This window comes from Acinetobacter boissieri (assembly GCF_900096955.1).
GTDB classification, from domain to species: Bacteria; Pseudomonadota; Gammaproteobacteria; order Pseudomonadales; family Moraxellaceae; genus Acinetobacter; species Acinetobacter boissieri.
In genome coordinates this window covers 1-115343 of sequence record NZ_FMYL01000005.1, presented here as the reverse complement: position 1 = coordinate 115343, position 115343 = coordinate 1, and the positions used below count along the sequence as shown (strand labels likewise).

Genomic DNA, 115343 nt, shown 5'->3' with positions numbered 1-115343 from the left:
CTTTCAATAACAGGCAATAATGCAAGTTCTGTTGGCATACCACGGCGTTCAGCCTCTTTGACAGTATGATATAGATAGCGACTTGCACGAGCACTTAAACGATCTAAATAAGGTTGGCGAGAAATAAACCAATTTCGTTGAGCTTCTATGCGTGGATCCCATTTTGTTTCATCCATTTTAAAGCCAACGGTCATACGCTTCCACACATCACCATGTTTTAAAATAAGTAGTCGATCGCCTTCTACAGCTCTCATATCTGTTGCAGATAGTAAGTCTTCTAAAGAATCTAAAGAACTGGCATCTAAATAATTGGCACCTGTATTATTAGTAGAATTTTTAGCAGGTATATTCACTTTATGTACGGTGGAGGTTGTTGCTGTAGACGCACATCCTGTTGTAAGTAATAGCCCTAAAACAGTTGAGCCAAGTAATGACATTTTAAATTTTTTAGATACAGAAGAGTGCCACAGTACTGTGGTAGATTTAAACATATACAATCCCAAATGCGTCGTGAGCTACTAATTTTTCAGCTATTTTATGCGAGCCTATGATTCAAGCAAGTAAATAATACTCGCAAACTTAGCTTAAATGTTACAATAAATAAAAAAAGCAACCTGCTATACTAAAACAGGTCTATCCCTAGGTTAGAATACGTCTTTATTACTCTATTTTTAGTTTTGGTTTTGTATCATGTCACAAACAATTACACTCTACGTTGATGGTGCTTGCAAAGGGAATCCCGGTTTAGGTGGCTGGGGGGCTTACATTGTGACAGAAAAAGAGGAATACCAACGCTATGGCGGTACAGAACTAACAACCAACAATCGTATGGAGCTGACTGCAGCGATTGAGGGTATTCAGTTTTGCCCAATGGATGCGACTTTAATCATTTGGACAGATTCCAATTACGTCAAACGTGGGATTACCGAATGGATTACAGGTTGGAAAAAGAAAAACTGGAAAGATGTTAAAAACCCAGATTTATGGCAACAACTAGATCAAGTCTGCCAAGGGCGTAATATTACATGGCACTGGATTAAAGGCCATGCGGGGCATGCAGGCAATGAAATGGCAGATCAATTGGCAAATCTAGGAGTCAATCAAGTGATGAACGAAAAAAAAAATCCTAAACTAGACGCAGAACAAGACTGGCTACTCAACGATCCTTTTGGATTAGATGAAGCCGAAGCCGAAGCCGAAGCCGAAGCCGAAGCCGAAGCCGAAGCCGAAGCCGAAGAATATACCGACGTGGCCAGCACACAACACCCACAAATTAAAATCACACCAGCCCAACAACAGCTACAGGGTCAACGACAGCTTATTTTAGATACAGAAACGACAGGTTTTTACTTTCAAGACGGCGACCGAATTATTGAGGTGGGTGCAGTTGAAATGATTAACCGCAAACTTACAGGTAGTTCTATCCATATTTATATTAACCCCAAGAAACCAGTGGGTGATTCTGTAAATGTACATGGTATTACTGACGAGTTTTTGCAAGATAAACCTATTTATCAAGAGATTGCGCAACCCCTGTTTGATTACCTGCAAGGTGCTGAAATTATTGCCCATAATGCAACATTCGATATGAACTTCTTAAATATGGAGTTTGAAAAAGCGGGGCTGCCTAAACTCTCTACGGTTTGCACAGTCACAGATACTTTGGCTATGGCAAAGAGTAAACATCCTGGGCAAAAAAACTCACTCGATGCTTTAGTTAGACGTTACGAAATTCCTGCACGAGACAGAACCTACCACGGCGCTTTACTTGATGCTGAAATTTTAGCAGACGTATACTTGACCATGACAGGTGGCCAAGTATTACTAGATATCGATCAATCTCAGCAAAACCAAAATGAACGTACTCAACAAGCAAATCCGATCACGGCACATTTAAAACTTGTAGTGATTACACCAAGTGATGCTGAACTCGAGCAACACGAACAATGGGTAAAAAACATAGAAAAGAAAAATGGCGAGCCTTGCTTTTTCTCACAATCAAAAGCAACAATAAGTGTATAAAGAAAATGTTTTATTTACCACACGAACAATTTATGCTGACTAAACAATCATTCTACTGAAAAGATGCTACAGCGATGACCAAACTTGCCAAAGCCTATATACATCAACAACAACAACTTTTAGTTGATGATGCGCTCAACATACCCTCTTTAAGCATACAAACAGATGATGTGCTCGTACAAAAACACCCTCACATTGTGGCAAGAGAATGGCCAAGCCAGCAAAGTGTACCTCAAACATTTCAATTTGTTACACTCAGACAACTCATTCCACACTGGTCAAGCATTCAAGCTGAAGAGGCCAGCCGTGCAATTCAGCTCCTTGAATGGAAAAAAAATCATCAATTTTGTGGTCGCTGTGGCGAAAAAACCACACAGCACCACAGTGAATACTGCATGTGTTGCCCAAGCTGTGCTTTACGCCAATACCCTCGCATTAATCCATGTGTCATTACAATTATTACTAAAGGTGACCAAGTTTTACTGGCAAAATCTATTCACCGCAAAGACAATATGTATGGCCTAATCGCAGGGTTTGTAGAAGTTGGTGAAACGCTTGAACAAGCTGTTGCTAGAGAAACACTCGAAGAAGTTGGTATTCGAATTAAAAATATCAAATACCTTGCCAGCCAGCCTTGGCCATTTCCAAGCAATTTAATGCTTGGATTTCATGCCGAGTACGACAGTGGTGACATTACTGTACAAGAAGATGAAATTGCCGATGCGCAGTTTTTTGACCGCAATACTTTACCAGATATTCCTTTTGCAGGCAGTATTGCACATACGCTGATTAAAGCTTGGATCAATAAAACGTTAGTTTAAAACCTTCGCCAAATAACTTAGAATTAATCGCTTGGTTGCAAAATAGTCGGAGAAACGACTCGATAAACTACCAACCAAGCTAATATGCCCTGCATAAGGCACACGTTCAAATGTACTCTCATTACCGGCTCTACACAGTGCGTAATGCATGTCTTTACTATTATGCGAAGCAACAATAAGGTCTAACTCAGCAATCAATAAAAGATGCTGGATATTATTTTTTTTCACATAATAATATGGCATGACCTGTTTATAATGTTGCTCTAGCGGAAAAGCCTGCTGTAAATTTGCATCATTGGCATAATTAAAATGATAAGGCCCTGCTAAGCCAATCACAGCCTTAATCTGACTCATGCAATTAAAAGTATAATCTGGCGCTTGAGCATATAATGCAGACATAATATTAAATGCACCTGCTGAATGCCCCATTAATATCAAATTTTCTGTAGAAATGGAAAGCGCTTGTTGCTGTGAATGCACGTAATTTACAGCATGTATAAGGTCATCGACATACTCTGGAAATTTATGCTGTGGTGCTAAACGATAATTCAACACCACCACATCAAAACCTTCTTTTGCGAAACTCTCTGCAACAAAGGCATAATCAGACTTATCACCTCTAGCCCACGTACCACCATGTACAAAAACCATTAATGCACGATCTTTTCTAGGCGAAACAGCACGGTATAAATCAAAATTTTGTCGCTCATGTTGACCATAAGCAACATTTGCCGTTAAAGCAAAATGAGATGTTCCAATAGACTGATTTAAACGATGACTCACCACTTCATAAACTCTAAAATTTTTCCATGCCTGACGTGCATGTTTTATGCGTGTAGTGATGCGCTGTCGTTTTATCATCTGTATCTATTCGCTATGAACGTTAATTAATTTGTATAAGGTGTTGTATTTGCACCACGCGTATTAGACTCTACAGCAACAGGGGTTTGTACTGTAGGTTGTAACGTGCCTGTCGCATCAATAGGATCAATTAACGTCACAATTTTTGTAACATTACCCACTTGCTCCAATACTTGTTTTAAATCATCAATTTCCGCCTGATTTAAACGACCCATCACATATAAAACAGCATCTTCGGTATGTACAGACACTTTACTATCCGAAATCACAGATGCTTTTGCAATTAAGCCACGTGTGTTCGCTGTTACAGCAGTGTCTTGCATAATCGTGCCATAACTAATTTGTGGCCCTACAGTAATATAATTATGTACAGATTTAACATCACTCATGGCTTTCAGATTATCTTCAGCTAATTTTTTCAAATTAGCGTCTGGTACTTGACCTGTAATAAGCACACTACCAAAAAAGCTACTAATATTGACACGCGATTGCTTAAAACGGTAATCCAATTTAAACAAATTAATATACGCTGTTCTTTCTATAGATTTATCAATAATCGCTTGGCCAAGTGAACGAACACCATTTTGTGTACCGACTGGTGCAGACCCTGTACCACCAGCAATAAAACTTGCACACCCTGACAAACTCGCCACACATAGTAGTGACACTACAATACGCTTAGACACCTTAAAACTCCTTCTGTGCCATTTAGTGTAGTTCCTTACTGGACTCAACACTAAAGTAACCCCTAACTCAAAGTAAATGCATTTTCAATCCAAGTTAAATCATACGCTACTTTAGAAAAATCTGGCTGTGTGTTTTTTGCAATAACATGTTTTAAATCAATACAAATCGCATCAAAACGAAAATCATAGTCTGCATAATGCATATGTTGCATAATAAAGTACTCTGCTGTTTTTATAATCTTCGCTTGTTTACGTTCACCCAATGCATCCACACTTTTCCCATATGCAGTATTCGATCTTGCCTTAACTTCAGTAAAAACAATTAAATCATCTTTTAGAGCCACTATATCTATTTCACCGTAACGTGAAAAATAATTTTGATATAAAATAGAAAAGCCTGTTTGCTGTAGTTGCTCGATTGCAACAACTTCTGCCCATTGCCCTAATCTATTTTGATGTGCCATTGATTACTCACCTCACGACATATATCACCATGTGGTGAAAAAATCAGTTAAACTATCTATTTAATGTAATATAAAGACGAGATCATACTTATGACTGCTCAATTATTTGTTGTTGCAACGCCAATTGGGCACTTAGATGATATCACTTACCGTGCAATAGAAACTTTACGAAATGTTGACCTGATTGCAGCCGAAGATACTCGCCAATCTGCGATGTTACTTAAACATTTTAACATTAACACCCCACTTACGGCGTGCCATGATCACAACGAATCGCATAAAATCGAACAACTGATACAACAACTTCTTGCTGGACAGTCTATTGCTCTGATTAGTGATGCAGGCACACCTTTAATTAGTGACCCTGGCTTCAAACTAGTACGTGCTGTGCAAGCACACAATATTAAAGTGACGCCTATTCCTGGTGCATGTGCTGCTATTGCAGGCCTGAGTGCTGTTGGTTTACCTAGCGACCGCTTTAGTTTTGAAGGATTTTTACCCTCAAAATCATCACAACGTTTGGCGACTTTAGAGCAACTTAAAAATGAAAACCAAACTTTAATTTTTTATGAAGCACCCCACCGTATTTTAGCGTCTATTCAAGATATGATTACGGTTTTTGGGCCAGATCGTCATGTTGGTTTTGCAAGAGAAATTACCAAAACATTTGAAACAATAAAAAAAACCACTTTAGCAGAACTTGCCCAATGGGTTGAAAGCGATAGGAACCAACAAAAAGGGGAAATTGTCGTGATTGTTGCCGGTGCTACTGAAAAAGTAGACTTGCAGGCCGAAAAACTTGATCATATTTTACAGCGTTTATTACAAGACGTTTCAGTAAAAACTGCAGCACAAATTGCAGCAGATTTATTTGATATTAAAAAGAAAGTGGCTTACCAACGTGCATTAGAACTCAGTCAATAATGTAACGCATAACTTGTGGCATATATTATTTATATCGCCACTACAGCGTTATATGTGCAAACTCATAAAATAGGCCTAAATATCTAGCGTTATTTTCATTGAAACAATACATGACTCAAATAAAAATACATCAACAGTACGGATTTACGCTCTTTGAACTGACCATCACATTCACAATTTTAGCAATAGTCACGACATTGGCCTTACCAAAATTCGACCATTTACAAGCTCGCTCAGAAAGTAAAAATATTTATCCTTACTTAAAAACCATTATTCAACAACATAAAGAAAATGCTGTGCTGAAAAGACAAATTATTATTCTATGTCCAAGCAATGACAGTAAAACCTGTAGCGATAGCACGATTTGGAATCATGGCATTTTAGCCGTTCACGATCGCAACAATAACAAAAAATATGACGCTACAGATTCCATGATCACATTTCATCCCAATAAAATTAATCATGGTACGCTGACTTGGAAAGGTGGTATTACATCACCCAAAACAATTATTTTACAAAGTGATACGGGCCTTCCTAGAGGCTCTATTGGTAGCTTCACCTACTGTAGCCATAAATATTCTGCTGATTTATCGCATAAAAGTAGTTTAGGGCTCATGGGACACTTACGCTATGAGAAACTTAATGCCTGTTAACCTAAAGATCATGCTGATTTTTTTAAAAAATACGGCTTTTATCTCGTACACGCTGTGGCACTTTATTTAATTCAACTAACATGTTTTTTGCAATATTGACATAATGCGGTGCAGCATCGTCTTGCGCCAATACACTTGGGTAACCTGTATCTACATTTTTTTGAATACTTTGTAATAAAGGCAATTGCCCCAACAATGGCACAGCGTACTCTTCAGCCAAATGCTGCCCTCCGCCCATACCAAAGATATGATCTTCATGGCCACAATGCGAACAAATATGTATTGCCATATTTTCAACAACACCTAATACAGGAATTGACACCCGCTTAAATAACTCTACCCCTTTTACGGCATCAAGTAATGCGACATTTTGTGGCGTTGTAACCACAACTGCACCCGTTACGGGAATACGCTGTGCTAAAGTTAATTGAATATCGCCTGTACCCGGTGGTAAATCAATCAACAAAAAATCTAGCTGTGGCCATAACGTCTGATTAAATAATTGCATGAGTGCGCCAGTCGCTTTAGGCCCTCGCCATGCCACAGGTGTATTGCCTTTACCTAATAAATGACCAATCGATAACACAGCCATACCATGTGCATTAATTGGAATAAAACGCTCATTTTCAATAATAGGACTTTGCCCTTCACTTCCCAACATCATTGGAATACTTGGACCATAAATGTCTGCATCTAAAATACCGACTTTATGGCCGAGCGACTGGAGTGCTAAAGCTAAATTTACAGTTGTGGTCGATTTACCTACACCACCTTTACCTGATGCCACAACAATCACATGTTGAATCATTGGGTGTGCTGCTAAAGCCTGTTGCTGCGATGGTTTATTCGGTTGAGGACTAACCGTTTCTACGCCTGCTGTTTTTTGTTGAACAATATGTAAATTTAAATGCTTAATGGCATATGGTGCTAACGCTAGAGCAAGTGCGTCACGAAAGACCTGTAACTGTGCCACATCTGCTTTAGATATATCTAACATCAATTGCAAACACTCATCAACATATTGTATCTGTTGAATACTCTCACACAGGAGCTGTCCAGAAGGTAACTGAAATGTCTGTAAAATGCGCTCAATATCTTCTTGATGCTTATTATTGTGTTTCAATAAAGTAGATTTTAATAACGCACGCCACGACATATCAATTCCCCAAAAATTAACAGTAACTTGTTACATATGCTTCATGAAAGCATAAAAAACCGCCTATAAATCTGTAGTCAATTTAGCTACGTTTTATAGGCGGTTGCTAGTAGTAAAAACAGCTTAGAATTTATTTTTCAACTCGTCAAACTTATTTTTTACTGTGTTCTTTAACTCTTCAACTTTGTCTTCTACAGCGTCCTTAAAGTCTCCTGCTTTTTCTTTCGCTTCGTCCATTTTTTCACTCACTGCTGAGTGTGCTGAATCTTTCTTTTCTTCAGCATTTTGCTTCAGTTCGTCAAACTTGTCTTCTGCACCTTGTTTGAATTCGTCAAACTTTTCTTGGCCTTGATCTTTTTTATCTTCGGCATTTTTCTTGAATTCATCAAAAGCATTCTCACCCTGTGCTTGAACCCCTTGAGCTTTTTCTTTAGCAGCATCAGAAAGGTCAGATGCTTTGTTTTTCAATTCGTCAAATTTGCTGTCAGTCATGTTATTTTCCTTTTGAACTCAATAAAATTATTTAAGTACACAGCTATTAAAGTAATCTAACTCTAAGTATTTTGTTAGCTTTTTTACTAAACACTGCACTTTGATACAAAGAAAATACATAAATAGATAAAGCACCTTTTTTAATCTAAACCGAATAACACAACTTAGACTGATACATCGCAATCACTTTGGCTACATTTTTCGCAATTCAATCATGCAAGAAATTTTTAAGTCAGGTAAAATCATCTGCTTGTAAACACCGTGAGAGAACTATGTCAGTGCGCAAAATACTCGTTACCAATGCCTTACCTTATGCAAATGGCCCAATTCACATGGGGCATCTGCTCGGCTACATACAAGCTGACATTTGGGTTCGGGCAATGCGCTCTCTCGGACATGATGTAACTTATGTATGTGCAGATGATGCACACGGTACAGCCATTATGCTCAGCGCAAAAAATGGGGGGGTTACACCAGAGTCCTATATTGCGTCTATACAAAAAGAGCATGAAAGCGATTTTGCTGCCTTTAATATTAGCTTTGATCATTATGATTCAACGCATAGCAGTGAAAACAAAATACGTGCCGAAGAAATCTACTTAAAAAACTATCAGGCAGGTCATATTGCTGTTCGCCCTGTAACACAACTATTTGACCCTGAAAAACAAATGTTTCTTTCAGATCGCTTTATTAAAGGCACTTGCCCAAAATGTAATACTGAAGATCAGTATGGCGATGCATGCGAATCATGTGGCACAACCTATAACGCGATAGAACTACTTAACCCACGTTCAACCTTAAGTGGCTCAACGCCTGTTGAAAAATCATCAGATCACTACTTTTTTAAACTCCCAGATTTCAATCACTACTTACAACAATGGACACGTGACCAAGGTCGGTTGCCTGTATCCATTGCCAACAAACTAGATGAATGGTTTGAAGCCGGCTTATCTGATTGGGATATTTCACGAGATGCACCATACTTTGGGTTTGAAATTCCAAATGCACCCAACAAATACTTTTATGTATGGGTAGATGCTCCTATTGGCTATATGGCCAGTTTTGAAAACTATATTAAAACTAAACGCCCTGAGTTAAGTTTTGAAGAATACTGGGGCAAAGACAGTAAAAATGAAGTTTACCACTTCATTGGTAAAGACATTGTTTACTTCCATGCCTTGTTTTGGCCTGCAATGCTTGAAGGTGCCGGTTACCGTACCCCGACAGCACTCTTTGTAAATGGTTTCTTGACTGTGAACGGGCAAAAAATGTCTAAGTCACGTGGTACATTCATTAAAGCGGCCACATATAAAGAATATCTTAACCCTGAACAACTACGTTACTACTTTGCATCAAAAATATCAGACAAAGTCGAAGACTCTGACCTAAATCTTGATGACTTTATACAAAAAGTAAATTCAGATCTTGTTGGTAAAGTGATTAATATTGCCAGTCGTTGTGCGAAGTTTATTAATAAAGACTTTAACAACACACTATCAAAACAATGTGCTGAACTTGAACTCGTGCAACAATTCATTGATGCAGGACAACACATCATGCAATCGTATGAAGCCCGTGAGTTTAGTACCGCTATTCGTCAAATCATGGCATTGGCAGATAAAGCCAACCAATACATTGATGAGAAAAAACCGTGGTCACTGGCAAAGCAAGAAGGCCAAGAACAACAGGTACATGACATTTGTTCAGTGGGTATCAATCTGTTCCGTCAGCTTATGGTTTACTTACAACCGGTATTGCCAGCACTTGCAGATGAAGTACAACAGTTTTTAAAACTGGAGCACTTTAACTTTGCATCAAGAGAAAGCATACTGACAGATTGGGAAATCAATACATTTACACCGCTTATGCAACGTGTAGATAAAAAAGCAGTAGATGCAATGGTTGATGCCTCAAAATCTTCGCTCACTGCGATTGAACCCGCAGTAAAAGCTGTGAAAAAAACTGCTAAAACGACTGTAACAACTGCCCAAAATACGACCAGTGAATCGATTCAGATTGATGACTTTTTAAAAGTGGATTTACGTGTGGCAAAAGTCTTACAAGCCACAACTGTAGATGGCTCAGACAAACTCCTACAACTCACCCTAGATGTGGGGGAAACTGAACCACGCAATGTATTTAGTGGTATTCGAGCACAATATGTACCCGAAGACTTACAAGATAAATTAGTGGTCATGGTGGCTAACCTTGCACCAAGAAAAATGCGTTTTGGCATTTCAAACGGTATGGTGCTGTGCTCAGGTGACGGTTTTATTATTTCACCAGCAAGTAATGCCAAACCTGGCGATAAAGTATCTTAAATTTCATAGAGCCCCTTTAAAGGGGCTCTATTTTATAATGTGTGTGAAAATGTGAAACCTTTTATCGTATTAAGCAACTTAAAAATACGCTCTACTATTTCTTCTTTAAGCCACAAGATCAGAAGCGTTTAAAATGAACTCAATCTAAATAACCAACCAAACTGTTCAACCTAACGTTGATATTTTATAGCCAAACAAGCACGCCAGTTTTAAGAATATAAATACAATTTATTTATTTTTTGTTATCCTACAACCATCATATTTTACAAACAACAACCACTTACAACACCTTGCCTCTTACAACAAAATAAATAACAAAATGTCAATATTGATAATTTAAAAAAATTACCGTATCTTGTGCCCATACTTAATATAAACCACCAAATATTGTGTTTTCATCTTTGCTATATATGTTGCAAAAACGTATCTCAATGGGTCAAAACATTATAAACAATACAATGGAGCGAAGCTGATATGAGCATCATCTCATCAACCCCAGGGCAACTTCAAGTCATCAAACGTACTGGTGATGTTGCACCTTTTGATGCCCAGAAAATCTCTGTAGCGATTGGTAAAGCCTTTTTAGCTGTAGAAGGGCAACAAAGCGTTGACTCAAGCCGTATCCATGACCGTATTACTGAATTAACCGACATGGTGAGTAATACGTTTAAACGTCGACTCCCATCTGGTGGCACGATTCATATTGAAGAAATTCAAGACCAAGTTGAACTTGCACTCATGCGTGAAGGTGAACAGAAAGTTGCACGTAGCTACGTGATTTATCGTGAACAACGCACCAATGCTCGTCACAACCTGTCAGAAAACCATCACCCAACGCTACAAGTAACAGCGGCAGATGGTAGCCTACAACCACTGGACTTAGCTGCACTCAATACAGAGATTAGCAAAGCCGCTGAAGGCCTTGAAGGTATTGATGTTCAAACCATCGTTGATGAAACGGTTAAAAACTTATATAACGGCGTTAAGACCAGTGATATTGCAACCACAATGATCATGGCAACACGTACACGTATCGAACACGAGCCAAATTACACGTATGTGACTGCACGTTTATTACGCAACGAATTGGTACAAACCGGACTACAATTTTTAGGCTTAGATACTGAAACATCAGAAGCCAATGCACTTGAAGCTTACCTTAAAAAAGGCGTAGAGCTTGAGTTGCTATCACCTGTACTGCTTGATTTTGACCTAGAAAAACTATCGAATGCGATTCAACCAGAACGTTCAAACCAATTTACTTATTTAGGTTTACAAACACTGTTTGACCGTTACTTCATCCATTCAAAAGGTGTTCGCTTTGAACTGCCACAGCTGTTCTTCATGCGTGTATCTATGGGGCTGTGCTTAAACGAAGAAAATCGTGAAGATCGTACCATTGAGTTCTACAACCTATTATCTAGCTTTGACTACATGGCATCAACGCCAACACTGTTTAACTCAGGTACATTACGCCCACAACTTTCAAGCTGTTATCTCACCACCATTGATGATGACCTATACGACATCTACGGCGCAATGCGTGACAATGCCATGCTTTCAAAGTGGGCTGGCGGTTTAGGTAACGACTGGACACCTGTACGTGCATTAAACTCATACATCAAAGGCACAAACGGTAAATCACAAGGTGTTGTACCTTTCTTAAAAGTAGCAAACGATACTGCAGTTGCTGTCAACCAAGGTGGTAAGCGTAAAGGTGCTGTATGTGCATACTTAGAAACATGGCACTTAGACATCGAAGAGTTTTTAGAACTACGTAAAAACACAGGCGATGACCGTCGCCGTACCCACGACATGAATACAGCGAACTGGATTCCAGATTTGTTTATGCAACGTGTGATTGAAGATGGCGAATGGACGTTATTTACACCATCAGAAACACCAGATTTACATGACCTAACAGGTAGCGCTTTTGTAGAACGCTACAGTTATTATGAACGTGTTGCCAAAGAAAAAAACATGTTGCATAAAAAACTACATGCAAAAGACTTGTGGCGTAAAATGCTGTCTATGGTATTTGAAACAGGTCATCCATGGATTACGTTTAAAGATGTATGTAACTTACGCTCACCACAACAACACGTTGGTGTCGTTCACTCATCAAACTTGTGTACTGAAATTACGTTAAATACCAGCAAAGATGAAATTGCAGTATGTAACTTAGGCTCAATCAACCTTGTTCGCCATATCGAACAAGGTAAGCTAAACGAAGAAAAGCTCAAACGTACGATTAAAACTGCTGTGCGCATGCTCGATAATGTCATTGATATTAATTACTACGCTGTACCACAAGCTAAAAATTCAAACATGAAACACCGCCCTGTGGGTATGGGAATTATGGGCTTCCAAGATGCCCTGTATGAAATGAATGTTGCTTACGGTTCAAATGCAGCTGTAGAGTTTGCAGATGAATCAATGGAAGTCATTAGTTACCATGCGATTCAGGCTTCAAGTGACTTAGCGCTTGAACGTGGTACATATTCAACATTTAAAGGTTCACTGTGGGATCAAGGTATTTTACCAATTGATTCACTTGACCTTGTGGCAAAAACACGCCCTGAAAAAATGTTTGAAGTTGACCGTACACAACGTTTAGATTGGGATACCTTACGTGCCACTGTGCAAAAAAATGGAATGCGCAACTCAAATGTCATGGCGATTGCACCAACAGCGACCATTTCAAACATTTGTGGCGTGGCACAATCTATTGAGCCAACTTTCCAAAACTTATACGTAAAATCTAACCTTTCTGGTGAATTTACCATCATCAACCCATACCTTGTTCGTACTCTTAAAGAGCGTGGTTTGTGGGATGTTGTCATGGTTAATGACCTCAAACATTACGAAGGTTCGGTAGAGAAAATTGCACGTATTCCTGAAGATATTAAAGCACTCTTTGCAACTGCATTTGAAGTTGAACCACGTTGGATTGTTGATGCTGCATCACGCCGTCAAAAATGGATAGACCAAGCACAATCGCTCAATCTATATATTGCAGGGGCAAATGGTAAGAAACTTGACCTCACCTATAAAATGGCGTGGTTACGTGGCTTAAAAACTACCTACTATTTACGAGCACTCGGTGCAACATCGACTGAAAAATCGACCATTAATACAGGTACACTCAATGCTGTGAAAACAACTACAGTGAATAATGCACCTGTTACAGCAAAAGGTTCAGAAGACGGCTTTACTCAAGCAGCACCTGTACCGTTAGCATGCTCTATCGACAATCCAGATTGCGAAGCATGCCAATAACAGTCAAGTGACATAGTCTTAAAATATGTCACTTAAATGTCCTGATTTAGGACAACCCGTATAATCTGTGGGAAAACTGCCCGTGTTTTAAGTCAAATTTCTGTCTGACTTTTCCACGGGTATTTATTCCAGCTATATTGCATCAAGACATCAACGCATAAAAAAGATGATTTATGCTAAAATAAACACCACGCAGAGAGATTAACTATGTCTATCCTAAGTTGGGACGATTTTGAAGATGATTCGAAAAAACAAACTCCAGAGTCCAAATCTACGCCCATCCAACCGCAAGAAGCGTCTGAACAAAAGATGGTACCTGATTCACAGCAATCGAAGAAAAGCACTGACGATTCTGAAAATTCTGGAACAACCACAAACAACAGAACAACTCATCAAACCGATACCATGGCTCGGGCAGCTGAGTCACTTAGAAATTTAGATGTTGCACCGGGTCTAGAAGAGCTAGAAATGGGTGCAGGTCGTGTTGAAGTTGATGATAAATCAATGATCAACTGCCGTGCAGACTTAAACCAACTTGTACCCTTCAAATACGAATGGGCATGGCAAAAATATCTTGATGGTTGTGCGAACCATTGGATGCCACAAGAAGTAAACATGACGAATGATATTGCGTTATGGAAGTCAGAAGATGGTTTGACTGAAGATGAAAGAATGATTGTAAAACGCAATCTTGGCTTTTTCTCAACAGCAGATTCATTGGTTGCAAATAACTTAGTACTTGCACTATATCGTTTGATCACTAACCCTGAATGTCGTCAATACATTTTACGTCAAGCCTTTGAAGAAGCAATTCACACCCATGCTTATCAGTATTGTGTTGAATCACTTAGCATGGATGAAGGTGAGATCTTTAATATGTATCGTGAGATTCCAAGTGTTGCTAAAAAAGCAGCTTGGGGCCTCAAATATACACAAGAGTTGGGAGATCCGACATTTGTGACAGGTACAACAGAAACAGATCAAACCTTGTTACGTAATATGATTGCATTCTATTGTGTACTTGAAGGGATTTTCTTTTACTGTGGATTTAGCCAGATTTTAAGCATGGGACGCCGTAATAAAATGGGTGGCGTTGCAGAGCAATTCCAATATATTTTACGTGACGAATCTATGCACGTGAACTTTGGTATTGATATGATTAACCAAATTAAAATTGAAAATCCAAAGCTTTGGACAACCGAATTCCAAGAAGAAGTCATTCAAATGATTCTTGAAGGGACAATGCTAGAAATTGAATATGCACGTGATACGATGCCACGTGGTGTTTTAGGCATGAATGCTGCAATGATGGAAGAATATTTACAATTTATTTGTAACCGTCGACTTGCACAGCTTGGTTTACCTGAACAATATAAAGGCGTAAATAACCCATTCCAGTGGATGTCGGAAATGATGGATTTACGTAAAGAGAAAAACTTCTTTGAAACACGTGTGACTGACTATCAAACTGGTGGTGCTTTAAGCTGGTAAGTTTTATCGTGTGCGTTGAACGACACATCAGTTGTCATAAACGACACAACACGTGTCATGGAACGACATGACACGTGTCAATATTGATACTTAAAGAGCTCAGCTAGATTGACCTGAAACACGACATGAGTTGATATTTGCAACACATACAATGCTACTAAATTAAAAAGGAGATCTATTAGATCTCCTTTTTATTGCTCAATTATCATATCCCTACAAAAAATGCCTTAAAATTTTCAGGCTGAAAAAGATCTGTCCATTTTACAATACACATAGCTATTTTATTAATTAAGGAACTTCTCTATCTCTATACTAATCACCTAATCTTTATCTAGGACTGTATTTTCAACCACGCTCTCTGGAAATTTCATTTTCTGCATATGCAGCATCATATTTGCCTGTAATCGAGCACTTTCATTTACACTGAGAAAATCAAATCTGCCATTTGGAAGAAATCTGACTTTGCATAGTCCATCGATAGAAACACCACTCAATTTACCTTCATTTATCATGTTAAATAAAAAATGGAACCGATGTTCAAATTCTGATCTAGTATTCGGGGTATCATAAAAATCCATAAATTCTCCATTACTTACTTATAAGGTATGAACCCTGCAACGTCAGAATCAATTTCATATATCCAGAATAGATTCATATTCCTAGGTAACTTTTGTAGCTCATCCTTATCAATAGAAAGATAGCAGCCTGCCGATTCTGGTGCTCCAGTTGTTACTACATTAGTGCGAGAAGAACGCCACCAAGCTCGTTTAATGCATTTAGCTTCTGTACTCAGAATTTGCATAAAATGTTGTGTTGGGATTGCTGGAGTAAAAATACCAAAATAAGCCAAAGCTGGATCTACATTAGCACATACATCCACAGGAAATGTTCTATTTAATGTAGGATTCTCAGTTGATAGAAAGCGCCCTGATGGTACAGTTACTTGTGATAGATCACCTAAATAAGCTGTCAGCCTTATTTCTCTTAAACGACCTTCATACCAGAAATTCTCATAATAATCGAGATAAATATTTCCACCACTTATAGGTTCAGGTTGGGCGATTAGCCATGCTAGTCCATGAGAGTTAAAATTCTTAATTCTTAAATTATTGAGGCTAGTGGGATTGTATGATCGAAATATCGCATTAATCTTTTCATGCAAATTAGAAGGTGCTGTAGATTGAAGTGCAACCTGTAAAGCATACTGTGCTTTTGCTCGCCATCTAATGGGATTATTCTTATTTGCATAATATCCTTGAGCCAATAGTTCTTCAATTCCCAAGCAAGTCTTTAATGTCAATGGAGAACATATATCTTGCATTATTGATGTTGCACACTCTACTAGAGATGAATTCGTAACACCTAATACATTTAATTTAGACCACTTAGATTTAAGTCCTATTGCCCATTCTGGACATGCTACATTTCTAGTATCAGTAGGATTAATCACTTGTGTAAGATTTTCTTGTAATTGCGCTAAAACATTAGCAGCATGTTGATCTCCATTTTTTATTGCTTGATTTAAGATTTTCTTTAAAACAGAAAGCCTTCCAATGTGTTTGCATTTGTGTTTAATAGTCTCAAAATCCAAGGAAGTAGATAATATCCCCCAAAGTTTAGCTTCTGAGTATGACAGCTGATCTAATACTCCACAAATAATGTCAGGATGGTTACCAAAATTATTAGAAAAGGCTTGATTCCCAAATAAAGGAATATATTTTGGGTAACTTCTCAATAGCCACAGTAACATATCTGCAGCCTTCTCACTTCTTAACCATGTAGGGTGATCAATAACATGTAAAATAAGCTTGGTGAAGTCATCATATATATTACTTTTATTAGATTCTTCCAGAAACTCGTAATCATTGATTTCAGTTTCAACCATCCCCACCATGAGTTGAATATGCTCAATAGATAACTCAATCAATCTATTTTGATCTTCCCATGATGACTCTGAAGCTAACCAGCTTATTAAATTCTCAGCGATAAACCATGGATTGGAATATCGTTCGCTTAGAATTAACTGACTAAATAATTTAATCAACTCTGAATTTGAACTAGTTATTTGCTTTAAGATATTTTGTCCTTCTTTTACCTCTGGTAAACCACCACTCCATATTGACCATTGACCATCTTGGATCGTTTTTATTGCAGATAATATTTCTTGCTGTGCTTGTAAATAATTTTTGCGGCGAATAAATCTTTTAGCATTAGACAAAAATTCTTTAGCTTGGCTTATAGAGTTCCTCGTTCCAAACATTCCCGGTGTAAAAAGAGAATCTATATTATTTTCTTTAATATCATTATCTTCATTATTTTTTTCTACTAAGTCAGTAGCTTTTTTTTCAATTTCATCTACTGTTGGATTTAATGAATCAGAATATGAAACAAATTGACTTTTAAATGACTCCTTAAGACTCTCTGGAATATGTTTTTTTAGAGCCAATAAAAAAGCTGAGCGATCATCTTTACACATTTCAGATTCACAGATAATTTCCAACCTACTAAACATCATTTTGATAGCATTTTCATCTTCTTGATTTATTTGTATTAATATTCCATATACTTCAGCATAATTATGTAGATATCTAGAATCTCCAAATTGGAAAGTTTCTAAAAGTACCCAACAGAATTGCCAATCTAGATGAGGAATAGCAGAGCGTACAATACACAGTATTGAATCCTGTTCATCCAAAGCCCCACCAGGAAAACGAGTTCCAGCTAATTCAGATACTCGATCAATCTCACCTTTAGTGATATCCCCATACATTTGCCCTAATGAACCATAAGTTTGTCGGATATAGTAGCGGATAGCTTTATCAAACTCGCCTCTTAAACACAAAGCATTTATGAAGTCTCGCTTCGCATATCGAACAAAACGTTCAAAGGTCATCTCTCCACTAGACACCTCCAACAATCCCGCAATTTTACTTAAAAATCCATTCTTTAAAGGCATTTGTATATCAATAGCTTCCAAAGTGCTAACAGCTAATCCCAATTGATCCTCTTTATACCAGTTAGGGCCCATAGAAAATGCCAAGACATGTCTGTAGGTGTCCTTTGCTTTCTCTAAAGCATTTAAACGTTTGTATAAAGGAATTATAGTTAAGAGTTCAGGGATAAGTTCATGCCTATTTTTTAGATTTAATAATATAAAATTTTCCCAACGTTCAAGTAACGAAAAAGCTAGATCCTCTACATCATCTTCTAACTCATATTTAGAAATTTGTTCTAGAACATTTTTTAGTACATCTCTAAAACCTTCTGAATAGATGCCACACTGATATGAAAATATATCTTGAATGAAGCTAATTAATTCTCCAATATGAGTTAGGAAAATATCTAAAATCAATGAGGTTAGATTCTTATAAATACGTGGAAAAACAGCTTCAGGTAAAGCGTAGGCATCCTTCCAATTTACTCGTTCAAATAGGCTGAACTTTAGATTTTGAAAGATATCTTGATGAATCACCTTCCAGATTGAATCCAATTGTTCTAAATCATTTTCCTCCTTGAATCGTCTAGCTAAGCCATCACACCATGCTAAAATTTTAGTAAGGGAGAAAAGCCAATCCATCCAATCTGATTCGAGTAAGACTAGAATAGTTGGTTTGGGTACATCAGGGCTAAGATAAGCCTGTGTTCTCCATTGAGACATAGCCTCATTAAATGCAGTCTCATTTAAAGAAACATTATCATCAGCAATAAAGGCAATTTTCTGGAATTCTACAACCGTGTTTTCAACTTCTATTGAAGTCATAATATTAGATGGGCTACCAAGAGAAATTAAACAATTAATTATCCCTAAATCAAATTTTCCTAGAGTTCCTTCATTTTCTGTAACTAATGTGTTGATGTCTTCGAAAAGTTTATTAAGTAAATTCTGATCATAGGGAATATCAAAAAAATTACATCTAGTATTGTATTCAACTGCAGCCCAAATATACTGCTCAATATAATCTGTGATTGGACCAGAATAAATTTCCCTCAAAACCTCTAAAGGAAAAGGGCGTTGCATTAAGCACATAAAGTTTGATTGTAAATAGATGGCCATTAATTGACGAACCTGCTTACTTTCTTCTTCATCTTGAATACAAGATTTCATCAACTTTAGCCAGTAATGTTGGAATTTAAGTAATTCTGTATCCGAACCTTCTACTAATGCTTGGCTTTTTAGCATGTACTGCTGCAACTGCAAATCAAATAAAGTCAAGAAGTCTGGAATTGAGAGCCCCTCAGTAGCAATAAGCTCAAGCACTTTCGCAATTTTCGTTTCAATAGTCTTTAGTAGAATACGAGCTTCCTTATAGCTTTCTACTTCTATTAGTTGTAAAGAGATTTTAAGCGCCAACTCAATGGGTATGATTAATTGCTTATAACGAATAATGTGTTGTAATACTTCTGTAGTTTTATCTAAAGATATTAAAGCGCTAGCTGTAAGATCAGCAGATTGAGCAAATAATGTATCATATCTAAATTTCATTCTTTGAGATAACAACAAGATACGATTAGTTTCTGTAAAATCTCCAAGATCTGTAATGGCTTTAAGGACATCCTCAATATCGCCTAATAACGTATCAGGCTTTATCCCTCTTAAAACACATTTGTCAGCCCAATCTTGATTGCAATAGCTAATAACAAGAGATTTATCACTATTTAGAGTTTTAAGACCGTGGTAGATGATATTAAACATACCATACTCAACGTCAGGACTATTCTCACAAAAGTTAAAAAGTCTTAATTGAATATCATTTTCACGTAAATGAGTCTTTCCTTTTAGGAATTCCGAAAAAGAAGAATGATAAACATTGGTATTGTCCGAGCTTAAAAGTAAGTGTTTGATACGCTCAATCGTACTTATTAATACAGCTTGTTCATTTGCATTCAATGTTGTTACTAGGAGTGAAATAGGTATTCCCCATCTCAAGCGAACCATAATAGCTAAAAGATTAACTCCATCTGTGTCTGATGAAAGTTGATGCCATAAAGATTCATAGTAATTGAGAATGCTGCCTTCTAGTAAAGGTAGCTTAGAAATATCATCATAGCTTTTACCATCATTGACTAGATCAACTAAATATCGAAGATATAGAGGATGGCCTTCAGCCTTATCACAGATTAATTTAACTATGACGGGATCACACAGCTCTTTAGGTAATGCTACTATGCAAAATTGTTGAGTTATTTCATAGGACAAAGAAGGTAAAGTAATACAGGTTTCTTGTCTTAATTTATTTCCTAAAAGTGCAGAATATTGCGTATAACTTGGTGCAGAAAGTACTATAACTAGACTCGAGGGAATCACTTGAGGTAATAACCCAAGAAATTTTTTAAATAGCTCTCTATCATATTTATCAATTTCATCTATTCCATCAATAAAAAGCACACCAATTTTATTAATAGAACTGTAATATTGTCCTAAAGCTTGTATTACATTCTGAGTTTCTTTAATTAGTTGAGCATATTCATCTTTTAATGCAACTCCAGAGCTTCCATTAACTAACATTGAAACTTGCATGTTAAGCCAATTAACGAATTCAACTGGTTGTGCTAAATGAGCAACGTTTATGAGATCTCTATTATGCGTAAAACTATACGTATTAAAATTCTCAATTGAAGGATTTTGGGCTCTGTAATTCCCACAAAATGTAGACTTTCCAATACCATGGGCACCTTCTAGAAAGATGTATTTACCCGTATTACTAATTAAAAATTCATCAAAAATCGTATTAAATTCAGTTCTCGGAGCTAATTTAGGTATTTCTACACCTTTATCAATTAACTCTTCCTCGAGAATATTATTTTTAATTAAAAATTCTCTAATTCTAAAAACTGATATCGCACCAATCGTCTTTTCTATCGAGTATCGAATTATCCCGAAACACGTACCATCACATATGAGAGGTGCTCCAGAATGCCCACTATAGTCATCAAGCGAATTAGGAGCTTCTATTTGGATTTCAATATCATTACCTAACTTCAATGTATTTAGAACTTGTACTATTGATCCTTTTAATTGATGACCCATTTCTAATTTTGTGACTGGCCAGCCATGGGAATAAAAATCTTTACCTACTACAGGCAGAGAATCACTGAAAGAGACTGGTAAATAAGTGCTACTAATATTTTTTAATGAGAGCAATGCAATATCTAAGTCCTCATCATAGTCTATAATTTCAGCAGTCAATTCATCTGAATTTTCAGAAAAATTAAATCCTAATTTTATAGGATCACTATCCTTAATTGCATTTTCTACGCAGTGCTATGCTGTTATGACAATATTCTGTTTGATCAGCCAACCTGATCCGGAATCTGTTCCACATCTAATTTTGCATACTGCGATCTTGATTGTACTTTCTAACATCATTTATTCCCCGTAAATGCAATCCAGTCGCAGGCATTTTCAATAACCGAAAATTTGGCTTCTGATTTAGTTTGATAGTTTTTAAGTTCTGTTGAAGCAACAGTGGCATAGTTGCAATAAAGTGTTCTAGGAAATGTAGAAGGCCTATCTACTATAGCTATAAGAGTTTCAATATCTGGGTGATAATGTCTATTCCCATTGGATGAAATAAAATAAACAGGTGAATCAATAAGATCCAATAGTTCTGGACTAGTATTATGATAGCTTCCATGATGTGAAATCTTAATAGCATCGAAAATCATAGAATGTCCTTCGTCCTTTAACTTTTGAAGGCTAAATATTATATCTTCAGCCCATGCATCAGCTAACATTAGAATTCGAATACCATTGAGTTCGATAATTGTCGCTATAGAGCTTTTGTTGGTAGGAGAATCATCTGGTTTATAAATTTCATGAAGGGATTTACGAGTTGTTGCAGAAATTGGTTTTGGAGTTTTTCTTTGATAATCATTCATATGCTCTAGCATAAATTCAAACGCATCATCAATAAGCTCTCCTGAAGATATTGAACCTTTGAAACCATATTTTTTTAGTTGCTTTTCCCACTCACTTAATAATGATTTTAAAGAATCTTGAGATGGAGATAAAACTCGAATCATACCTCCAGTTATAGCAAATGATTCTAGACCTTCTTTAGTTATACTTGTCGTTCCATCACCATTATTCCAACGATACCCCCCATTATGAATCAATGTAGCTAGCGTACTACCTTGTTGAGCACCTATTTTTTCAGCATTGGAATCTGTATCAGATTGTATTTTAGGATGACCTCTATCATGGATGGATTGAAGCAAACTTCGATTTTTTTCTAACTCTAAAGGCTCTGCAATAGGCATGGTTATGCTACGTAAACTATTGTGCCAAATATTACTAACAGAAATAATTGATGGTTGTGTCGAAGTTCCATTTAAACTGAGGAACTTAAGTATTCCACCTATATGATCAGAATCAATATGTGTTGTAATAACAAGTTCTAGAAATTTATTTGCTGAATTTAGCTCTATTAAATCATCTTTAATGTATTGGATAAAAGAGCTAGCATAACCACCATCGATTAGGATATTTGTAGTATCTGTACATATTAAGAAAGCATCACCATTACCTGCTTGATACATTTTGATTCGTAACATTTTTTCTCTTTTAAGCTATGCAAGTTATTTTATGATTAAGCAATAAAAATAAGTGGTTGACTTATTAGTGCTCCCCCTATCCAAGATGTTAAAAATCAATATGTATATAATCAAATGATTTTTAAGGTTTTATAAAAAATTTCCAGTGAAAAATTTTCTATATAATACACATTATATTAAAAATAATCTTAGAAAACATGATCTTACCTAAATTAAAAAGTTGACCTTCCACGAGGTTTGACTTATTTTTAAACTATTCCAAATTTTTTCGGGCAATGTGACTATGGTAGATAAAAATGAGATTCGACGAAAATTCGAACTTAGTGGACTCTCAATAGCTGATTGGGCTCGTCAAAATAATTTTTCACCAGATCTTGTGTATAGCGTACTTAAAAGTAAGCACATTCCCATTCGTGGAGAAAGCCATAAGATAGCAGTCAAATTAGGTTTAAAAGAAGAAGTTAATGTTCCTATATTTAACTTTGATACAAATAAGGAGACAAATTAACGAAAAATTAGTCACGCATAAATAAAAAACGGATCTTTTTAAAGATCCGTTAGTTCTACATTACACGAAGATAATATAGAGATTGAGACCCTTAGTATCTTCTGTGTAGAACCATACGTCAAGTCTTTCACACCTATCTTTTTTAGCTGTGATGGGCTTATTTATCCCTAGAAAACAACATTCTATGGATACATATGCTTCAAAAACATGGAGATATAATATGTCTTATCCTATAAGCCACATACAACAACATATACAGCAACTCATTCATGAACAGATCCATTCAGCGTTTAATCAAAAACCAAATATTGCTGGAACACTACATGGCCAGCGTCGTATTTATCAAGGCTGCTTAGAACGTCGAACTTCTCTTTTTCCCAGCCGTAAAGCTGGTGGTTCAGTTGCTTTAGAAAGCTTTCTGGAATTGGCTTATGCTGTACAACTAGAAAGTCATCCTGCCGTACAATCTTATCGAACACAGGCCTTAAAAATTCCGATTGGGCAAAATTTGGAACTTTATCCTGACTTTCTGATTCGTACTCACAAAGGTGATTTTGAAGTCCACGAAGTTAAGCCATCCATTCAACATCTGTCCCTAGAAAGCCTGCAACGCTTTGAGAGACTAGCTTCCATTTTGGCGTCTATAAATATCCCTTTTAAGTTAGTTGATGCAAATACATTACCCCAACGCCAATCCCTAACACAATTATTGCATCTTTATTCTCGTGGCCATCTTCAGGACTGGACATCACTTGAAATTGAATTGGCACGAGACCTCTTGATTCGCTATGAATTGGATGATCTAGAACAAGCGTATAGCATTTTAGAAAAAGACCAATTGTCTCCACAACTTGCAGACTATTTGCTTTTCCATCAAATCATTCAAATCAAAAATTCCAAAAATAATCATCTTATGCTGGGAGTAGATCTATGAATACTTCCATTCCTATTCCCAGTATTGGTACTCGTTTTTTATTTCACGGTTCACAGTTTGAAATTAGCTTTATCGGTCATGGTATATGCCGATATTCTGCGATCGCTGGTGGTCGTATATTTCAAATTCCATATCATCAGTTTGAAGAATGGTATAAGTCTGGTCAGATTGAATATGATTTTAATACATCAAATTTGTTAGTTAATCCTGAGATGACAGCAAAAAGAATACGTAAACTTAGGTATATACAAGCAGCTCTATCTAAGCTGCCACGCCCAACTGCAGTTCAACCATTAACGATATTAATTCAGCAGATTGCCAAAGAGATTCAAGACCAGATACCACCAAACCCTAGATCTGTTGCACGATGGATTCGAGTATATCTACTAAGTAATCAGTGCACAGAATCTCTTGAAAAGAAAAAATCCGGTAATCATTATGTCCGATTTTCTTTAGAAATCGAACGTCTAATCCATCAAGCCATCCAAGAAATTTACCTCCGTTCTGAGCGACGAGATGGTAAAGATGTACTGGCATTTATTGTTGGAAAAGCCATGGAACATGGCTGGACATCACATAAAATCCCTTGTTTACGAACGATTGAGCGTCGTATCAATCGTTTAGATCCTTATGTAGTAATTAACGCCAAAAAAGGATCTCGTACTGCAAGAAAATTACTCAAAGCTGCTGGACAATCCATCATCAGCCCAACCGTAATGGCTTTGGTGGAAATTGATACCCATTACCTGGATATCATTATCATTGATGATATAACAGGAGCCATTTTAGGCCGTCCATTCCTATCATGTGCTATTGATGTTTATACCCGAGCCATCGTTGGAATTTACATTAGTTTATATCCACCAAGTGCTCTAACGACGTTATGTGTAATTAGGAATATGATCACTCGATCTTATCAGGGCTTATCTGGGGGAATTCCTAGTCAAATTGTCCCCGATAATGGCGTGGAATTCAAAAATAATTCTTTTGCACGACTATGTGAAACTTTAAAGATTACCATTACACCTTCTCAAGTCGGTACACCAAATAATAAACCGCATATTGAAAGCTTCTTTAGAACACTAACTGAAGATTTAACTCAAAAACTATCTGGTACAACTTTCTCGAATTCCACAGCAAGAGGAGATTATAACGCCAGTAAAACTGCCAAAATGACACTTGCAGATGTTCAGAAATATGCAGAGCAATGGATCAATGAGATTTACCACACACGTATTCATTCTGAAACCAATCGTATACCTATACTTGCTTGGGAAGACGCCACAAAAATCGTCAAACCAACTTCGCTTTCAGATGATGAGGCATCTGTACTATGCCGAAAACCTTACGAGCGTAGCATTAACAAGGGACGTGTCTTAATCGACTACTTGTATTATTTTTCCCCTGCTCTAGCAACCTTTGAACAACAGAAGCTCACCAAAGTGATTGTACTTGTTGATGAAATAGATTTAGGGCATGTATTTATCGTTGATCCGAATGATCCAACTAATCTCATCAAAGCTGAATGCACCAATCCTAGTTATGCACAGGGTTTGACTATATATGCTCATCAAGAAGCACAAAAAATCAAAAAACAGATGGCTCAAGCTGATGTTACACGTTTAGGTGAAAAGGCTAATCTACTTGCCCGTTGGCATTTACTGAAAAAAATCCAAGAAGATTTACAGAGGAAAAAGCCTAAATTACGCCAACTAGTAATAGATTTTCCTGAAGAAATTAAAAATCTTTCAATGCCAATTAAGCCACCCCCAATCGTTGCGGAAGAACAGCAAGCCACCGATGGCTATACAGCATTCTCTTCAATGGAGATCTAAGATGAATCATTCAATATCTATTCTTGAACGAGTTGCTCAAATCAATCGCTTCATTGTAAGCCATCCAGAATTTAATCATGCATTTCATGGTATTACTGAATGCATGGAAAAAAGTCAACTCTACCAAGAGCCTATCGGCAGTATTTTACATGCCGACGGCGGTCATGGTAAAACTTTACTTTGTAGAGCCATTATCAAAAAAATGCCGTCTTATACAACTCTCATTGAGGGCTATGAAAAAACTATTATTCCAGCATTTTATGCTCAAATTCCATCTCCAGCATCAGTTAAATCAGTGGCAAGTATGCTACTCAAAGAACTAGGAGATCCTAACCCAGCATCTGGAAATACCACTCAAATCTCGTTGCGCCTGTGTCATTTACTTCGCCAATGTGAAACCAGACTGGTTTTTCTAGATGAATTTCATCATCTATTTCGTTTTCAAAAAACCATGACTAAATTAAATATTGTGGTTTGTGATTGGATTAAATCAATCGTTAATGAAACACAAATTAGCTTCTGCTTGGTTGGTCTATCACAGTTTGTTCCCTTATTAGAAATGGATTCACAGCTAACCCGTCGATTTCAATATCATTATCCATTGCATGCTATGACACTAGGTTCATCTACATCATACGGCTCAATGTTTCCATTTCTTGCTGAAGTAGAAAATCAAATCAAAATCAGATGTGAAATCTCTTTTTATCAGAGTTTAAGCTCTCCTCTAATAACTACACAGCTTTATGCTGCTACTGCTGGCAATCCAGCCTTTATCATGTCACTCATCAAAGATAGTGTACTATTTGCCCTTAAAGATAATAGAGAAATTATTACAAGTGATGATTTTAGCAACGCATGGTTACAAGGAACTACAGCTAAAGTCAGTTTGACCAAAAATGATCCTTTCAAAATGTCACGTAATATTTTGGCCAGTCAGATGAGGATTGCTCTATGAATTCTTATTCTTTATTAATCAAACCTATACCCTATCCAGATGAAAGTGCAGCCAGTCTTTTAATTAGAGCTGCGGAAGCCAATGGATTCTCTAGCGTTTATTCTCTTTGTAAAATTCAGTCAAGCAGTCCTTCCACAACACTCAGTAGTCATGTAACTCATCAAAAGAGATTTAGAAAACTACTTCAGTTACTAGGCTTATCTGATGAATATACATCATTAGCATTTGCACTAAGTGGCTCTACTCAAGCTATGCCAAGAAAATATTCTAAAATTATTTTAAAGCACAGTTTATTTCGAAAAGATGTTCAGGCTTTTTGCCCTAAATGTTTAAGTGAACAATCTTATTGGAGACGTCATTGGTTACTCCGCCCTTACACTGTGTGTTTGAAACATGGCACACAGTTATATGATTGCTGTCCAACATGTAAAAAATCTCTCAATATTAGTAGGAATAAAATTGTTTTTTGTCATAGTTGTGGACAAGACTTACGAATCCTACCAACCAATTTAAAGAATTCTGAAGCAATACAATGGTTCATAGATACCATATACCATGGCGATCAAAACGTTATTAATCAATTATCAGATTATTGGCTAGCTTTAGAAAAGTTTGACTGGAAATCTAATGATATTGATGCCGATCATCAACGTATTCAAATGGCATATGAATATTTCACAAATCCTGAACAATCTAAGAAAACACTTATTCATATCATTAATTCAAGAGTTTCTGAAGCACATCCTCAAATTCAGGCTGTCTATTTAAAGAAACAAAGTTCAATACTACGTGAATATGCAAACTCTATATTGGCCAATTGCATTCATGTTGCTCAACCTGCAACAAATCATCTAAAACAGTTTTTTTCTTTGGATCAAACAAGGACTATTCTAGATATTTCCTATACTAGATTGAAAACCTTAATTCAAAAAGAAAAATTAGACACCATAAAAAATGCTAGAGGGCTTATAAATATTAGTAGTATTGATATTGAACGGCTCCTGCTAGACGAATCGCATAAAGTACCTTTACTATCTTCATGTGTACAAGATATTCCAAAAGGCGATCTTCTCACACTTCCAGAAATTGCAGGTCAATTGCAAATTCATAAGGAAATAGTTCGAGACCTTGGTGTCAAAGGTTGGTTAAAACTTGATAAAAAGAAAGTGGATGGACATGTAAAAAATGTAGGACTGCCAGAAATCATAGAAGAATTTAGCAAAAAATATATTTCTGTTGGAACCTTAGCTTGCCAGCTGAATGTTAATTCTACAAATCTAGCCGATAAGCTAAAGCATTTTGGCATTGAGCCTGTAGGAGGCCCTCACATTGATGGATTGAGAACAAACCTTTATCAACAAACTGATATTGAATGCATTACCACCGAAATGATCAATGACCTCAAAATTTATGAAACATATACAGGTCGTCCCTCAAAAAAAAGATTAAAATTGGTTCATTATGAATCAGATCCAACTTTATATTTTTCATTAAGACATACAAGTTCGAAATTACATATCAGCCCATCAAAAGTAGCTGTACTTGTTCAAAAGGGGATCTTAAAAAAAGATAAACACTGCCACTTAGTTATTAGGGTAGAAAAAGCCTCTGTATCTACTTTGATAACTGAGCTTAATCGTCAAGACTTTATTTCTCTAGAGGATGCTGCAAAAGAATTAGGATGTGCAATCAATTGGTTACATATTAATTGGATTAAAACAGGCTATCTAAAACTGTATGATTTTGTGTACTGGAAGTTTGTAAAGACGGACGATATAAATCAAGTAAAAACTCTTCAAAAAGAATATATGACAGCAATCGAAGCTAGTAAGGTTTTAGGTATGCACCGCACTCACATCATTAATCTCAAAGCTCAAGGAAAAATTGATTCCATATCTTTTGGCGAATCAAATTCATTAAATTTATATCGAAGAGAAGATGTATTAAAATTACTTAAAAAGCAAAATGATGGCTACAGCTTTACCTAGTATATTTTTAAATCAATTGTTTAGGCAGATACTAAGGTTTTCCTTATCTCATACATCATAAGATAGTACCACTAGCTGAAATCCAACTTTTTATATAAGTTAAGATGGCTTCGCACCCAAGTAATTATTTGGGTGCGAATTTAATCTAAACATCTATTAAATGAGACAGTATTAAGTATGAACTCAACGATTAGTATTTGCTTCTCGTTCCTCACGACGCTTTTTTAGGTGTGCAACGACTTGATCATGTGGCACAGCTGGGCGTGAGTCAGTAGATGCCTTTTCTATTTTAGCTCTAAACCATGCGTTATATTCTGCTTCGTGGTCGAAACTATCAAATTCAGACACAATAGGGTCAAAAACGGTGCTCATGTGCTTATCTCATATAAGATTAAAAAACTCTTCCTCTAGCTCAAGAACTGACTGATTAAATCTCATTCTTTTATTTTCACAAGTATTTTGTCTTTCAATAATAGCATCAGATGTAAAAAATGCCTCTTGAATTTGCATTTTATGTTTATCACTTAGCTCTACCATATCATCCATACCAAAAGCATAAAATGGATAAATATCAGAGTCTTCCTTATTATAAACCAACCCACTAAGTTTATAAAAATCAATTAATTTAACAAACTCGTCATCAAAGCTACATAATGCAGGAAAGAAATAATCCGCATTTTTACTAAGAGAAAATGTAGATGCTTTCTCTAAATATCTAAAATGAAAAATATCCCATGCCATAGCTTTCATCTTTCTAACCAATTCGTCAGAATTCTTTTGAATTTTTCCAAAGAAATTAGATTTATTTGAAAAAATAGCATATGCAAGATTTGCATCACGGACAGACATCAAACCAAGATACTTTTGATTCATCTCAAAGTAGGTGTAGATCTTTGTATAAATTGATTTTTTACTATATTTCCATCGAATAATAGCAATTATTAAAATAATTATATATTGCTCATGAAACATTCTTTCATACTCAATATTAAACTGTTCATTAGTTAACCTAAATATTTCTTGAGACATTTGCTGCTGAGCTATTTGCTGAATCTCAAAATCAGTTTTATTGAATTTTAGTTTATTCTCATTCTTAAATGCCTCAACATCCAAATTTCTAAACATCTCATAAGCAAGCTTAACATCGTAAATTTCATCTAAATTACACCAGATTTTAAGTTATATGTATTCTCAGTCAAGTGAGGGATAGGATCAACATTTACATCTGGCTCTATAATAAACCTAAAAAATTCATCCAGGTCTCCTGGCAATCTATTATTATTTCTATCAAAAAAATATGAATATAAATAACTTACAGCTTGTGTATCCAAAGATATAGAATAGTCAATTGGAATCTCCTCCTTCTTCCCAGATAATAAGGAATCAACAGTTTTCCCACTTAAAACGAATACATTATTATATTTATATAAACCTCTTATGGCACCTGTCTTTGAAAAATTTTTATCTACTGCAAGACCTGGAATAGCAGCTGAAGATTTGTCAAAACTTAAGATAAAAACATAGTCTTTTAATATACCCTCAAATATTTTGTATAATTCTGCTGCTTCTTTTATTGATGAGGAAAGAGCAATTTCAGCTATAAGTTCTTTTAAGCCTAAATTCATATTAAATTATCTCTAACAAAGATTTTAATAATAAAGCGCATGCGTAATAAAACAAGGCATGGAAGACACAAACTGTCGCAAAACCTCAATCCCATTTAAAAAACAGTAGTAACGAAAACGCATTCGTCACTCAGCGACATCACATGACATATCGGTTTTATTTTTTACTGTTTTCAAGGCAATGATAGCGAGCACTCAAAAGAAAACTATGTCATTGAGGTGTATTCCTCATACCTCCTCCTTCATTTCTTATCCATTTATTTTGATTCAATTAAATTTTACTGCTGACATAAATGTATATTTGACTTATCTTTTTTTGTAAGTTACAACAAGATACATCTTTACACTTGAACCAACCAAAAAATACTAACTCAATAATATTAAAGGATAATATCTTGTCTAATATTAATTATGAAAAACAGGCTCAGGATTATTATGGTAAGGCTCCTATCATAATTTTGGGTAGTGGGGCCTCGGCAGCACATGGAATGTCGGGAATGGGAGCACTTGCACAACATTTGACTGAAAAAACTGATGTTTCAGGATTATCTGATGCAGATATGGGAGCTTGGGACAATTTCTGCCAAACACTTAAAAATGGCGTAGATCTTGAAACAGCACTCCATCAAGTAGATGTATCTAAAGACTTAACTTGCAAGATCATAAATTCCACCTGGTCACTCATTAACTCTGAAGATTGCAATATTTTCAAAAATGGTTTGCAAAATATTTCAATGTTTCCGTTGAGTCGCTTACTTCAACATATGTTCAAAACAAGTCTAAAAAAAATAAATATTGTCACTACAAATTATGATCGACTGGCAGAATATGCATGTGAGCAAAGTAAAATTCATCACTACACAGGATTCACACATGGCTTTTTCCGCCAACTCACCACGCCTGATGAGTTAACCTGCTCTCGTAGAGTGAATATTTGGAAAGTACATGGTTCTCTAGACTGGTTTCAATCTTCATTAGAAGACACTATTGCAATTTCAGGAGCACAAGAAATTCCTGAAAATTATAGCCCACAGATTGTGACTCCTGGCACTCAAAAGTATCAAAAAACACATCTTGAACCATTCCGATCAATCATTAATAACGCCGATATAGCTATCAATGAGGCAGGATCATACTTGTGTATTGGATATGGATTCAATGATGAGCATATTCAACCAAAACTTATGGCCAAATGTCACCGACTGGGAGCGCCAGTCACAATCATCACGTATGCACTTTCCGATTCGGCCAAGAATCTTATTATTGATGGCAAAGCAAAAAATTACTTAGCTATAGAACGTGGAACAACAGATGACGAGTCTGTAGTCTACTCTTCATTAAGTAACTCTTCATTCACAGTAAATAAAAACATCTGGAGCCTTGAAGGCTACTTATCACTCATTATGTAAAGAGGACATATGCCAATATTTAACTTTAAGGATGAAGAAGCACTCGGAAAGGTTGCCTCTGTTGACACCACGAATGTCATTGTGGATGTGGAGAACGTTACTCACCTAAAAAGACTACAAGTTAATCATCTTGCAGTACTCCAAAGCAGCAGACCAGGACAGCATCTCATTGGTCTTATTACGCAAGTGACTAGAAAGCGAAGCGTAGAGAGTCTTTCCAATGATGGGATTATCGACCAAAATTCAGAATTAAATCTGTGTCGTATTGCATTAATTGGAACCATGTTAGATCGTGATAGTTCCAAAGAGAATGTCTTCCGTCGAACACTCGAAAGTGTTCCAGAAATAGATGCAAACTGCTTTTCGCTCGAAGGTGAGAACCTCACTGGATTTATGCGTACACTTTCAAGTGTTTCAGCAGATGGAAATGCCTTGACGCTAGGTAAGTACACGTTGGATGAGAACGCAGTAGCCTATCTCAATGGCAACAAATTTTTCCAACGCCATGCTTTTATTGGAGGAAGTACAGGTTCTGGAAAGTCTTGGACAACTGCCAAAATTATTGAACAGATGTCAGGGCTTGCTACTGCCAATGCTATTGTCTTTGATCTTCACGGTGAATACGCTCCATTAACTGGGATAGGCATTCAACACTTCAAGGTTGCAGGACCAACAGATGTGGAAGCTAAAAGTACCATTTCTGATGATGTACTTTATCTTCCTTATTGGCTCCTTTCTTATGAGGCGCTGGTTTCCATGTTTGTCGATCGTAGCGATCAAAATGCCCCCAATCAAGCCATGATCATGGCTCGTGAGATTAACCAAGCAAAAAGAAAGTACCTAGAAGACAATAGGCAGCATGATTTACTAAAACATTTTACTGTTGATAGCCCCGTTCCATTTGATCTGGATTTCCTTTTGGAGCGACTGAATTCTATTAACGTCGAAATGGTTCCTGGCGCTAAAATAGGAACTGAAAAACAGGGCGATTTCTTCGGAAAACTCGCGCGCATGATTTCCAGACTTGAAAACAAAATCTCTGATAGACGCCTCGGCTTCATGTTTAATGGTGGTGAGGATATTCTTGATTTTGCTTGGCTTGAGAAATTTGCTAGTGCTGCACTCGGCAGCACAGATGAAAATGGTAAGGCAGGCATCAAGATCATCAACTTCTCTGAAGTTCCCTCAGATATTCTTCCCCTGATCGTTTCCCTTGTTGCACGAGTCACATTTTCCGTACAACAATGGACCCCATCTGAACTTCGCCATCCTATTGCCCTTCTTTGTGATGAAGCCCATCTATATATGCCACAGCGCAATATGGCAGATTCTGCTGATGATATTTCACTGGATATCTTCGAGCGCATCGCTAAAGAAGGACGCAAATATGGTGTCAGCTTAGTTGTAATCAGCCAACGTCCATCTGAAGTAAATAAAACACTGTTAAGCCAATGTAGCAACTTCGTTTCCATGCGACTGACTAATGCTGAAGATCAAGGAGTTATCAAACGCCTTCTTCCTGATAGCCTCGGTGGTTTTAGTGATATTCTTCCGACTCTCGACACTGGAGAAGCATTAGTTGTCGGTGATGCCAGTTTGCTGCCAAGTCGAATCAGGATTGATGAACCTCTCAATAAACCAAACAGTGGAACTGTAAATTTCTGGGATGAATGGCAAAATCCCGTCAAAGATAATCGTCTACTGGCTGCTGTCGATAACTGGCGCAAGCAAAGCATACAATAATGAAGGAAAATTCGAGAGAACAAACGTTCCCCTCACATTAACTTAAGAAAATGACAGCTGTTGTGTCGTTATTAGCGAAAAATGACAGCTGTTGTGTCGTTGAGAGATGTCATCCAATGTCGTTAAAATACTAAAGTCTTGATTAGTTATATTGAAAAATGACAACTGATGTGTCGTTCAGCGGTGTGCCACACGAGTTGTTACCCCAATAAAAAGGACTGTTCCAATTGAGCAGTTCTTTTTATTTTAAAGGGCATTAATAGTAAGTTCGAATTGAAAAATGCATGACTTATTTATAAGGCTCTAGCCTAGTAGAATAGATCTATTGGGCTAGAGCCTTATTATTATATGAGGGCTGAATCCCTCTAGTGTCTATCTAAATCAAACCTTCTTTTTTCATTGTAACTTGTACAGATTGTCTCTGTTCAATATTTTTTCTTAAAGCTAAAATATGCTTGTAAGGCGTTAAATCATGTTTAATGTAACTAGACCAGTTTGTAAGGACAAAAAAGTATGCATCTGCGGGACCAAAACTATCATTAACTAAATAAAGATGATCAGAATGTTCTAAAAAATTATCGATAAAAACTAAATATTTATTAATTTTTTCAAAGCCTTTTAATTTCTGATCGTCGGTCAACTCATTATGAAAAAAATAAAGATATGCATTATGTAGTTGTGAGTTTAAATAACCCAGCCACTCTAAAAGTCTTATATTATCGAGACCTAAACTAGGAATCATTTTTTGATGTGGATCTTTTTGCGCTAAAAATGTAAGAATAGCTACATTTTCTGTTAGAATTGAGCCTTGATTTATTTCTAAAGCTGGCACAAATCCTTTTGGATTGATTTTATAAAAATCTTGATCTTTTTCAGTGCGATGGGTATCTAAATTTACTTTTTCTATTTCAAAATCCACATTAATTTCATTCAAAATAATATGTGCAGCGAGCGAACATGCACCTGGAGTGTAATATAGCTTCATAAGTATTTTATTTTCTGAGTATTTAATCTTTAATTTAGGAAATAAATGTCTAACTTTCAAGCGTATTATCGTACAAAAATAAGAGCATTTATTTCAACCCAAATTTAGTACGTGATACTAAACCCCTTCCAATAAACAGATATCCATTAACATAATGGCATTTATATTAAATACCAAAATGGAGTATTAGCTTTCACTTCGTGTAACGTTTATTATGTTAGTTCGGCTTGCCATATAAATTTATATTTTTATCTCCCCATTCTTTCAAAGCAACTAACACAGGTTCAAGTGAAAATCCTAAATCAGAAAGTCTATATTCAACTTTAGGAGGAATTTGAGCATAAACTTTTCTTATAATAATGCCATCTTCTTCAAGTTCACGTAATTGTCGAGTTAATACCTTTTGAGTAATTGCAGGTATCTTATTTTTTAACTCACCAAATCTTAAAACTTTTTCACATAATAAATGCCATAAAATAATACTTTTCCACTTTCCATCAAGTAGCCCAATTGTAGCTTCAACAGAGCAACCAGGTGTACAGTTAAATCTAGAATGCTTAACTTTGCCCATCAGTATCCTTTTGTCACCATATGTCAAATTTGTCAGTATAAACAATATGGGAATATTAGTTAAACTAAAGCTCTATTACAAGAGGACAGATTTATGAAAGCTATATCATATGTTGTAGATAGCAATATTGATTTTAAAAATGCACTAAGAGATATTGAAAAAGATAAGCCTACACTCAAGGAGCGTGATGTTCTTGTAAAAGTTCGAGCGATATCTGTTAATCCTGTCGATACTAAAATTAGAAAAAGTGCAAATCAGGTGAACAATCATATTTTAGGTTGGGATGCAGTAGGTGAAATTGTAGAAATTGGTTCAAAGGTTACATCTTTTAAAGTCGGCGATTCTGTTTGGTATGCTGGTGATTTAACAAGAGATGGTAGCAATGCTGAATTTCAAGCAGTTGATGAAAGAATCATTAGTCTTAAACCTATTACAATATCCAATGCAGAAGCAGCAGCTTTACCATTAACAGCAATTACTGCATGGGAAATGCTATTTGATCGATTTAAAATTTCAGAAACAGAGTCTGGTAGTATTCTAATTATTGGTGGCGCTGGGGGTGTAGGATCAATCGCTATTCAACTGCTAAAAGCAAAGACAAACCTTACAGTTATTGCAACAGCCTCACGAGAAGAAACAAAATCTTGGGTAAAATCACTAGGAGCCAATCATGTGATTGATCATAGCCAAGATTTAAGTGCACAAATTGAAGAACTAAAGATCGACCAACCAAAATATGTATTCTCTACAAATCATACAGAAACATATACCAATCAAATAGTTTCTCTTATCGCACCACAAGCCAAGCTTGGATTAATCGATGATCCACAAGCTTTCGATATTATGCCGTTTAAGCGTAAATCTATATCCATACATTGGGAATTAATGTTCACCCGTTCAATGTATGAAACCAATGATATTCAACAGCAGAGCTATATTTTACAACAAGTTTCTTATTTAATTGATCAGCAAAAGCTTAGAAGTACAGTAAGTCAAAACTTAGGAAAAATTAATGCTGCAAATTTAGAACAGGCACATAAGTTAATTGAATCAGGAAAGGCAAAAGGAAAAATTGTACTAGAAAATTTTTAAGATGAATTTAAGGTGAGATAATGACTATTTCAGTAATTGCGATATTTGATGCTCAGACAGATCAAAAAGAGAAGAACTAAACCTAAGGGATAGTTCTTCTTATAATCTCTTTTATGCTTTAGGTAGAGACTTCATATCAATTACAAAGCGATATTTCACATCACTTTTTAGCATGCGTTCAAAAGCTTCATTTATGTGTTCAATTTTGATCATTTCTACTTCAGAAACAATATTATTATTACCACAAAAATCAAGTAGCTCTTGTGTTTCTTTAATACCACCGATTAAAGATCCAGCAATAGACTTTCTTCCCATGATCATAGGAATAGAGTTTGGTTTAATCTCACCTAGATAACCAACCAAAACGAGTGTACCGTTTAATGCTAATGTAGGAATATAGGGTTTTAAATCATGCTCATAAGGTACAGTATCTATAATTAAATCAAATTGATTTGATACAGCATTCATTTTATCTTCATCTGTCGATAACACAACATGATGTGCACCTAGGTTTTTCGCATCTTGCTCTTTATCCAGTGAACGGGTAAAAAGCGTAACTTCTGCGCCTAAAGTATGAGCAAGTTTAAGCGCCATATGTCCTAAACCACCTAAACCAACAACAGCTACCTTACTGCCTTCACCAATATTCCAGTGACGCAGAGGTGACCATGTTGTAATACCTGCACATAAAAGAGGTAGCACGGCCTTAATGTCTAGATTTTTAGGGATCTTCAGTACAAAATCCTGATTGCACACCATAGTTTCTGAAAAACCGCCATAAGTTGGACGTTGATCATAACGATCTTTACTGCCGTAAGTCTGAGTATTACCATTTTCGCAATACTGCTCTTGTTCTGATTCACATGCAGAACACGTACGACATGAATCAACCATACACCCTATACCAACCAGGTCACCTTCATTAAATTTGGTAACTTGTGAACCTATTGATATTACACGTCCAACAATTTCGTGGCCGGGTACGAGCGGGTAAATACTAAATCCCCAATCATTTTTTGCTTGATGAAGATCTGAATGGCAGACACCACAATATAAAATTTGAATAACCACGTCATTATCACGAGGATTACGACGTTCAAACTGAAATGGTGCCAAAGGATTTTGAGCAGACTGTGCTGCATAACCTAATACTTTAATTGTCATATTTTTTCCAATTATTTGTTAACTAAATCGCCATACCAGTAGGAAGCTGTTACGCCCCCATCAATTAGGAAATCACTTCCTGTGATGAAACCTGCATTTGTACCCATGAGTAGTTCTCCCACTGTCCCTATTTCATCTGGTGTTCCAGCACGTCCAGATGGAGAAAGCTTAAGCATATTACGATAACGCTCTCCGCGGGGTCCTGTAAGTTCATCTTTTGCTAATGGTGTAATGACAATACCCGGACTAATTGCATTTACTCGGGCACCTCTTCTCCCCCATTTTACTGCTTCAGCCATGACACGTAGCACATTTCCGCGTTTTGATATTTGATACGCATGTAAAGTATCTTTAATTTCAGAAAGTTGAAGCATTGGTAGTGCTAACAATTCATCTGCTGGCGTTGTTGCGAGCAATTTATTTTGTTCTTCGGTTAAACTAGGTAAACGGTGCCCCGACTGAGAGGAAATTACAACACAGGAGCCACCGTCACTAATTACTTTACCGAATTCCTCTAAAATGACAGCTGTTCCATATAAGTCAACATGCAAAATCATTTCTGCTGTTGCTTGAGAGGGTGAAACACCTGCTGCATGAATAACACCTGTAACACTTCCTACAGATGTCGCTATATCCACTAATTTTTTTATAGAATCTTTAGAGGCAATATCAACACTTGCAGTACTGACATCAAAGCCAGCTTCACTTAGTACTTTTGCAGTTGCATCAGCATTTTCTTTTTTGAGATCTGCCAATAAAATATGTTTTCCTGCACTTACACGACGTGCAATCGCTTGACCTATTGATCCTGCTCCAATAAGAACAATAACATTTTTCATATTTATACTCTCCTCATTTATATTTAAGTAAGCGCTTCTCTAAATCGTTTTTCTATCTCGGAGTCTACTTCTAATGATAAAACTTGATCAATTTCATTAATTTGTTCACGTATTACACCTTGTACTGTAGCAATTTTAATATGCGATTGGAGTGGACTTCTTACCCCCTCTAGTACCAATAATATAATGACTGTTGCAATTTCTCTGTTCTGCCAACTTAGTAAATCTCTAGAAAAAATATCGCAAAATAAGTGTGTTAAATACTCGTCTATTGCAGGAGCAAATTCAAAAATTTTACCTTTTACAGTAGAGTCAATTAGGTTTTTTGGTGTTGTGTCCCATCTTTCAAAGATTGATCGTTTTTAGGAAAAGGACTACTTTCTTTTCCTTTAATATCTACAACTCCATCCGCTTTTCTTTCTTTTAATAAAGATAAAAATTTTCCTAGTGCATTTAGACTACGAGGGAAACGAGCATAGGCATAAACTTGAATTAATATTTCCTTAATTTCATTCACTGTTTATTTTACTATTCAATGCATTTTCAAGTTGAGCTTAATCACCAATAGTTGCATAAGCTGAAATAGGAATAATCCATTTTTGCTTTAGAGATAAAGAACTTTTCACCGTATTATCTTTTTATCTGTGCGTTTATAAATTTGCTTCTGCATATTGTTCGTCAGTTACAGGTTCTAACCAATCAACATTTTTACCATTTTCATCACTTCCAGCAATTGAAAGGTGGGTCATCACCACTTTACCATTTGCTCCATGCCAATGTTTAATTCCTGGGGGGCAATGAATAACATCACCAACACCAATACGTTGAGCAGGTCTCCCCCATTCTTGGACAATTCCCTCACCTTCTGTTACAACAAGGTATTGTCCTTTAGGATGGGTATGCCAAAATGAACGTGCACTTGGAGTAAAACTTACATAAGCACTAGAAGCATTAATTCCATCAGTTACACCTGTAAGTGGTTTAATTTCCACACTACCTGTAAAAATACTATCTGGGCCTTTAATTACCTGTTGTTCACTTGCTTTTTTAATTGTTTGTTTAGACATTACGTCTACTCCTGTTGCAAATAATAAGGTAAATATAAGCGTAAGTTTTTGAAATTACGTTATGGCTATTAATATAAAACTTTTCAAATAATCACACTGTTCTATTCCTCCTTTATATTTGCCTAAAACTATAAGTTTACGGATTTTTAATTATTTATTTTTTACAATAAACACATCAAAAAGTATGGAAAAATACTGTGAATCATAATGAAACACTTTTACAAATTATGAATCGATTAACCGTTGGACGGTCTAGATTTGAGACAGATATTGATGGCTTAACGCTGTATCGTCGTGAGAGCACAACACCACCTACAAGTAACTTTCTAGATGCTAGCTTGTGTTTAAGTGCTCAAGGAGAAAAGCAGGTTATTTTAGGTAAAGAAACATACTTTTACGATGAGAAGCATTTTCTTTTTACGGCAGTTGACCTACCCGTCATTACACAAATTACAAAAGCATCAATAGAAAAACCTTATTTAGGAATAATCTTGAGATTAGATCCCCACGTCATTGCTCAATTAATACTTGAAGCACACATTACATTTAAACAAAATTATTATGGAAAAAAAGGGGTAGCTGTTGGATCTATTAATAATGAAATAGAGGATGCTTTTATAAGGTTATTAAAATTATTAGAGCAACCTCAAGATATCCCTATTGTTGCTCCTTTAATAGTAAAAGAAATTTTTTACCGACTTTTAATGAGTCCGCAAGGAGAACGTTTAAAAACAATTGCAGCAGCAGGAACAGCAGGCCACAGAATTATAAAGGCAATAGAGTGGCTTAAAACTAATTTTTCAAAACCATTTACCGTTGATGAATTAGCACATATGGTTGGGATGAGTTCTTCTAGTTTTTATCAACATTTTCGAGAGATTGCACTCATTAGTCCTTTACAGTATCAAAAAAGAATTAGACTCAATGAAGCTCGTCGATTACTTCTTACAGAAGGATTAGACATTTCATCTATTGGCATACAAGTAGGTTATGAAAGTTTGTCACAATTTTCTCGAGAATATAAACGTTTTTTTGGTTTATCTCCATCTGAAAACTTAAAAGAACATGGCTACCAAAAGATCTAATATATTCAAATAAGCAGTTAGATGACTGGTTACTTTTCTTGGAAATATAATGAGTAATCTACACTTTATATTAAATGATATTTGGTTTTGGAAACTTAGTTACTCCAGCTTGCATATACATTTGTTGGCATTATCAAATAGAAAATTTAATAATATAAGATAAATATTTTACCAACAATAAACCAATTATAATTTGAGGCAGCGACAATCTAACTCATCTCAAAAATTTCATTAAATCTGCTCTTTAAAAACTTAAACTCTAGATTTCTAATATCATTTACTTCATCATATTTCAAACAACTATTTATTAATTATTAAAAATGTTTAAAACTGAGAACTATTACCACATAGATTACTTAGCTCAAGCTGGAGTAACAGAAACATGTCTCTATAGCCTTTGCAATTTAATCCAGACAAATGCAGATCTCACTGATGCACGTTTGCTCACAAGTGAGCAGTCTCATGCATTTATATTTAAAGATCAATTTGACAACTACTACATTATTAGATCAGGTTTTTCATCGGGTTATCCAGGTGAAGGCCCGAAAGGGCTTGCAAAAGCACTAGCAATCTTAAAAAAACATCAAATCAATATAGAGGAAGTACCCATCCCATCAAAGCTACTCAATAAGCTAAATAAGTCATTATTGACTGATCAAGACATCGATTTCATTTTCCAACAAAAAATCATCCGTCCGATCCGTTTACATGACTATATCTACCCTTTCGGAGGCGAAGTTAATCAAGCATTAAAGCAAAAACGTTACTACCTATTAGAGCTACCGTATTCAATCATTGATGACAGAATTTTTGATCTTGCTCTACTCTTTAAACAAGATCCAGATTCAGCATTAAGCAAAGCATATAAACGCTTAGAAGACATCATTAGACAACGTACAAATTTAAATGAAGCTAGTACCAGACTATTTTCTCAAGTCTTTCAAGGTAAAAATGCCTTATTAACTTGGGACGTACCTGATCATTCTGAAATACAAGGTAGGATAGATTTATTTAAAGGCACATATATGGCATTCCGTAATGCCCGAGCTCACCGTGAAAAAGAGGAAAACTTAGTTCATCAGTATCGTGAGTTTTTATTGATTAATGAGCTATATTTAATCGAGAAAGAAGCTATCTTGATTATCCATGACGAATAAATCTAAAGTTTGAGTTAAGCTTCAACAACTTTATACTTATACTTCTTTTAAATATAAATGTTCATAAAGCCAATCATATCTACAAAAGATAAAACTAGATTTCTTATTAAGAAGAAATCTAGTTTTATACTAGTTAAATAAAAAATATCAAATACAAGTACGACGATGTAATCCTATTAATATTCAACTAAATATTATTAATGAGTCTATACTTCTGCTTTGGACTTTTCGGTTTATCGGGTACTGTTCTTTCTATTAAGTGACTTTCAATAGCAGGATTCAAATAGTTCTTTTGAAATGTTGCTCTATGTGAAAGATTAACCAATGCCATAAGCTCGACCAGACTATATCCTTTTCCTTTATGTATCTTATTAATCAGTTGACTTACATACTCATTAGCTTGAGCGGTCATGTTTGAGTTCAAAATAGCATCTAAAATCATTTGCAAGCTAAATTCAATAAAAGGCGCTGAATCAGTCTGATTTGTACTTACTTGTAAAGCATCGTAATAAGCTCTCTGATTTTGATAAATTAAGCTTTCAACAGGAATATTGATAAAAATTGGATGCCATTGACTTGGTATTAAAGTTTGCCAAAGTCTTCCCATTCGTCCCTTACCATCTACAAAAGGATGTATAAACTCAAACCCGTAATGAAATTTTGAATGAGTAGATATTCTTGACTCGCGCCAAGCCACTGTAAGAAAACACTTATTAAACGAGGAGCTTGATTTACTGGTGGTACCATATGTATTACTTGACCACCAGACATTACACCGACTCCACCTTGACGATACTATCCAACCTCATCAGTTAATCCTACCATTAGAATATGGCCTTTATTTGGGTTTAGTGCAGAATAAACCATTAAAATCTAGTGCAAAATGAAATGTAAAACAGTTCAAAATAAATCGGCAACTTATACTAAGCAATACTATATAACACTATATAAAGCCATATAACACTATGTATAGACGTAAAAAAAGCCTCAATCCATTAAGAATCAAGGCTTTATAACTTACATTTTTCATATTAGAGCAATGATGGCGACAATTGAACTCAACTCATAAGATACTGTTTTATATAAATATAGTTAACAGTCAACTTTCAAGGGATACACATAGGGATACAAAAAAGTCGTTGCTGTAAATTTGTACAGCACTAATTACCCCCTAATATTTGAGTTTAACTTCCATATTCTCCCCACAACTCAGTAAGCCTACCTGTAGCCCTTATATATGAGATTGGATCAATAGCACCCCAAAAGTACAATAAAAAAACCACACCAATAATTCTACTGGTGTGGCTCTTTTATTTTAAAACAATATAGACTATTTACATGCAAAGCATAAAGCGAGGTTATTATATCGTACTTACATCTAATGCATTTATTGTATTACCAAACAAGATATTTAGCTGTATTGACTTAGCAGTTTGATAAATTGTATCAATTCTATCCTGCTGTTCTTTTGCTTGTTGCTCAAGCTGTTGGATTTCTGCGTCAATCCCTTTTTCATCTAGTGGCGTTTGTAATGCGGTTACTGCATTAATCTGGTCTTGGCTCAGTCCTGAATTCTTCAACGTATTTAATTGCTCATGCTGTTTTAGCTTATAAGCCTTGATATACCCCTGTTTACTCAATGCCAGACTTACGCTCTGATTTAAGGCTCGTTTTAACTGACTAATCTCGTTTTGATGCTGTGCAATGCAGTCATCATATGCCTGTACCGCTTTATCATGCTTTTCCTGATACTGCACATATGCCTTATCGTATTGGCCTTTAAGTATGATGGAGGCATCATCTACACTCATATTTTGTGTTTCTGCAATTGCGAGTATTTGATCGGCTATGCTTGTTCTTACACCTTTCTTGCATAAATCAAGCTGAAATACTGCCAAAGTTTCTGACAACTGAATAGCTTTTAAAATTTGCTCAGGGTTCATATTAATTAACTCTACTTATATAAGTGATGTGAGTATTATTCTTTAGTTTGATTCCTCTAATTCCATATGTTCCATTGTCATGACTGGTGGTGTACTAATAGAGCTAATTTGTATTTTTTTAAAATCCATCATTAATATTTCTTGCCATTCTTTTGTGTCACGCTCAGCCATATGATCGAGTTGCTTGTAGTACCCCTGTTGTTCTCTAGCAAGTAAAACCTCACACTCACGCACACATGCCATAAGGTGCGCCATATCATCGGTAATTTCGCCTTGATGATGAGATATTAGTATTTTTGCTCGATCCAATAATTCTAAATAACATGACTTAGGTAATTGCCCGATATAATTTGCACCGACCTCCGCAACACTTTGGCTAATTTCTTTAATCATTCGTGTTGTGACATCATGTACGCCGTTTAGTAAAATACCCACTCTTGAGGCGTTGTGGTCAAATTCAGGGTCTATAGTAAACCCAAGCACCCAATCTGCTGAAACGCCGTATAGCAAGCATAGCTTTTGTAAAACCTCAGCATCAGGAATTTTATGACCATTCTCAATTTCTGAAATTCGATTCGCTCTTTTTGCACTGATCGGAACAGAAAAGATACGGCTCATCACTTCTGATTGTGACAATTTAACCAAGATACGTGCTTTAGCCAATTTACGACCGATGAGTATTTCACGGCGTTTAAATGACGATACTTTTTCATTCACTACTTAATCCCCAGCTTGATTTATTTTTGTTTTACATGCGTTACGACTGACTATGTTTTTACCCTCTATCGTCTTTGCACCTGTGGATTTTTCCCATATTTTTGCCTTTAGAATACGTTGCCTTTGCTGTTCTCTGCGATTAAGTGTCCAAGCGAGTGTATGTTTTTCTGATTTACCCCCCATACTGTGCCTCCAGTGCTTTCATTTTTTCTGATATACACATATAGGCTTCTTTAGTTAGCACCAATGTACCCATAACTAATGGGTCTTTTTTCATTGTTTTAATACTTGCCCTTACATCAGTAAAACCACCGCTAACCATAGCTAAGTCGATAATATCTACTGGAGCAGAATTGACGACCATATGGCTACTTGAAGCATTAAAAGACCGAGTGTAACCAATCAACACATAAGGTCTGTCTATTGAGGTACTCATATAAAATCCGATAAAAAAACAAACTCAAGGATATGTAATAGATTCAGCTCAAAAATAGCGTATTCCAAGTTTTAGATATTTATGTAAGGACGGGTTTGGCATTTTTTTTATGAGTGGAGGAATTTTGTGTCAAATTCCCACCTTTTTGACAGTATTTTTGACACGCTGAGTATCTGATTTAAATAAACTTTATGCTTATTTTTGACACAAATTATTTTTTATAGATGGGGCTTATTTTTGACACGCTCACCCCCCATTTTTGACATAGATTTGACATGAACAAAGTATATCTAAACTTGGATATATTACCGCTTTGTCTACTATATTTTGACCACTTATAAAGTTATCAGGGACGACTTTTTGGATTTTTCTCTTTCGTGCTCCTTTTGACTGTCAAATTTCACTAATTTGACATCATTTTTGACACTCTGAGTATCTGATTTATCAGGGTTTTCTATATGATTTTCAACATTTCTATTTTTCCCGTTATTGGCGTCATTTTTGACACGACTACCCCCCATTTTTGACATAGATTTGACACGATCTTTGACACGGATATTTTATATAAATCGAACTTGCTTTTACTTCACGGCGTTACATTAATGATCATTAAAAAAGGGGCATATCCAAACTTGGATACCCCTCTATAAAACTGACAAATAAGCAAAGCGCAAAAGTGCGTTTTGTACCTACTATATTGGATTACTCATAAGGCATGAAGCCATGGCTATCGTCTTGCAATAAAGCCAATAGTTTAGGGTGGATAAATAACTTTTCTTTGCCTACTGTCATTTCCTCCAGTACGCCTATTTCTGTGAGCTTCTTGAGATAGTTTGATGCTGATTGACGTTTAGCTATGCCTTTCTCTACCACATTGCTAATACGGCTATAGGGTTGCTCGAATATGAGGTCTACAAGCTCTCTTGTATATATTTTCTCAGCATTGGCTTTCACATACTCCACTGTATGCTCATGTAGCTGTTTAATACCGTTAATCTTGGCAAGTGTCCACTCACTGGTGACTTTAATGGCTTGTAATATGAATAATATCCATGATTGCCAATCGCCATCTTTAGTCACATTTAGCAATAGCTCGTAATACTTTGCCTTGTTCTGAATAATAAAACGGCTCAGGTAAAGTATAGGTAAGCTCAAAAGGTTCTCACCCATCAAATACAATACATTGAGTACACGCCCTGTACGTCCGTTACCGTCTATAAAAGGGTGTATTGCTTCAAACTGATAATGTGATACTGCCAATTTCACTAAAGGGTCTAGGTCATCATTGTAGTGAATAAACTTCTCCCAATTAGACAATAGCCCTCTTATGTTGTCCTCACCGACTGGTGGTGTATAAATCACCTCACCAGTGTAGCTATTCTTTAATGCTGTACCTGTTGTCGATCTAATACCTAAATCCACACCTTTAAGCGTTTGGCATATCTCTATGGCTGTACCTGTAGACAATGGACGTTCTTTAATTGACTGTACGCCTTTATACAATGCAGTACGGTAGCGTAGGGCTTCTTTGGTTGAATGGTCGGCAGTATCATCATTGCCTTGTGCATGTTGGAATAGCTTGTCTGTAGTGGTGACAATGTTTTCAATCTCTGAGCTGTCTTTAGCCTCAAGCAATGGAATGATATTAATGAGCATGTTTTGATTAGGGATTAACTCGCCTGCCTGTTTTAACTCGGCAAGGGCTTTGTTCGCCGTGATACATGCTTTTAAAACCACCTTTGTTTCGACATCTTGCTCAGGTGGTAGCTGTGGCAGTTGGTTATATGGTTGCTCGGCTTGCCATTGATTCATCTCAAACACCTAAATATGGTCATGTCGATAAAAGGGCAAAACTTCGACATGAGTATAACTATATGTCGATACTATAAACATATTGGCAATGTCATGTCGATAAAAAGGCAAAATATCGACATGAGGGGCTTTATATGTCGATGGTGTAAACATGAAAGACATAACGTGTCGATAAAACCATGAAATATAAACATGAGTAGGGCTTATATACTCCAGTAGAACCCTAACATTTACCTTTGACGATCTAACGAAACATGACAAAACCTGACTTTTAAAAGCCCCATACATGATAGGGCTATTTTTTGAACCTCTTTTATATACTTTTCTTTAGAAATCTTGGCTTAATGGCTTAATCAGGCTGTAAGCCTTATGTACCAATACTTTTCATTAAGCAACCACTAAAAAGCCACTTGGCTTAGTGGCTTAATAAAGACTAAAAATATCAATGTTAAGCCACTCATTACGCCATTACGCCACGGCTTAAAATATCATAGGCTTAATATAATCCCTTGCTGTGTAAGGGTTTCAAGCCAATTAAGCCATTACGCCACTTTTTCTAACAAAAGAGGGTTAATAGCAACATAACGAGTTCTGCCACTTTCATCAACTCGAAAGTATTGAGAGTCAATTAACTCATTCAATGCCAACTCAAGTAGCTGTTTATTTCCTCTCATTGGTCTAGGGCTGTTATTCATAAAGCTAGAATATGCCAATTTACTGATTTTCTTATTCAAGCAATACTTAGTAAACCAGTTAATTAGTTTAATGGTATTACTCTCCTCTTTAGATTCAATCTCAGCGTATCTCGCCCATTCACCCAATGAATGACGTACTACATCACACGCCCCTTGTAATGTTTTGCCGTCAATCTGGTCTAATCCCTCAAAGTAAGCAAATACTGTAGCTAATCGTCTAGCAAGTTGACTGGCACGACTTGCAAATGCTTGTAGGTATTCATAACGCTCACCCTTAGCTTGTAATCGCTCTATTTCGTTGTAGAACGCAAGGTCTATCTGTGTGGCATCATTATCCATCTGCACCACATACCGCCCATCTTCGCCCTTTTCTGTGCCTTGTGGCATAGGTGTGTCATCGAGTAGATACTGGCAACGATTCCAGTAGGCAATTAACCGATGATCTAAGTTAGCATTGGTAGCCTGTTTATCTGCACTTTGTAGCCTTGTGCCTGCTAAGTTCTCAGGTATGGTTAATATAAAACGTGGTAGGAAGCCTTGACCTCGTAACACTGGGTCTTTGAGTGCATCGGATAAAACTTCATGTTGCCCCTGTAGGTTAAATGTCAAACGCACATCATAAGCCCGACCACTACCGTTAAGGTTTGACTTAGATCGTGTACGTTCTACCGAACCATCATCAAATAGTTTGGCATAACTTCCTAGTGCATGATTACGTGTATCTGACTTCATGGTATTACCGCCAAAGAACTGCCCTGCTTCATCGCTCGAAATGGAAGCATCACAGATAGCACCATCAACATACAAGCCTGCAATCGCTTCAAGGGTAATGTCGCTATAGCGTGTAATTGGGTCTATTGGTGGTGGACTTTCTCTTAAAAAAACGTCCTTTTCTTTTTTCTCAAGCCCTGCTAATTGGGTTTTCCATTGCTCCAATTCCTTACGGTACTCGTCATATTGTTGTCGCTCATGCTGAATAATGGCTCTATCTGCCATATCACGGCTTGTACTCTTACGGCTTCCGCTTTGCCCCTCTGTAAGTAAGAATAATCCGCATGGCTCACCTTGTACTTTAAATGGGTGGGGTGCGTTTACCTTTGCTTGTGCAATATGTGACATTGCCCCAATAACACATTGTGCAGTCATGGCAATAGGGGCTTGCACATGCTCGGCTATGGCTTGCATTGCCTGTCTTGCTAGCGGTGGGATTGAGTTAATCGGATAAGGGCCATTATCCATTGTATTTGATGTATTAAGAGGTATTAACTCACCCCATTCACCAGTAGGCAACATGCCTATTTTATGCAAAGCTTCATCAAGAAAAGCCTTTACTTCCTGCGTATCATCTTCTTGGCATAAGTTAATTAAAAACTCGCTTTCACCCACTTGGATATGCTGATTTACCAATTTTACAGCCGTGTTTTGTTCTAACTGAATATATCCGTCAGCTTTGATATGTTCGGGGCGTGTAGGCATGTATAACGCCGTGTAGCCTGCTTTGCTCAGTTGATTAACAACATATTCAATCTGCTTAAAGTCATAGCTACTCAGTGCCTCATAAGTGCAAGGTTTGACGATACTTGGAAGCAATACCAAAACCACAGCATAGCCAGTGCTAGCCACTTTAAAAAATGCCTCGAGGTGGTGAGTAATAATAATCGGTTGATCTTTTACCATCTCACCAAAATAGCTAAAACCCTTAGCTATACCGCCGTCAGGATAGATGCATACACTTTGATCAAAACTCAAAACTGAGGTTTGTATATGCTGTAATGAGCCATCAAAAATAGGCAATAACAAAGGGTCTATGTACTGTTGATTGCCTATAGTGACGTTACCTATATCAACATGAATAGGTTGGTTAGGACTGCCAAAACGTGCGATTAAATCATGTGTTAAATATTGGTTATTTTGTGGCTTTAATAGCGTAGATTGAGCTATAATATCGCTATGGCTAGTTGGCACTGGCATGTGATTGCTCACTTTTTTAAGTGGGCTTTCTTTTGTCTGTACATTGCGTAATTGTGAGGTGCTATTCATGCTTCACCTCCAGTTAATAACTCAATACGTTGTTTATGTAGTAACGCCCAACGGCTAAAGTCACCCACCAACCCATCCACATGAGTTAATCCACTAGCCATAACATAATCATTATTAGGGTGTTGTTGTTCTAACTCTGCTTTGTGCTGTTTAGCTTCACCTACCGTGTAAAAATATTTGCTAGTTTGTGATGGGCGATTGCCAATAGATGGGGTCTTGTCTGCAATGCTGACAGTAAAAAAGTGACAATAGCGAGTGTCTTTCAAGACAGTATTAAGCCATTCTTCCTGTACGTTTTTAGGTGTGGGAATATTTTGTTTAGACATGCGTATGCACTCCTGTTGATATAGGAGCTTCGCTAATCACTGTCATTTGATTGGTGCGAAGCTGTAAAGGGTTGACAGACAGGCTCAACAGGTGACCTGCACACTCGAAAGTGTCCCTCCACAGCTCCACATAGATATGCGAACGCATAGAGATATTACGTACAAAAAAAGCCCTTGCGGACTGTACGCCTGTTGAGAATTTATAGTCTGTCAAAACTAGCTTTAAGATTTTGCTTAAAGCATGGTTAGCATAATGGCTATGGTTTTTATTTGCAATCACCTTTTTGGCTTTTACTTGAGGTTTGCAACCAGTACGTTGTGTTATATCTACACAGAACGAAAAATTTCGTTCTACTTCAAAATGGCTAATAAATGCTAAAGTTTTATTCTCTTTTGAAATATCCACCAATGGTGTAAAAGCATTTAGGGTTATCCAAATTTGGATATGCCCCTGCTCAATTTTGAGCATACCCTCCATTGGAGGTTGTACCTTTACGTTATTTTTAACGATAACCTCACCCATTAATCGGTGGATCAGGTTTCTGGTAATATTCTTCATGATTGCACCTCTACCAATTCATAACGTGCATGTGTACCTTTGTTATTAATATTGCTTTCGTAATGAGTCACGATGTCATAACCATTTTTACGTAGGCGACTAATCACACCAGTGAGGGAATAACATTTAAATTTATACCCAGCTTCAATCACTGTGATTGTTTTACCTGCTTTGAGGTGATTAAGTATTTGTTGTTGAGCATTCATGCTTGAACCTCCACGCCGTTTACTTTTTCTTTTTGTGCGTTATGCCATGCCAATAAATCTGCATAATCAAAATAAACTGGTGATTGTCGTGTAGTGCCAAACTTGTAGGCTTTAGGAAAGGTAGGGTCTTTTTTAGGTAGGCTTCTTAGCGTGTCACGAGTAACGCTGAGTAATTCACATGCTTGATTATATGTAATGCGTAAAGGTTGCATTTATATAGCTCCATACGTTGGTGTATGGAGCTAGTATGATTTTGTTTTTTATCTTATAAAATCAGTTTGCTAGCAGACGGTACAGCCTAGTAGCAAACGGTACAGTTTGCTAGCAGACGGTATTCTTCTTTTCTTTTTCATACGTTGATAACCATAGACAAATTGTCCTATGAGATATGCCATTTATTGACTTAAACTCTAAAAGAAGCACATCAGCACATGCCGTATATGTGTGATATATATTTTTATCCCACTCTGCATACACAGCTTTTTTTATAGACTCATATTTTAATGCCTTTTTTTTCCCACCTAGTTCATGTAGGTTTACTTCATTATGTAAGGAGTTCTTCCAGAATGAATTTATACCTAATAACGCCATACTATGACCAAGTAAAAAATTAGCCCTATTTAGGTAGTAAATATCATCTATAGCACTTGTAGAATTTTTATATACAGCACAATGCTTTAATGCAAAATATAGACCTAGTTCACCATCTTGGTTTTTAGTTAGTTTTTTGTTTTTAGCATTATATCCTTCGGGAAATTCATTTAACTTTCTAAAAATATCGCCATTTTTTAATATGAAGTGTTTAAACCGATCTCTAAACTCAAAAATAGACTTTGGTTCATCTTCAAGTAGACTTATAGAAAATAGAGTAGTGCCATCTACATCATATTCAAATTTAGAGTCTTTTGTATAAAATGAAATAATCACATCAACTGCTAGACATAAAAAAAACCAAATATCATCATCTAAACCCTGTAAATAAGCATGTGCTTCTATTGGTGTTATTATTCTAAGAGGCTTTTTTTCATTACTCATAAATATGCTTCCCACTGCACCCAAAAAGATACTAGATCAGCATATTGGGTATATGTTTTCGGTAGCGAACCTAGACCTAGTGGGTTAATAATAACTCATATTTAGCTATCATTCTGCATATAAATCCAATTATGCACATTAAATATCTAAGCAATTTTTTGATCTATTTCTGAATCATCAGTCATTGAATCAAAGTAAACTTTCAACAATGTAGACTGCTCGGTACTTAAATCTAAACGTTTTATTAAATCGCCAATCATGTCTATATTGCTTGGAATATCGTGTTCTTTATCCTCAGCAAGTGCGTCTAAATAATTAGCCCATATTTGCATCATTTGTGTTCTTTGATTTAAATAAACTGCCTTGTTATACACACCCTCTACACCACCCACTTTATGAGCTAAGGCAGATTCTACCCACTCACGTTGAAAACCATGCTCACGTAACGCCGTGCTTAGAATATGTCTAAAACCATGTGGCGTTTGTTTTCCCTGGTAACCCATTTCCTTAAGAGCTTTACCAAAGGTATTATTAGAAATTGGTATATTTGAACGAGATCGACCACGAAATAAATAAGGACTGTTACCACTAAACTGTTTTAATTCTTCCAACAGTGCTATTGCCTGTTTAGGTAAAGGAATAACGTGTTCAATCCTTTTTTTCATACGATGGGCTGGAATCGTCCATAATTTCTTATCAAAATTAAATTCTTCCCATACAGCCTTTCTCATTTCACTGGGGCGACAACCAAATAGAATAGATAACTCTAAACCTATAGAAGTTTGGCGACTAGGAAAACGCCGTATAGCCTGTAACAATGCTGGTAATTCATCTATAGCCACATGGGCCATATTTTTCTTTTCATGCTTTTCTAAAAACTTATGAATACCAGATATTGGGTTGTAATCAATTAATCCTGTTACTTCTGCTAAATCGTAAATGTCTTTACATAAGCCCCTTACACGATTCCCCATTTCAATAATGGGTTTACCTGTTTTAGGGTGTGGCTTTTTTTGAATCTCTTGGAATAACTCCAGCCACTCTTTTTTAGTAATTTTTCGGTAATCACGCTTACCCATTAATGGATAAACATGGTTTTTTAGTGAGCCCTCATTTCTTTTTCTTGTGTCATCAGTCCACTTTTTACCTAAACAATAGTTATCGGCAAGATATTTAAAAGTACATAGAACATTATTTTCAGCTTCTTTGGCTTTTTCTTCTTTGTAATCTTTCGGGCTTATACCTTGAGATATGAGTGTTTTCCATTCATCAGCTTTTTTTCTTGCAAGTTTCCCACTTACTTCATTAAATGAACCTAAGCCTAGCCAAGCCCATTTTTGTGTAATAGGGTCTTTATAACGAAAATCCCATCTTTTATTCCCTTTATGACTTACAGAAAAGTAAAGATTTTCACTATCTTTAACTCGATAGTCTTTATCCTCAGGCTCAAGGGCAATTAAAACCGTATCACTCATTGGAAAGCGTTTAATAGCATTTCTTTTCATGGATTCTTGTATAGTGAAAACATATCGAACTCACACTATACACACCACTATACAAGCTAATCAATACTATACACGTTTATATAAAGTTATATACAGGCATAAAAAAAGCCTCAATCCATTATAGATCAAGGCTTTATAATTTATATCACTCATATTTCGTCATATAAATTTAAGGATTTGGTGGAGATGGCGGGAGTCGAACCCGCGTCCGCCAGCACTACACTCCAGAATACTACATGCTTAGATATCGTCTATTATTTTAATGCTTAAAGACCCGACGAACAGGATTAAAAGCACGATCCTCTTAATTTAGTATAAAACCCCAAGGCTTGATTTTATACGGACTTGTGTGCGTGCGCTTCAGTCGGACTGTTAGACCACAAGTAAACTAACGGTCGGACAAGCTGCCCTTAGGCAGCTTGAGCGTATGATTCGTCGTTTGCGACTAAAAAATGCAAATTTGATTTACGAGAGAAAATGCGCTCTCGGCATGCATCTATGAGCTTCATCACCAGCGTCGAAGCCAGAAACATCCCCATTGATGTTCAGCTACTATAACAGAAATTCAAACAGATCACACCAATTTATCAAAAATTTTCTATATGAAACGACGTTATATATCTAATGTGGCGCAGCACCCTCAACTTTCCTTGGTTTTGGACACAACCAAATAATCATTGCACCTGCCATAAAAATGACCGAAAACACTAAAAAAACATGGTCTGCTGCCAGTGTTAACGCCTCTTTATTCACTAGATTAGAAATTGTTGCTAATGCTGTTTCTTGACTAAATCCTCGTGCAGTCAGTTCAGACAAAGTGGGCTCTACATTCAACTTAGATACCATTTCACTTCGTGCAATACTCGAATGGTCATCCCATATTGTGACGGATAGTGATGCTCCAATTGCCCCACCCATTGTTCTCACAAAATTCATAAGACCCGCTGCCGCAGCAACTTCATTCGGTTGTACAGATCCAAGTGCGATATTTGTCAAAGGAATAAAAAAGAATGGTACAGCAAAACCCTGTAAAATTTGAGGCAATGCCAGTGCCATAAAGTCAGCATCGTTGCTCCAAAATGCCCTCATTAAAGTCACACCACCAAGCATAAACAAACCAAAACTCGCCAATGCCCTTTGATCCATTTTAGTCGAAAGTTTTGCCACTACAGGCGACATGGTTACACTACCTAAACCCATTGTCGCTGTTACATAGCCTGCCCACGTTGCGGTATAGCCCATATTGGTTTGTAGCCATTGTGGAATAAGCACAATACTGCCAAAAAATGCACCAAAGCCAAACCCCATGGTCAATACTGCAATTGAAAAACCACGATGTCTAAATACATTAATATTTACAATTGGATTTTTCTCTGTTGCTTCCCATACAATAAAAATGGCAAAAGCAAATGTAGAAATGACTGCTAGTGACAAAATAAGTTGGCTTGAAAACCAGTCATGGTCATGCCCTAAATCCAACATGAGCTGTAAAGCACCCACAGCAATCACCAACAGTGATAAGCCCATCACATCAACTCGAACATGCTCAGTTGGTGTTTCAGCAGGTTTTAACATTTTAAGAACACCCAAAACACAAATAATGCCTATGGGTAAATTAATAAAGAAAATCCAATGCCATGAAAAGTTATCACAGATCCACCCGCCCATAATTGGGCCAACAATTGGCCCGACCACTGTAGTCATGGCCCAAAGTCCCATGGCTTGCGCATGCTTTTCAGGTGGATGTATTCGCATAAGCAATGTTTGGCTCAGCGGCATGAGTGGACCACCAAACAAACCTTGACCAATACGACAAAAAACTAACATTTCTAATGAGTTAGACAAACCACACAAAAGTGAAAATGTTGTAAAACCAATCAAACAACTGGCAAACACTTTCACTGCACCAAAGCGCCCTGCAAGCCAACCTGTTAATGGAACACAAATCGCTTCAGCCACTGCATATGAAGTAATCACCCATGTACCTTGAGTTGTTGAAACTGCAAGGCTACCCGTAATATGCGCAACAGCAACATTGGCAATGGTGGTATCTACCACGACCATAAAGTTTGCTAATGCTAAGAAAAACGTGGCTAAGAGTAATTTTTGCCCCGTTAGATCACCAAATGGTACAAATTTACTCATATGTCATCACTTTTATTTATTGTAGTTCAACAGTCGCATTCATAGATAACCCAACGCGAAGCGGATGCTGTGTCAATTCTTTAGGATCTAGTGCAATTCGCACGGGCAAACGTTGTACGACTTTAATCCAGTTTCCTGTTGCATTTTGTGCAGGAATTAAGGCAAATGCAGCGCCTGTACCCCCTGAAAACCCAATCACTTTGCCATGATAAACCACATCACTGCCATATAAATCTGAGGTAAGTTTTACATTTTGCCCTACTTTTACGCGTGTTAATTGGCTTTCTTTAAAGTTTGCATCTACATACATTTGGTGAATCGGTACAACAATCATTAATGACTGCCCTACAGCAATCACCTGTCCAATTTGTACATTACGATTAGTCACAATACCATCAACAGGCGCGCGCACAATGGTACGTTCAAGATTCAATTTTGCTTGATCTAATTTGGCTTGGGCGACCAATACATCTGGTGTACTGTCTTGAGTTGTCCCTTTAATCAATGCATTATTGGCTTCTAAATTACTTTGTGCAACTTTTTGATTGGAAAGCGCTTGTTGAAAACCGGCTTCTGCAACGCCTAAATTGGCTTTCGCTGTATTAAATGCATTGAGTGATGTTGCATATTCTTCTTTAGAAATTGCACCTGATGCATTCAGTGCTTCACGGCGTTTAAAATCTGATTGTGCTTTTGCCACATCAGCACGTGCTCTCTCAAGCTGTGCTTTTTGACTTTGAATCGCATCATCTGTGGCTTGAATTTGTGAGTTTAATGCACCACTATTGGCCTGTGTTTGACCAAATTGACGTTTTACTTTCGTTAAATCCGCTTGAGCCTGTGTTACTGCAATTTGCGCATCTCGGTCATCCACTTTGACCAAAATATCACCTGCACGCACATATGCAGTATCTTGAGTCAATACTTGTGCAACTTGTCCACCAACCATTGCACTAATTTGTGCTGTGTCTGCGCCTACATACGCATTGTCTGTATCTTCTGTACGGTTAAAAAATACAATCCATGCTGCATACACCGCAATGGCCAAAATAAAAATAATGGCAACGATTAAAAGCAACTTCTTCCGCTTTTGTGGATTAGATACAGATGGTGTTGAAACGTTTTGTGAATGTGATGGTTGTTCACTCATACTTAACCCTACGGTTTTATCATGTTATTTTTAAAAACCATATCGCCGGATTCTTTTGGCTTATGTTTACAATTTGACATGGCTTTGTCATATTACATCAAAATATCATTATCTGAGAATGATGCGCGCTATCTTGTTTTCAAGGCAAGTATGTTACATCAGATATCTTAAATGATGTATGTTGAAACCCATAGTAAATAAAAAACTGTTTTATGAGTTGAAAACACATATTCAAAAAACTGATGAATCACATCATTTTTATCGTTTTAGTACGATGATAAATCTCATTTATGATCTACACAGACCCAATAATGACACCTATCTAAAGAGAAAATAGCATGAGTTACGCTTTCAACCGCCCTGCCTTCCCTGCAACACGCATGCGCCGTATTCGTAAAAATGATCAACTTCGTGCAATGGTTAGAGAAACACACTTATCAACAGACCATTTAATTTACCCTGTATTTGTCTTACCAGGTCAAAATCAAAGTCAAGATATTCCAAGCATGCCGAACGTACAACGCTTATCTGCTGACTTATTACTTAAAAAAGCAGAAACACTCCTTGAACTTGGGGTTTCAAAGCTTGCTATTTTTCCTGTCACACCACAAAAAGACAAAAGCTTAAATGCAAACGCAGCTTGGCGTGATGATGGTTTAGTGCAAAGTACTTGTCGTTTACTTAAAAAAGAACTACCCGAAATGGTGCTCATTACAGATGGCGCACTTGATCCATATACGACTCACGGACAAGATGGCATTATTGATGACACAGGCTATGTACTCAACGATGAGACTGTTGAATGCCTGATTAAACAAGCATTAAGTCACGCAGAAGCAGGGGCTGATATTATTGCTCCAAGTGACATGATGGATGGACGTGTTGGCGCCATTCGTCAAGCATTAGAAGCACAAGGCCATATTTATACCAGTATTATGGCCTATTCTGCGAAATATGCATCAAGCTTTTACGGACCATTTAGAGATGCTGTAGGTTCGGCAAGTAACCTTAAAGGTGGCAATAAATATAATTACCAAATGGATTTTGGTAACCGTGCTGAAGCACTTCACGAAATTGCCTTAGATATACAAGAAGGCGCTGACATGGTGATTGTCAAACCCGGTATGCCTTATTTAGATATTGTACGTGAAGTCAAAGACACGTTTGGTATTCCCACATTTATTTACCAAGTGAGTGGTGAATATGCCATGCTCAGTGCTGCAATCCAAAATGGTTGGTTATCTGAACAAGTTATTTTAGAATCGCTCATGAGCTGTCGCCGTGCAGGTGCAGACGGTATTTGGACCTATTTTGCTGAAGATGCTGCTCGTAAACTCAAAGCCATGGCTTAAATACACATATGCGCATAACGACAAGCATCGTTATGCGTGTTTATTATTTAAGTACCAAACATGTGCTTAGCCATACGACGGGCTTGCGGACCAAAAAACCACAGCGTTACTAAATAAAACGGCAAGCCAATCAGAACAACAATAAACGAAGCCACAAAAAGTACTTGTGGCTGTAACATATAAAGCTGTACAAACTGCCATACATCAATTTCTGGATGTGTCCAAGATTGCCACACACAGCTCAAAACAAACCCAGTTAAATTAAATAGCCAAAATAATAAATTAAATACCCATGCAAAATGAAACATCTCTTGGCGTGTTGGGGCACGTTGTTGTTGTTTTAAAAATAGATATAGTACTGAAATCATACTGGCCAAATAAGGTAACACCATAAAAATCATGGCTAAATTTTTTGGTAGTAATGCCATCAAGATTCCACATATGCAGGTAAAAACAAAACAGCATAATAAAAACCATGCATAATACTTTTTCAGTGACAAACCCAAACCACACCTCATCAAAATTTATTTAAAAGATTTAAAATATTGTGTCAACCTTTTAGTCATCGCCATCGTTATAGTCAGCATAAGGCCTGCTCATATAGATAAACGTACTGAATCTATGCAGCGCAACAATACTGTACTTTATGTCTACTACTGTAAAGTTCATGACATTTAAGCCAATGATTTCTCATCACTCGAATCATTGGCTTTTCTTTTGGCGTTAGCAAAATTCCTGTAACAGATCTATCTTGCACTGTAACGTACTTACATAGATCATAGTCTATAGAAAAATAAAGCCTTCATCGAAAATTCATAATATCTGTGCATCATGAATCTATCAAATGATAAACCAAGGCTGTAAGTTAATGAAAAAAATATTCACAACGCTTTCAACTGCTGTACTTGCATCAGGTATTGCAATGACTACATTTGCTGCCGCACCTGAAGCAAACGTACCACCAAAACCTGAACCTGTAAAACCTGCAGTTGAAAAAGCGCATAAACACCACGAAGGCGCAACGAAAAAAGCGCATGAGCATAAAAAAGGTGCTGAACATAAAGGACATCATCATGAGAAAAAACATCATGATGCAAGTAAACCAAAACCGGCACCAAAAGATGCTCCAAAACCTGAAATGAAAATGTAACGCCCCACCCAATCATTTAAGCGATCTAACAAGGAAAGTAGACCGCTTTTTTGTTGTTTTATTCTGACTGCAAAACAATTTCAGCATGACAGTAGATTGGGAAGTTCACTGAATTTGCAATCATACACTCATGGTGTGCTTGTATATGTAACTGCTGTGCCAAATCTAAATTCGTTCCTTCTACAACTGTTACTCTAGGTTTTAGCGTCATTTCAGTCAGATGACCTCTACGCTTTTCATCTTGGTCTTGCATAGACGCTATGGCATGGTCAGTATATGCCGTTACAACAACACCATTCACTGCACATAAATGTAAATACCACAATTGATGACATGCAGAAGCTGAAGCTAGTATTAAATCCTCAGGATTCCAACGCCCTATATCCCCCAAATACGCAGGGTCAGCAGAACCCAAAATACTTGATTTTAATGGATGGTGAACGTTAAAATTACGTGCATACCCCCGATAACTCGCCGTACCCTGACCCAAGTTACCGCACCACTGTAAATCGACTTGATACTGATGTAATGCCATTTTTATGTTCTCTTATGCTCTAATTAAAACGGACTGTACTTCACAGAAGCATGTATACACTGTTAAATTAGCACATATGTAAATTCAACACCTCAACATGAGTATTTTATGGCTGTGCATTTTTTTCATACGTCAGATTGGCACTTAGGGCAACTGTTTTACAACTATTCTCGCCAATTCGAACATGAACAGTTTTTAATATGGCTCATTGAGCAAATCAAACAAAAACAACCGCATGCTTTACTCATCTCTGGTGATATTTACGATGTCATCAATCCATCCTCTACAGCACAAAAACAACTTTATCAATTTTTAGCCGAAGCTCACGCTGTTGCGCCACACATGCAAACCCTCATGATTGCAGGGAACCATGACTCGGGCTATCGAATTGAACAAATTGAACCACTCCTTGAAAAGTACAATGCCAAAACAGTGGGACTTGTGCGGTGGCGTGCAGATCGTAGTTTAGACATGGATCGCCTCATTTTACCGATTTATAACCCTCAACAGCAGATTGTGGCATGGTGTATTGCATTGCCTTTTTTACGCAATGCAGAAATTATAGGCTTTAATGAACATACACAAGACAGCCAATCAGCCATTGAATACTTACATGAAACACTCATTGAAGAAGCCAAAAAGCGTAAAACTGACGATCAAGCACTGATTATTATGTCGCATGCCCACATGCAAGGTGGACAAGAGTCAGACTCAGAACGCTGTATTATTGGCAACCAAGAAGCGCTTTCAACAACCCTCTTCGACCACGGCGTAGACTATGTTGCACTCGGGCACTTACACAAACCACAAAAAGTATCACAACCCTTTATTCGCTACAGTGGCTCGCCTATTCCACTGTCTTTTAGTGAAAAAAACTATAAACATCAAATTGTAGAGGTCTATATAGACCCAATACATGAACAACCCGAACAACGTTTTCAGTTTTCAGCATTACACATTCCACGTACTGTAGCCATGCATCGTTTAACAGGTGACCTTGAACAAGTGATGCAACAGCTTAAAGCACTTCCTGCTGATAAAGTCATCACAAACATAGAACAACGTGAATATGTTGATATTGAATACCACAGCAACACGGCTCCACCATTAAACTTAAGACAACAAATTGAAGATATTTTGCCGAGCGAACAATATAGATTGGTCCGTTTAAGTCGTAAACGTTTGGCTCTTCAGCTTGATGACTCATCTCACTCAAAAATAGACCTTGAGCCACCTACCCCCACACAGTTATTTAGCCAAATTTGGCAAAACATGGGCTATGACAGCAACAGCGAAGTCAGTTCCGACTTCCTCACATTACTTGAAGAAGCACAAGAAAAACAACGCCAAAACAATACTGGGCAGTAAGGTCATGTTATGAAAATTTTATCACTACGTTTAAGTAATCTTGCATCAATTTCAGGTGAGCAATATATTGATTTTGAGTCAGAACCCCTTGCCAATGCGGGCTTAATTGCCATTACAGGCAAAACAGGTGCAGGAAAATCAACGCTGCTCGATGCGATGTGTTTGGCATTATTTGACCAAATTCCACGTTTACAAGGTGCAACAGGCCAACTGACCGATGCCAATGGGCAAAATATTTCGCTTAAAGATGCAAAACACATTTTACGCCGTGGTTGTGTGATGGGATTTGCGGAAGTCGAATTTTTAGCATTAGATCAAAAACGCTATAAAGCACGTTGGGAACTCAGTCGAGCACGTAAAAAAGTAGATGGTAAATTTAAGCTAGATCGTTCAGTGATCTGTCTTGAAGATGGTCGAGCCATGACTCAAAAACTGTCTGATTGTACCCCTTGCGTACAGCAACTCATTGGGCTGAGTTTTGAGCAATTTACTCGTGCTATTTTATTGGCACAATCTGAAGTGGGTGCATTCTTAAAGGCCAAAGACCAAGATCGTGCAGACTTGCTAGAGTATCTCACCAACTCGAGTATTTTTAGCCTCGTCAGCCAATGTGCTTTTGAAAAAACTAAAGTTTTTAAGCAAGAATTAGAGAAATTTCAAGACTATATCGGTCATATTGAACTCCTTAGCCCTGAAGAAAGCAGTCATTTAAAAAACAAACAAGCCGAGCTAGAACACCGCATAAAAGAGCAACAACAACACATAAAACAGCTTGATCATGCCACACAATGGTATGCATATCACAATCAACTCAATACTCAAAAAAACATCTATATACAAGAGCAAGCAACGCTTGAATTACAACAAATATCCATTAACAATAAAAAGCAGTACTTACTCGATCTAGAGCAATTTGCAAGTGTAAGACACCATATTGAAGGCATTCAAACGGCTCAAGAGAAGCAAAAACAATTACAACAGCAGTTAAAACAGCAATCTGAAACATTTCAACAGGCTGAACATCACTTTCAACAACAACAGCAACATTATGCAGCAATTGAAAAAAAGTACATCCAGCAAGAGCAAATGCTTACTCAGCTCCAACCCGTGTTAGAACAAGGCTTTGTACTTGATGCCACCCGTGAACAACTTCTTAATCACTACCAAAATAAATATATCGAGCAACAGCAACTAGAACAACAAAAACAACGGGAACAACAACAACTCATCCAACAACAGCAAAAAATGAGTGAACTTACACAACAGTTTGATATAATTCAGCATGCACAGCAACACCTGAAAGACTTTATCTTACTTGCTGAAGAACCACGTGCCAATCTAGAAAAAATTAAACAACTCCAACATTTATGGCAAATATTAGAAGATGCCAACTGTACTGATTTCACAACTTTTGAACAGCAAACACAAACGTTGGTACAACAAGTTGAACAACTAACCAGTCAATACGGCTCACTTGATGCACTTACACAAAAAAATCAATCACAACAGCAAGCGCAATACCAGACTCAAAAGAATTTACAACAGCTTGAATACACTCTAAAAAACCTCGATACGAAAATACAGCTTGAGGAAAAACAACAAGAAACAATCACCACATTACAGCAACACCAACATCAGCTTAAACAACAAGAGCAAGCGATACAGCAACATGAAATAGACTTTAAACATGCCGAACAAGCACTTTTAAAGACGCAACACCTGTTGGCTGAGCAACAACTATTACATGCAGACCACATTCAACAGCTCAGATCGCAACTTAAACCCGATCAAGCGTGCATGGTATGTGGCAGTATACAGCATCCTTTTATTACGCATGCACAGTTGCTCGAAGATGCACTTTCAGTCTTACATACACAACAAGAACAACCTTATATCGCAGCTAAAGAAAAGGCTTTTCAACAATGGCAACATAGCCAAATACAGCATGCAAAAACGCACAGTGAAATAACGCATTTAGCTGCACAAAATACACAATTGCAAAGCAGCATTGAAACGCTAAAGCAAGACATACAACAGGACTTAATTAAGTTAAACCTTACTCATCTCACACTAACTACAGCACAACTTAAACAAAAGTGCCAACAACACTACGATGAGCTTGCCTTAGAACAAAAAAACCTTGAGCAAAGTCAGGCGCATTTACAACAACAACAGGAGTTATTCAAAACACGGCAACAGCAATTGGTACAGCAACAACACCTTGCTGTCACCATGAGTCAATTTAAACAATTACAAGCAGATCTATTTAAGCTACTTGAAATATCCCAACAACATGTTTGGTTAGAAAAACCACATCAAGCCATGCAACAGGCTTGTCACGCCATTGAATCACTCAGTCAATCTAAACAACAGCTACAACAACTTAAAGCGCAGATTGAACAACAGCAACAACAAGTGCAACTAAAACAGCAACAGTACCAGTCATTACAACAACAACTCACGTATGTAAGTCATGACACCGAACAAATCAAAAATCAGGGACTAGAAATAGCAGAAAAACTTAAACAACTGATTGGCCAACATAGTGATGAAACATTTAAAACCACAGCACAATGGCATCAATACCTACAAAATCAACTAAAACAATCTAAACAGCAACTCAAAGATGAACAGCAACAACTCGTTGAATCTCAAAAAAACTATCAGGAACAAAAAAATGCCGTAGACAGCACGCATCAACATATAAAAATGTGGCAAGAGCAAGAAAAAAACCACCTTGATGCTCTAGCCATATGGCAACAGCAACACCCTCACTTTCATGCAGAACATATCAAAAGATGCCTTGCTCATAGCATAGAAGACACCCCAAAATTACGCCAAGACATTCAACAGTTCGAACAGCAACAGATCACATTAAATACACATATTAAACAGATAAGTGTACAAATACAGCAACATCTCAAAGAACAGCCTGAGTACTTAGAAGCAAACATCAGCGTACAGACAAAGCAACACCTCAGTACGCTGGCCTCGCTACAAGAACACAATAACAGCATTCGCTCGCGCCTCATTGCCAACACGCAAGCACAAGAACAACAACAGCAATATTTGACACAGATAAACGACCTACAACAACAAGTGAATCGTTGGGGTAAAATCTCCGAACTCATTGGTAGCAAAGAAGGTACAAAATTTCAGCGAATCGCTCAAGAACATCATTTAGACATTTTAGTCGAATATGCCAACCAACAACTCGCACCGTTGTCTCAACGCTATGAATTAAAACGTATTGATCATAGCTTAGGATTAGCCATTATTGACCATGATATGAACAGTGAAGTCCGCCCTGTATTATCATTATCTGGGGGTGAAACCTTTTTAGTTTCCTTGGCTCTTGCCCTTGCAATTGCCAATATGGCTTCTGGTGCAATGAAGTTAGAATCTTTATTTATTGATGAAGGCTTCGGTACTTTAGACCCAACGTCATTACATATTGTCATGGATGCCCTTGACCGCTTACAAAGCCAAGGGCGTAAAGTCATTTTAATTTCACATGTACAAGAAATGCATGAAAGAATTCCTGTACAAATTCAAGTCAGAGCCATTGGCTCAGGTGCAAGCCAAATACATATTGTCGGTTAGTTTTTGGCTGATTGAGCACCATAACCACTCACCTCATCACCTGCGTCTGGGCTTAAACGCCACGTATCAATTAAAGACAGCAATGAAAAGAGTGCAATGGCAATAAATGTCCAGTGAAAATCAGAAAGTGTTGGAGTTTGATGTTCAAAAACAAACATAAAACCACGTAAAATTAAGGCAGCAAAGGCAATACCCATGGCTAAACTAATCTGAAAAAACAAACTAAACTGTGTTGTAGCATGGCGCTTATCTTGTGGTAAAACATCTGCAAAACTGAGCGAGTTATAACACGTAAATTGTAAAGAGCGACTTAAACCACTCAAGAACATACATACCATCATAAACCAATGTGGCGTATCTAGCGTAAACCATGCGCATGCTGCAATACTACACGCACCAATAATCGCATTAACCCATAAAATTTTACGAAACCCAAACCTCTGCATCAGCGTGGTGGTAAAGGGTTTCATGAGTAAATTACCTAAAAAAATGGCCAAGATAAGTAAGCCTGCTTGTAAAGCAGATAGACCAAAGGCCTCTTGAAACATTAAAGGTAATAAAAATGGTAATGCACTCATGGCAATTCGTGCTACTGAACCACCAAAAATACTAGCAGAAAAAGTTTTTTGTTTAAATGCATCAAATTTCAATAGCGGGGCATCTGAACGGCGCATATATAACACCGCTATTGTAAATAACATAATGCCAAAAATGACTAAACCTAAGTAACTGACTGCATTGCCAATCTCTTGCCCAATACGCTCCATACCATAGACAACACTGGCACAGGCAAAGGCCAACAAAGTAAACCCAATCCAGTCAAATGGTGCTAAATCTTCTGTTTTTTCATTATCTAACAGCTTTAAACTGGCCCAAATTGCAAACAATCCCAGAGGCACATTAATATAAAAAATCCACTGCCAAGACAACTGAGTCACAATCAAACCACCTAAAGCGGGTGCAATTACAGGAGCAATTAGCCCTGGCCAAGTAATATAAGCAATTACTTTGACTAAGTGTTCTTTAGGTGCTAAACGCATTGCCACTAAACGCCCAACAGGCACCATCATGGCACCACCAATGCCTTGTAATGCTCGAGCAAAAGTGAACACCGTTTTAGTTTGGCTTAGTGCACACAAAATAGATGCTAAAACAAATAAAATAATTGCTGTTACAAAAATACGCCGTGCACCATGACGCTCTGCAAGCCAACCACTCACAGGAATAAACACAGCAACAGCCACCAAATATACCGTTAAGCCTATATTTAGATTAATTGGGTCAACACGAAATGTATCTGCCATTGCAGGCAATGCAGTCACAATAATTGTGGCATCCAAATTTTCCATAAAAAAAGTGAGTGCCACAAGCAGTGCTGTATATTTTATTTTTTGTTCTTGCACAAAAAATCACCTATTTTGACTATAATCACGACCACCAAATAAAGCTGTGCCTACACGCACTAGCGTTGAGCCTGCTTCTACCGCAGGCTGTAAATCACCAGACATCCCCATACTTAAAGTATCCCATGAAGTCAGTGTAGGATACGCCTCTGCCACATCACGAAATAACTTTTGTGTATCGAAAAAAGCCTGTGTATTGTTTGGTGCAGGGATGACCATTAAACCTCTTAAAGCAATGTGTGGTAAATCTTGTATTTTTTCAACCATCGCAATGACATCTTCGGGGTCACACCCATCTTTACTGTCCTGCCCATCAATATTGACTTGTATACATATATTTAAAGGAGCCATTCCCTCAGGGCGTTGGTCAGAGAGTCTTTGCGCAATAATTAAACGATCTATACCATGTACCCAAGAAAAGTGCGTAGCAATTTGTTTCGTTTTATTACGCTGTACATGACCAATAAAGTGCCAATCTATATCTAAACCTTGTAAAGTATCTATTTTGGCACAGGCTTCTTGTAAATAGTTTTCACCAAATGCACGCTGACCCAAATCATACATCGCTTGTATTGCTTGACTACTATGGGTTTTTGATACTGCAAGCAGTTTCACCTGATCTGTCCGATGTGCGATGTCACAGGCCTGTTGAATCTGCTCTAAGACGTGGTTTCTGGCTTGAGAAAAATCTTGCATGATAAAAACTCTGAGTATTTTTAAGCTTTTTTAATAAAGCATTGGTCTGTGGTCAATAAAGTGGTTATTATTCTATAAAAATTATGTTCCAAAAGACATGGCCTTGGGGGAAATATGGACATTACTGAGCTACTCGCTTTTTCAGTAAAAAACAAAGCATCTGATTTACACTTATCATCTGGCCTACCACCCATGATTCGAGTCGATGGTGATGTAAGACGCATTAATCTACCTGCCTTAAGTCATAAAGAAGTCTACCAATTGGTGTATGACATTATGACAGATAAACAACGCCAAGACTTTGAAGAAAATCTAGAAACAGATTTTTCTTTTGAGATTCCTAACTTAGCACGTTTTCGTGTCAATGCCTTTAATCAAAACCGCGGTGCAGGTGCTGTATTCCGAACCATTCCATCCAAAATTTTGTCATTAGACGATCTTGGCCTAGGTGCAATTTTCCAAAAAATTTGTGACTTTCCCCGTGGTCTAGTCTTGGTTACAGGGCCAACAGGCTCAGGGAAATCAACCACCTTAGCCGCAATGCTTGATTATATTAATCAAACCAGATATGACCACATTTTAACAGTGGAAGACCCTATTGAGTTTGTACATCAATCACAAAAATGTTTGATTAATCAACGTGAAGTGCATAGAGACACCTTTAGCTTTAGTAATGCACTCCGTTCAGCATTACGTGAAGATCCAGATATTATTTTGGTCGGTGAAATGCGTGACTTAGAAACCATTCGTTTAGCTTTAAGTGCTGCTGAAACAGGTCATTTAGTTTTTGGTACGCTACACACGACCTCTGCAGCTAAAACCGTTGACCGTATTGTTGATGTATTTCCTGCTGAAGAAAAAGATATGGTTCGTTCTATGCTTTCAGAATCTTTACAGGCTGTCATTTCTCAAGCACTCCTCAAAAAAAATGGCGGTGGCCGTGTTGCTGCACATGAAATTATGTTAGGTATTCCATCTATTCGAAACTTAATTCGTGAAAACAAAGTCGCCCAAATGTACTCTGCAATTCAAACCAATGCAGGGCTTGGTATGACCACGTTAGACCAAAGCTTAAAAGGTTTGGTACAAAAAAATGTTATCAGTAAAGAAGCTGCACGCAGTGCTGCCAAAACTCCCGACTCATTTGTTTAAAGGTAGATGATCATTTTATGAATTTTAATGATTTGCTCCAAGTCATGAGTGATAAAAAAGGCTCAGACCTCTTTATTACTGCCGACCTTGAACCACTCATGAAAGTAAATGGGCAACTGACGCCACTTGCTCGAACTAAAATGAGTGCTGACCTGATTCGCCAGCTCATTCATTCAATCATGAATGAACAGCAAAGAACTGAGTTTAAAAATACCAAAGAATGTAATTTTGCCATTACCAGTGGAGCAGATGGTCGCAGGTTTCGTGTAAGTGCATTTTATCAACGTGATATGCCTGGTATGGTCATCCGCCGTATTGAAAACGTGATTCCATTAACAGACGAACTCAAACTGCCTCCAGTACTCAAAAAACTGATTATGGAAAAACGAGGCATTATTTTATTTGTCGGTGGTACAGGTACAGGGAAATCAACCTCGTTAGCCTCATTAATTGGTCATCGCAATCGCACGAGTCATGGTCACATTATTACTATTGAAGACCCTGTCGAATTTATTCACCAACATGCAGGTTGTATTATTACACAACGTGAAGTCGGGATAGATACACAGTCTTTTGAAGTCGCACTTAAAAATACGTTAAGACAAGCACCCGATGTCATTCTGATTGGTGAAATTCGTACCACAGAGGTGATGAATTATGCATTAAATTTTGCCGAAACAGGTCACTTGGTTTTAGCAACAATGCATGCAAACAATGCTAACCAAGCGATTGATCGTATTGTTAACTTCTTTGACAGCGAGCGCCATCATCAAATTCAAATGGACTTGTCTTTAAATTTAAAAGCCATTGTTGCACAACAACTCATTCAGACGATCGATAAGAAATCTCGCCGTGCAGCGATTGAAATTTTGATTAATAGCCCACTGATTTCAGAATATATTCGTAAGGGACAAATTAATCAAATTAAAGAAATTATGACAAAGTCTAAGGAACTTGGCATGCAAACATTTGATATGTCTTTGCTTGATTTATATCAAGAGGGCGTTATTTCTTATGAAGATGCACTTAAACATGCAGATGCACCAAATGATTTAAGACTTAAAATTAAACTGTCAACTGACGACGAACCGTCAGAAAAGGTGACACGTCATTTGTCTTTAGACGATTAAAATTGAATTTAGATGAAAGAGGCTATGCTCTCTTTCATTTAAATTTGTTGCTTTTATGTATAAATTACTTCTTACGTGAAGCATCTTGACACTCTTGGTCACTACAAAAGCCATATAAATTTAAAGAATGGCCTGTTAGTGTGAAACCAAATTTTTTCGCCACTTCATGTTGCTCGTTTTCAATTAAGTCATTACTAAACTCGAGCACTTTATTACAGTTTTGGCAAACTAAATGGTCATGATGACTGTCTTGCATAATTTCAAAAACAGAGTGATTGTTTTCAAAATTAAGACGTTGCACAATACCAACTGCTTCAAATTGAGTAAGTACACGGTATACAGTAGCAAGGCCCACATCTTCGCCTTGATCTAATAACGTTTTATAAATATCTTCAGCACTTAAATGATGTGGCTTAGATGTCTCAAGTAATTCCAAGATTTTAATTCTAGGCAAAGTGACTTTTAGTCCTGCTTTACGTAGATCTTGATTTGAAATGGCCATACAGAGTCTCTCAACTATTTTGAAGTAGTAATATGCAATAGGGTTTAGATGCAGTATGATCTATGATTGAATGAAATGCATCAAAATTGATTTGGATAGTGTAGCAAAATGCAAAAAATTATTTTGACGACTTTACTCGTCAGTTCAATGCTCGGTGGTTGTGTTTATAAAATAGATATTCCTCAAGGAACTCCTTTGATTAAAACACAGGCATCTCAAGTGCAACCTGGTATGACCTACCAACAGGTACGTTTTTTACTGGGTAGCCCTACAATTGCCGATCCACTTAACCCGCTACGTTGGGATTATATTTACAATTATATTCCTGGCACATATGCGAAAAAGGCAAAAATTGCTGAAGCAAAAGGCCAACACCTTAAAATTTACTTCGACAACTCAGGTGTTGTTAGCCGTATAGAAGGATTAGATACTATTCCTAATACGCAGCCCGGACTTCCTGCTGCAAAAGAAACATTGTAAACATATTTTTATTTTAATAACTTTCAGCCGAATTAGTCAAAGGAAACCCCCAAATATGGGGGTTTTTCTTTCTGTTAAAACTATCGTTTTAAACGATTGCTTTGTTTTTGTGCATTGGTTTTAAGTAGGTTTTGTATTGCACGATTTCGGCGAATATCTTTGGGATTAATGATCAGTGGTCGATAAATTTCAACTCGATCACCCACATTTAATAGATCCGTTAAATCTGATACTTTTTCGCCAAAAACCCCTACACTCAGCGGTGGCTTAATGTCTGCATCTACTAAAATATGACTGGCATCAATCGCATCTTGAATACTCATTCCCTGCTGAAAATTCACTTTCACATAGTACTGCTGCGACTGGCTTGCGTAAGCCACCCAAACAAAACTCATTTAAAAACGTCCTAACAATAAGGAAAATATAGCCACAATAATACTTACAGGAGCAACAATGCGTACAGCAATGCGCCAAGCGTTGTAATATATTTCATTACTAAAGTTAAGTACTTTACGCAAATGGCTAATTTTCATCATCCAACCTGCAAACAAGCTATACAGTAAGCAACTCACAAGCCCCCACAGCATCAGTACGAGGTTAAACACACCATGCACATGCGGTATAACCCAAACCAACAAAGGGCCTAACAACATCATATACACAGCAATCAGATGAAGTTTTCGCTCAATCAGCTGTTGTTTCGCAAGTTGTAAAAGCCATGCTGCTGCAAAGACGACTGCAACTAACAATGTCAGCGCAGGTATTTGAGCACGTATCGTGAAAAACCCAAACACTACCACGGCAAGTACTTGTGCTAACCATACAGGAATAACCAACTGACTTGAACGCTCAGTCGTAATCACTTGCTGTATACTGGTTTGTGCATAAATTCCCAAACCTAAACCACTGGCGACCAAAGCCAGTACGGTTGCACTACCCCACTCGGAAAATACAATCGGAGTATTATGCCAAGCCAACGGCTCATGCCCAAACATATAACTGCTGACCAGTGAGATCAGCACAGCCACCATACTGATGCCAGCAAGCCATACTCTAGGCACAAATGAAAGTACGACAGCAACAATCGCTAATACTAAAAATACGAACTCTGTACGTATGGACAAAGGTACAAATTGACTGACTAAACTATAGCTATTGCTTAGCATTGCACCTGCAAGACATGGAATAAATAGTACGGATAACCAACCAATAATTCGCCATTGTAACGATGCATCAGCCTCTCTAGTTAAAGCCATGAGCGCATTTAATATGCTCGTTTTAGCACGTTTAACTAAAGCATACTCTAAGTAAGTTAGCGGTAATGAAACCACTACCACAACCAACAACCACAACAACCAAAAATCAAACTGGCGATCTATTTGAAACCCGAACACTGGTGCTAAGCTGGTAATAAGCATCAATGACATACAAAATGCAAGTAACGGCGACAACCATCGAGACATGAGTCTGTCCTGTATCTAAATGATATAAAAATGATACGCTATTTTGCCTTTCTCATCGTAGAAAATCAAAAGTTGTTGGTGAGTCATAACAGTATTACGACTATTTAGGACATGATTATGCAAAAAAGCGAGCCAGCCAACCTTTCTTTTTTTGTTTTTCTTGAATAAGTTGATTCATATTGTCTTTGACAGCCCCGACGTAGTCTGCATCATCGTGTTTAATGTGGTTAATTAACCATTTAGTTAATACTTGATATAAATCTTCTTCAATGGTTTCACCTTTTAAAAAACGTAACCGATAATCCTCAATTTTTTTAATAAATAAATCATGTACTTTCTTATGAGGCACACTAAATTGATAACCCGCTTCTTGTTGTAGGCTCTCCTCAAAAGTAAAATGTGACTGAGTATAATCAATAATATTATCTAAAATATCTTTTATTTTTTCACGGTCATGTGTAAAACAAACTTCATCAATATCATTAATATAATACAAAATTCTTTTATGTTGCTCATCAATAACATCTATACCCGTTTCAAAATTTGAACTCCAAGAAATTTTCATGATCCCCTCTATTTTTAAAATATATAATTATGAACGATGTATCATATAGAATTATAGAGCATTGAAAAATAACAAAAAAATCCGACCGTTTTAGGTGGTTTAATAAATGATTGAATTTGCTATTATTACTTAAAAAAGTAGAGTAAAAGAATCAAGTATTATTTAACCAAGGTTTCATATGTTTTACATAAAAATGATGCTAAGTTTCCTTTAAATCTAATCTTTTTATCTCAAAATCGTATTAAAAAATCCACCTACTGTTAATTTCTTAAACAGAACAATCATCATCATTTTAAATTACAATGATACGAAGATAAGAAGAGATCTTTATCGTTCAAAATAAAATTAAAAATACATCATCATTTTAAAATACAAAAAAGGGGCTTTTAAAAGCCCCTTTTTATTTCAACATACCATGACTAATCATCTAATAAATATCGGCTTGAGTAATACGGCGTAAAGATGGATCTTTTGCTTCTCTAACCAATCGATCAATATAGGTTTGTGCAGTTTTCACTAAATAACCATTTTGAAACAAAATAAGCTCACCAGGTTTAAATGCTGTCCATACTTCATCTGTTAAAGGCTCTGTTGTAACAACCGCCACTCTGTCTTCAGGGGTAGTCACTGTACTAAAGTCAATTTCTACATCTAAGTCGACCAATCTAGCCAAACCAAATGGATAACCACGTACAGTCCAGCTCAGTTTAGTCACAGCATAAGCAAATAAAGCTTCGCCATTTGACAAGCAAAAATTAAATGTACCAAACTCAGAAATTTCTGGTGCAATTTCTTCAAGCACTGCAAATACTTCTTCTACCTTAGGCTCTTTATAACCAAAGTGTTCCACCAAACGGTCAAGCAAATAACAAAATGCATGCTCGCTGTCTGTATTACCAATTGGGGTAAAACGACCGCTGAGTTCAGGCTCAAATTCATGTAAATCGCCATTATGCGCAAACAACCAATGTCTACCCCATAATTCACGTACAAATGGGTGTGAATTTTGAAAAGTCACTTGGCCTTGAGTCGCTTTACGAATATGCGCAATCACATTTTTTGACTTAATCGGATAGTTACGAATCAAGTCACCAATTGGCGATTGCATTGCAGATTTATTATCTACAAACAAACGACATGCTCGGTCTTCAAAAAAACCGATTCCAAAACCATCACAGTGATCTGAAGTGATCCCTGCACGCTGTGAAAAGCCTTTAAACGAAAAGGTCACATCTGTGGGTTCAGCACAATTAATTCCGAGGAGTTGGCACATGGCGTTTACTGACATCGTTTATTTATTAACACTGTTATAATTTATCGCAGAGCCTTAATCTTGTAAATGGATTTTTATGTTGTTCTTTATTCTTTTTTTGAATAAAGAAATGCAAGATAAAAATAATATTTATTTATCATATATTTATATAAATCCCAATTTTAATATTTAAGCCAACAAAGAAATCAAATATTACATATTTTTTAAAAAATGAGATCTAATCCAATATTACAAAGGCGCTATAAAGTGGAAAATCATATATCCACTTTATATTTTTAATGTCAAAAGCTTATTTATGTCCCAAGCGATTAGAAATCAGTGTGCCTACACCATGGTCGGTAAATACCTCAAGCAAGGTAGCATGCGGTACACGGCCATCTACAATATGCGCACTCACTACCCCTCCTTTTACTGCATCTAATGCACAACCAACTTTAGGAATCATGCCGCCATAAATTACACCTGTTTCAATTAAGCGATCAACTTCTTGTGTAGTCAAACCTGTCAATAACTGCTTATTTTCATCTAAAACACCGGTAATATTGGTGAGTAAAATGAGTTTTTCAGCCCCTAAGGCTTCAGCGACTTTACCTGCAACTAAATCTGCATTAATGTTGTACGTATCACCATGCTCATCTACCCCTAAAGGTGCGATTACAGGAATAAAGTCACCTTGAGTAAACATTTCGAGTACATCTGTTTTTACACCGACCACTTCACCCACCATACCTAAATCAATTTTTTCTATTGATCCGTCAGCATTTTTCTTTTCCATCAGCAATTTTTGAGCATGGAGTAAATTGCCATCTTTCCCTGTTAAACCAATGGCGCGGCCACCGTGTTGGTTAATCAAATTCACAATTGACTTATTTACACTGCCGCCAAGTACCATTTCAACCACTTCCATGGTGGCTTTATCTGTTACACGCATACCATCTATACGGTCAGATTCTTGTCCTAATCTTTTAAGGAGTGCATCGACTTGCGGACCACCACCATGTACAACAATTGGGTTAAGTCCTACAGTTTTCAGTAAAACAATGTCTCGTGCAAATGAGCTTTCCAGTGCTGGATCGGTCATGGCATTGCCACCGTATTTCACCACCAAAGTTTTACCTGCAAATCGTTGAATATAAGGCAAAGCTTCTGTTAGAACATGTGCTTTATCTAAACCCGTATGTTGGTGTTCCATGATATATCCTTTCATTTAATACTATTTTTATATCAAGCCGTCATGCATGCGCTTGTAAAATATCTGCTGCAATCGTTGGGTAATCCGGTAAAAACACCTCTGAAAAAGTGGTTTTAATCTGTTGTAATATCACGTCATTCACTGCATCGAAACGCACCGTTAAATACTCCCCTGTATTTGATGCCCGTATAATGCCAAAGCCTTCTGCAAAGTCTAATCGAATACCATCAATTTCTGTCAATTTTTCTTGTGTATTATGGCCATAAGATTGCTTAAAATGTTGGAGCAAAGTTTGTGCAGACACGCCTGTCGTTGCAATATAAGTATCCTCAGTAAAACAACGCTCTGGATAGTCTAAAAACAGATCAGAAAGCCCCATAGATGCTTTTTGTGAGAAGTATTCCATTAAACGTAAGCCTGCATACAAGCCATCATCATATCCCAAACCACGGCCATCATTAAAGACATAATGCCCTGCGTATTCACCACCAAAGACCGCTCGTGGATTTTCTGCCAAATAACGGCGCAAAAATGTACTGCCTGTACGAAGCATCGTGGCAGTACCACCATAACGCTGTGCCACATGTTCAATCATATTCGCACACTTCACATCAAATACAATTTCTTGCTGTGGGTACTGTTTCAAACACATTTCAGCAAATATACACATAAGCTGGTCTGGACTAATAATATTGCTGTTTTCATCGACCACCACCAAACGATCACCATCGCCGTCTAAAGCCAAACCAAGGTCTGCATGATGTTGTTTAACGGCGTCACACAATAAATTAAGATGCTGTCTTTTTGACGGGTCAGGGGCATGATCTGGAAAGTCACCATTGGCATAACAGCGTAGTGCAATCACTTTACAGCCAAGGGTATTCAAAATTACTTCGGCATACTGACCCGCTGCCCCGTGCATACCATCAACCACAACCGTCAGTGGTTTTTTTAACTGAATATCATGTTCTAACTGCGCAAGATATGCTTGTGCTGAAGGTATTTCAATAACCTCAGATACCTCAACAATTGGTAGAGTCAGATCAGCCAGATACTGCTGTTTCGCTAAGTGTGCAATATTTTGTATGTCTTCTGGCGTAGGCGGTGATTTGTGACTGAGCCACTTGATACCATGATCTGTTTTGGGATTATGACTTGCAGTAAGCATAATGCCTGAACCTGTTTTGGTCAGTTGTTGTGCCATAAAGTACATATATGGCGTGGAACAACACCCTAATGCTGTGACGTGTATATGTTGCTGAATCAAAATGTGCTGTATATAACTCGCATACATTTTGCCATCAAGTCGGGCGTCAAAACCCAACACAACATGGTCAATCTGTTGCTGTTTAAGCTGTATAGCAAAAGCGCGTGCAATCGCTACAAGTACATTTAAACGCAAATCTGACAAACGCCCACGTATGTCGTAGGCTCTAAAAATATGTGCAGGAAAGTCTTGTTGTGTTAACTGCATGTTTTGGCTTAACTATTTTAATATCATGCTAAATTGTCATCATTTATAGGACTATTGTAAATATTTTTCTACATAAAATTAAAAATGCTTAAAGTACCCCATAGATTTGTAACAACAATAGCACACCTATGGGGCTTAAATTATTGTTGGCCTGTATGACCAAAACCACCTGTACCACGTGAAGTTGCAACAAATTCAGTAACTTGTTCGAACTCTGCTTGCACTACAGGGACAAGTACATATTGTGCTAAACGTTCACCAGGTTCTAACGTAAATGCGCTTTGACCACGATTCCATACCGAAATCATTAACTCTCCTTGATAATCTGAGTCAATTAAGCCGACTAAATTACCCAAAACAATCCCGTGCTTATGACCTAAACCCGAACGTGGCAAAATCAAACCTGCAAACTGTGGGTCTGCAATGTAAATAGATAAACCCGTTTTAATCAGTACTGTTTGCCCGGCTTCAATCGTCATGGCTTCATCTATACAAGCACGTAAATCTAAACCTGCCGAACCTTGCGTCGCATAGTTAGGCAGTGGCCACGTTTCACCCAAACGAGCGTCTAAAATTTTTACTTGAACTTTCATTGATGTTTCCTTGTACTGATTAATGTTTATGTTTCAACATACTGCGTAAGTTTTCCAAATAGGTTTTGGCTTGCTCTTTGGGATCTACATGCTGATTTATTTTCTTTTTTCGACCAAGCCAATGAATATCGTCTTGTGGCAACTCATCTAAAAAGCGACTCGCAGTCATTTGTTTCATTTGACCACCTGCTTTGCGTTGCTCGGCTAAAGTTAAGGTTAGCCCTTGTCTTGCACGAGTAATTCCCACATACATTAAACGACGCTCTTCCTCTATGGTTTCAGCTGCAATCGAGTTTTTATGTGGTAAAAGCTCTTCCTCTAAACCAATCATATATACATACGGAAATTCAAGACCTTTTGCCGCGTGCAAGGTGAGTAAATTTACTTTATCGGTGTCTTCTTCCTCTTGTTGTTGCTCGAGTAAATCCAGTAACACCATTTTACGAATCACACTTTCAATGTTTTTGTCATCGACATTTTCAGCACGGTTAATCAAGCTTTGAATACTGGTATACAGTGTTTCAATGTTATCTAATTTGGTTTTTTCTTGTGCAGGTGTAGCCGCTTGCTCTCGCACGTAGTCAATGTAACCTGTTTCAGTAATCATCTGCCGTATAATTGGCACAGGATTGTCATCTTCTAGTAACTCACGGGTATACTTTTGCATAAAATCAGAAAATTCGAACAAATGTGAGCAAATTTTCTTAGATAAAACCATCGCTAAGCGTTGATCGCCTGCGGCCATAAGTAATGACAAATGATTTTCTTGAGCAAACAAACCAATTTTTTCTAAAGTGACAGGCCCTATAGAACGCTTAGGTGTATTAATAATACGTAAAAATGCACTGTCATCTTCAGGATTAATAATCAGGCGCAGATAGCTCATAATGTCTTTAATTTCACTACGTGCAAAAAAAGACGTACCACCAGAAAGTTTATACGGAATTTGGAGTTGGCGTAGATAGGTTTCTAAAATACGTGCCTGAAAGTTTCCTCTATACAGCACGGCGTAATCTTTCCAACTTTTACCATTCATTAGTTTATGGGTAATAATATCTTGTGATACACGCTCAGCCTCATCGTCATCATTACGACAGGTAATAATACGGATTTCTTCACCGTGACCTTTATCACTCCATAACTTTTTATCAAAAATATGGGGATTATTTCCAATCACATGATTGGCTGCCTTTAAAATACGACTGGTTGAACGATAGTTTTGTTCAAGTTTAATCACGTTTAAGTTGGGAAAATCTTCTTTCAGTAGTCCCATATTTTCAGGCTTTGCACCACGCCATGCATAAATCGACTGGTCATCATCGCCTACCGCAGTAAACTGCCCCATTACACCAACCAAAAGTTTGACTAAAATATACTGTGCTGTGTTGGTGTCTTGATATTCATCGACCAATAAATAACGCACACGGTTTTGCCATTTGTCTCGTACTTCAGCATTTTCTTGTAGCAACCGTGTTGGTAATACAATCAAATCATCAAAATCGACTGCATTATAGGCACGTAAGTTACGCTCATACAGTTGATACAAATAGGCAAAGCGAACATCTTCTTCTGTTTCACAGGTTTGATGGGCTTGCTCTGGGATAATTAAGTCATTTTTCCAATCAGATATTTTTTTCATGACTTTAGCAATTAGTTCTTTGCTTTCCGCCCCTGACAAATTATCTTGATGCATCAAGTCCATTAAAATGCGTTTGCAATCATCTGCATCTAAAATAGAAAAGTTATTTTTAAGGGGTAAATGTTTAAGTTCTAAGCGTAATAAATTCAAGCCGAAGGTATGAAAGGTCGATACCGACAAGCCCTTTGCTTCTTCTTTTGATAATAACTTGCTCACCCGCTCTTTCATTTCCCGGGCAGCTTTATTGGTAAAAGTCATTGCGGTAATGCGATAGGCAGGAATACGACAGTTCTGTACCAAATGCGCAATTTTGCGGGTAATCACCGAAGTCTTGCCTGAGCCTGCACCTGCAAGAACCAATAATGGACCTTGCGTATATTTCATTGCTTCAAGCTGCTTGTCGTTAAGTTGACTTGCTGATGACATCTGCATTCTCTTCGCCAATTGGAGCATGATTATAGTCATGTCATGGCGATATTTCTAATACTTCTCAAATAGAGTGTTTAAAATATGGCTTGGTCGCACTACTTGGCTAAAAAAATTTAAATCAATACTGTCGCTTTTAAACCTAACATGTATGTTCATTTGTCCAAATTACAGACAAACCATCTCGCTCAAACCTTTCTTTATACTCGTCAAAACAACATTAGATCTACCCCAAAAGAAGCTACTTTCACATGGCAATAGCACTTGGGTTTAATCTGATTTTTTAAGGCTTTAAAGACCAACGTAAAAAATTACTTTACACTACAGATAAACCCACCCATAAAGTAACCGATACTATAATGAAACTCGCAGAAGCATTACTCATTCGCAGTGACCAACAGAAGAAAATCTTGTCTTTAAAACAGCGTATTAACAACAACGTGTTGGTACAAGAAGGGAGTGAACCGTCAGAAGACCCCAATACCTTATTCACTGAACTGTTTAATCTTATTTCAGAGCAACAAAAACTGATTTATCGCATTAACCTCACCAATGCCAATACGCTCTTAGAACAGAATCAATCACTGCTTGAGTTAATTATGCAAAGAGATGCTGCCGTTGAGCGACATAAAATTTTAGTGTCTACCATCGAGCAAGCGCATAAAGAACCTGATCGTTATAGCTCAAGAGAAATTAAATGGAATAAAACCATTACAGTCTCAAGTTTTCAAAAACAGGCAGACGACACCGCTGCAAAAATTAGAGATCTAAATATACGCATTCAAGCCACAAATTGGCAAATTGATCTCATTAATGATATAAAACACACTTAAGCATCTGCTTAAAATAATTGAATATACTGTGCGAGTACAAGATCCCTACAACACAATACAGGATTGAAAATTGTATAGTGTCTATGGGGGCAAGGGGGCGTGCCCATTTTTTACAATGTAGCCCATCACCCCTCACAACTTAAACCTTTGTATTTACAAAGTTATATCTGACCCATTATCACCATGTGCTGGCAGTATATTCAATCTATTATCAAAACTGCTTTAAAATGTAATTAAATTAAAGACGAGCGATTTCTTTTGAGTAAATGTAAATACTGCTATATTTCAAAATATTCAAACTTGATACAAACCATCAAAAATATCATTGATAAGACTTAAAGATAAATAGGTTCGTATTCAAAGTACAGTCCCCTATCTAAAGGTGCGACTAATGTCAACTGAGGCCAGCGATGCATAAATCTTTTCTCAGTTATTCTACGATTAAACACAGCTTCGCTAACAAGATTTTTATTCCAACGTAATCTTAATTCAAATAAGTCAGTTAAACCAAAAGGTGCAATTAACTCAAACTCACCCTGTTTTGTAAGCCGTATAGCAACTGCTGTTGCTGTTTCTGGCCATAAAGACAATGCATGCCAAACAGACTGCAAGGGTAAAATAGATTGATTTTGGTCTATTTTATACCATGTATGTACTTCGGCTTGGTTGGTAACATCCCACTCATAATTTGGAAATTGTTTAGACAGTTCATGTTCTATATGTTGCTTTTTTTGTTTGTTTTGCTCATATTTATCATAATAAATCACGTCAATTTCAGTAATCGTTTCCTCATAACCATGTAAGCCAGACCAAATACCATTTCGTAAGATACCCGCACTAATATACCAGTCATCACTCAATTGAGAGAGTACATATAAAACATTGTATATATTTTTATTTTCTAGCAAAAAATGCTTCAACTGCACCCGATAAAAGGCTTCTGGCATATTACTCAATCATTACACCTTGCGATCTTCAATACAAAAATTAAGGCAACGACATCAATGTCGTTGCCTTAATCATTACACAGAAATGTATTTAAAATCGATTACCAAATATCTGTTTTAATTTTTTTCTTTAACTCAGGGTGATCATCTAACTTAAATATTGGATTTTCAATCCCTGCTTTTTGCTGTTTACGATAATCTTTTAAAATAATCAGTAAAAATGGCATCAGCAGTAAAATTGCAGCAAGGTTTAATGTGGCCATAATGCCCATAGATAAATCTGCCATATTCCACACCAATGGCACGCTCGTTACAGTTCCAAAATAGACCATGAACAAGACCAACAATCTAAATACAAACATGACTTTTGGGCTGTTTTTAATAAACTGTACATTACTTTCAGCATAGGCATAATTACCTAGTATAGATGAATAACAGAATAAAAAGAGTAAAATGGCCAATAAATCACCACCCCAAGGGCCAAGCTGACGCTCTAATGCACGTTGTGTCAACTCTACACCCACATAACCCGTTTCAGTGTATGCACCTGAAATTAAAATAATCATGGCCGTACACGTACAAATCACAAAGGTATCTACAAATACACCAAGCATTTGCACTAAACCTTGGTTTACAGGGTGGCTGACATCCGAAGCAGCGGCGGCATTTGGTGCAGAACCCATACCCGCTTCATTTGAAAATAGACCACGCTTTACACCTTGCATTAAGGCCATCGATACCATTGAACCGAAGAAGCCCCCGGCAGCTGCATCAAACTGAAATGCTTTGGTAAAAATCAAACCAAAAATATGAGGAACTTGGTCATAATTAATGGCAATAATATACAGGGTAACAGCCAAATATAGCCCTGCTTTCACAGGAACAAAGACTTCTGCCAATTTTGCAATACGGTGAATACCACCAAAAATTGCAATTCCTGTAAGTACGACCAATGCCAATCCGACCCAAGAAAGACTCATACCTACAAATGGTAAATGCAGTTGGTATTGATCCCAACTCCATGCATGTGAGGATGCGCTGGCCATTGCATTGGCTTGTACAGAGTTAAATACAAAGCCATACGCTAAAATTAATGACAATGCAAAGACAATACCAAACGTCTTACTTTTTAAACCAAGGGTAATATAGTACGCAGGTCCACCACGAAAGCGTTGATTATGAGGATCACGAATTTTAAACAATTGTGCTAAAGACGACTCAACAAATGCCGAGCTCATACCTACAATTGCAGTCACCCACATCCAAAACACTGCACCGGGGCCACCTATTGCAATTGCGATTGCAACACCACCAATATTACCTACACCTACACGACTTGCTAAACCAGTCACAAATGCTTGAAATGCTGTAAGGCCTTGCTCTTGTTGCGGTTGACGAGAGCTTTTCATCACTCGAATGCTTTCAAAAAACATACGTAATTGTACGCCACCCGTTACCAGCGTATAAATAATACCCACAGCCAACAAGAAAATGACTAAGAAATCCCACAAAGGGTCATTTAAATGGTTGATCCACCCCATGAGCAAGTTATTAAGTTCCTGATTCATTCAGACATTTATCCTTGTATAAAAGTGATGCTAAAACGCGAAGGCAATATCAACTGTGATCTACTTTCACAACAACCCACATTGCGCCACAATGAAACATTGTACACATCAAAAATAATCCATTGCACTACAGCATATCAATAAAAACTCAACATGCCCCATTTTAAAACCACACTATTCTACATCACGCACTGAAAAATAGCTTAAATTTCAAAACAGGCAATTATACGCATTCGAACCTTTAAACCAAGTTTTATTTAAGCTGTCTTTTAAAAATAAAAAGTACATTAAATGCACCTTATTTTAGATACTGATCTATAAATATATTTACTCATCTAGAAAAAAATCAGTATGCTAATCACTCTTGACTGACCACAATGAGTGATATATGACGACCCTACCCGACCATATCAACACTAATATGTTAACCAAAGCGGTTGATCAAACCATCAACTCAAGATATTCCGTTCGTGCATTTTTAAAAGATCGGGAAGTTTCTCGCTCAGTGATTGAAGATATTTTACAGGTGGCATGTCGTGCACCGTCTGGTACAAATACACAGCCGTGGAAAGTCTATATCGTCTCAGGAAAATCACGTGAGCGGATTGTAGAGCGTGTTTGCCAAGCTCAACTTGACATCAATAACGGTAAAATTGATGCATCACAGTACCAAGAAAGTTTTAAATACTACCCAGAACAGTGGGTTTCCCCATATATAGACCGTCGCAGACAAAATGGTTGGGCATTGTATGGCGTACTCAATATTCAACGTGGTGAAAAAGAAAAAATGGCTGCACAGCAACTCCGAAATTTTAAGTTTTTCGATGCACCTGTTGGCTTATTTTTTACTGTAGATCGAGTGATGGGTATCGGTGCAAAAATGGATATTGCCATGATGATGCAAAACGTTATGTTAGCCAGTAAAGCACGTGGCTTAGACACCTGCCCACAAGCAGCATGGAATCACTTTCATCAAATTGTATTACAAGAATTAAATGCACCTACGACTGAAACATTAGTCTGTGGTATGGCTTTGGGTTATGCAGACCCTGATGCTGTTGTCAATCAACTGCAAACTCCTCGTGAAAGTATCGTAACATTTAGCCAATTTTTAGATTAAACTCGAAAAAACACACTTTCATATTTTCGTTAAAGCATAGGAATAATGCATTGAACTTTGGATTTCGCCGTATTCATCAAATCACTTACAATTCGTCATTAATTTATAATTTTCGAATGGCGATTGCTTTTTTAGGTACGGCGTTTATTCCATATTTTCTAAACTTTCAATTGGCAACCATTCCACTGACTCTAGGGGTTGTTGCCGCGGGTTTAAGCGACATTGATGATCGCTTTACAGTACGGCTAATGAATCAGCTATATACTTATCTCGGATTTTTTGTCGCAGCCAGTGCAATACAACTGCTTTTCCCCTATCCTGTCGTTTTTGCCATTAGTTTACTATTTGCCTGTATTGCTTGGATTTTACTTGGCTCATTAGGCCGTAGGTATGCCACAATTTCCTATGGCTGTTTGGTCGTATCTGTGTACAGTATGTTAGGAGTACATCTATTCGACTCATGGTACATACAACCTCTTTTATTGGTTACAGGGGCTGCGTGGTATGGCCTGATTTCAACGATTGTCTATTTGTTATTTCCCATTCGCCCTGTACAAGACACTTTGGCCAAATGCTATACCGCATTAGGTCATTTTTTATCTGCAAAGGCCAATTTATTTGATGTAGACATGACGACCCAGAGCTATAAACAAAGTTGGATTACGCTCTCTAAAGAAAATGGCACACTCATTAAACTATTTAATGAAATGAAAGTGGCTTTACTCACCCGTTTAAAAGGCGACCGTGGACGTAAAAGTACCAGACGTAGCTTACAGTATTACTTTGTAGCACAAGATATTCATGAACGTGCTGACTCCGCCCATATTGATTACCAACGGTTGGCTGAACATTTTAAACACAGCGATATTGTCTTTCGTTTCCAACGCTTGTTGTCTTTACAAGCCAATGCTTGCCGTGATTTAAGTCAAAATCTGCATAAAAATACACGCTATAAACATGACAGCCGTTTTAAAGTCATTTTTGAAAATTTATATACGTCACTTAACCGGTTACATTTGGACTACCCCAATGACCCTATCTGGATTAATGCATTCAAGTCACTGTATAAAAACTTAAAATCTATTGATAGCCAACTGTATAACTTAGAAACAGAACAAGCCATAACTACACAAGAAATGCATAAAGAAGGCCTGTTAAAAGATGATGATTTAAAAGGTTGGGCAGATATCGTTTCTAGAGTGAAACAAAATTTCACGCCAGAGTCTGTATTATTTCGCCATGCTATACGAGTATCTTTAGTCCTTTTTTGTTCTTATCTATTTATTCAGATCACCAATATTCATTACGGCTTTTGGGTACTACTCACAGCACTCTTTGTGAGTCAGCCTAACTTTAATGCGACAAAAAGACGGCTTAGGCTACGCATTATTGGCACTATTTTTGGTGTTATCGTTGGGTCAGCCATTTTGTACTTTGTACCAAGTACTGAAGGCCAACTACTTATTTTGGTCATTAGCGGTATTTTATTTTTTGAACTACGCAGTCAACAATATGCACAAGCTACTGCATTTGTGACCATTTTAGCCCTCATCAATTTCAACCTCGATGGTGGTTTAGGCTATGAAGCGGCTTGGCCACGAATACTCGATACACTTATTGGCTGTTTCTTTGCATGGCTTGGGGTTTCTTTTATTTTTCCAGACTGGAAGTTTCGATCTCTTGGCACCAATATTCAAAAGGCCTTTAATACACAATGCCAATACTTAGCAGAAATTATTGAACAATATCATCATGGTAAAAATGACAACTTAGATTATAGAGTCATTCGCCGCGCAGCACATAATAGTGATGCCGAGCTTGCATCTGTTATTTCTACACTGGCCACAGAACCTGATTATGACCCGCAAAAAAAAGAACTGGCATTTGATTTATTGTGTTTGAACCATACTTTCTTAAGTTATATTGCAGCACTTGGCGCACACCGTGCTCAAATTACAGACACAGATATATTAAAAATATTAAATCAATCACTTGATGACATACAAGGTGCATTAATACGTGATGAATTCCCAGACTTAAATGCCAATAATATGCTACAAAACATTCGTGACCGCTTAGTGAAACAAACTACAGAAGATGATTTAACCATTATTATCTTACAGCAACTGTCTTTGATGTTTGGCATTTTAGATCAGCTTCGGAGCTTAAAACAAAACTTGAGCTATGAACAAGATGAAAGCAATCATTTTGCTCCAGTCTAAACGCCAATAAATTGCTGTAATATACTCACCACAACATCGTTTAATGATACACTTTTTACAGATTAACTCTTTATAACTATTTAACTATGAACACGAAAAACGTATATGCATATACCTTACAGCCTGTAAGCTATGAAGTATCTGAAGCAGAACAACGTCAGGCACAGCTCACGATTTGGCGCAGTACCAATAAAATTGGCACCAAAGCATGGGCAATTATGGGTGCAGTCGTACTTTTAGCCATTTTAGGAATTGTTTTCATTAAAAACTATTCAACAATATTTTGTTGGGTTGCGATTGCCTGTGTTGCCATTTACGTACTCATTCGCAAATTTGCTCTAGAGTGGTATGTTAAACGTAAAATGAACGAAACTCCTGCAGAAAAAATTCAAGGTATCCGTTTAGGCGTACAACCCACAGGTATTGTCATGCGTCAAAAAATGGGTGTACAAGAAGGTGTTGCTTCTATTGCATGGAAAGATATTTATGAGTGGTATGATACTGCTGAATTTTTATTGCTTAGTTTTAAAGTCAAAGGACAACAAGGTGCCTACATTTTACCAAAACGTATGGACAGCAAAAATTTTCCATTCTCAACCATTCGCAAACATTTAAAACAATCTGTTGGTGACGCAAAAAAAATCTAAAGCGTTGAGTGAACCCCTGATATATAGGGGTTCCACTAAATCCAAATGATAATAAATATTATCTGTAAAACAATAGCATTTAAAAACAATTATTAGCTATAATTATCCTAACTTTTTTGGTCACTTGTTAGTTCTATTCCCATGCTTAAAAAGACCCTATTTCAAATCCACTGGTTTCTCGGAATTACAGCAGGACTTATTTTATCGTTAATGGGCGTTACAGGTGCCATTTACTCTTATGATCAACAAATTTTAAAATGGATCAATGAAGACAGCTACACTGTACAAATACCTGCGCAACAATCGAAACTAACACCAAGTGAGTTATATCAAAAACTGATTGAAAAAGATGCCAAACTTCAAATCAATAGCATTACTATTGTAAATGAGGCAGATGCATCTTCAATAGTGAATATTAAAAAAGAAGGCGAGCGTCGTGGTTTCAACCTCATGGTCAACCCATATGATGCGACAACTTTGCCTGAAATTAAAGGCAGAGAGCTTTTGCAATTTATACAACAACTACATAGAAATTTAACATTTGGCCCTGTAGGTAAACAAATTACAGGTGCATGTGCGCTGATGTTAATTTACTTTGTACTCAGTGGTTTATATTTAAGATGGCCTAAAAAACACTCCATTAAACAGTGGCTCGCCATTAAACCTAAATTGAAAGGCAGAAACTTCATTTGGGATTTACATGCTGTTATTGGTACTTGGGTGGTTGTGTTCTATCTACTCTTTGCAGTCACTGGTCTATACTGGTCGTATGACTGGTGGCGTGATGGAATGTTTAAAGTCCTTGGTGTAGAAAAACCACAGCAAATGCAAGCACCAGAAGCCGGGCAAAAACCAGAAGGCATGCAAGGACAAGGTCGTCCTCAAAATACTGGAAAGCCTGATGGCATGCAAGCTCAAGGTCGCCCCCAAAATAGCGAAAAACCTGAAGGTATACAGGGCCAAGATCGTCCTCAAAATGGTGGAAAACCTGAGGGTATGCAAGGAAATGGTTTTGATAAAGGTCCAAACAAAACCAGTATTTCAACAGCACAAATCGAGTCTGCATTATCTCAAACATGGCAAGGCTTTAATCAACAATATAAAAATGGTTACTCAAGCATCACACTCAATATACCTCAAGCGACGAATGGAAAAATAGACCTCAGCTTTGTTGATGCTGATATACAACACGAAAGAGCGCGCAATAGTGCAAGTTATAACTATACAACACAAAGTATAGATAACTTAAAGCTCTATAGTGACAAAAAGTTAAACGATAAAATTATGTCTAGCATGCTGCCTGTACATAGAGGTAGTTTCTTTGGCCCTATTTGGCAGTTTGTAGCGATGCTTGCATCCTTGGCTATGCCATTATTTTTTGTTACAGGTATTATGTTATACCTCAAACGTAGAAAACAAAAAAAGTTAACCAAACTGGCCAAGACGCAAATTGCACCCGTAGTTGCAGACAATAGCGCCCCAACATGGCTTATCGTATATGCATCACAAACAGGCATGTCTGAACAATTGGCTTGGCGTACAGCATCAAGTTTGCAAGAAGCAAAACAGACAGCACATATTAAATCTATTCAACACATCACACTCGATGATCTAAAAAATCATACACAAATTTTATGGGTTGTGAGTACCTATGGCACAGGTGATGCACCTGACCTTGCCATCTCATTTAGTAAAAAAATCATGAGTCAAACGCTCGACTTATCACATGTAAAATATGCTGTATTGGCTTTGGGTTCAAAAGAATACTTTGAAACCTATTGTAGCTTCGGTCACCAAGTCGATAATTGGCTCAACAATACCGGTGCAACTTGCCTATTTTCAACCATTGAAGTTGATGACGGCCACGTTGAAGATATACAGAAATGGAATCAGCAATTAGTAAACGTCACTCAGCTGGAATTAAAAGATATTGATGTTGCGAAAAAAACATTTGATACGTGGACACTACAGCAAAGAAAACTTCTTAATGCAGATAGCCTTGGTCAACCTGCTTACCATATTGAACTGACTACACAAGCTGATATTACATGGAAAGCAGGTGATATTGCTGTGATTCAACCCATGAATAGCGAGCATCGTATTGCACAGTTCATACAACAACACAGCCTGACTACATTAAATACAGCTCAGGTCGCAGTTTTAAAGAATAAAGACCTTACGCATACAACAATTGAGGCGACTGATTTCGAGAGCATGCTTCATACACTTAAGCATTTACCATCAAGAGAATACTCTATTGCCAGTATTCCAGAGCAACAGCAACTCCAACTGGTTGTCAGACTTGCTCAAGATCAGCATGGTGAATACGGCTTAGGTTCAGGTTGGTTATGTCAACATACCCAACTCAATGAACAGATTGAACTACGTATACGTACCAATGAAGCATTTCATTTAATTGATGATAACCGCCCTATTCTACTGATCGGAAATGGAACAGGTATTGCAGGGCTTATGAGCCTATTGCAACAGCGCCAACGATTAAACTATACGGAAAATTGGTTAATTTGGGGCGAACGTCAGCGTTCTAAAGACCATTTCTACCAACAACAGCTCGAGCATTGGCAAGACTCAGGTCTACTATCTCGCCTAGATTTAGTATTTTCACGAGATCAAGATGCATGTAAATATGTACAAGATCAACTTTTACACATGGCTGATGATGTGAAAGCATGGATTGAACGTGGTGCAGTCATTTATGTATGTGGTAGTGTACAAGGTATGGCAACAGGTGTAGACCAAGCACTCAAAAATATTTTAGGCGAAAAAATGCTTGATGAACTCAGAGAGCATGACCGATATCGTAGAGATGTGTACTAAGCCAAAATAAAATAAAGCCGAGTAAATACTCGGCTTTATTGCAACAGCTAAATCAAATATAAATCACTTAGTGACTCATACTAAAGGCGCTGCTTCAAGCGTCCAATAATCAACATCTAATGCTGCACTACCACTAAATTTCAATACTGGTTCTTCATCTTGTGAGAAGTAGCGAGATGTCAAAGTACCTAAACCATCATTTACAAATATTTCAACACTTGAACGATCAAGTAGTATTTGCAATTTATTAACCGTTTGATCCCAATAACGCACCTCATTCACGTCACTGCTCAGTGATTTACGCGTCAATGTAATTCCCGTTGAATCACAAATCAGCCACAGCGTGTTTGAAATGTTTATTTCAAAACTACCTGTGTTCGATATTATCAGTTCTGCGCTTGATGCTTTGAAAGTTGGTAGTGTATCTGCTGTACCTGTAACATGTTGGTGCTCACGTCGCAGTGATTGCAACTCTTTTACAGGCAGTTGATACAGTAGACCATCTTTTATGCGGAGCTCACGTGGACAGCTCATCATATGAATCCAACCAAACTCTAAAGTCGGTTGTGAAAATTCATCTTGATCTGGAACGCCCATCCATCCAACAAGCAATCTTCTTCCATCTTCTGCTAATGTCGTTTGTGGTGCATAAAACTCATGCCCATGATCTAGCTCTAAAAAAGCACTGTGTGGATAATCAGCAGTACTGTAATCCAACTGCCCCAATAAGTATCCACATTGGTACATACTTAGATAACGTCTTTCTTCTGGTGCCACACCTTGAGGGCAACTAATTAATACGTCATGACCATCTAATCTAAATAAGTCAGGACATTCCCACATGTAACCAAATGGGCCTGTTTTTTTAAAATCACTACCAGCAATTTCACCCTTTAAAGTCCAGTTTTCAAGGTCTGGAGATTCTAATAGCAATACTTTACCTTGAAGCTTTAAGTCTTGTGCTGCAAGAACCATATACCATAGGCCATTTTCTTTCCATACTTTAGGGTCACGAATATGCCCAGTATAGCCTTCCAACTGACCAATCACAGCTTGCTTTTTAAACTCACCATCCTCACCTTGGCGTGCAATACACTGCCAAGCTGTTCTGTCTGCTTCAGTCTCACCAAGCATCACGTTGCCGGTATAGATGAGTACTAGTTGACCATCATCATTGACTGCAGATCCAGAAAAACAACCATCTATATCAAAATTTTCAGTAGGTAGTAATGCAACGGGTTCATGCTTCCAATGAACTAAGTCACTTGAGCTCCAATGTCCCCAAAACTTATTGCTATGGTCACAAGCCAATGGATTCCACTGGTAAAATAAATGATACTGACCATTAAATTGAATAAATCCATTTGGATCATTCAGTAAACCTGCAACAGGAGATAAATGCCATGTTGGGCGATATCTATCATTTGAATCTGTTGAATAGTTATTCATCACTGCATGCAGTGTTTGTTTAAGAAGTTGTATTTCTTTCATCATTAACTCTCTTTATCGTACTTAAATATTAAAGAAATAGAAAATGCAATTCCAAAAGAAATCGCGAGGCCAATAATTTGATTAATCAAAGATGATGCTTGAATAATTGCGAGTCCAGGTAACCCTGTCAAACCAACCCCTGTGGCATAAACCTTATTAAATACAACCCATGCACCACCGGCTGCTCCGCCGAGCATTCCTGCAACAAATGGTTTCACGTAACGTAAATTCACACCAAAAACAGCTGCTTCAACAGAACCAATCATGGCTGAGAAGGTTGCAGGAATCGCAATTTTGCGTACTTTTTCATTACGAGTTCTAAACCATACTGCTAAACATGCACCGCCTTGGGCAACGTTAGCCATTGACCAAATTGGGAGTAAATAGTTCACGCCAATTTTTGGGTTACTCAATAGTCCAGCTTCTATCGCATGGAAACTGTTTTGAATACCCGTCATTGCAATCACTGAGTACAAACCACCAAATAACATCCCTGCAAACCAACCTGTATGGTCAATTAAGGTTGTAAGTGAGAATGCAATGCCATCACCTAGCATTCGCCCTGCTGGCCCAATCAAAAGTATAGATACAAAGCCAGATATAATTAAAGTAATGACGGGTACAAAAATAACTTCAACGGCTTCAGGTACAAGACGTTTTAAAAACTTTTCAAGGTAACTCATAAACCATACGGTTAACAGTATTGGGAATACTGTACCTTGATACCCAATCATGGCCACTTGAAAACCATATAAGTCTAAAGTCTGGTAATGTCCCAGCCCTCCCCAAATATTGGCTAAGCTCGGATGAACCAACACCCCACCTAGCGTTGCACCAATATATGGATTTCCTCCAAAAACTTTTGCAGCATTAAAGCCAATCAGCACAGGCAAAATAATAAATGCTGCCGAGCTAAACACCCCTAATAAAATATAAATAGGATGATGTATATCCAACCAACCATAATTTTTAATTAAGCTTAATAGGCCCATGAGTAGGCCTGAAGCGATAATTGCAGGAATAAGTGGAATGAAAATTTTGGAGAGGGTATTTGCTATACGTTTAAAATAGCCTAGATTTTTTTTAGACTCTCTAGAGGCAGACTCTTTATTCGATACTTCATTAATTTGTGTGTAGTTAATAAACTCATCATACACATCATTAATTACACTACTACTAAAAGCAACTTGTACTTGCCCTGATTTACGAAAACTGGCTTTAACCCCTTTAATTTCATCAATCGCATTTAAATCTAATAAAGTATCATCTTCAAGTACGACTCTTAGTCGGGTTGCACAATGGATTGCTGAGTGAATATTATCCTTGCCACCCAAAAGTGGGACTAATTGTCGTACGATTGTCTTCACATCCATCATCTTGCACCAAAGGTTATTAATTTATTAATACTATTACAAGTAACACTTCATCAAAATATTCTTGAATAGCGATGAATTTCTTAGGATTACTTAATCACGCTCCGATGATGTTTATAATCTAGTTAGTGCTATTAAATATCGTGCTACTTGTATGTTAATTTATACAGCATTTCAATAGCATAACGGTAGTATAAAGTTATTGAAAATAAGTATTTAATGATCAAATACTAAGTTCCTTTAACAATAACATGAAGCTTAAAAAACCAAAAATAAACAGCATCACACTGAGTAAATTATAACTTAAATTTAGACTAAAATTAGAGTAATAAGAATTTGACACCTCTTTTCCTTTTAGCTTATAAAAAATATAAGATACTGTTTTATAAAAATTTTATAAAATTTAACACAATTTTAAATGTTTCTTTTAAGTCTTTCGTTAACAATATGTACTATTATTAATTTTAATGTAACATTATCTTATTTTGTACTATTTTTTTATCAAATTTAGCTGTATTCCATCTCTTTCATCTACTCATAATTAAAAAAATAGCTCAAAACTCTCATACCGCCGCATTATAGTAAAATACGATTTTTTGTAGTGTACTAAGAGATTTTCTTAGCAATATGACTAGAAATATCAATATTATCTTAACTAACAATCGGATGACCAATTTAGTAAATACGCATTAAGGCTGGATTTTAGACGTTTTTTGCATCATATTTTCACTTATAGCCCTATAAAAATAAATCAATTATATGTTTACGATAAAATGATAAGAAAACCAATCGAGTCAGATCAGTAGGTAAAATAATGTTTATAGCCCAAGCATCATATAAGTATTGCTGATGATTAAAATAAGAACTTATCACTTTTTCTAATATAAAAATCAAATTATAATATAAGCATTACTTAAAAAGTGACGTACCAATGAAAAAACCATTTTACATGCTCGATCATAAAATTAATCTTGTTCGACATTTCACCCCAAATTGGTTCACTGCAACTATGGGTACAGGTGTCGTTTCACTTGTTATTTCAGAGTTACCTCTATTTCAGCAGCAAATGTTTGTACTCGGCTATTTATTGTGGCTTTTTAACATTCTCCTATTTGTTACTTTTTCAGTGCTTTATACGCTTAGATGGTTTTTTTTCTACCATGAAGCCAAACTTATTTTAAAACATTCAAGTATGCTATTTTTTCTAGGTGCCATTCCAATGGGGCTCGCAACCATTATTAACGGTACTTTAAAATACGGGATTATACTATTTGGCGATCAAGTCATTGTATTTGCACATACTCTTTGGTATATAGATGCCGTTATTGCTGTATTTGTAGCAATATTTGTACCCGCCATGATGTTTACTCAACAAAAACACGAGCTTCATGGAATGACTGCAATTTGGTTACTTCCAATTGTTACAGCAGAAGTATGTGCAAGTTCAGGAGGTATTTTAATTGGTTTTACTCAAGACCCTCTAACAGCATTAACTCTACTAATTATAAGCTATATATTATGGGGTATTTCAATACTACCCGCTTTTTCTATTTTGACTATTTTATTTTTAAGAATGGCTTTACATAAACTACCAGACCAGCAAATGGCTATTTCAAGTTGTTTAGCATTAGGCCCGATTGGTACAGGCGCATTGGCTTTATTATTACTGGGTAAGCAATCAAGTCATGTTTTTATTTTAAATCACTTAAATAGCATGTCAGATACAATTTATGCTGTCAGTATTTTAGGGAGCCTCGTACTTATTGGATTTGGTTTTTGGTGGTTGGCAATTGCTATATTCACGATTTACAAACAGATAGGTCATCAATTCAAATTTAATTTGGGCTGGTGGGGGCTTACTTTTCCCTTTGGTGTATATACTTTAGCTATTTTAGAACTTGGCAAACAGCTCCATTTTAGTGGACTTATTTATATTGGCTATAGCTTTGCATACATTTTAATTACTTTGTGGATCTTCGTCTTTCTTAAAACTCTATTTGGCGCCTACAAAGGTATATTATTCTTGTCTCCATGTTTAATCTTAGAATTAAATAAAAAAAATAATAGAGTAGGCTAACCCCTACTCTCTTGTTCAATTTGACGTTCTTAAAAGTGTAAATAACGATACTAAACATCAATTCAAAGTACACATTAATACTAAACTAGGTAAAATATTAACGAGAGAAAATAGGCTTAATATAAGCAGAACTATAAAGTACTTTATAGAATAATGAACATTATTATACGTATTTAAGAATTATTTGAATAACTACCATACTTAAAACCGACTAGAGGTAATTTATTAAATGCACGCCAAACACTTATGGTCTATTTTTACACTGAGCTTATGTGCATTTAATATAATTTAGCTTACTTACAGATATTGCACAACAATTTCATGTTGAACCTAAAACCGTCGGTAATGCTGTATCCATATATGCAATTACAGGAGCAACTTGTGGATTACTTATGCCATTTATATTTAATCATTTAGAACGTAAACAATTAATTTTATATACTTTTATTTATATCCAATACGCTCACTATCTACGCCCAAAATATTGAAATGTTCTTTCTATTTCGATCTTTATGTGCAATAAGCCACGGCATATTTTGGGCGATAGTGACTGATTTTGCCATGAAAATAGTACATGAAAAGCATCGTGCTATGACATCTTCCATCGTTTTTAGTAGTATTCCATTGGCAACTGTCATGGGTATACCTACACTAAATTATATTGGTCAAAGAACACGCTGGGATACTGCATTTTTACTTATAAGCATACTTATTGCTATATGCCTTATATTTATTTTCATTTGCCTACCAAAAAATCATCATTCACAAATACCTCTAACAAATACACCATTATCTCATTCTAGAAAAAAATGGAGCTGGTTGCTCATTGGTATTACAGCAATGATTGCAACTGCACAATCTTGTGCATACACATATATTGAACCTTATATAAGATCACTGGCATTCTTTTCACAACAAAATTTAACACTGCTTTTAATTATATATGGTTTATCTGGGTTAATAGGTAATGTGATCACGATGCGTTTTATGCCTCATCATATTAAAAATTTAACACGTGTATTTTTAGTACTATTTTCAATCACAATGTTAAGCTTATATATATTAGCTACTCAAATTTCATTTTATAGTTTTGCATTATTGCTATTTTTTTGGGGAGTTTCAGCATCAATTTTATTTACAACTGTACAAACATGGGTCATTCTCATTACACAACAATACTCTAGTACAATGGCTGCGTTTAACTCTGCCATATTAAATTATGCTATTGCTTTGGGCGCTACATTCAGTGCATGGTTGGTATCTAATATTGGATTAACCAGTATATTTATTGCATCTGCCAGCATTTTACTGGTTGCGATAGTACAATTACAGTTTATGATAGTAAAAAATGAAGATAATAGATCGTTATAAAAAGAATGAGATGGGTATTTTATATTATTATGGTGGGCGCTGACGGGATCGAACCGCCGACATTCTGCTTGTAAGGCAGACGCTCTACCAACTGAGCTAAGCGCCCTTAAATCATAAGATTTAAGTTATAAGTCTTAAAATGGCGCAGCGGACGGGACTCGAACCCGCGACCCTCGGCGTGACAGGCCGATATTCTAACCAACTGAACTACCGCTGCATTACTTATTATATAGTCGACTTACTGACTGTATAATATATGGTGGGCGCTGACGGGATCGAACCGCCGACATTCTGCTTGTAAGGCAGACGCTCTACCAACTGAGCTAAGCGCCCTTAAATCATAAGATTTAAGTTGTAAGTCTTAAAATGGCGCAGCGGACGGGACTCGAACCCGCGACCCTCGGCGTGACAGGCCGATATTCTAACCAACTGAACTACCGCTGCAATTTTAAAACTTAACAAAACGACAATCTTGAAATGGCGCAGCGGACGGGACTCGAACCCGCGACCCTCGGCGTGACAGGCCGATATTCTAACCAACTGAACTACCGCTGCATTACTTCAAGACAATTAAGAGGCTTGGTGGGCGCTGACGGGATCGAACCGCCGACATTCTGCTTGTAAGGCAGACGCTCTACCAACTGAGCTAAGCGCCCTTTAAAACGTCTTTATCGTTTGTGAGGTGCATTATAGAGAATCTATACCAACTGTCAAATGCTTTTCAGTGTGTTTCTTTAATTTTAAGTTTAAATGATTAAAAAATAAGTACTTCTCAGCTTTTTTAGGTTAGTTTGTCTAAATCTAGAGCAGTTTTAGACAAATAGACCAAAGCATTTTCATTAACTGCATCAAATACTTCCATCAAAGCATCATTGTGCATGCGTATACAACCATGGGACAGCGGTATACCCATCTGATTTTTTTCAGGTGTGCCATGTATGTAAATATAACGAGAGAATGTATCTACACCTTCACCTAAATTTACGCCCTGCTCTAACCCCTTCAACCATAAAATACGTGTCAAAATCCAATCTCGATTTGGTTGCTCTGCACTTAGGCTTTCACTATATCGCTCTCCTGTTGCAACTCGACCAACGAATACACTGTTTTTAGGCGCTTCATATCCAATTTTTTGGGCAATACAATGCCAACCCAGTGGAGTTTTACCACTATTTTCTTCTTGGCCAATCCCGTTTTTACCTGAGGAAATTAAATACTTTTGCTTATTTTTTTTGAGGTACAAAATTTGTTGCGTTAAGTCGATTAAAATATCCGCATCATTTAATACTCTAGTCTGAGCTTTTACTTGTTTTTTTACTTCTGGCCTTAACCACAACCAAACAGCGACTACAAACATAATAAGATTGGTAAATATTTTGACCAATAGCGGTGCAGGCGTAAAGAGCATAATAATGGCACTCATGAGCATCATAATTGATGCCAACCACTTCGCTTTGCGAGGGACTGTACCATTTTCTCGCCAGTTTTTTAGTGTAGGCCCATATTTAGGGTGGTTTAATAACCATGCATCCATTTGTGGCCAGCCTTTTGATGATGCCCATGCAGCCAAAATTAAAAATACAGTCGTTGGCATGCCTGGTAAAATTGCACCAATAATCGCAAGTATAATAAAAATAATAACAAGCGTTCGCCAAAATACTGTTTTCATATTAGAACCTGATCAGCTATGTCTAAGGTATATTATAGTTAAGTTCTTTTATTGTCGCTGAGGTTTAACTGCTCTATGTCTTTTTTTGAACCTTGGCAACAATATAAAACCCCTTGTGTTAGGCAATTGGCTTTTTGTATTGCTAGCCCCAATATTATCTCTAGTATTCCATCTGAGCTACCTATCAAGTATTCATTTCAACTACATGATCATATTTTTTGGCAAACTCAGTTCCTTCAGTATCAAACACGGTTAAATGAACTTGATCGTGACCCAACAGATTTGCTGTTATTTATAGCACAACTCAAAAGTACTCGCTTAGGCTTACGTTTTGAAAGATTCCTATTATTTTGGCTATGTGATGATAAATACCACAATTTCCAACTCATTGGACATAGTATCCAGCAAATTCAAGGCAAATCTACTTTGGGTGAGCTTGATTTTGTAATTTTTAACCGAGTTACTCGACAAATAGAACACTGGGAAGTGGCTATTAAATATTATCTAGCAGAATCTAGTTCATCGCTTGAACAATGGTATGGACTTAATAGAAATGATACGCTAGTAAGAAAACTACATCATTTCACTCAAAAACAATTTCAGTTCAATACATTAGATGAAAAACCCATCATGCAAAAATATGCAGTTTTAAAGGGACAACTCTACTACCCAATCAATCAACCTTTTTTAAAATCACCCAATTGGATATGCACCTTACGTAGAACAGGTTTTTGGGGGCATACCATAATAACACCTCTGTACCGTCTCACACGACAGGAATGGATTACAACCAATCTACAGCCAGCTCAACCTGCTCAGTGGTGGCATAATGGTTTATATTGTAATCAGGATCAAAACTTTTTTTATATGTATCGTCATTCTTTAAGGCCAATACTTTATAAGTAATGAAAATTGATATACATATTCAGTACACTACACACAAATTGAATACATTTTAGCCATAAAATATAATATTCATCCCAAGTAATATTGCTTATGATCTAAGTCACAGCAATAAAAAATTAATCTCTTGGAGAAGAAAATGAAAAAAGTAATTCTTGCGTCAATTGCAGCAACTGTTATGTTAGCTGGCTGTAACACTTTCCATGGTTTTGGACAAGATGTTTCTAAAGCTGGTAAAGCTGTATCAAACACAGCAACTAAAACTCAAGAAAAAATGTAAGCTTTCGCAGTGAACTCTTTTTGAGTTCAGCAAAAAAACTGAGTACCTTAGAATATCGTTTTTAAGGTGCTCTTTTTTTTAATAAGGTATATAAAGCTCTGTTTATGTGGAAAGGAACCTATTGATACCTGAACCATATTTTTTATAAAAAGGTAAATAGAAAAATTTGCACTTATTTATTTCTACATATCATCTGCGAAAATGCTTTAACGTAAAAAACCAACGCAAATGGCGTTGGTTTTTTGTAGGTTAATCAGAGCTATCTTTGCTTTGAAACAACCTATTTGTATCATTTTTTGCAATATATGGTGGCTATGACGGGACTCGAACCTGTGACCCCAGCATTATGAGTGCTGTGCTCTAACCAACTGAGCTACATAGCCATTTTGTGCATGCATTATCTATACTAATACCAGTAACGTCAACTACTTTACTGACACAAACGGTTAGCAAACAAACAAATAATCAGAATAAAAATATCAGTTTATTCATCTAACTCAATTTTCCCATTATTATTTTTATCCCAGTATTTAAATACTGATTCAGCAAAATGCTTAACATCTTTTTGACTGACTTGTGTTTTACCCTGTGCAATTGCTACAAACCGCTCATTATAAAATACGTTTAAACGTGCTTTTGCTTCTGCTGCATTTTGATCATAACGATGTGTAAACTCTGCAACATACTCTTCTTCAGAAAGACCCCAATCATGATTGGTATCTGTATCAGTAAATTGCTTTTCACGCTCTGTTAAAAACTGCGCCAATGTCACATATTTTTCACCTTGACCCTGTTGCTCAATAAAGCTATTTACATCTGTAGCAACAGGAATAGAGACTGCCATTTTAAACATAGCGCCACCATGCATACTTGATTTTTTTGTTTCAAGTTTTGCATCTTCTTCATTCACAATACCGTCTTGATTTTTATCAAAACTCTCAAAAGACTTCTCACCTATATCTTGAAACTCTTTCAGTGAAATTTTACCGTCTTTATTTTTATTAAGCACGCCAAATCGAACATGGGCTTGTTTAATTGATGCCTCTCTATGTGCTTGGATTGTATCATTAAGTTGTTGTTCTTCAAAAGCCACAAATTGAGATCGATCCACTTTTTTATACTGTTGAAAAAGTGATTGATATTGCAAAACAAATTTCTCAACAAACAGTTTTTTCGCAATAGAGGTTGCTTCTTTATCGCCCGATAGCTCTTTTACCCAACGACTTTGCGTTGCGTTAGCTGATTCAATTATACCTGCCGTAAAGATAGAAGGAACATTGTCTTGATGTGAAGCAAATGCCGTAGATACCGTAGCAAATAGAGCCAACGTAAGTATGCTTTTTTTCATAATACACCTATCAAAAAAACAGACGATACAGCACACCAATATGCCATATCGTCTATTTTCAATTAAAATTTAAATTCAACACTAGCAACAACATTACGACCTGGTAATGTTGCACGATCAATTGCGCTAGTATTTGTAAGTGTTGCAACAGTTGCATAATCCCAATACTTTTTATCAAAAATATTGTTCAATGCAACGTTAAAAGTCATGTACTTGTTCGCATTCCAATATGCAGTCAAGTCATTTACTACATAGCCTGGTACAGTTTTATAACTGCCCGTTGAACTCACAATACTACTGTCTTGTGATGCTTTTTTAGAATCAACAGCTGTTGTGGTAAAGCCTAAACCATATTTTTGTGCTGGATCGTCATACGCAAAAGTTAAGCTTGCTTTTTTAGGTTGTACTGAGTTAACGCCACCTTTTACGCCACTGTTGTTTTTAGACACACCTTTGGTCGTTCCTGCCACAAGTGCAAGGCTAATGCCATCGGCCTGCTCAACAAATTTTCCAATATCTGCACGGAATGAAACCTCTCCACCCCAAATATTGACATTAGCGACATTTTGGATTTGGTAAGTAAAACGATCTGTACCGACAGGTGTTTCGAGTTGTTTATAATCAATAAAATTCTTGTATTTGGTATAAAAACTTGTGACATCAAAGTGAATACCCTCTACAGGTGTCGTTTTTAAACCAATTTCAAATGCATCACTGGTTTCTTTTTTGAGGTCTGTATTACCTAAAATTGAATAGGTTGTTTGATCAAACGTCCCTACCATTTCAGTAGCACTTGGTACACGCGCGCCACGATTATACTTTGCATACGTATAGTAGTTTGGTGACAACTGGTATTCTAAAGTCACACTTGGTGCGTAATAGTCATTATTAACTTTAGATAGCTGATTTGCTTTGGCTGCAGAAGTCAAAACACTAGATGAGTTTTTAGGATCAAACTTTTCAAACTGATAGCGCAGCCCTGGGGTGATTTTGAAATCACGACCAGCCAATTGCCATTGCATTGTATCAGATACATACAGCGCATACTTATTGGTATCAGATTTGACCATACGATTTTGTACGGTCACCGTGCCATTTGGATTGTACTGTTGCCAAGGGCGGTCACTGTTGATTTGATTTACACTTAAACCATAAGTAATTTTATGGTTATTCACCTGTTTAAGTGCATTTAACAATAGACCATAATTGTCTTCAGTATAGTTATTATAAATCGTACGGTAGCCTTTTCCTGTCGAATAATATGCATACGTACGGTTATTATTTTTTGTTGCCTGATAGTATGCATTGGCATCTAGACGATCAAACAACACAAAGTCTTCAGGTGTAAAACGATAATCTAAAGCATAGCGATTACGCTGACCATCAATCGTTTGTGTTGCACCTTGTGGATACAAGCTACTGAGTAAGTCTGCACTGATAAAATTATTGGCCTGCTTTTTATAATAGTCAAAGGTGAAACCAATTTTTTGGTTTTCCGTAATATTCCAAAGTAACTTGGCTAAGATCGCATCTGAAGTCCAATCTGATGGATTGGTTGAGAGTGTTCCATTACTTTCAATGGCATGACCATCACGATGTGAATACGCAACAAGCCCCTTAACAACATCGTTACCTACCGCTCCTGTAGCAGAAGTAAACCATGCACTGTCTGCAGAGCTAAAGCCACTCTTTAGCGTACCTGCAACTTGTTTACCATTTTTCAAATAATCTTCTGGTGATTTGGTTTTAAATGTAACGCGACCGCCGATCCCTTCTGAGTTTGGGTTGGTTGTGCCGGACACCACAGAAACACTACTGAACATTTCTGGGTCGATAAAATCACGACCTGAGCTATAGCTATTACCTTTTGCACCATCTGGCTCAGGCGTTGCACTTGCAAGCTCAACCCCATCAACATCTAAACCAACACGGTTGGCATCGACACCGCGAATATTATAACCAGTTGTACCTGAACCATCCCACGCATTTCCTGAACCACTAGCTGCTTTCGGTGCATTTACCAGTGGTAAATACTTCACTATGCTCGCCATATCTGTTGCACCAGTACGGTCTAAATTGGTACGGTCAATCGTTACCACTGACTCAGGTACTGTATTTTTTTGTTCTGCATAGACTGTAATCACTGGCAAAGCCGTAGATTCAGTATTACTGTCAGCAGCAAAAACAGTGGTACTCGCTCCCGCTCCCATTAGTATTGCTAAACACATGGCTAAATGACTCGGTTTTATGTGTTTTACAGAAGAATTGGGATTTAAATATTCACGCATAAATACGACTCAACTCGAAAAATGGAGGTTTCGATGACGAAATCAGGTGGTTCACATATATTTTATATGTATCATCGAATGTAAATTATATAAATGATAATCATAATCAATACTATTTACCATTAATTTCAACCTTCAATGTGTGACTCAGAAGTCATTTAGTTATTATTTGTCTTGTTTTTATCCAGCGCAGGCCATTTTTGACACATATTTATTAATTTTTTGCACAAAAAAAACCTGCTCTACGAGCAGGGTTTTAATGAAGTATAAGTCTTAAAAGTGTTGTATTGCTTTTAAAATGTATTCTTATTGAGAAGCATAAATACTAATTTCTACACGGCGGTTTTGTTCGCGACCTGACGGTGTTGCATTTGATGCAATTGGGTTTGCTGCGCCATTACCTTGTGCATTTATTTTAGTACGCGGTACACCTTGGCTACCTAAATAACTTGCAACAGCTTGTGCACGTGCTTGTGATAAAGGAATATTAATCGAATCGTTACCTGTGTTATCAGTGTAACCTGTTACTAAAATTGCACTTTTATTATCTTCAGTTAATGTCTGTGCAACTTTATTTAATGTTGTATAAAAGTTTGGTTTAATTGTAGATTGGTTGGTATCAAAAGTAATGTTTCCGGGCATCACTAAGCCAACTGAACCATCTGCATTACGGTTAACATCTACGCCTGTACCTGCCATTTGCTCACGCAAACGTTGCTCTTTTTTATCTAGATATAAACCACCTGCACCACCTAGAATTGCACCAATAGCGGCAGCACGGTTATTTTGTGCTGAACTGTTTGCATTACCACGCGATAAGCCATAACCAGCAGCCGCACCAATAAGCGTACCTATGGCTGTTTTGTCGTATTGGCTAACACCGCTTCCATTACCACCTGCGCCAGTATTCATAGACTGACAGCCTGAAAGTGCTAATGCCCCAACAACAGTAGAAACAACTAATGCACGCATCGCATATCTCCTTGAGTTTTATTTAATATATAAGTCAATTATGAAACAGCGAATGCCAATGAAACATAACTTTTTTGTTAAAAAGCAGGGAGATTTTTAACAAACAAGTAACAGCAGTATAGTAGTTGGTAATAAAAGTTAATAAAAGTACGTATATTAGACAACTTTATGATTTTTTTTAACGAAATTGACATCATTCAGATTATTATGCTCTCAGGCTACTCTTAGGAAAACGATGCTTATGCAAACGAAAAAATCGAGCTTATTTAAAAAAGTAACACGTGGAATTACAATTGGGTCGGTTTTTACAGGCAATACTTTGCTTCATAGTTCTTCCATTTTAGCCTTAGGATTGACTAAGCTGGTTAAGCCCTCACCAAAGATTGATGAAACCAATGTCAATATTGCCAATAACTGGTTAACAATTAACAATTGGCTCATTGACCATGTTTTACCAGAAACACAATGGGATATACGCATTGACCCTAATTTAGACCTCCAATTAGATGGTCGTTATATTATGACGTGTAATCACCAAAGTTGGGTTGATACCACAGTAAACCAATACTTTGGACGTCCACGTATGCCCCTTACACGTTTCTTTACCAAATGGGAGCTGATTTTTATTCCACTTGTTGGGCAAGCCTTTAAAATTTTAGGCTTTCCTATGATGAAGCGTCATACAAAATCTCAAATTGCTAAAAACCCTGAGCTGAAACACCGTGACATCATGGAAGCGCGTAAGTCTTGTGAGCAATTACTTAGCCAGCCGTTCACATTACTCAATTATGTGGAAGGCACACGCTTTACCGCAGAAAAACATGCCAAACAAAAATCGCCTTACAAGCACCTACTTAAAGCGAAAGCAGGTGGTCTAGCCCTTGCAATTCATATTTTAGGTAAAAAAGTCGATAGTTTGGTGGATATGACCATTGTTTATCCAGACGGCGTACCCGATTATAGCGAGTTCTGGTTGGGTGAAGTACCTCGTATCGTCGTTCATTTACGTAAAATCGACATTCCTCAATGGATTTTAGAGGGTAACTATGAAGAAGACCGACAATTTCGTGCCCAATTTTACCAATGGCTAAGTCAAATTTGGCATGAGAAAGATGCCTTAATTGATGAAATCAAGACCCAATATCAGTGCAAAACTGCGCCTTAACACAATATAGATTTAAATATGTCAAAACTTACCCACAATAAATTCCACCATATCGATAAAGACTCTTGGCTGTGGAAGCTCTATTTAAGTTATGACATATTCATGATCATTATTATTTTTGTAAATTTGCTCTGTTTAATTGGTAATGCCATTTTAATGAGTCATTTTGCATATTGGTTCTTTGGCCTCATTCACCAATCAAATGCCATCGCATTTTATAAAGAAACCCTACACCCTTGGGTGGTCTTGACTGAAAGTTGGTTTATTTGCTTTTTAATTATAGAACTGCTGGTACGCTGGGGCGTGGCAATTGTACGTCAGCACTATACAAAATGGTTTTTCTTTCCGTTTGTACACTGGTACGAAGTTCTTGCTATTTTTCCACAACTACGGTTTTTAAGGTTACTACGTGCGGGTTTAATTATTTATCGGCTATACCAACTGGGCTACAAAGTTGTGCCTAGCAGTTGGTATAATAGTATACAGTTTTACTATAATGTAATCATTGAAGAAATTTCTGATCGTGTCGTGATTAACGTACTTGACGGCATCAAAAACGAATTAGATCACAGTAACACCCATAAGAAAATTATTCACAAGCTGGTAGAACACCATAAAAATTTATTCGCCCAGACGATTGCAGAGGTTTTACAAGAAAACCTAGCCGTTAATTTACAAAAACATCGCTCTGATATTAAAAAACATATGGGCGATATTGTTCAACAAGCCATTTCAAATACATCGGAAGTTCATCACTTATTACGCTTGTTTCCACTCATTGGTGGAAAAATAGAAGATCAAGTTCAACATCTAGGTAAACGACTTGCTGAGAATCTTACAGATCAGATTTTAGCCACACTCATCACAGGTTCTATAGAACAGCCCAATATGCTTTACACAGAAATTGCTCAAAAAGTAAGTAATATCAATATAAACAACCAATCTCTAGAGAAGTTAGTTGAATCTATTGTGTATGAAAGTTTAGAATCTATACAAAAGCAGGTAAAAGTGAAACAATGGCAAAATATTTTAAACGCGACTGAAAATAAAAATACATAATATCCTATATAAACATATATTTTATCTAAACATATGATATGTATTTTGGCTTCATTTTTAACTCATTTTCCCTAGCTGTAAGCTAATTGAAGGAAATATTATGGCAGATATTCGTGTTACTGGCAGAATGGTTAACTTTTCAAGAATAACCTTCGATACCAATGATGAACACCTCATACGCCAACAACTTACGAAAATACTTAATGATACTGCCTCATCTGGTGCGGTCATTATTATTGACAGTACAGTAGAACAAGAGCTTATTTCACTGATTCAACTTTTAGTCAGTTTAAACCTACAACCTATGGCTGTGATTGATGGTCTACTTAGTGCTCAAGCAAAAAGTATTCAGTTCCCCATTTTGCCTGCAGATCGCCCATTACAACGAATTAAATCTACTGAAGAACAACACATAACGGTAGATACAACACCCCAAGAAGCTAAGGAGCAGGCTTCGCCAACACAAAAAACTGTGGCGTATACAATATGCTATCATAACGAAATGTTACGTACAGGCCAATGCCTCGTACAAGACCACGGCGATGTCATTTTAAACACCAGTATGAATAGTGGCTCTGAAGTAATTTCTAGTGGTAACATTTATATTTATGGTGCAGCCAAAGGGCGTGTCATTGCAGGTGCAAGTGGTGATACTAAAGCACGTATTTTTTGCCAAGTATTAAATGCTGAACTCATCTCAATTGCAGGAACATATTGTATTTCGGAAGATATTCCATTACATGTACAAAAAAAAGCAGCACATATTTACTTAAATGATCAGCAAAAGCTTGTATTTGAAGCCTTAGAAATCTAATGTATAGACATGGGTTAAACTAAAAACTATTTACATATAATGACTAAGATAGGAGTGGATTCGGTGGCCAAAATTGTTGTCGTAACATCAGGCAAAGGTGGCGTAGGTAAAACTACAACAAGTGCATCTTTTGCAACAGGTTTAGCCTTACGTGGCCACAAAACAGTCGTTGTCGATTTTGATGTAGGATTGCGTAATTTAGACCTTATTATGGGTTGCGAGCGTAGAGTCGTTTATGACTTTGTCAATGTGATTCATAACGAAGCACGTTTACAACAAGCACTCATTCGAGATAAAGAGATTGAGAACTTATATACCTTACCTGCATCACAAACACGAGATAAAGATGCACTGACTGACGAGGGCGTTGCTCGTGTCATGGAAGAGCTGTCACAAGAGTTTGATTACATTGTATGTGACTCACCTGCAGGTATTGAGCGTGGTGCTATTTTAGCCATGTATTATGCAGATGAAGCCATTATTGTCACGAATCCTGAAATTTCATCTGTCCGAGATTCAGACCGAATTATTGGTATGCTGGACAGCAAAACAAAAAAAGTTGAACAAAACGAAGGTCGTATACGTAAGCACTTATGTATTACACGTTTCAACCCAGAACGTGCAGATCGCCAAGAAATGTTGACAATTGATGATATTTCTAAAGATATTTTACGCATTCCTACACTTGGGGTTATTCCTGAATGTGGCAGTGTTTTACAGGCATCTAACGAAGGTAAGCCTGTGATTTTATATACAGAAACACAAGCTGGCCAAGCCTATGATGACTTGATTGCACGTTTTCTTGGAGAAGAAAGACCGTACCGCCATATTACAGTCAAACCTAAGGGCTGGTTGGCACGTTTATTTGGAGCATAATCATGGCAGGATTCTGGAGTAAAGTTTTTGGTAACGATGATCGTCAAACCAGCGCTCAAACTGCAAAAGATCGTCTAAAAGTCATTGTTGCCTCAGAACAAGGGCTTGGGCGACGTTTAAGCCAAGATAAAATTGATCAAATGAAATTAGAGATCATGCAAGTGGTGAACCGCTATGTTCGTGGTGTAGACGAACAACATATTCAAATGCAAGTACGCTCTGAGGCCAACTTGGAAATGCTTGAAATGAATATCAATTTACCTGATGATCGTTAATCTGAATATTGATTAGCATCATTCAATATTTAAAGGCAAAATAAAGTACATTTATTTTGCCTTTTTTATTTGAGGAGCCAGCCATGGCGGTGTCACAGCCAGCAACATTTAACGAAGGGTGGTCAGATGAGCGAGTATTTGCTTACTTAGGTCATGTTCCACCAGAAGGTATAAATGCAGATTTTTATGTGCTATATAATGCATTTAAACACATGCGTGCATATGACTTTGAGCGACTTTTAACCCAGTTTAAACAAGATGGTCGAGATATTTTAGCTCAAGATACACAAGGGCAAAATATTTACCAAGTGATTTCTAATTTTCCAAAACAAAGAGATGAATTTCTAGTCGTCTTAAAAAAATTTATGTAAACAAAAGGCCTTGTTGATTAAAACAAGGCCTTTCTTTATGAGCGATTATTAAGCAAAAATAAACCAAATAGGGTAAATAATCCACCAGATAGTCCGTCAATCCAGCGAATAGAACGTTGGTAAAATGCTTTACAACGTGGGAGAGAAAAAACAAAAGTTACGACAAAAAACCATAAAAATGTTTCGGCAACAACAATCAAAAATAATAAGAAATGAGCATTTTTTAAAACAGGGTTTGCTAGAAATAAAGTAAATACGCTCCCAAAATAAATAATCGCTTTTGGGTTCGACAAGTTGGTTAAAAATCCTTTAAAAAAGAAATGCCACAGACTGGCCTCAGCACCTAAAATATCTTTTTGTTCTGCGGTGCTTTCGGTCTTACTGAAAGCTGAACGTAATAATTGAATACCCAACCATGTTAAATAAGCACCGCCGCCAATAAACATAACTTGCTTTAGCCATACCACTTGCTCAAATAAAATATTTAAGCCAAGTAGTGTTAGCGTGACCCAAAACACTACGCCTGCTGTTACGCCTAGCACGATGGCTAAGGCTGCTTTACGTGAACGACTCACTGCAGTTTGCGTCACCAGAAAAAAATCTGGCCCGGGTGTGAGTAATGCACATAAGTTAATCAGTGCAAGAGTGAATAGTGCAGCAAACATTGAATATTTTACCTTATTTAAATCAGAACAATAAAAATATATTATACCAAAATATCACGTTTACCATTTGCACCCATTGCACTCACAATGCCATTTTCTTCCATACTGTCAATTAAACGGGCTGCCCGATTGTAACCTAAACTAAATTTACGCTGTATAGACGATGCAGTGGCTTTACGCGTTTCGAGTACAAAGGCCACAGCTTGATCATACAACACATCTGTATCTGGGTTAGACTCACCATCTTCGCCACCACTACCTCTAGATGTAGTTTCTTCATCATACGGCGTTAAAATTTCATCCACATAATTTGGATCACCACGCTCTCGCCATGCATCACAAATACGGTTTACTTCATCATCGCTAATAAATGCGCCATGCACACGTTCAGGTTCAATCTTACCCGGCCCTAAAAACAACATATCACCATGTCCAAGTAAGTCCTCTGCTCCACCTGCATCTAAAATAGTACGGGAGTCAATTTTACTATTTACACGTAATGCTACACGGGTTGGAATATTGGCTTTAATTAAGCCTGTAATCACATCTACAGAAGGTCTTTGCGTTGCAAGTAGCAAGTGAATACCTGCCGCACGTGACTTTTGTGCCAAACGAGTAATCATTTCTTCGGCTTTTTTACCCACTTGCATAATCATGTCTGCAAATTCATCAGCGACAATCACAATCATCGGCAAAGTTTGTAAACGTGGTGCTCTTTCTTGTGTGGCAGAATCACTTGGTTTCCACGTTGGGTCAATCAAGTCTTCACCTGACATGATTGCTTCTTTCACCTTTCGGTTGTAGTCCACAATTTTACGTACTTTTAAAAATGACATCAGCTTATAACGGCGTTCCATTTCATTGACACACCAATTCAGTGCACTCACAGCATCTTTCATATCCGTGACCACAGGTGTAAGCAAATGTGGAATATCGCTATAGTTGGCAAGCTCTAGCTGTTTAGGATCAATTAAAATCAAACGTAAATCATTTGGCGTATATTTAAGCAACATCGACAAAATCATGGCATTCACTGCCACAGACTTACCTGAGCCTGTTGTGCCTGCAACGAGCATATGCGGTGCTTTTGCCAAATCGGCCAATACAGGGCGGCCAGAAATATCTTTACCCATGGCGACACTAATTAAATTATTAGGGTTTAAGTATTCTTCTGTATCTAACAGTTCTGTTAAACGTACCATTTCACGGCTACTATTTGGTACTTCAATCCCAATATATGGCTTGCCCGGAATCACTTCCACCACACGCACCGAAGCCATAGACATTGAACGTGCCAAATCTCTAGAAATATTCGTCACTTTAGAGGCTTTTACCCCAGGTGCTAAATCTAGCTCAAACCGCGTTACGACTGGGCCTGGTTGTGCTTCAACCACTTTTGCTTTGACATTAAACTCTTGTAACTTTATTTCTAACAATTCAGACAATCGAGCCAGTTGTTCTTCAGTAAAGTTAATTTTTTTATTGGGATCAACTTTATCAAGTAATGTTTTTTCTGGAATTGCAGATAACCCACTACGCTTTTTAACTACCTGCATCGCACGTGACATTGGACGACCATGTGCATCGGTCAGTGGCGCATCTAGATCATCGTCCTCTGGTTCAGGTGTACCTGCTGTTTCTTGCCATGCATCAGCAAATTCTTGTTTAGATAAACTTGGGTTAAGTTCTGTTTTAATATGAGGTTGCACAAATGCAGAAGATTGTGCATAGCTCGTTGTTGTTTTTTCTACTGTTTGATGCTGTATCTTTTGAGTAGGTGTCGGTGTGTCTGTCGCTAATAATTTTTCAATATCTTGTAAGTGCTCATCATCTTTTTTTATCTCTAAATTCAATGATGTATCTAGATCTGTTTGTTGGTGTTCGGGTGTACTTTGTGCATAAGTAATCGTTGTTTCTTGTTGATGCTGTGGTACAGAGTCTAGTAGCTCATTAAAAATTTGCTCATCATTCCAGTCTAAACCAACTTTTTTGGATACTATTTCAGACTCAGAATGCGTAGCCTGTTGCTGATCTTCTGCGAGTTTCAATAATGCATCTATGTCTTGTTGATGCTGTTCAACATGTTGTGGATCTAAAGCTTTCCAAACGCTACCTGTTTCCACTGTTTTTTGTGATGATGCTGATAAATGATCAGCAACTTGAGTTGATTCAGGCGGTGTTATTGCTTCAGATACTAAACCTACAGTGCCCTGCTCTTGTTTAACCAAATTTGCAAATAATTTTTCAGCTGTAGGATCATTTTGAACTGTTGATACAGTAGTTGGTACAGCTTCCACCTGTTCATTATTTTCGAATTGCTTTTTTTGAGCCTCAACAATAGGTTCTGTACGTTGTTTTTTAAATGTCAGATCATGATCTGCTTCACTTTCAGGTACATTTCGGTAAAATAAATCTTGTAGATAATGTGGTGTCGCTTTAAGTGTTGCCCATGTTTTATGCCATTGTATTCCAAAAGCCAAAGTAAAAAGCATAAGCCATAGCACAAGTAAGAACACACTTGCACCATAAATGGTCACCAATTGGGTCAAATTAGCGCCAATTTCGTAACCAATGATTCCTCCAGATGCATTATCTAGAGCATCATTTGGAATATGCCAAAATAAATACAGCAGCGTTGCGGTCGCCAATAAGATAAAAAACTGTGCCGCATAACGAAATGGTCTGCTTAAAAAGCTATGAGGCCACCATAATTGTATTGCTTCTATGAAAAAGAACAATGGGATGAGTAAACTTGCCCAACCTAAGAACCCAAAAAGTAAATCTGCAATCCAAGCCCCTGCAACACCACTTGCGTTCGAAACTTGTTGAGTGTCACTAGAAATATGCATCCAACCTGGGTCAAATGGCGTATACGTTACTGTTGCTAAAAATAAATATATGCCAAAAGAAACCAAGAATAATGTAGTAATGAAACGCTGTGCATATACACTTGACACCGCAGTCATACACTTTCCTGTTATTAGTAAATTGATAAAATTGAATAAAAGTAAATTACTTTTTATAAGTTGACCAAGTATAGCTAAACTCTAAAGTCAATAACACATAAATATATCTCAAAAGAGGCTGTGGTCAGTACATATTATGTAATACTTTGGTGCGTTTTATCATTTAAAAACTAGACAGTATAAATATAAATAGATTGTGAAATCTAAGCAGATAAAGCGTGTTCTATTATTGCGCTACTTCGACCAGTAAAGACCTATTTTTAGCCCAGTCATTGTATACTTTACGGATTGGATAAAATACAAGCGTCTTTATATTTGATTCAATCAATCTATTGAAAAAAACAGGATTATACAAAGATGATTACAAACCATCTTTGCACAATAACAATAAAATTAAGCCTCTAAGCAATGCCTGAATCTGTCGGATGAGCTTTTAAATTCTTAAATGAATCACTTTGCGGCATGTTTAAGTTCATGTTTTTAGGTGGGATTGGTGACTGGAACCACTTTTTATACAACTTATCCATTTGTCCTGATTTCCACATACCTGTCACAACACGGTCCGTCAATGCTTTCATTTTTGTATCGCCTTTGGCCAACATAATGCCATAAGGTTCATAAGATAAAATTGGCCCTACAATTGCAAACTCTTTTGGATTTGGTGATTTAGCAATTAAACCTGCAAGTGTGTTGTCATCCATAACAAAAGCTTCTGCTTTGCCTGAAGCAAGCATTGCAAATGAGTCGGCATGGTCTTTCCCATAGACATTTTTAACGTTAACTTGCTGCCCTCTTTCATTGAGCTTAATATATTTATCAGAAGTGGTTCCTTGTGTTGTCACAACCGTTCTTCCATCTAAATCTGCAATTCTATTTACACCAGAATTAGCTTTCACAGCCATACGAACTTCTGTCACATAATAATTGGTAGAAAAGCTCACTTGTTGCTGTCTCGGTTTCGTATTCGTTGTTGTGCCACACTCTAGGTCAATGTTTCCTTGTAAAAGTTCTGGAATGCGGTTAGCTGATGTTACGGCCTTATATTCAACATGCAAGTTCGGCATATTGAGTTCTTTTTTTACTTCATCTATAACACTCTTACAAATATCTACAGCATATCCCATTGCTTTACCATCAACAGTATAAGAGATTGGATCAGATGATTCTCTATGCCCTACAACCACTTTACCACTTGTTTTTATTTTTTCTAAGGTATCAGTCGCGTGTGCTGTACCAATTAAAGTCGTACAAAGACATGTTGAAACCAATGTAAATTTAGATAAAAAACTCATTAAAAACCCCTGTTTTGAAGTGTATTTCAATATTTATAACGCAACACCATTAACCTAATACTACATAATTTATCAATAAGCCATATATTAAAAAATACATTACGTACAGGTAAAAGATACATTACAGATTATATAAGCCTATGACTCACATAATATCTAAAACATAGCAGATCACATCATACAAATGACTAAAAAAGAAATTACTTGCCATAATAATCTAGCAAGAATCAATCCAATTTAGAAAATTTTCTAAGATAAGTTTAATGTAGATGTAAGCAATTTTATTTTATATTGTAAGCCTATATGTAATTTATAGACTAGATCATTGAAAACGATTTAATCCATCAATCATACATACAATCCTCTACACAAAATCAACTCACTTTCACGTATAATTTATAAAAATATTGACGTATCAATCAAGGAATAAATTATGAGTGCTCGTCATTCACGCTTAATTATATTAGGTTCAGGCCCTGCAGGTTACACAGCAGCGGTATATGCTGCACGTGCTAACCTCAAGCCAACATTGATTGCAGGATTACAGCTTGGTGGACAACTTACAACTACGACAGAAGTCGACAACTGGCCAGGGGATCCTGAAGGCCTCACAGGTCCTGTACTTATGGACCGTATGCAAGCGCATGCTGAACGTTTTGGTACAGAACTGGTATATGACCATATTAATGAAATAGACACCCAAAACCGTCCATTTACCCTTAAAGGAGATATGGGCGAATACACTTGTGATGCTTTAATTATTGCCACAGGTGCAACTGCCCAATACTTAGGTCTTGAATCTGAACAAAAATTCATGGGCCAAGGCGTAAGCGCATGTGCAACCTGTGATGGGTTTTTCTACAAAAACCAAAACGTGATGGTTGTTGGTGGCGGTAATACCGCTGTAGAAGAAGCGCTCTATTTATCTAACATTACTGCGCATGTGACATTAGTACACCGTCGTGATAGCTTACGCTCAGAGAAAATTTTACAAGACCACCTTTTCGAAAAAGAAAAAGAAGGTAAAATTTCAATCATTTGGAACCATCAAGTAGATGAAGTACTTGGCGACCAAACTGGTGTGACAGCTGTGCAATTAAAATCCACACAAGATGACTCAACCCAAAGAGTAGATGTACAAGGTTTATTTGTTGCGATTGGACATAAACCAAATACAGAAATGTTTAAAGATCAATTGAAGCTTCGTGATGGTTATATTCAAATTGCGAGTGGTACATCTGGTAATGCAACTGCAACTTCTGTAGCTGGTGTATTTGCTGCAGGGGATGTTGCAGATAGCGTATATCGCCAAGCGATTACCTCTGCTGCATCAGGTTGCATGGCAGCTCTAGATGCAGAAAAGTATTTAGACAGCCTCGCATCACACTAAAAAACAAGAGGTCGTATATTTCATACGACCTCTTCACTTCCCCTACCTATTGTCTGACATTCGCATCTATGCAAAATACTATCGCGCCATCACAATACGGTTTTCCCGACCCAATCTCAACAGACCCAGATGGACAAGGATTAATTTGTATTGGTGCAGACTTACATATTTCTACACTTTTTGAAGCATACCAAAATGGATTATTTCCGTGGTTTAACGAAGATGATCCTATTTGCTGGTGGTGTCCCGAACCACGCTGTATTATTGAACCCACGTACTATAAACCCAGTAAATCACTACTGCGTAATATGAAAAAATACAACTACCATATTACTGTGAATCATGCCTTTGAACAGGTCATTCGCCAATGTTCCATGCCCAGAAGCTATAGCCAAGAAACTTGGATTAGTGAAGATATTATTCAAGGATACACTGACCTATTTCATGCGGGCTTTGGCTACAGTATAGAAGTATGGCAAGAGCAAGAGCTTATTGGTGGATTATATGGTGTCAATATTGGTCAAGGTTGCTTTGGTGAGTCGATGTTTAGCACTAAAACTGATGTGTCCAAAATGGCTTTTTATGTATTAATGCTGATTGGACAACAAGAAAACCTAGAGTGGATCGATTGCCAGCTCGAAAATGATCACCTTATGCGCCTAGGTGCAACTACGATCTCTCGTGAACAATACCTAAAATCATTAAAATATGTAACAAAACAACCGCAAATAGATTGGCAAAAATATCAAGACAGTGTATTTTCAATAGGTAGCATTGCAAAAAACAAACAACTACTCATTGAGTAAATAACGAAGAGGACCAATAAGTGAATACCTATAATTCAAAGTTCTCCTTAGCTGAACTTCAATACTTCCTCAGCCCATCCCACGACTGTAGCTATTTAAGTTATAAACCATCTCGTATGGTTTTTTTAGATCCAACACAAAAAATTGATGTATTAACATTATCAGATTTATCTCGAACTGGTTTTCGCCGAAGTGGCGACTACGTTTATAAACCTGAATGCCACTCATGCAGGCAGTGTTTATCTTGTCGCATTGTTGTTGATGTCTTCCAAATGAACAGCCAACAAAAAAAAACATGGAAGAAAAATAAAGATTTAGAGATGAAAATTCGACCTGTATCTCAGGCAACGACAGCACACTACAAACTTTACGAAAAATATATTAATGCTCGCCATCAAGATGGTGATATGTATCCTCCAAGTCCTGAGCAATTTAAAAGCTTTTTAGTCAATAGCTGTACAGAAAGCTTTTTCTTAGAATTATGGAAAGAACAACAACTGATTAGTGTTGCTACTTGTGATGTACTTGATGACGGCCTTTCTGCTGTGTACACTTTTTTTGACCCTGAAGAAAGCAGAAGATCTTTAGGTGTATTCACCATACTTAAGCAAATTGAATACGTTCAATCATTAAATTTAGATTTTGTTTATTTAGGTTATTGGGTTCCCCACTCTAAAAAAATGAATTATAAATCGCAATATTTACCTTTTGACTTGCTCATTGATGGTGAGTGGCGAAACTTTAACAAATCACTTACAGATGAAGAGGTTGTCAAACTTGGTGAATCTCTCATGCACAAATTTCCAGCAAACTGGCAAGATATTATCGAGCAATAACTAAGAAAATAAAGCTTGAAAGTCATCACTACAAGATTTCACCATAATTACAGCATGTTCTTTTCCACCTTTAGATTGTGGGTAGTAATTTTTCCTTAAATCTATTTGATGAAATCCGGACTTTTCATATAGTGCTATTGCCACTACATTACTTTCACGTACTTCTAAAAAGATCTGTACAGGCGAGTTCTTTAATTGATCGATAGATTCTATTAATAGTTCGTATCCCAAACCTTGACCTTGCATATCTGTATCAATTGCCATGAGTAGTAAATTGGCTTCATCTAAAACAGGCTGTAAAATACAAAAGCCACAAACTTTTTGATTTATTTCAATTACAGTTGATACATAAATTTCAACAGCTTCTGCAAACTGTTGCTTAGACCATGGATGTGATTGTACTTTTAATTCAATGTCATAAACGGTGTTTACATCTTCTTTTGTCATTTTTCGAATCATTTTTATCTCATATAATACTTATAAATAGATAATGGCATAAAAAAACGCCCCTAAATAGGAGCGTTTTTTTACTGGGGAGTGTTATGCAATAACTTTAGCAACAACACCAGCACCAACAGTACGACCACCTTCACGGATCGCAAAACGTAGACCTGAGTCCATTGCAATCGGGTGAA

At 37.0% G+C, this 115343-nt stretch carries 99 protein-coding genes, 7 tRNA genes, 1 other RNA gene and 3 pseudogenes (1 of these 110 running past the window's edge); 42 read left to right on the top strand and 68 right to left on the bottom strand.

All coding sequences use genetic code 11. The features are described from left to right. Nucleotides 1-491, bottom strand: the 5' portion of a protein-coding gene (locus BLS38_RS06540; protein ID WP_092747868.1) for a LysM peptidoglycan-binding domain-containing protein. It extends 2386 nt beyond the left edge of the window; 491 of the gene's 2877 nt are visible here — the first part of the coding sequence; the start codon lies at nucleotides 489-491; its stop codon lies off the left edge, out of view. Between the two features lie 199 nt (nucleotides 492-690). Between BLS38_RS06540 and dnaQ the strand changes: the two genes are divergently transcribed. Together dnaQ and nudC are read left to right on the top strand one after the other, a co-directional pair. After that, complete coding sequence (gene dnaQ / locus BLS38_RS06535) at nucleotides 691-2022, top strand: DNA polymerase III subunit epsilon (protein ID WP_092747866.1); 1332 nt, start codon at nucleotides 691-693, stop codon at nucleotides 2020-2022. Nucleotides 2023-2096: 74 nt separating this feature from the next. After that, nucleotides 2097-2843, top strand: coding sequence for an NAD(+) diphosphatase (nudC, locus tag BLS38_RS06530; protein WP_092747864.1), 747 nt, complete (start codon nucleotides 2097-2099; stop codon nucleotides 2841-2843). On the opposite strand, the gene BLS38_RS06525 is transcribed toward nudC, so the two are convergent. The 3 genes from BLS38_RS06525 to BLS38_RS06515 form a co-directional block, all read right to left on the bottom strand. Next, nucleotides 2835-3704 carry an alpha/beta hydrolase gene (locus BLS38_RS06525; RefSeq protein ID WP_092747862.1) on the bottom strand — a complete coding sequence of 290 codons (870 nt, stop codon included), beginning with the start codon at nucleotides 3702-3704 and terminating at the stop codon, nucleotides 2835-2837. The genes nudC and BLS38_RS06525 overlap by 9 nt on opposite strands. Before the next feature lie 26 nt (nucleotides 3705-3730). Continuing rightward, complete coding sequence (locus tag BLS38_RS06520) at nucleotides 3731-4390, bottom strand: BON domain-containing protein (protein WP_092747860.1); 660 nt, start codon at nucleotides 4388-4390, stop codon at nucleotides 3731-3733. A gap of 62 nt (nucleotides 4391-4452) precedes the next feature. Beyond that, entirely contained in the window at nucleotides 4453-4854 is a 402-nt protein-coding gene (locus BLS38_RS06515) for a YraN family protein (RefSeq protein WP_092747858.1), read from the bottom strand. Nucleotides 4855-4944: 90 nt separating this feature from the next. Between BLS38_RS06515 and rsmI the strand changes: the two genes are divergently transcribed. Further along, nucleotides 4945-5778: a 16S rRNA (cytidine(1402)-2'-O)-methyltransferase gene (rsmI, locus tag BLS38_RS06510; RefSeq protein ID WP_092747856.1), complete on the top strand. Its 834-nt coding sequence runs from the start codon at nucleotides 4945-4947 to the stop codon at nucleotides 5776-5778. Nucleotides 5779-5888: 110 nt separating this feature from the next. Further along, nucleotides 5889-6431 carry a pilus assembly FimT family protein gene (locus BLS38_RS06505; protein ID WP_092747854.1) on the top strand — a complete coding sequence of 181 codons (543 nt, stop codon included), beginning with the start codon at nucleotides 5889-5891 and terminating at the stop codon, nucleotides 6429-6431. A 22-nt stretch (nucleotides 6432-6453) separates the two neighbouring features. On the opposite strand, the gene apbC is transcribed toward BLS38_RS06505, so the two are convergent. Continuing rightward, on the bottom strand, nucleotides 6454-7587 hold the full coding sequence (apbC, locus tag BLS38_RS06500; RefSeq protein ID WP_092747852.1) for an iron-sulfur cluster carrier protein ApbC: 1134 nt from the start codon (nucleotides 7585-7587) through the stop codon (nucleotides 6454-6456). 123 nt (nucleotides 7588-7710) lie between these two features. Continuing rightward, entirely contained in the window at nucleotides 7711-8079 is a 369-nt protein-coding gene (locus BLS38_RS06495; protein ID WP_092747850.1) for a hypothetical protein, read from the bottom strand. A 278-nt stretch (nucleotides 8080-8357) separates the two neighbouring features. Here BLS38_RS06495 and metG point away from each other — a divergent pair, with 278 nt between their 5' ends. From metG to BLS38_RS06480, 3 genes are all read left to right on the top strand, one after another. After that, nucleotides 8358-10400 carry a methionine--tRNA ligase gene (gene metG, locus BLS38_RS06490; protein ID WP_092748036.1) on the top strand — a complete coding sequence of 681 codons (2043 nt, stop codon included), beginning with the start codon at nucleotides 8358-8360 and terminating at the stop codon, nucleotides 10398-10400. A gap of 474 nt (nucleotides 10401-10874) precedes the next feature. Continuing rightward, nucleotides 10875-13679, top strand: coding sequence for a ribonucleoside-diphosphate reductase subunit alpha (locus tag BLS38_RS06485; protein WP_092747848.1), 2805 nt, complete (start codon nucleotides 10875-10877; stop codon nucleotides 13677-13679). 207 nt (nucleotides 13680-13886) lie between these two features. Beyond that, the gene (locus BLS38_RS06480) at nucleotides 13887-15170 is read left to right on the top strand and encodes a ribonucleotide-diphosphate reductase subunit beta (RefSeq protein ID WP_092747846.1); all 1284 of its coding nucleotides are present in this window, start codon (nucleotides 13887-13889) and stop codon (nucleotides 15168-15170) included. A 320-nt stretch (nucleotides 15171-15490) separates the two neighbouring features. On the opposite strand, the gene avs1c is transcribed toward BLS38_RS06480, so the two are convergent. The 3 genes and pseudogenes from avs1c to avs1a all read right to left on the bottom strand — a co-directional run bounded on the left by avs1c (nucleotide 15491) and on the right by avs1a (nucleotide 22724). Next, on the bottom strand, nucleotides 15491-15748 hold the full coding sequence (gene avs1c / locus BLS38_RS06475; protein WP_092747844.1) for an AVAST type 1 anti-phage system protein Avs1c: 258 nt from the start codon (nucleotides 15746-15748) through the stop codon (nucleotides 15491-15493). Nucleotides 15749-15762: 14 nt separating this feature from the next. Continuing rightward, nucleotides 15763-21420, bottom strand: a pseudogene (gene avs1b, locus BLS38_RS06470) (AVAST type 1 anti-phage system protease Avs1b); the annotation flags it as partial. A 113-nt stretch (nucleotides 21421-21533) separates the two neighbouring features. After that, entirely contained in the window at nucleotides 21534-22724 is a 1191-nt protein-coding gene (gene avs1a / locus BLS38_RS06465; RefSeq protein WP_092747840.1) for an AVAST type 1 anti-phage system MBL fold metallo-hydrolase Avs1a, read from the bottom strand. Nucleotides 22725-23007: 283 nt separating this feature from the next. On the opposite strand from avs1a, the gene BLS38_RS06460 reads away from it, so the two are divergent. From BLS38_RS06460 to BLS38_RS06440, 5 genes are all read left to right on the top strand, one after another. After that, nucleotides 23008-23232: a DNA-binding protein gene (locus BLS38_RS06460; RefSeq protein ID WP_061516341.1), complete on the top strand. Its 225-nt coding sequence runs from the start codon at nucleotides 23008-23010 to the stop codon at nucleotides 23230-23232. 220 nt (nucleotides 23233-23452) lie between these two features. Continuing rightward, entirely contained in the window at nucleotides 23453-24166 is a 714-nt protein-coding gene (locus BLS38_RS06455) for a TnsA endonuclease N-terminal domain-containing protein (RefSeq protein ID WP_092747838.1), read from the top strand. Continuing rightward, a complete protein-coding gene (locus tag BLS38_RS06450) occupies nucleotides 24163-26001 on the top strand; it encodes a Mu transposase C-terminal domain-containing protein (RefSeq protein WP_092747836.1) in 1839 nt (612 codons plus the stop codon). The genes BLS38_RS06455 and BLS38_RS06450 overlap by 4 nt, the downstream gene beginning before the upstream one ends. A gap of 1 nt (nucleotide 26002) precedes the next feature. Continuing rightward, nucleotides 26003-26956, top strand: a complete 954-nt coding sequence (locus BLS38_RS06445; protein ID WP_092747834.1) for a TniB family NTP-binding protein — start codon at nucleotides 26003-26005, stop codon at nucleotides 26954-26956. After that, nucleotides 26953-28944, top strand: coding sequence for a TniQ family protein (locus tag BLS38_RS06440; RefSeq protein WP_092747832.1), 1992 nt, complete (start codon nucleotides 26953-26955; stop codon nucleotides 28942-28944). The genes BLS38_RS06445 and BLS38_RS06440 overlap by 4 nt, the downstream gene beginning before the upstream one ends. A 183-nt stretch (nucleotides 28945-29127) precedes the next feature. On the opposite strand, the gene relB is transcribed toward BLS38_RS06440, so the two are convergent. Genes relB through BLS38_RS13150 form a run of 3 tightly spaced genes read right to left on the bottom strand, consistent with a single transcriptional unit; the run spans nucleotide 29128 to nucleotide 30569 of the window. Beyond that, complete coding sequence (gene relB / locus BLS38_RS06435; RefSeq protein ID WP_092747830.1) at nucleotides 29128-29316, bottom strand: type II toxin-antitoxin system RelB family antitoxin; 189 nt, start codon at nucleotides 29314-29316, stop codon at nucleotides 29128-29130. 9 nt (nucleotides 29317-29325) lie between these two features. Then, on the bottom strand, nucleotides 29326-30069 hold the full coding sequence (locus BLS38_RS13155) for a hypothetical protein (RefSeq protein ID WP_244518213.1): 744 nt from the start codon (nucleotides 30067-30069) through the stop codon (nucleotides 29326-29328). A gap of 32 nt (nucleotides 30070-30101) precedes the next feature. After that, nucleotides 30102-30569, bottom strand: a complete 468-nt coding sequence (locus BLS38_RS13150; RefSeq protein ID WP_244518211.1) for a hypothetical protein — start codon at nucleotides 30567-30569, stop codon at nucleotides 30102-30104. Between the two features lie 395 nt (nucleotides 30570-30964). Between BLS38_RS13150 and BLS38_RS06425 the strand changes: the two genes are divergently transcribed. Together BLS38_RS06425 and BLS38_RS06420 are read left to right on the top strand one after the other, a co-directional pair. After that, nucleotides 30965-31978 (top strand): SIR2 family protein, encoded by a 1014-nt coding sequence (locus BLS38_RS06425; RefSeq protein WP_092747828.1) that lies wholly within the window; start codon nucleotides 30965-30967, stop codon nucleotides 31976-31978. Between the two features lie 9 nt (nucleotides 31979-31987). Then, entirely contained in the window at nucleotides 31988-33721 is a 1734-nt protein-coding gene (locus BLS38_RS06420) for an ATP-binding protein (protein WP_092747826.1), read from the top strand. Nucleotides 33722-34097: 376 nt separating this feature from the next. Here BLS38_RS06420 and BLS38_RS06415 read toward each other — a convergent pair whose 3' ends face one another. Together BLS38_RS06415 and BLS38_RS06410 are read right to left on the bottom strand one after the other, a co-directional pair. Further along, nucleotides 34098-34706 carry a glutathione S-transferase N-terminal domain-containing protein gene (locus BLS38_RS06415; protein ID WP_092747824.1) on the bottom strand — a complete coding sequence of 203 codons (609 nt, stop codon included), beginning with the start codon at nucleotides 34704-34706 and terminating at the stop codon, nucleotides 34098-34100. 217 nt (nucleotides 34707-34923) lie between these two features. After that, complete coding sequence (locus BLS38_RS06410; protein WP_092747822.1) at nucleotides 34924-35277, bottom strand: winged helix-turn-helix transcriptional regulator; 354 nt, start codon at nucleotides 35275-35277, stop codon at nucleotides 34924-34926. A gap of 93 nt (nucleotides 35278-35370) precedes the next feature. On the opposite strand from BLS38_RS06410, the gene BLS38_RS06405 reads away from it, so the two are divergent. Further along, the gene (locus BLS38_RS06405; RefSeq protein ID WP_092747820.1) at nucleotides 35371-36369 is read left to right on the top strand and encodes a zinc-binding alcohol dehydrogenase family protein; all 999 of its coding nucleotides are present in this window, start codon (nucleotides 35371-35373) and stop codon (nucleotides 36367-36369) included. A gap of 111 nt (nucleotides 36370-36480) precedes the next feature. On the opposite strand, the gene BLS38_RS06400 is transcribed toward BLS38_RS06405, so the two are convergent. The 4 genes from BLS38_RS06400 to BLS38_RS06385 all read right to left on the bottom strand — a co-directional run bounded on the left by BLS38_RS06400 (nucleotide 36481) and on the right by BLS38_RS06385 (nucleotide 39439). Next, entirely contained in the window at nucleotides 36481-37533 is a 1053-nt protein-coding gene (locus BLS38_RS06400) for an NAD(P)-dependent alcohol dehydrogenase (protein WP_092747818.1), read from the bottom strand. Between the two features lie 11 nt (nucleotides 37534-37544). Continuing rightward, entirely contained in the window at nucleotides 37545-38372 is an 828-nt protein-coding gene (locus BLS38_RS06395) for an SDR family oxidoreductase (RefSeq protein ID WP_092747816.1), read from the bottom strand. Nucleotides 38373-38688: 316 nt separating this feature from the next. Further along, entirely contained in the window at nucleotides 38689-38889 is a 201-nt protein-coding gene (locus BLS38_RS13140; RefSeq protein ID WP_244518209.1) for a carboxymuconolactone decarboxylase family protein, read from the bottom strand. A gap of 133 nt (nucleotides 38890-39022) precedes the next feature. Continuing rightward, nucleotides 39023-39439 carry a (R)-mandelonitrile lyase gene (locus tag BLS38_RS06385; protein WP_092747814.1) on the bottom strand — a complete coding sequence of 139 codons (417 nt, stop codon included), beginning with the start codon at nucleotides 39437-39439 and terminating at the stop codon, nucleotides 39023-39025. Between the two features lie 227 nt (nucleotides 39440-39666). Here BLS38_RS06385 and BLS38_RS06380 point away from each other — a divergent pair, with 227 nt between their 5' ends. Next, on the top strand, nucleotides 39667-40524 hold the full coding sequence (locus BLS38_RS06380; RefSeq protein ID WP_092748034.1) for an AraC family transcriptional regulator: 858 nt from the start codon (nucleotides 39667-39669) through the stop codon (nucleotides 40522-40524). A gap of 320 nt (nucleotides 40525-40844) precedes the next feature. Next, complete coding sequence (locus BLS38_RS06375; RefSeq protein WP_092747812.1) at nucleotides 40845-41681, top strand: TIGR02391 family protein; 837 nt, start codon at nucleotides 40845-40847, stop codon at nucleotides 41679-41681. 187 nt (nucleotides 41682-41868) lie between these two features. Here the strand turns inward: BLS38_RS06375 and BLS38_RS06370 are convergent. The 16 genes and pseudogenes from BLS38_RS06370 to BLS38_RS06290 all read right to left on the bottom strand — a co-directional run. Then, nucleotides 41869-42512, bottom strand: a pseudogene (locus BLS38_RS06370) (Fic family protein); the annotation flags it as partial. 530 nt (nucleotides 42513-43042) lie between these two features. Next, nucleotides 43043-43624, bottom strand: a complete 582-nt coding sequence (locus BLS38_RS06365; protein ID WP_092747810.1) for a hypothetical protein — start codon at nucleotides 43622-43624, stop codon at nucleotides 43043-43045. A gap of 42 nt (nucleotides 43625-43666) precedes the next feature. Next, nucleotides 43667-44341 carry a helix-turn-helix domain-containing protein gene (locus BLS38_RS06360; protein ID WP_092747808.1) on the bottom strand — a complete coding sequence of 225 codons (675 nt, stop codon included), beginning with the start codon at nucleotides 44339-44341 and terminating at the stop codon, nucleotides 43667-43669. Nucleotides 44342-44344: 3 nt separating this feature from the next. Further along, on the bottom strand, nucleotides 44345-44524 hold the full coding sequence (locus tag BLS38_RS06355; protein WP_092747806.1) for a hypothetical protein: 180 nt from the start codon (nucleotides 44522-44524) through the stop codon (nucleotides 44345-44347). Then, nucleotides 44514-44777 (bottom strand): hypothetical protein, encoded by a 264-nt coding sequence (locus tag BLS38_RS06350; RefSeq protein ID WP_092747804.1) that lies wholly within the window; start codon nucleotides 44775-44777, stop codon nucleotides 44514-44516. The genes BLS38_RS06355 and BLS38_RS06350 overlap by 11 nt, the downstream gene beginning before the upstream one ends. 702 nt (nucleotides 44778-45479) lie before the next feature. Beyond that, entirely contained in the window at nucleotides 45480-46589 is a 1110-nt protein-coding gene (gene fic, locus BLS38_RS06340; protein ID WP_092747800.1) for a protein adenylyltransferase Fic, read from the bottom strand. 542 nt (nucleotides 46590-47131) lie between these two features. Beyond that, nucleotides 47132-49324, bottom strand: coding sequence for a DUF3987 domain-containing protein (locus BLS38_RS06335; protein WP_244518208.1), 2193 nt, complete (start codon nucleotides 49322-49324; stop codon nucleotides 47132-47134). Beyond that, nucleotides 49321-49650: a hypothetical protein gene (locus BLS38_RS06330; RefSeq protein WP_092747798.1), complete on the bottom strand. Its 330-nt coding sequence runs from the start codon at nucleotides 49648-49650 to the stop codon at nucleotides 49321-49323. The genes BLS38_RS06335 and BLS38_RS06330 overlap by 4 nt, the downstream gene beginning before the upstream one ends. Further along, entirely contained in the window at nucleotides 49643-50209 is a 567-nt protein-coding gene (locus tag BLS38_RS13345) for a hypothetical protein (RefSeq protein ID WP_425283467.1), read from the bottom strand. Before BLS38_RS13345 ends, BLS38_RS06330 begins: the two co-directional genes overlap by 8 nt. Beyond that, entirely contained in the window at nucleotides 50206-50415 is a 210-nt protein-coding gene (locus BLS38_RS06320) for a helix-turn-helix domain-containing protein (RefSeq protein WP_092747796.1), read from the bottom strand. The genes BLS38_RS13345 and BLS38_RS06320 overlap by 4 nt, the downstream gene beginning before the upstream one ends. Beyond that, nucleotides 50412-50627: a helix-turn-helix transcriptional regulator gene (locus BLS38_RS06315; RefSeq protein WP_092747794.1), complete on the bottom strand. Its 216-nt coding sequence runs from the start codon at nucleotides 50625-50627 to the stop codon at nucleotides 50412-50414. The genes BLS38_RS06320 and BLS38_RS06315 overlap by 4 nt, the downstream gene beginning before the upstream one ends. Nucleotides 50628-50736: 109 nt before the next feature. After that, nucleotides 50737-51450, bottom strand: a complete 714-nt coding sequence (locus BLS38_RS06310) for a hypothetical protein (protein ID WP_092747792.1) — start codon at nucleotides 51448-51450, stop codon at nucleotides 50737-50739. 146 nt (nucleotides 51451-51596) lie between these two features. After that, nucleotides 51597-52955: a tyrosine-type recombinase/integrase gene (locus BLS38_RS06305; RefSeq protein WP_092747790.1), complete on the bottom strand. Its 1359-nt coding sequence runs from the start codon at nucleotides 52953-52955 to the stop codon at nucleotides 51597-51599. 178 nt (nucleotides 52956-53133) lie between these two features. Further along, nucleotides 53134-53492: a transfer-messenger RNA gene (gene ssrA / locus BLS38_RS06300) on the bottom strand. Nucleotides 53493-53576: 84 nt separating this feature from the next. Beyond that, entirely contained in the window at nucleotides 53577-55100 is a 1524-nt protein-coding gene (locus tag BLS38_RS06295; RefSeq protein WP_092747788.1) for a DHA2 family efflux MFS transporter permease subunit, read from the bottom strand. A 16-nt stretch (nucleotides 55101-55116) separates the two neighbouring features. Continuing rightward, the gene (locus BLS38_RS06290; protein WP_092747786.1) at nucleotides 55117-56250 is read right to left on the bottom strand and encodes an HlyD family efflux transporter periplasmic adaptor subunit; all 1134 of its coding nucleotides are present in this window, start codon (nucleotides 56248-56250) and stop codon (nucleotides 55117-55119) included. A 338-nt stretch (nucleotides 56251-56588) separates the two neighbouring features. Here BLS38_RS06290 and hemB point away from each other — a divergent pair, with 338 nt between their 5' ends. After that, the gene (gene hemB / locus BLS38_RS06285) at nucleotides 56589-57602 is read left to right on the top strand and encodes a porphobilinogen synthase (protein WP_092747784.1); all 1014 of its coding nucleotides are present in this window, start codon (nucleotides 56589-56591) and stop codon (nucleotides 57600-57602) included. Between the two features lie 47 nt (nucleotides 57603-57649). On the opposite strand, the gene BLS38_RS06280 is transcribed toward hemB, so the two are convergent. Beyond that, complete coding sequence (locus BLS38_RS06280) at nucleotides 57650-58120, bottom strand: ABZJ_00895 family protein (RefSeq protein WP_244518207.1); 471 nt, start codon at nucleotides 58118-58120, stop codon at nucleotides 57650-57652. Nucleotides 58121-58470: 350 nt separating this feature from the next. Here BLS38_RS06280 and BLS38_RS06275 point away from each other — a divergent pair, with 350 nt between their 5' ends. Then, on the top strand, nucleotides 58471-58752 hold the full coding sequence (locus BLS38_RS06275) for a hypothetical protein (RefSeq protein ID WP_092747782.1): 282 nt from the start codon (nucleotides 58471-58473) through the stop codon (nucleotides 58750-58752). A gap of 58 nt (nucleotides 58753-58810) precedes the next feature. Here the strand turns inward: BLS38_RS06275 and BLS38_RS06270 are convergent, their stop codons facing one another. After that, complete coding sequence (locus BLS38_RS06270) at nucleotides 58811-59287, bottom strand: OsmC family protein (RefSeq protein ID WP_092747780.1); 477 nt, start codon at nucleotides 59285-59287, stop codon at nucleotides 58811-58813. A 108-nt stretch (nucleotides 59288-59395) separates the two neighbouring features. Here BLS38_RS06270 and BLS38_RS06265 point away from each other — a divergent pair, with 108 nt between their 5' ends. Next, nucleotides 59396-60655 carry an exonuclease SbcCD subunit D gene (locus BLS38_RS06265; protein ID WP_092747778.1) on the top strand — a complete coding sequence of 420 codons (1260 nt, stop codon included), beginning with the start codon at nucleotides 59396-59398 and terminating at the stop codon, nucleotides 60653-60655. A 9-nt stretch (nucleotides 60656-60664) separates the two neighbouring features. Beyond that, nucleotides 60665-64258, top strand: coding sequence for an AAA family ATPase (locus tag BLS38_RS06260; RefSeq protein ID WP_092747776.1), 3594 nt, complete (start codon nucleotides 60665-60667; stop codon nucleotides 64256-64258). Here the strand turns inward: BLS38_RS06260 and BLS38_RS06255 are convergent. Both BLS38_RS06255 and BLS38_RS06250 read right to left on the bottom strand, forming a co-directional pair. Then, a complete protein-coding gene (locus BLS38_RS06255) occupies nucleotides 64255-65661 on the bottom strand; it encodes an MFS transporter (protein ID WP_244518206.1) in 1407 nt (468 codons plus the stop codon). The genes BLS38_RS06260 and BLS38_RS06255 overlap by 4 nt on opposite strands. A gap of 6 nt (nucleotides 65662-65667) precedes the next feature. Continuing rightward, nucleotides 65668-66357: a YggS family pyridoxal phosphate-dependent enzyme gene (locus BLS38_RS06250; protein WP_092747774.1), complete on the bottom strand. Its 690-nt coding sequence runs from the start codon at nucleotides 66355-66357 to the stop codon at nucleotides 65668-65670. A gap of 114 nt (nucleotides 66358-66471) precedes the next feature. Here BLS38_RS06250 and BLS38_RS06245 point away from each other — a divergent pair, with 114 nt between their 5' ends. Next, nucleotides 66472-67509 (top strand): type IV pilus twitching motility protein PilT, encoded by a 1038-nt coding sequence (locus tag BLS38_RS06245; RefSeq protein WP_092747772.1) that lies wholly within the window; start codon nucleotides 66472-66474, stop codon nucleotides 67507-67509. A 17-nt stretch (nucleotides 67510-67526) separates the two neighbouring features. Next, entirely contained in the window at nucleotides 67527-68639 is a 1113-nt protein-coding gene (locus tag BLS38_RS06240) for a PilT/PilU family type 4a pilus ATPase (protein WP_092747770.1), read from the top strand. A 64-nt stretch (nucleotides 68640-68703) separates the two neighbouring features. On the opposite strand, the gene fur is transcribed toward BLS38_RS06240, so the two are convergent. Next, the gene (fur, locus tag BLS38_RS06235) at nucleotides 68704-69141 is read right to left on the bottom strand and encodes a ferric iron uptake transcriptional regulator (RefSeq protein ID WP_092747768.1); all 438 of its coding nucleotides are present in this window, start codon (nucleotides 69139-69141) and stop codon (nucleotides 68704-68706) included. A 108-nt stretch (nucleotides 69142-69249) separates the two neighbouring features. Between fur and BLS38_RS06230 the strand changes: the two genes are divergently transcribed. Beyond that, nucleotides 69250-69621 (top strand): outer membrane protein assembly factor BamE, encoded by a 372-nt coding sequence (locus BLS38_RS06230; protein ID WP_092747766.1) that lies wholly within the window; start codon nucleotides 69250-69252, stop codon nucleotides 69619-69621. A gap of 80 nt (nucleotides 69622-69701) precedes the next feature. On the opposite strand, the gene BLS38_RS06225 is transcribed toward BLS38_RS06230, so the two are convergent. The 8 genes from BLS38_RS06225 to BLS38_RS06190 form a co-directional block, all read right to left on the bottom strand. Then, complete coding sequence (locus tag BLS38_RS06225) at nucleotides 69702-70016, bottom strand: RnfH family protein (protein WP_092747764.1); 315 nt, start codon at nucleotides 70014-70016, stop codon at nucleotides 69702-69704. Then, complete coding sequence (locus tag BLS38_RS06220) at nucleotides 70017-71084, bottom strand: hypothetical protein (RefSeq protein WP_092747762.1); 1068 nt, start codon at nucleotides 71082-71084, stop codon at nucleotides 70017-70019. A 115-nt stretch (nucleotides 71085-71199) separates the two neighbouring features. Beyond that, on the bottom strand, nucleotides 71200-71649 hold the full coding sequence (locus BLS38_RS06215; RefSeq protein WP_092747760.1) for a bacteriohemerythrin: 450 nt from the start codon (nucleotides 71647-71649) through the stop codon (nucleotides 71200-71202). Nucleotides 71650-72076: 427 nt separating this feature from the next. Then, nucleotides 72077-72922 carry a class II glutamine amidotransferase gene (locus BLS38_RS06210; protein ID WP_092748024.1) on the bottom strand — a complete coding sequence of 282 codons (846 nt, stop codon included), beginning with the start codon at nucleotides 72920-72922 and terminating at the stop codon, nucleotides 72077-72079. A 289-nt stretch (nucleotides 72923-73211) separates the two neighbouring features. Continuing rightward, on the bottom strand, nucleotides 73212-74117 hold the full coding sequence (argB, locus tag BLS38_RS06205) for an acetylglutamate kinase (RefSeq protein ID WP_171258548.1): 906 nt from the start codon (nucleotides 74115-74117) through the stop codon (nucleotides 73212-73214). A 37-nt stretch (nucleotides 74118-74154) separates the two neighbouring features. Further along, nucleotides 74155-75588 (bottom strand): phosphomannomutase/phosphoglucomutase, encoded by a 1434-nt coding sequence (locus BLS38_RS06200; protein WP_092747756.1) that lies wholly within the window; start codon nucleotides 75586-75588, stop codon nucleotides 74155-74157. 140 nt (nucleotides 75589-75728) lie between these two features. Further along, a complete protein-coding gene (gene dut / locus BLS38_RS06195; protein ID WP_092747754.1) occupies nucleotides 75729-76181 on the bottom strand; it encodes a dUTP diphosphatase in 453 nt (150 codons plus the stop codon). 19 nt (nucleotides 76182-76200) lie between these two features. Then, nucleotides 76201-78246 carry a UvrD-helicase domain-containing protein gene (locus BLS38_RS06190; protein WP_092748022.1) on the bottom strand — a complete coding sequence of 682 codons (2046 nt, stop codon included), beginning with the start codon at nucleotides 78244-78246 and terminating at the stop codon, nucleotides 76201-76203. Nucleotides 78247-78605: 359 nt separating this feature from the next. Here BLS38_RS06190 and BLS38_RS06185 point away from each other — a divergent pair, with 359 nt between their 5' ends. Then, entirely contained in the window at nucleotides 78606-79079 is a 474-nt protein-coding gene (locus tag BLS38_RS06185; RefSeq protein WP_092747752.1) for a DIP1984 family protein, read from the top strand. Nucleotides 79080-79414: 335 nt separating this feature from the next. Here BLS38_RS06185 and BLS38_RS06180 read toward each other — a convergent pair whose 3' ends face one another. Together BLS38_RS06180 and BLS38_RS06175 are read right to left on the bottom strand one after the other, a co-directional pair. Beyond that, complete coding sequence (locus BLS38_RS06180) at nucleotides 79415-80026, bottom strand: nucleotidyltransferase family protein (RefSeq protein WP_092747749.1); 612 nt, start codon at nucleotides 80024-80026, stop codon at nucleotides 79415-79417. Between the two features lie 101 nt (nucleotides 80027-80127). Beyond that, nucleotides 80128-81594 carry an alanine/glycine:cation symporter family protein gene (locus tag BLS38_RS06175; protein ID WP_092747747.1) on the bottom strand — a complete coding sequence of 489 codons (1467 nt, stop codon included), beginning with the start codon at nucleotides 81592-81594 and terminating at the stop codon, nucleotides 80128-80130. Nucleotides 81595-82015: 421 nt separating this feature from the next. On the opposite strand from BLS38_RS06175, the gene BLS38_RS06170 reads away from it, so the two are divergent. The 4 genes from BLS38_RS06170 to BLS38_RS06155 all read left to right on the top strand — a co-directional run bounded on the left by BLS38_RS06170 (nucleotide 82016) and on the right by BLS38_RS06155 (nucleotide 88421). After that, nucleotides 82016-82714 (top strand): nitroreductase, encoded by a 699-nt coding sequence (locus BLS38_RS06170; RefSeq protein WP_425283471.1) that lies wholly within the window; start codon nucleotides 82016-82018, stop codon nucleotides 82712-82714. 50 nt (nucleotides 82715-82764) lie between these two features. Next, nucleotides 82765-84936, top strand: coding sequence for a YccS family putative transporter (yccS, locus tag BLS38_RS06165; RefSeq protein WP_092747745.1), 2172 nt, complete (start codon nucleotides 82765-82767; stop codon nucleotides 84934-84936). 86 nt (nucleotides 84937-85022) lie between these two features. Then, on the top strand, nucleotides 85023-85583 hold the full coding sequence (locus BLS38_RS06160) for a YcxB family protein (protein ID WP_092747743.1): 561 nt from the start codon (nucleotides 85023-85025) through the stop codon (nucleotides 85581-85583). 141 nt (nucleotides 85584-85724) lie between these two features. Further along, on the top strand, nucleotides 85725-88421 hold the full coding sequence (locus BLS38_RS06155; protein WP_092747741.1) for a PepSY domain-containing protein: 2697 nt from the start codon (nucleotides 85725-85727) through the stop codon (nucleotides 88419-88421). 75 nt (nucleotides 88422-88496) lie between these two features. Here the strand turns inward: BLS38_RS06155 and BLS38_RS06150 are convergent, their stop codons facing one another. Next, nucleotides 88497-89915, bottom strand: a complete 1419-nt coding sequence (locus tag BLS38_RS06150) for a glycoside hydrolase family 32 protein (protein ID WP_213030503.1) — start codon at nucleotides 89913-89915, stop codon at nucleotides 88497-88499. Then, complete coding sequence (locus BLS38_RS06145) at nucleotides 89915-91288, bottom strand: PTS transporter subunit EIIC (RefSeq protein ID WP_244518205.1); 1374 nt, start codon at nucleotides 91286-91288, stop codon at nucleotides 89915-89917. The genes BLS38_RS06150 and BLS38_RS06145 overlap by 1 nt, the downstream gene beginning before the upstream one ends. A gap of 928 nt (nucleotides 91289-92216) precedes the next feature. Here BLS38_RS06145 and BLS38_RS06140 point away from each other — a divergent pair. Both BLS38_RS06140 and BLS38_RS06135 read left to right on the top strand, forming a co-directional pair. Then, on the top strand, nucleotides 92217-93362 hold the full coding sequence (locus tag BLS38_RS06140) for a TDT family transporter (protein WP_092747737.1): 1146 nt from the start codon (nucleotides 92217-92219) through the stop codon (nucleotides 93360-93362). Nucleotides 93363-93800: 438 nt separating this feature from the next. After that, nucleotides 93801-94733: an MFS transporter gene (locus tag BLS38_RS06135; RefSeq protein ID WP_092747735.1), complete on the top strand. Its 933-nt coding sequence runs from the start codon at nucleotides 93801-93803 to the stop codon at nucleotides 94731-94733. A 30-nt stretch (nucleotides 94734-94763) separates the two neighbouring features. On the opposite strand, the gene BLS38_RS06130 is transcribed toward BLS38_RS06135, so the two are convergent. The 8 genes and pseudogenes from BLS38_RS06130 to BLS38_RS13135 all read right to left on the bottom strand — a co-directional run. Further along, nucleotides 94764-94839 (bottom strand) — tRNA-Val (locus BLS38_RS06130). A gap of 34 nt (nucleotides 94840-94873) precedes the next feature. Continuing rightward, nucleotides 94874-94950 (bottom strand) — tRNA-Asp (locus BLS38_RS06125). A 40-nt stretch (nucleotides 94951-94990) separates the two neighbouring features. Next, nucleotides 94991-95066, bottom strand: a tRNA-Val gene (locus BLS38_RS06120). 34 nt (nucleotides 95067-95100) lie between these two features. After that, nucleotides 95101-95177 (bottom strand) — tRNA-Asp (locus BLS38_RS06115). A 34-nt stretch (nucleotides 95178-95211) separates the two neighbouring features. Continuing rightward, a tRNA-Asp gene (locus BLS38_RS06110) sits at nucleotides 95212-95288 on the bottom strand. Between the two features lie 25 nt (nucleotides 95289-95313). Continuing rightward, a tRNA-Val gene (locus BLS38_RS06105) sits at nucleotides 95314-95389 on the bottom strand. 125 nt (nucleotides 95390-95514) lie between these two features. Continuing rightward, complete coding sequence (locus BLS38_RS06100) at nucleotides 95515-96069, bottom strand: L,D-transpeptidase (protein ID WP_244518217.1); 555 nt, start codon at nucleotides 96067-96069, stop codon at nucleotides 95515-95517. Next, nucleotides 96046-96402: pseudogene (locus BLS38_RS13135) on the bottom strand (YbaN family protein); the annotation flags it as partial. The gene BLS38_RS06100 and the pseudogene BLS38_RS13135, both read right to left, overlap by 24 nt. Before the next feature lie 75 nt (nucleotides 96403-96477). Here BLS38_RS13135 and BLS38_RS06095 point away from each other — a divergent pair. Next, on the top strand, nucleotides 96478-97308 hold the full coding sequence (locus tag BLS38_RS06095) for a DUF1853 family protein (RefSeq protein ID WP_092747733.1): 831 nt from the start codon (nucleotides 96478-96480) through the stop codon (nucleotides 97306-97308). Between the two features lie 136 nt (nucleotides 97309-97444). Further along, complete coding sequence (locus BLS38_RS06090) at nucleotides 97445-97585, top strand: entericidin A/B family lipoprotein (protein WP_092747731.1); 141 nt, start codon at nucleotides 97445-97447, stop codon at nucleotides 97583-97585. A gap of 306 nt (nucleotides 97586-97891) precedes the next feature. On the opposite strand, the gene BLS38_RS06085 is transcribed toward BLS38_RS06090, so the two are convergent. From BLS38_RS06085 to BLS38_RS06070, 4 genes are all read right to left on the bottom strand, one after another. Beyond that, a tRNA-Met gene (locus BLS38_RS06085) sits at nucleotides 97892-97968 on the bottom strand. A 101-nt stretch (nucleotides 97969-98069) separates the two neighbouring features. Further along, entirely contained in the window at nucleotides 98070-98933 is an 864-nt protein-coding gene (locus tag BLS38_RS06080; protein ID WP_092747729.1) for an EF-hand domain-containing protein, read from the bottom strand. Nucleotides 98934-98995: 62 nt separating this feature from the next. Beyond that, nucleotides 98996-101221: a TonB-dependent hemoglobin/transferrin/lactoferrin family receptor gene (locus tag BLS38_RS06075; protein WP_092747727.1), complete on the bottom strand. Its 2226-nt coding sequence runs from the start codon at nucleotides 101219-101221 to the stop codon at nucleotides 98996-98998. 306 nt (nucleotides 101222-101527) lie between these two features. Continuing rightward, nucleotides 101528-102193 (bottom strand): YiaD family glycine zipper/OmpA-like lipoprotein, encoded by a 666-nt coding sequence (locus tag BLS38_RS06070; protein ID WP_092747725.1) that lies wholly within the window; start codon nucleotides 102191-102193, stop codon nucleotides 101528-101530. A gap of 235 nt (nucleotides 102194-102428) precedes the next feature. On the opposite strand from BLS38_RS06070, the gene BLS38_RS06065 reads away from it, so the two are divergent. From BLS38_RS06065 to BLS38_RS06040, 6 genes are all read left to right on the top strand, one after another. After that, nucleotides 102429-103358: an acyltransferase gene (locus BLS38_RS06065; RefSeq protein WP_092747723.1), complete on the top strand. Its 930-nt coding sequence runs from the start codon at nucleotides 102429-102431 to the stop codon at nucleotides 103356-103358. Nucleotides 103359-103376: 18 nt separating this feature from the next. Then, a complete protein-coding gene (locus tag BLS38_RS06060; protein ID WP_092747721.1) occupies nucleotides 103377-104417 on the top strand; it encodes a hypothetical protein in 1041 nt (346 codons plus the stop codon). A 100-nt stretch (nucleotides 104418-104517) separates the two neighbouring features. Then, nucleotides 104518-105231, top strand: coding sequence for a septum site-determining protein MinC (minC, locus tag BLS38_RS06055; RefSeq protein ID WP_092747719.1), 714 nt, complete (start codon nucleotides 104518-104520; stop codon nucleotides 105229-105231). A gap of 63 nt (nucleotides 105232-105294) precedes the next feature. Next, nucleotides 105295-106107 carry a septum site-determining protein MinD gene (gene minD, locus BLS38_RS06050; protein WP_092747717.1) on the top strand — a complete coding sequence of 271 codons (813 nt, stop codon included), beginning with the start codon at nucleotides 105295-105297 and terminating at the stop codon, nucleotides 106105-106107. A gap of 2 nt (nucleotides 106108-106109) precedes the next feature. Continuing rightward, nucleotides 106110-106382 (top strand): cell division topological specificity factor MinE, encoded by a 273-nt coding sequence (gene minE, locus BLS38_RS06045; RefSeq protein ID WP_092747715.1) that lies wholly within the window; start codon nucleotides 106110-106112, stop codon nucleotides 106380-106382. Nucleotides 106383-106465: 83 nt separating this feature from the next. Next, complete coding sequence (locus BLS38_RS06040; protein WP_092747713.1) at nucleotides 106466-106753, top strand: PA4642 family protein; 288 nt, start codon at nucleotides 106466-106468, stop codon at nucleotides 106751-106753. Nucleotides 106754-106788: 35 nt separating this feature from the next. Here the strand turns inward: BLS38_RS06040 and BLS38_RS06035 are convergent, their stop codons facing one another. From BLS38_RS06035 to BLS38_RS06025, 3 genes are all read right to left on the bottom strand, one after another. Beyond that, nucleotides 106789-107418: a LysE family transporter gene (locus BLS38_RS06035; protein WP_092747711.1), complete on the bottom strand. Its 630-nt coding sequence runs from the start codon at nucleotides 107416-107418 to the stop codon at nucleotides 106789-106791. 41 nt (nucleotides 107419-107459) lie between these two features. Then, nucleotides 107460-110384, bottom strand: a complete 2925-nt coding sequence (locus tag BLS38_RS06030; protein ID WP_092747709.1) for a DNA translocase FtsK — start codon at nucleotides 110382-110384, stop codon at nucleotides 107460-107462. A 401-nt stretch (nucleotides 110385-110785) separates the two neighbouring features. After that, entirely contained in the window at nucleotides 110786-111676 is an 891-nt protein-coding gene (locus BLS38_RS06025; protein WP_092747707.1) for an amino acid ABC transporter substrate-binding protein, read from the bottom strand. Nucleotides 111677-112109: 433 nt separating this feature from the next. Between BLS38_RS06025 and trxB the strand changes: the two genes are divergently transcribed. The 3 genes from trxB (at nucleotide 112110) to BLS38_RS06010 (ending at nucleotide 114708) form a co-directional block, all read left to right on the top strand. Beyond that, nucleotides 112110-113066: a thioredoxin-disulfide reductase gene (gene trxB, locus BLS38_RS06020; protein WP_092747705.1), complete on the top strand. Its 957-nt coding sequence runs from the start codon at nucleotides 112110-112112 to the stop codon at nucleotides 113064-113066. Between the two features lie 68 nt (nucleotides 113067-113134). Further along, nucleotides 113135-113872 carry a leucyl/phenylalanyl-tRNA--protein transferase gene (gene aat / locus BLS38_RS06015; protein WP_092747703.1) on the top strand — a complete coding sequence of 246 codons (738 nt, stop codon included), beginning with the start codon at nucleotides 113135-113137 and terminating at the stop codon, nucleotides 113870-113872. A 20-nt stretch (nucleotides 113873-113892) separates the two neighbouring features. Then, entirely contained in the window at nucleotides 113893-114708 is an 816-nt protein-coding gene (locus tag BLS38_RS06010; RefSeq protein WP_092747701.1) for an arginyltransferase, read from the top strand. Here the strand turns inward: BLS38_RS06010 and rimI are convergent, their stop codons facing one another. Continuing rightward, entirely contained in the window at nucleotides 114709-115167 is a 459-nt protein-coding gene (gene rimI / locus BLS38_RS06005) for a ribosomal protein S18-alanine N-acetyltransferase (protein WP_092747699.1), read from the bottom strand. It abuts the gene before it with no gap. 81 nt (nucleotides 115168-115248) lie between these two features. Continuing rightward, nucleotides 115249-115343 (bottom strand): EF-Tu C-terminal domain-related protein (locus tag BLS38_RS06000; RefSeq protein ID WP_092748775.1); only part of this gene is annotated, 95 nt, incomplete at its 5' end.

Bases quoted from the DNA above. Each gene is read 5' to 3' on its own strand.
- dnaQ (WP_092747866.1), top strand. From the start codon at position 691: ATGTCACAAACAATTACACTCTACGTTGATGGTGCTTGCAAAGGGAAT.
- nudC (WP_092747864.1), top strand. From the start codon at position 2,097: ATGACCAAACTTGCCAAAGCCTATATACATCAACAACAACAACTTTTA.
- BLS38_RS06525 (WP_092747862.1), bottom strand. From the start codon at position 3,704: ATGATAAAACGACAGCGCATCACTACACGCATAAAACATGCACGTCAG.
- BLS38_RS06515 (WP_092747858.1), bottom strand. From the start codon at position 4,854: ATGGCACATCAAAATAGATTAGGGCAATGGGCAGAAGTTGTTGCAATC.
- rsmI (WP_092747856.1), top strand. From the start codon at position 4,945: ATGACTGCTCAATTATTTGTTGTTGCAACGCCAATTGGGCACTTAGAT.
- BLS38_RS06505 (WP_092747854.1), top strand. From the start codon at position 5,889: ATGACTCAAATAAAAATACATCAACAGTACGGATTTACGCTCTTTGAA.
- apbC (WP_092747852.1), bottom strand. From the start codon at position 7,587: ATGTCGTGGCGTGCGTTATTAAAATCTACTTTATTGAAACACAATAAT.
- BLS38_RS06495 (WP_092747850.1), bottom strand. From the start codon at position 8,079: ATGACTGACAGCAAATTTGACGAATTGAAAAACAAAGCATCTGACCTT.
- BLS38_RS06485 (WP_092747848.1), top strand. From the start codon at position 10,875: ATGAGCATCATCTCATCAACCCCAGGGCAACTTCAAGTCATCAAACGT.
- BLS38_RS06480 (WP_092747846.1), top strand. From the start codon at position 13,887: ATGTCTATCCTAAGTTGGGACGATTTTGAAGATGATTCGAAAAAACAA.
- avs1c (WP_092747844.1), bottom strand. From the start codon at position 15,748: ATGGATTTTTATGATACCCCGAATACTAGATCAGAATTTGAACATCGG.
- avs1a (WP_092747840.1), bottom strand. From the start codon at position 22,724: ATGTTACGAATCAAAATGTATCAAGCAGGTAATGGTGATGCTTTCTTA.
- BLS38_RS06460 (WP_061516341.1), top strand. From the start codon at position 23,008: ATGGTAGATAAAAATGAGATTCGACGAAAATTCGAACTTAGTGGACTC.
- BLS38_RS06455 (WP_092747838.1), top strand. From the start codon at position 23,453: ATGTCTTATCCTATAAGCCACATACAACAACATATACAGCAACTCATT.
- BLS38_RS06450 (WP_092747836.1), top strand. From the start codon at position 24,163: ATGAATACTTCCATTCCTATTCCCAGTATTGGTACTCGTTTTTTATTT.
- BLS38_RS06445 (WP_092747834.1), top strand. From the start codon at position 26,003: ATGAATCATTCAATATCTATTCTTGAACGAGTTGCTCAAATCAATCGC.
- BLS38_RS06440 (WP_092747832.1), top strand. From the start codon at position 26,953: ATGAATTCTTATTCTTTATTAATCAAACCTATACCCTATCCAGATGAA.
- relB (WP_092747830.1), bottom strand. From the start codon at position 29,316: ATGAGCACCGTTTTTGACCCTATTGTGTCTGAATTTGATAGTTTCGAC.
- BLS38_RS13155 (WP_244518213.1), bottom strand. From the start codon at position 30,069: ATGTTTAGAAATTTGGATGTTGAGGCATTTAAGAATGAGAATAAACTA.
- BLS38_RS13150 (WP_244518211.1), bottom strand. From the start codon at position 30,569: ATGAATTTAGGCTTAAAAGAACTTATAGCTGAAATTGCTCTTTCCTCA.
- BLS38_RS06420 (WP_092747826.1), top strand. From the start codon at position 31,988: ATGCCAATATTTAACTTTAAGGATGAAGAAGCACTCGGAAAGGTTGCC.
- BLS38_RS06415 (WP_092747824.1), bottom strand. From the start codon at position 34,706: ATGAAGCTATATTACACTCCAGGTGCATGTTCGCTCGCTGCACATATT.
- BLS38_RS06410 (WP_092747822.1), bottom strand. From the start codon at position 35,277: ATGGGCAAAGTTAAGCATTCTAGATTTAACTGTACACCTGGTTGCTCT.
- BLS38_RS06405 (WP_092747820.1), top strand. From the start codon at position 35,371: ATGAAAGCTATATCATATGTTGTAGATAGCAATATTGATTTTAAAAAT.
- BLS38_RS06400 (WP_092747818.1), bottom strand. From the start codon at position 37,533: ATGACAATTAAAGTATTAGGTTATGCAGCACAGTCTGCTCAAAATCCT.
- BLS38_RS06395 (WP_092747816.1), bottom strand. From the start codon at position 38,372: ATGAAAAATGTTATTGTTCTTATTGGAGCAGGATCAATAGGTCAAGCG.
- BLS38_RS06385 (WP_092747814.1), bottom strand. From the start codon at position 39,439: ATGTCTAAACAAACAATTAAAAAAGCAAGTGAACAACAGGTAATTAAA.
- BLS38_RS06380 (WP_092748034.1), top strand. From the start codon at position 39,667: ATGAATCGATTAACCGTTGGACGGTCTAGATTTGAGACAGATATTGAT.
- BLS38_RS06375 (WP_092747812.1), top strand. From the start codon at position 40,845: ATGTTTAAAACTGAGAACTATTACCACATAGATTACTTAGCTCAAGCT.
- BLS38_RS06365 (WP_092747810.1), bottom strand. From the start codon at position 43,624: ATGAACCCTGAGCAAATTTTAAAAGCTATTCAGTTGTCAGAAACTTTG.
- BLS38_RS06355 (WP_092747806.1), bottom strand. From the start codon at position 44,524: ATGGGGGGTAAATCAGAAAAACATACACTCGCTTGGACACTTAATCGC.
- BLS38_RS06350 (WP_092747804.1), bottom strand. From the start codon at position 44,777: ATGAGTACCTCAATAGACAGACCTTATGTGTTGATTGGTTACACTCGG.
- fic (WP_092747800.1), bottom strand. From the start codon at position 46,589: ATGAATCAATGGCAAGCCGAGCAACCATATAACCAACTGCCACAGCTA.
- BLS38_RS06335 (WP_244518208.1), bottom strand. From the start codon at position 49,324: ATGAATAGCACCTCACAATTACGCAATGTACAGACAAAAGAAAGCCCA.
- BLS38_RS06330 (WP_092747798.1), bottom strand. From the start codon at position 49,650: ATGTCTAAACAAAATATTCCCACACCTAAAAACGTACAGGAAGAATGG.
- BLS38_RS13345 (WP_425283467.1), bottom strand. From the start codon at position 50,209: ATGAAGAATATTACCAGAAACCTGATCCACCGATTAATGGGTGAGGTT.
- BLS38_RS06320 (WP_092747796.1), bottom strand. From the start codon at position 50,415: ATGAATGCTCAACAACAAATACTTAATCACCTCAAAGCAGGTAAAACA.
- BLS38_RS06315 (WP_092747794.1), bottom strand. From the start codon at position 50,627: ATGCAACCTTTACGCATTACATATAATCAAGCATGTGAATTACTCAGC.
- BLS38_RS06310 (WP_092747792.1), bottom strand. From the start codon at position 51,450: ATGAGTAATGAAAAAAAGCCTCTTAGAATAATAACACCAATAGAAGCA.
- BLS38_RS06305 (WP_092747790.1), bottom strand. From the start codon at position 52,955: ATGAAAAGAAATGCTATTAAACGCTTTCCAATGAGTGATACGGTTTTA.
- BLS38_RS06295 (WP_092747788.1), bottom strand. From the start codon at position 55,100: ATGAGTAAATTTGTACCATTTGGTGATCTAACGGGGCAAAAATTACTC.
- BLS38_RS06290 (WP_092747786.1), bottom strand. From the start codon at position 56,250: ATGAGTGAACAACCATCACATTCACAAAACGTTTCAACACCATCTGTA.
- hemB (WP_092747784.1), top strand. From the start codon at position 56,589: ATGAGTTACGCTTTCAACCGCCCTGCCTTCCCTGCAACACGCATGCGC.
- BLS38_RS06280 (WP_244518207.1), bottom strand. From the start codon at position 58,120: ATGAGGTGTGGTTTGGGTTTGTCACTGAAAAAGTATTATGCATGGTTT.
- BLS38_RS06275 (WP_092747782.1), top strand. From the start codon at position 58,471: ATGAAAAAAATATTCACAACGCTTTCAACTGCTGTACTTGCATCAGGT.
- BLS38_RS06270 (WP_092747780.1), bottom strand. From the start codon at position 59,287: ATGGCATTACATCAGTATCAAGTCGATTTACAGTGGTGCGGTAACTTG.
- BLS38_RS06265 (WP_092747778.1), top strand. From the start codon at position 59,396: ATGGCTGTGCATTTTTTTCATACGTCAGATTGGCACTTAGGGCAACTG.
- BLS38_RS06260 (WP_092747776.1), top strand. From the start codon at position 60,665: ATGAAAATTTTATCACTACGTTTAAGTAATCTTGCATCAATTTCAGGT.
- BLS38_RS06250 (WP_092747774.1), bottom strand. From the start codon at position 66,357: ATGCAAGATTTTTCTCAAGCCAGAAACCACGTCTTAGAGCAGATTCAA.
- BLS38_RS06245 (WP_092747772.1), top strand. From the start codon at position 66,472: ATGGACATTACTGAGCTACTCGCTTTTTCAGTAAAAAACAAAGCATCT.
- BLS38_RS06240 (WP_092747770.1), top strand. From the start codon at position 67,527: ATGAATTTTAATGATTTGCTCCAAGTCATGAGTGATAAAAAAGGCTCA.
- fur (WP_092747768.1), bottom strand. From the start codon at position 69,141: ATGGCCATTTCAAATCAAGATCTACGTAAAGCAGGACTAAAAGTCACT.
- BLS38_RS06230 (WP_092747766.1), top strand. From the start codon at position 69,250: ATGCAAAAAATTATTTTGACGACTTTACTCGTCAGTTCAATGCTCGGT.
- BLS38_RS06225 (WP_092747764.1), bottom strand. From the start codon at position 70,016: ATGAGTTTTGTTTGGGTGGCTTACGCAAGCCAGTCGCAGCAGTACTAT.
- BLS38_RS06220 (WP_092747762.1), bottom strand. From the start codon at position 71,084: ATGTCTCGATGGTTGTCGCCGTTACTTGCATTTTGTATGTCATTGATG.
- BLS38_RS06215 (WP_092747760.1), bottom strand. From the start codon at position 71,649: ATGAAAATTTCTTGGAGTTCAAATTTTGAAACGGGTATAGATGTTATT.
- BLS38_RS06210 (WP_092748024.1), bottom strand. From the start codon at position 72,922: ATGTGCCAACTCCTCGGAATTAATTGTGCTGAACCCACAGATGTGACC.
- BLS38_RS06200 (WP_092747756.1), bottom strand. From the start codon at position 75,588: ATGCAGTTAACACAACAAGACTTTCCTGCACATATTTTTAGAGCCTAC.
- dut (WP_092747754.1), bottom strand. From the start codon at position 76,181: ATGAAAGTTCAAGTAAAAATTTTAGACGCTCGTTTGGGTGAAACGTGG.
- BLS38_RS06190 (WP_092748022.1), bottom strand. From the start codon at position 78,246: ATGTCATCAGCAAGTCAACTTAACGACAAGCAGCTTGAAGCAATGAAA.
- BLS38_RS06185 (WP_092747752.1), top strand. From the start codon at position 78,606: ATGAAACTCGCAGAAGCATTACTCATTCGCAGTGACCAACAGAAGAAA.
- BLS38_RS06180 (WP_092747749.1), bottom strand. From the start codon at position 80,026: ATGCCAGAAGCCTTTTATCGGGTGCAGTTGAAGCATTTTTTGCTAGAA.
- BLS38_RS06175 (WP_092747747.1), bottom strand. From the start codon at position 81,594: ATGAATCAGGAACTTAATAACTTGCTCATGGGGTGGATCAACCATTTA.
- BLS38_RS06170 (WP_425283471.1), top strand. From the start codon at position 82,016: ATGTTAACCAAAGCGGTTGATCAAACCATCAACTCAAGATATTCCGTT.
- BLS38_RS06160 (WP_092747743.1), top strand. From the start codon at position 85,023: ATGAACACGAAAAACGTATATGCATATACCTTACAGCCTGTAAGCTAT.
- BLS38_RS06155 (WP_092747741.1), top strand. From the start codon at position 85,725: ATGCTTAAAAAGACCCTATTTCAAATCCACTGGTTTCTCGGAATTACA.
- BLS38_RS06150 (WP_213030503.1), bottom strand. From the start codon at position 89,915: ATGATGAAAGAAATACAACTTCTTAAACAAACACTGCATGCAGTGATG.
- BLS38_RS06145 (WP_244518205.1), bottom strand. From the start codon at position 91,288: ATGATGGATGTGAAGACAATCGTACGACAATTAGTCCCACTTTTGGGT.
- BLS38_RS06140 (WP_092747737.1), top strand. From the start codon at position 92,217: ATGAAAAAACCATTTTACATGCTCGATCATAAAATTAATCTTGTTCGA.
- BLS38_RS06095 (WP_092747733.1), top strand. From the start codon at position 96,478: ATGTCTTTTTTTGAACCTTGGCAACAATATAAAACCCCTTGTGTTAGG.
- BLS38_RS06090 (WP_092747731.1), top strand. From the start codon at position 97,445: ATGAAAAAAGTAATTCTTGCGTCAATTGCAGCAACTGTTATGTTAGCT.
- BLS38_RS06080 (WP_092747729.1), bottom strand. From the start codon at position 98,933: ATGAAAAAAAGCATACTTACGTTGGCTCTATTTGCTACGGTATCTACG.
- BLS38_RS06075 (WP_092747727.1), bottom strand. From the start codon at position 101,221: ATGCGTGAATATTTAAATCCCAATTCTTCTGTAAAACACATAAAACCG.
- BLS38_RS06070 (WP_092747725.1), bottom strand. From the start codon at position 102,193: ATGCGTGCATTAGTTGTTTCTACTGTTGTTGGGGCATTAGCACTTTCA.
- BLS38_RS06065 (WP_092747723.1), top strand. From the start codon at position 102,429: ATGCTTATGCAAACGAAAAAATCGAGCTTATTTAAAAAAGTAACACGT.
- BLS38_RS06060 (WP_092747721.1), top strand. From the start codon at position 103,377: ATGTCAAAACTTACCCACAATAAATTCCACCATATCGATAAAGACTCT.
- minC (WP_092747719.1), top strand. From the start codon at position 104,518: ATGGCAGATATTCGTGTTACTGGCAGAATGGTTAACTTTTCAAGAATA.
- minE (WP_092747715.1), top strand. From the start codon at position 106,110: ATGGCAGGATTCTGGAGTAAAGTTTTTGGTAACGATGATCGTCAAACC.
- BLS38_RS06040 (WP_092747713.1), top strand. From the start codon at position 106,466: ATGGCGGTGTCACAGCCAGCAACATTTAACGAAGGGTGGTCAGATGAG.
- BLS38_RS06035 (WP_092747711.1), bottom strand. From the start codon at position 107,418: ATGTTTGCTGCACTATTCACTCTTGCACTGATTAACTTATGTGCATTA.
- BLS38_RS06030 (WP_092747709.1), bottom strand. From the start codon at position 110,384: ATGACTGCGGTGTCAAGTGTATATGCACAGCGTTTCATTACTACATTA.
- BLS38_RS06025 (WP_092747707.1), bottom strand. From the start codon at position 111,676: ATGAGTTTTTTATCTAAATTTACATTGGTTTCAACATGTCTTTGTACG.
- trxB (WP_092747705.1), top strand. From the start codon at position 112,110: ATGAGTGCTCGTCATTCACGCTTAATTATATTAGGTTCAGGCCCTGCA.
- aat (WP_092747703.1), top strand. From the start codon at position 113,135: ATGCAAAATACTATCGCGCCATCACAATACGGTTTTCCCGACCCAATC.
- rimI (WP_092747699.1), bottom strand. From the start codon at position 115,167: ATGATTCGAAAAATGACAAAAGAAGATGTAAACACCGTTTATGACATT.